This is a genomic window from Halorarum salinum (assembly GCF_013402875.1).
In the GTDB taxonomy this organism is placed as follows: domain Archaea; phylum Halobacteriota; class Halobacteria; order Halobacteriales; family Haloferacaceae; genus Halorarum; species Halorarum salinum.
In genome coordinates, this window is record NZ_CP058579.1 from 2,024,886 (window position 1) to 2,134,572 (window position 109,687).

Here is a 109,687-nt window from a genome sequence, read left to right on the forward strand (position 1 = left end):
AGACGGTGTTCGATCGTGAGCCGCAACCGCTCGAAACCTACCTTGAGGAGAACGATATCGATCTGATGGACGTGCTTGCCGCACACTGACTATAGAATATCGCGACTAATGTTGCTGTCTCCTACAGTGTTGGAACAGTGAGCCACTGTAGTTATCGTGCGACACAGTTATTACGGCGGGGGTTGTTGTAGGGACTGGAGACGCTATGAGAGTAGAAGTAACCATCGTGGCCGACGAGACCGAACTGCCTCAGATTAGATCCCTAATCGACGGGATAGAGGACGAAGCAGAACTGACTGTGACGGACGACGAGGAGAACGACCCGTCAGACCTAGATCTGACCAACGAACAGCGCTATGTCATCGCAGCACTGCAAGAGTCACCTGAGTCAGCGCTCCGTGTCGTTCATCGGGTCGCAACCGAGCTTGAAGGAACGCCCTTTGACGATTACCAAGAAGAAGACGGATGGACCGACGAACGGCAACACATCCGAGATATGCTCTGGTCCATGAAGAGTGATGGATTGGTGGATAACGACGGGCAACTGTGGTACGCAACTGATGAGGCACCTCCGTACGTGCTGGAATAGTCCCTGAAAAAGACCCTCTCCATCTCGCTGTGTATTCTCTCCTGGTCCCTATTCACCAGTTCCAACAATCCTCTGGGCCTCGTCCGGGTCTTTCTCCGTGTAGTGGTCCGTCTGTACCGAGATTCTCGTATATAGGTTCGCATCAGCAAATACAATGCGAAAGAATAGAATCTGCTCCATACCCCTGACTCAACGCTCTCAAGAAGACATCTCCGTCGATGAGGTGAGGATCCGACCCACTTGTCTAGGCATTCTTCGGAGGATAGTAGTTAGATACGAAATCGGCTACTAATGCCCTGACCAGGTTTACTCGGTACTGCCGGTGTATATAGTGCGAGATGAGTCCGGTCGCGAAGAGCCCGAATATGAATACTGCGTTGTCCCAGAGTTGCATCGGGATGGTGTCGACGGTAAGGAGTACGCCTGACCACCCATAAATCGAAAATTCGTTGCCGTTTATCCATATCAAGGGAGCTGCCACGATCCCGAGCCCTACAGAGAAGAATGCAAGGCTCCGGAATAAGTTCGCAATAGCAAAGAAGCGGTCAACCCTCTGACTCACGCCCTGATTCACCACGTATGCAAATGTGATCTGAAATACCTCTCCCGCTTGGTCTTCACCGATACTGGATACTGTCTGTTGCATCCGAAATTGTGCCTCAAGGAGATAGATCAGTTTTGCTTCCAGCGATTGAAACCCAGGATCCTCAGAGAGCGTTGCCACCCAGGAATCAAGATCAGTATCATCAAACTCAACGGCCTCACATTCGCTATTTACCTCGGTTTGGAGATACTTCTGACGGAGTTCAGCCACACCCTCGTCCTGCAGTTTGTTTTCCAAGTCCGTCGGGAACCCAAATATCCACTTGTATAAGCGACTGGATAAGTGTTGGATCAGATGCCCGAAAACGTAGCTTACAACAAGGAATGCGAAGAAAAAGGTGAGACTGTTGAGTGTCTCCGTGCTCATTCCCAAGTCAAGTACGTGGAGGAGTATCGACGTGAAAAACAAACCCGGGATGAGATTGACCAGTATGTCAAAGACATTGAAGTTCAGCAGGGAGACTTGATTGGTAGACACAACGTCAGATTCGTCTCACTGAGAGGAGGTTAAATATGTTGTTTACCGCTTCTTCAAGACTCTCGTATACTGCTCGTGAGTGCCCTTCAAGGAAGAGAGGGACAGATTCCTCCGTGTCGTTCCAAATGATTACCGGGATATCATGCTCTGTTGCTACGTAGGCTTCAATAGAGGCCCCGGCAAGGTTCCGATGGCCAATCCGCCGAAGGAGAACGGCGTCTGAAGCCTTGACCATCTCAAGATCCCTGGCAATGATCTCCTCGACGTGTTCTCGTGCTTTTACTTGCGAGTGGCCGTGCTGTTCAAACGGGTTAATCCACGATATCTCCGGCCACGTCGACTGTATCTTCTCGTGCCACTCGAAGGGGTTCGGGCCGTCGCTGATAGGTCCCGCCAGATATACCGTGTGTTTCTCCTCATTTTGGGCAACAGGGTGATTTTCCGGGGTGTTGCCAGCCATGCTCTTGAATAGGAATTCCTGGATATGAATCCTTGGTTTATATGAGTTGGCTGTGGTCGAGTCCCAGCGAATCTGGAGTTACAGGAGGCTATTCGCTGTCCCGTATTTCGTGTTGGATCGTACGGTATTCGACATCTGGATTAACGGAGGTGCTCAAGAATCTGTAGGAACCGGAACGCTGGCTCCCCGTAATCCTTCTTCTCTTCTCCAGCAAGCTCACGGAGTTCCGTCACGCGCTCCGTGTATCCCTCGTTAATCACTAATTCAATCGTGTGATCGTTCTCGTCTTCAAAATCCTGGGCGAGCCGAGCAAGCCCATCCGTCAGATATCCCTGGGGGATGATCGGCGCCCAAAGCTGGAAGATATACTCGTCGGCGTCATCGAAGATCTCTGTAACGTACTTGTGATCGGCTTCAAACTTCTTCCAGAGCTTCTCCAGCGTGAACTGGTAGCCCTCGTTGCCGAACTCTTTCCACCGATTTGTGGATGGTGTGCCTGGATAAATCGTACCATGAAGGTGAGTGATAACCTCACAGGCGTAGATAACCTGCTCCCCATTAGTGGAATTGATACCGATGACGTCGATCTCCGTCTGCTCACCTTGCGTTTTTGACCGCTGGTTGTAACTGACGATTTCGCAGTCGGTGATGAGTTTGTGGTAGGCACCGACGATGTGCTCACCGAGTTGGGTTTCCGACACCATATTTTTCTGAACGATACAGCGGGGAGATATATACCCTTGTTTTACCTCACTGACGTATAACTCTCGATGCCGAATCTGATCGCCAGCGTGTGGCTATGTCATGACCGGTGATTCTACATCTGTGAGATCTATGTACCGGACGCCAATGTGCGTGGCCATCCCGAACAAGATCCCGGCTCCGTGACTGACGATGTTGATGAGTCCACCGGAGCTACTCACGATTTCCGGGGGGAGCGCGATCGCAAACCCATGGACACTGACAAACGCGGCACAGACAAGGAGGACACTCAGCATGAAGTTATTCTCGGCCCACTGTGACAGTTGACCGGGCGCAGCTACGTATTCCGTGAACGTACTGGCGTACGTCACCACCCAGATACCGACACCAAGGGCCAGCGCTCCTATTCGAGAGGTTGTGGCACCTAACCACGCAAAGATATATCCGAAGAACAACCCCAGTGAGAGCATTGCAATTGGCTCCTCCTGCTCATCAGCAATCGTCTGTAGGACCGACACAAGGAGGAATCCATCGATCGCGCCGACCACACCGGAGAAGCCGCGATCGTTCTGTATGCTCAATCCCACAATCTCGTTGTATGCGATGTAACTACTCCCACTCACGATCAGTGGGCCGACCGTTAACATGAGGAGGAGTCCGGTCCAGAATCGCCGTTCTACGTTCCGGACACGGTATAGCAGCCAGCATGGGATGATCAAGATGAGATAGATCCCGATGTTGTTCAGGAGGTGGCCGTCACCAGGCCGATGATCGTGCACCAGCGAATTCGTCCAGAACGCGTACCAGCGGGGAGCGGTGTGGTCAAGCGCCAACCCGTTCTGGAAGGATAGCGAGGTCCAGTAGTAGATCGAAGCAAGGATCACAGGAATCGAGAGCAGGAGAAGTCCCTCAGCGACGTGCCGAGGCGATACACGAGCATCCCGTGATAGTGTCATCACCACAACCGCAAGGTGCCTCGGTACATGATTGTACTGACTAGACACGAAAGAGACCGACCATTCTCCGAGCCAGCTACCAGCCTACCCGGAGTCTTCGGCAGGATACAGCACGCACTGGCGTCGCCCCACTAACGCCTCCGGCTGCACGAACACGAGTTCCATCCCGTCTGTCAGGGTGAACGGGTCACCATCCCCCACCCTGAAATAGTTCTGCGGCAGTGCCAGCACGTCCTCGTTGATGCTGCTTGAGCCAATCCAGTGTGCATCACCTGATGCGATCAACGGGTAGCCAGCTGCTGTCAGCACGATCCCGTCGTACGCCGGATGCGTTCCGAACTGGACCACCCCGCCTCGCACAAAAATTTCTGCGTCGAATACGGCCGCTGGAACCAGGAGGCGGCTATCACGGTACGTGGCGGTCCCGAGCTCCATCGTCTCCTGTATGCTCAACGCCCAGCACGAAGAAGATGCACACCAGTTTTCATGTGTAGTCCCCGAGGAACACATACCGCTCTCGGACATCGTACTGTTGCGGATCATCAACACTGTGGGCCGTGATTACCGTCGCCGTCATCCCCTCGACCGCGACCACAACTGCTCGCGGCTTGTCGGTCTCGGCGGCCGGCTCCGGGGCAAACACCACGAACACCTCACCGTAGGTATCGTAGAAGATGCGGCCGTAGGGCTGGAGCACCATGTCTTCGACGACGGGGAACGAAAACCCGGCCCGCTGCCGCACCCGCTCATCTGCGTGATGGGAGAACTGGAGAAACAAGACCTCCTCGAGAACGCGTACGGATGGGACGTGATCCGGGACCGATTCAGCGTCCACCACCGCCATAGTAGTATTCCAGTCCGAATTGGTTTATATAAGTTCAGTCAGGTAGGGACGCCAGCCGGATTCACGAGCTGCCGTGTGCGTTCCCGATACCCGCGTTGCTCCTGGCGGCCCTGGTACTCGGCCACGGCCACAATCAGCATCGCTATGACCAACAGGAGGCTCGCCACGCCGAGTACCCAGCCTGCGTATGGATAGTCCAGGAAGGACAACACCTTGGACAGGAGGACGCCGCCAATCCCTGACTCAAGGAACGGCCGTGCCATCGACAACTTCACCGCAACCACCGTATACACCACAAAGAGGGCGTCACTGCGTGTACAACGCCCAGACCTTCCGTTTCTTTAACCGCCCGTCCGGGGTGGTTGGTACAAATAACCGGTAGTCGCGGGTCCGATAGCGATGTATTTCTCGACGGTCTTTCATCCGTTCGCCTTCGCGCTGTACCTCTCTCTTGGCCGCGGCGCCACCAATCCGGAAGAACCGGGCGTACGTGAGGGTAAGTTTCCGTCCATCAGAATCCCTGACCGTGATGGTGCGCCCCACCAAGTCTCGCGGATAGCGCGGCCGGCCTTTGCGTGCCATCATTCGGGCACCTCCGTCGGACCTGACGGCCCCAGGTCGGTTGGGAACCGGTTTTTGGCCTCGCTCACGGCATCAAGTGCGTCCTGCAGCCCGTCCTGTGCCTCAGCCGGAGCGGTCTCCTGCAGCTCGGTGAGAAGCGCCTGTGCGTTCTCCAGTCCGGTCCCATCCCGAAGACCATTCGCCTGTCCAACCGTCCGGTTCAACGCCGTGAGCGCCCGATCACGCGCCTCCGTCAGATTCGCTTCTGCAGCGACGAATGCCTCGGACGCACGTTCGTGTGCGATCTCTCCCGGCGGTTTCACCCCGATCCGTTGGAGGGTGTCATCAACCGCGAGGTCGATGCTGTACAGGGGATGGTCTGGCCCGATCACTCCGGGATTGACGTCTCGTGGTGTTTCGGGTGCCGCTGCGCCGGAAGCGACTGAGAAAAAGAGGCTTATCAGTAGGAGTGTGGTTGCACGTTTCATAGTATCACGATTACAACAGGGTGGTCAGCCAGTTCCACAGCCCGATGAACGCACCAATCACCCGCCGGTCAAGCTCCGTGTTTCCCGGCACCTCAGGTTCTGGTTCTCCGACCTGGGCCTGGATCGAGTCGCCCTCAGCCGTCCCGAGATCGACCTCGGTACAGTCATCGATCCGCTCGATCACACTGTCACGGTCGCAATCCCAGTTCACGCCTGTCCACCCGGTCGGTCCGTCAACGGTCCCGGTCATGGCGGGGGTGACGGTGACGTTCCCGAATACGCGGCTCGTATTCACGGTGAACAGGACACTGGTCTGCTCTGCTCCGTCCAGGGTCACGTCTTGTTGTTCGGTGATACAGCTGCTGCGGCCGAACGGTCCTGGAGCACAGAACTCGGCGGTGACTGAGCCGACTACTGGGGAATCATACCCGTTTGTGATGTCGATGGTGATGGTGGCGTCTTCTCCACGGGTCACGTCTGAGTCGCCGGTAGCGGAGAATTCGACCTGTTCATCCCGGTCAACCTCGTACTCGGTTGCCACCCACCAACAGGTGGTTGTGTACCTCCCCTGTGTCAAGGGGCGGATTGTGAGGTCGCCTACCTCTATCTTATCGTGGTCACCGATTCCTCGCGTCTCCGTCTCAACGAGCCTGTTTAAATTCCCGTCTTCATCAACTTCGTACACGGTCACCGCTCCACCACAGGATCGCCGGAAATTCCCATTTGGATCCACGTATCCTGAACTGGTTTTGCGCGTGTCAATCCGGTAGTCGCCGATATGGATGTTGTCGCACTGGGCGATGGGCCGGTATCCTTCGTTCTCCTCGAACTGGTCGAAGAAGTCCGGGGTGCCACAGTAGGAGATAAGTGAAGGGTCGTCGGCCTGGAGGGCGGAAAAGGAGAACAGCCCTGCTCCGCCGAGGACGGCGAGTACGCCGATGAGCAGGATGCCGGCGGCGATACGGCCGCGGTCTGTTGAGAGGAGGGCTGTGGGGATGTCAGTATCACCGAGGACTGGGGCAGATCGATAGCGGGGTGTCTGCCTGTACCAGTGTTCGACAGAATTGGTTTAAATAAGTTATCTACCGTGGTGTGTCGTCCCCCTGTCCCAGCTAGTCGTGGTGGTTGGCCGGCCGTAACCCCTTCTCGCGTTGCTCGGCGGTGAGCCACTGCCACACCCACGGATCTTCCACGTCGTCGTTCCACATGTGGTAGCGTTTGAGCCAGACCGGGTCTTTCGCGTGCTCATCATCGTTCAACGCGGTCATCTTGTTCCGGTAGTACACAGGCGGGTTGCACGCGGTGCAGATGAACACCCCCGGCTCCTCAGAGGCATGCCTCAGAAAGGTGGGCACACGATCATAGGCTGAGAACGAGTTCATCCCGACGAGGCCGCCGAGAACAGGTTTGAGTGGTGTAGCGCAGTCGTGTAGCTTCTGCTGGTCTGAATTCATGGTACGATTTTCCCCTCCCCAATGGAGATGTGTTAGGTCCGTAGCTTAACACGGGTGAGACAGCTTGGGCAGCTTGTATAGGCCGGTGGCTGTTTCGCTCCTGTGTAGTTCCAGGTGTGACTACATCGCTGGCAGGTTAATTCCATGAACTATGTATGTATGCTAAAGTATTTATACCAGTATGGTAACTGACATAAACAAGTGACACACCATGGACCGAACACGACTCAACTACGACGATCTCCCGCTGCATCTACAGCGTGTCGTCGACACGATGGAACAGGACTTCCACAAACAGACAGAACCCAACGGCCGCGTCTCCTACGCACTCGGCGGTGACTAACGATGACGCAGAAAGGCAACATCGAAGCCGCCCACGATGCCGGAAAGCACGGATGGCCATCCCCAGAAACCGCCTCCCGACATAACTACCACGACGCAGAGCTGCGGGCCTGGACTGCCGGAATGAAGAAACGGTGCGAGGATCAGTACGAAGCGTTCGCGGATGCAGCCTAAGAAACTGCATTCCCACCTCTACCTTCTTCTCAATCCAGAGTACCGGCGAAAGAGTCTCGGAGTTCTACCGCGTATCAACAGGTAATGCCGGGAGGTGTGGAGGAAACGCTCGTGCTGGTGAAGCCGGACGCCGTCGACCGCAACCTTGTCGGCGACGTCCTCCACCGGTTCGAAGCAGCTGGCCTCTCGATCGCGGCCCTCGAGCTCCAGCATCCATCCACCACCCTTGTTGAGGAGCATTATGAGGAACACCGGGGCAAGGACTTCTATCCCGGATTGGTGGCCTTTCTCGCGGAGAACCCGGTGGTCGCCGCCATCCTACAGGGTGAGAACGCTGTTACGACTGCACGGACCATCGCCGGCGAGACCGAACCCGTGAACGCCGAGGATGGGACGATCCGCGGCGATCTCGGCCAGGATACGCTGGAACAGGCGGATGCGGAGAACCGTGCACTGTACAATCTGGTGCACACCGCAGATAGTCCACAGGCAGCACAGCGCGAGATCACCATGTGGTTCCCGGACAACGCCTAACGCCAGCCTTCGTGGAACTCGATGTACTTCTTGGCTGCTTCTGACTGGAATGCCATCGTTCCCTGCTCGTATTCGCCGATGTAGGCGGCTTCGAGGTCTCCACGAGAAACAAGGGGGTCACCACCGTCGTCCATCCAGATCGGTTCGTCCGGTTCTTTCACGGCCGGACCGTACCGATCGATCGGTTCTTCGTCCGGCCAGATGCCGTGGCCTTCCCAGAACTCCTTCATCTCTTCGAGTGACCGGCGGACGGTGTCGCGGATGGATAGGTGGTCAGCGCGTTCGTACCCGGTGGGTGTCCAGTACTCCCCGAAGTACGCTGCTTTCAGCACGCCGTTGCCGTCGAGGCCGATGATATCTGCAGGGTCGTCGTTAGTGAGCGTGGGTTGGGTCAGGAGTTGGACGATGTCGTACTGATCGGTGGGTGACCCACCAAGGATGTGGACACGGCGACCGCGCCAGTCCCGGATGGAGGAGTAGTCGAGTGGATCGATGTTCGCATACCCGTTCGGCCAGCCGATTACGGTGTCTTGTTCGATGGCCTCGAGTGCATCCCGGCACTTGGGCACGATAACAGGTTCTACCTCGCTATATATGTCTCTGATGTTGTTCGCGGCCTGTTGATAGCGTTCGGCTTCATCATACGTGGTTGCGTCACCGACCACAGCAACGTCCGGGTGATACCGGTCAACCCGTTCGAGATACCGGTCCAGATCGGGGTCGCGAAAATCATTGTCAAGAAATCCCACCGGAGCAGCCACGTTCGCCCACGACGACTGCTGCAAGGTCTTATCTTCACGCATCCCTACCAGATACCCAAGTTCGTAAGCGTCAGTCGTGAACGGATGACGAGACGTGAATGCCACGTACTCAGCTTGATACGGCGGTCCGTCCGGCCGATACCCATCAAGCGTCGTCTGTTCGACTGGCCATCACCGCACAATCTGGAAAACATGAATTTTATACCAGTTTTGGTTCCAACACGGCGGCTGCTTGCGGTTATTACTTTCACCCTGGCCAGGTGACCTTTTTCAGGTAATTAACCGAATAGCAAGGTAGAGAGCCCCGGCCAGAACCGCTCCCGTTGGAGGAACAACCGATGCCCACATTCGAGGTCGATACCACGAAAATACCGGCCTTCAAAGTCGAAGATACGTATCTCTTCAAACACTACTTCGATGAAGAGGACGTCTTCACTCTCCTCCAGGAATACTATTTACAAGACAAATACCGGTTCGAAATACCGGCCAGCGACTACACCAAGGTGCAACAGCAGCTTGAAAACTACTTCTACGAACTTCAGAGAGAAGACGACCTGACACCCTACTGTGTCGTGGTAGAAAAGGGTACGGACTATGCAGACATCCTCCGAAACGCAGTCCTAACGAAAGAGCGAAGTGGCCATCTCATCTTCCTCTTGAAAGATAACCTCTCGGTGGAACAGGCAGTTGAACACGGCGCTATTCGGCTCGCAGAATCGACCCTAAATGAGGACATCTAGGACTCAAAATCGACTGATCACTCCGGGGGCACCGGCAGCTACAAGTAGCTCGGCTAAGGCAATTCACTCACGCAAAACTAAATATGAGTACTGAGAAAGTGGAGGTTTCTGAAAGCGAGCAAGAGAAAGGCACGTCAGTCTTTGATGACAACTCGCTCTCAGACATCCACAAGGAGATTCAGGATACCTATCTTGCAGACAACCGGCCGTGGGTAATCGGATACAGCGGCGGGAAGGACTCCACGACGGCCCTCCAGCTCATTTGGTACGCTATCAAGGAACTTCCGGAAGAGGAACGAACGAAACCGGTTTACGTTATTTCTAGTGATACATTAGTTGAGACTCCGAAGATCGTCAACCATATCATCACGACACTGGAGAATGTTAACGAATTCTCCGAGAAAGACGATCTTCCGTTTCAGGCGCATAAGGTCACGCCCCAGGTCGATGATTCATTCTGGGTCAACCTGATTGGTCGCGGCTATCCTGCCCCGAACCAGACCTTTCGCTGGTGTACCGAACGCCTGAAAATCGACCCCGCAGACCGGTTTATCGAGGAAACCGTCTCAGAACACGGTGAAGTCGTTGTAGTCCTCGGTGCCCGAAAGGCAGAGAGTGCAACCCGGAAGCAGGTTATGGAGCTGCACGAGATCGAAGGCAGCGTCCTCTCCCGACACTCAAAATTCGCGAACGCATTCGTCTATACACCGATCGAGGACTGGCTAGTCGACGACGTCTGGTCGTACCTCCTGCAAGTCGACTGCCCGTGGGGGAAGAACAACCGCGACCTCGCAGCCCTCTACCAGGAAGCCGATGACGAATGTCCGATGGTGATCGACACCAAGACACCGTCCTGCGGAAACAGCCGATTCGGTTGCTGGACCTGCACCGTCGTCAGCGAGGACAAGGCGATGCAGAATATGATCGACGAAGGCGATGACTGGATGGAACCCCTCCTCGAGTTCCGTGACTTCCTCAAAGGAACCCAGGACCCCGATAGGAAACCCCATTATCGTCAGGTCAAAGGCCGGCAGCACGGGTCGGTCCGGACGAAGACGAACGGCGATGATGGGATCATTCCCCGCGCCCACAAATTCGAGTTCTGCAAGGACCTCCTCGAGAAGCTACTGCAGACACAGAAGGAGGTGAACGAACAGCTTCCCGCAGACGAAGAGATGGACCTGATCCAGGACGAAGAGCTACGCGAGATTCGGCGTCTCTGGCGGGAAGAGCGGGCTGACTGGGCAGACTCCGTCCCGAAGATTTACGAGCGAGTGATGGGCGAGGAACTCAACTGGGTCCATGACGACCTCGGTTCGTTCGGGGAGACTGAGGCAGCGGTACTGAAAGAGGTCTGTGAAGACCAGGACCTGCCTCCCGAACTCATCCAGCGCCTGCTCGACACAGAACTGCAGCATCACGGGATGAAGCGGCGGGCGTCTATCTACAATGAGATTGATAAGGTGATGAAAGAGGACTGGCGGATACAGGACGAGATCGTTGCTGAGATAGAGGGTGAGGAGAACGTTGAAAAATGGCATTACACCGAAACAGATCGGCCAGACCTCTGATCTCCCATGAAGCTCAATAAGCTCGTCATCACAGATTTTGGCCCCTATCGGGGGCGGAACGAGTTCGATCTGAAGACCACGCCTGAATCACCGGTCATACTGTTCGGTGGGAGGAACGGAGCAGGGAAAACGACGCTCTTCCAGGGCATCCAGATCTGTCTCCATGGCCGGAGTGCGTTAGGCCGACGGACAAGCGAGGGAGAATACAAAGATCTGGTCCGAAGCAAACTTCACGACTACCCGGACGAATCCGCTACAGAGGCCTCGATCCGGTTGGAGTTCGAGTACGCCCATATGGGCGAGGTAGACCATTACACGGTCACCCGGTCGTGGCGTGACCGAGGCAAAAGTATCGTCGAGAATCTGGATGTCCGGCGGAACGGGAACCTTCCATCAGACCTTGACAAAGAGCAGTGGGAAGACTTCTTGAAAGAACTCATTCCCCCAGGTGTCTCACAACTGTTCTTCTTCGACGGCGAGAAAATCCAGGAGTTGGCGACTGCAATCGAGGACGACGACAGTTTCGAAGACTCTCTACTGTCGCTCCTCGGACTAGAACTCGTTGATCGCCTCGATGCAGACCTCTCGATATATGTCTCGCAGAAGATCGATGAAAGCGGCGTTGAAGGGATTAACGAGGAGCTGAACGAACTCCGGGAGACAGAAGAGGAGTTCAAGCAGGAGATGGCGGACCTCCAAGACGCACGAACGACTAGGGAAGAGGAACTGGCGGAAGTCGAAGAGAAGATCGACTCAAAAGAGGCCCAGATTGCCAAGGAAGGCGGAGCCTATGCTGATAAACGCGAGGAGCTGAAGGACCGGCGCGTCGAGCTGGACACGAAAATCGACCGCCGGAAGGACGATATCCGTAGTATTGTCACCGGGGCGTATCCGTTCGCCCTGGCACCGGACCTGTGCCAAAGCGTTGTGGACCGGTTACAGACAGAGAGCGAGCAGCAAGAACAGGCGGCCGCCCGTGAGCGACTATCGGAGGAGCTGGATACGTTACTGGCGCAGGACAATCTGCTGACCGAGACGGATATCCCGGACGATGCCTCTGAGCAGATCACCACACGCATCAGAACGGCGATGGAGGACCGACTGGTCGAGGGGTCAACGGAAAGTAAGTTGCTCCACCAGTTCTCTGCAACCCAGCGCCAAGAGATGTACTCTCTTGTTGACCAAGCGCTCAACGATGTCCCAGCTGAACTTGGTGAGGCAACCACAGAAATGGAATCGATGGTCCGAGAGCGCCAGCAGATCGAAGAAAAACTGGGTCGGGCACCAGACAAAGAGGTGCTCTCGCCACTCGTCGATGAGCTGAACGATCTCACAGAACGCCGGGGGGCCCTCAAGTCCGAGTTAGAGGATCTGGAAGAGGAGATCGGTAAGATGGAGACGAAGCTCAGCCGGCTGGAAAACCAGATCGAGAATAAACGCAAGGAGAAGTCCGAGGTCGAAGGTGTCTCCGAACGGGCGAACCTGGCGAACCGGGTGCAGGCTGTGCTCAAAGAGTACCGAGAGGAGATTGCAGAGGAGAAGCTGCGCCAGCTGGAATCCGTGTTGAGCGAGCGGTATCTTGCGCTCTCGAACAAGAGCGAGTTCTACGACAAGGTCGTGGTCGAGGAAGGTCAGTTGAACATCTTCGTGGAAACGATTCACGGCAACCGTAAACCACAGTCTGACCTTTCAGCAGGAGAACGCCAGATTTTCGCAACGTCTCTCTTGTGGGCGCTTGCAGAGATTTCCGGCCGGCCGCTACCGTTTATTGTTGACACGCCGCTTGGTCGTCTTGACCAGCCGCACCGTGAGAACCTTGTTCAGAACTTCTTCCCGGAGGCTTCCCACCAGGTGCTCGTGTTCTCGACGGACACGGAGATCGACAACCAGCATTACGATGACCTATCCGAGTCGGTGGCACAGGCCTACCACCTGGACTATAACGAGATGGACGGCTGTACGGACGTGTCCACCGGATATTTCTGGTCGGGAAACCCTGACTCGGAGAAAGCCAGCATCGAAGGAGTGACGCAATGAGCAAGGAGTTCAACCGCGTGCAGATCGGGTCTGATGCTACGACCCGGCTCCGCATGTTGAAGGGGGATACTCAGATCACCCCGAATTTCCTGTGTCGAATCGGACTGTGCTATTCGTTGAATGAGCCCCGACCGCCGAACCCGGCTCAGTATGATTCCGATGGCCAGACGTTCAATCGGTACACGCTCCTGGGGGAGCACGATGCGCTGTACATGGCGATGCTGAAAGAGCGTCTGCTGCAGGAAGGCCTGGATCCGGAAGAAGACCTTGAAGACCAGTTCGTGGCTCACCTGAACCGCGGCGTGATCCGAGTATTCGGGAATATCGACAATCTCGATGACTTCTATAACTTGATTCCGAACGGGCTCAAGGAGACGTCAGTTGATGCAGCCGGTGATGCAGAATGAGCACCGGGGATACGGACCAGGCGATCTACCTTGACCATCACGCCACCACTCCGGTTGATGAGCGGGTCGTGGAGTCGATGCAGCCATACTTTACCGAGCAGTTCGGGAATCCGGCGAGTGATGACCACCTGTTTGGTGCCAAGGCGAAGCAGGGTGTTGAACAAGCACGTGAACGGATTGCGGACGCTATCAACTGCCGGAAAGAGGAGATCATCTTCACCAGTGGGGCGACGGAATCCGATAATCTCGCGATCCGCGGTGCGGCAGAGCATGCGAAGAAACACGACAAGGGAAACCACCTGATCACGACCGCTATCGAGCACGAGGCCGTTCTGGAGACGTGTGAAACCCTTGAGGACGACGGGTTCGACGTTACATATCTCCCTGTTGATGAGGAGGGCTGTGTCGATCCGACGGCGGTCGAGGACGCGATCCGCGAGGAGACGATTCTGGTCTCAGTGATGGCGGCGAACAACGAGATCGGGATCGTTCAACCGATCGCAGAGATTGGGCAGCTTGCCAAGGACAACCAGGTGCTGTTCCATACAGATGCGGTCCAGGCGATCGGCTACCTTCCGGTTGATGTGGCTGAGATGGGGATCGACTTGATGTCTGTCTCGGCACACAAGATCTACGGGCCCAAGGGCGTCGGTGCACTGTACGTTCGGCGACGCCGGCCAAAGGTGAAGCTCCAGCCCTTGCTCCACGGCGGGGGCCACGAACGTGGCTGGCGGTCAGGGACATTGAACGTGCCAGCGATCGTTGGGTTCGGAAAGGCGATGCAACTGGCGGACCAGGAGCAAGAGGACCGCACGCAGCACGTCGACGAACTGACGTCCTATATGTGGGACCGGATCAGCGACGAACTTGATGACATCGTTCTCAACGGGAGCGAGGAACTGCGGCTCCCGAACAACCTCAACATCAGTTTTCTCGGTGTCGAGAACAAGGCCTTAGTGAAGAGCCTGCAACCTGACGTCGCTGTCTCTGCCGGGTCCGCGTGTACGACGGGGAAAGTGGAGGCGTCGCACGTACTCCAGGCACTTGGCGGTGATGAGGACCGCTGGCACTCGGCCATCCGGTTCGGTGTCGGAAAGGACAACACCACGGAGGAAATCCAGCACGTGACCGACCGTGTGATTGAGAGTGTCACGCGGCTACGCAAACTACAAATAAAGTGACGAGAAGCTACTCTAGGTAATTAGATTAAATGTCAGGTGACACCTCGGAGCCCTCCGAATCCGAACAACCGGAGGAGAACGGGCTTCAAACTCTTGACCTGAGTATCAGCTACAGGTCTGGACGGAACGATCTTCTCAACGAGTTCTACATCCCCTGTTTGAAACAGGCCACCCACTACGACAGAGCTGCTGGCTACTTCGACAGCAAGTCGTTAGTACAAGCCGCACAGGGAATCTCCGGGCTGATTCTGAACGACGGGCAGATGCGCCTACTGGTCAGTCCACGACTCAGCCCCGAAGACATCCGTGTACTCGAACAAGCAGCAGACGAGGACGAGGAGGAGGGAGATACGGAGGGAGTGATCGAACACGCACTCCACCGCGGGCTGACCGAAGAACAGTTCGCAGATTACCTCAAGCGTGACCGCTTCCGGTGTATGGCGTGGATGTTGAAAGAAGGGCTGCTCGAAATCCGGATCGCATATCTTTCGGACGCTAATACTCCGGAGGAGGCTAACCCGTTCCGCCATTACCACGAGAAAATCGGTGTGCTGTCCGATGACTACGGGAACAAAGTCTCGTTCACTGGGTCGATCAACGAAACCGAGCTCGGGTGGACAGGGAACTACGAGTCGTTCAAAGTCTTTCCCAACTGGAAGCCCGGCTTGGGGATGGTAACGGTCGAGGACGAAGACGACTTCAACCGACTGTGGGAGAACCGGGATCCGAAAGTCACGGTCAAGGAACTGCCCGATGCTGTTGAGACGGGATTAGAAGAACACAGTCCGGACACGGTAAACGGCCGCCCTGACCTGGAACAGTTTGAGGACGAGGATGACGGTGGGTCTGGTGATACACCGGGCGATATCCCACTGTGGGACCATCAACAGGAGTCCATCGACCGATGGATCGCCAATGACTACCGCGGGATTTTCGCGATGGCAACCGGGACCGGGAAAACGCGGGCCGCGATTAGTGCGGCGAACCTCGGTGCTGACACGCGGCTGTCGGTGGTTGCTGTGCCCAGTTCACCGCTGCTCACCCAGTGGAAGGAAGACATTCAGGAGTTAATCCCGAAGGCTGAGGTCCTTGTCTGCAACTCTGATACGAACTGGCGCAAGCGCATTTTGGACGTGGTGAGCCCCTACAAATTGGGCGAGCCCAAGTATATCCAGGACCGGCCGAAGCAGTTCATTGTCACCACGATCGACACGGCAATCGGTGATACGTTCCAGAGCTTCGTCCGTGACATCTCATCTGAACACATCCAGGTGGTTGCAGACGAAGTGCACGGGTATGGTGCGGACACGTACAGGCAGCTTTTCGATATCGATGCCGGGCGGCGGGTTGGCCTCTCCGCGACCCCAGAACGACGGTTCGATGATGAAGGAAACCAGGAGATTATGGGGTACTTCGACGATATCATCTTCCGTTTCGAGACGGCTGAGGCCATCGAAAACGGGTATCTCTCTGAATACGATTATCACCCGCTGATCTGTGAGCTGGATGAAGAGGAGTACGAGGAGTATCGGAAGTACAGCCAGATGATCGCCCAGGTGCACAGCAAGTTGCAGAAAGCCAAGGCAGGGTCCAAACGGGAGCTCCGGAAGAGGGATGAGCGGCTGAAACGCGACCGGGCGAAGATGCTGAAGAAGGCAGAGGCGAAACCCGGGCGCTTCGGGAGGTTCCTGGACACTGAACACCCGACGCCAGCCATCATCTTCTGCGAAGATAACGAGCAGGTGGACGCGATCCAAGATCAGCTGCGGTCCAAAGGAAAATCGTTCGCCGTCTATGTCTCAGACATGGATGATGAGAAGCGGGCCAGCTCGTTTTACAAATTCGAGAACGATATGGTGGACTACCTGCTCGCGATCAACTGTCTTGATGAGGGTATTGACGTCCCCAAGTGCCCGACAGCAGTAATTATTTCAAGCTCCAGTAACGAGAGACAGTTCATCCAGCGAAGAGGTCGCGTACTCCGAAAAAGTGAAGAGAAAGCGAAGGCCGTGCTATATGATATGATTACGCTGCCGGGACTATCCGCTGAACAAGGCGATGAATCAGCACGGCGGTTCATCGAAAAGGAGCTCAAGCGAGGCAAAGTGCTGATGGAGGCAGCGAACAACCGGGAACAGGTCAGACTTGATCTCCGGGGAGAATTACAGCCCTACGGATTCGGTCACCTTGCATACCTATGAGTACTGACGAAGCCGACATCGACGACAAAATTCTGGAACTCATCGCCGAACAGGCAGACGAAAAGAACATCCCGGAAGACCTTCTCATCGAGATCTACAAGCTCGAGGATCGGATGGTCGAGATGGGGCGGAGAGAGGGACTCCCCAAAAAACTCCGGAAAATCCTCCAGGGCTACGTCGACGAGGATAATGAGATCAGCAAATCATGAAGATAGTCAATGTTACTCTGAAGAATTTCTTGCCGTACTACGGCGAGATTGAAGTTCCTCTCCAGACGGATACGGACGCTCCACTGATTCTGATGGTCGGGGAGAACGACCGGGGGAAAACAGCGTTCCTGAACGCGCTTCAGTGGTGTCTCTACGGGTTTGACGGGAATCCTCCCGAGAAGCGGGCGAAGCGGCGCAGTGCGATCAATCGCCGGGCTGCAACCGAAGGGGACGGGGAGACAAGCGTCACGGTGGAGTTCACGCATCACGGGACGGTTCACCGCATCCGTCGCTACATCACGTTTGAAGGGGTGGATGACCCTGACGACCGTGAACCGGGTGACAGCGCGGTAATCGTTGAGCGACCAAGTTCTGGGAGTGGCTATGAGACGGTTATCTCGAAGCGGGATAGCACCGAGGACTACAATGAGTTTATGAACAGCATCCTTCCGGAGACTGCTTCTGATTTCTTCTTCTTTGACGGTGAGAAGGTTGGCAGCCGGTACGCGGGGACGCAGGATGGTGAACGTGACAAGGACGACATCCGGAAAGCCATCGAGACCGTTCTCGGTATTCAGCAGATCCAGAAGTCGATCGAGGATCTGGACCGGTACGGGCGGAAGCACTACAGTAAGCTGTACCACGAGGCTGAGTCGAACGTTGACGATCTGCAGGAGCTGAAAGACAATATCGCGGACAAAGAGGACGAGCTCCAGGCTCTTCGGACGGAGAAGGACTCTGAAGATCAGCGGTTAGAAACCCTGGAGGAGAGTTTGGCTGCTGTCAAGGAGGATATCGCTGAAGCTGCAGGGTATGAGGAAGCTCACAATGACATCCAGGAGCTGACTGAAGCACTGGAGGGTGACGATGAGGATGAAGAGGACGAGGGCCTTTACGGGGAGCTACAGGCCAAAGAAGAGGAGAAAAAAGAGTACCACACCCGGCTTGGGTCTCTTATCACCGGGATTGGGTCAGAGCATATTGATGACGAGATAGAGGTCGAAGGCGTCAGTGGGGAGGTTGAGATCATCCGATCGTTACTCGAGGAGCCCCGGTGTGTGTGCGGCACCAAGATCGGGGAGAAGGAACGGGAGAACCTAGAGGACGTTCTCGAAGAGATGCAGACCGATGATGGACGGCAAATCATCGATCTGAATGATACGGCCTCCAAGCATATCGACTGCCTGCGGGAGGAGAGCGGTGGCAAAGACGTCCGAGGAACCAAGGTCAGCTACCACGAAATCCGCGAAGATATCAATCGGATTGATCAGGAAATCGAGCAGAGCGAAGGCCGGATCGAGGAACTCAAAGAGGAGATTGAGGACATCAATGTCACTGGTGAAGACCTGCAGCGACTCCGGAAACAGGAGGAAGATCTCAACGACCAGGTCATCGATACCAAGGCCACTATTGAACGGCTTGACCGAGACATCAACAAGCTTGACTCCAAGATCGACCAGTTGAAGGACCGGGAGGACTCGATGGAGGGCGCGACTGACGAGGAGGAACGGTATCGTACCCTCCGCAACCTCTCCGAGAAATGCCGTGATGCTTGGGAAGAGATCAAAGAGGAGTACGTTAAGACGCGTCGCCAAGACGTTGAGGACCACGCCTCCAGTGTCTTCACCCGGCTAACGAACAAGAACGAGGTCTACAAGGGCTTGGCCATCAGCGAAGATTACGACCTGGATATCATCACCAAATCTGGGCGGCGGTCCATCGAGGAGCAGGACCCGAGTAAAGGTGCTCGGCAGATCATCGCGTACTCGTTCATCGCTGGCCTCAACAAATACACGGCACGTGACGCTCCGATCGTCATCGACACGCCCATTGGGCCCTTGGACAGTACTCACAAGCACAACCTGATCGATTACCTTCCCGAGTTCAAGGACCAGGTGGTCATCCTGTACCAGCCGGAGGAGCTCCACCAGAGTGACCTTGACCAGATCGACCAGCATACGACGCGTCACCTCCAGATCCGGGTGTCTGAGGAGGACCCGGAGTGCTCGGTGGTTGAAGAAGTCGAGCCGAAGGTTGATCTTGGGGAGGTGTTGGTCCAATGAGCACGACACAGGTGATCAAAACCGCTCGTCGAGACATCTACCGGAACTTGGTGCTGCGGACGGCGCGGCTCGAGTTGGATGATGGTGAAGAGCTGGATAAGGACCCGTATGAGTATCCGTTCGACTACGGGTATGAGTTGTTCGCGGCGGGCTTGGCTATCGGGTTCCTGCACAAGGATTATCGGGAGGAGTCCAAGGGCAGTTACAGTCAGGATTTCACTGATGTCGATAGCGTGTCCTCGGATGAGGTGCGGACGGCGATCACGTTCATCTGGGAGTTGATCAAAATGGAGGAGGATGAGAAAACTGAGACGGAGGCGTGGGAGTTGGCCCGGCAGTATGCTGATGCGGGTGTTGAGCGGATTTCCCGTGATATGGAGGTGAAGGATCAGTTCGATCTGCTCGGGTTTATGAATATGGCTGAGAATCGGTGGGAGGACCGAGTTGAAGATGTGGTTGGGTCTGTAGAGTCTGAGGAAGTTGCGTCAGCCTGATCTCTGTGTTCTTAGCGGGGTGCTCGGATCTCTCCCGGGTTTGCCTCAATCGGCTTCCTCCGCCATTCCTGTACGCCGGATAAACCCTGCGACGCCTCGCTATTCAATAGCCAGAGAAGGGACAGATTCGATTTGAAGAAGGATAGGACAGAGGACGGGTTTAATTGCTGTTGTAATCGTCGGGCCTTCCATGCCTGCAAATCGACCATACCGCACTCAACGACACGGCGAGAATGTCGTGGAATTCAGGGTCAACGGAGATCTGGAGGATAAACGGACTGTATACTTCACCGACCAGGAACCCTGTTTCCAGATCACTGTTGAAAATATCGGTGATCGACCAGTCGAAGGAAAAACGATCGCCAGGATGACCTACGAAGAATCCTCATCAGCGTACGAACGCGGCGAACACAAAACTCTGGACATCGATCTAGCGCCTGGTGAGAAGGAAACACTCGATTTTCAACTTGAGATGTTGTCTTATCAAGGAAGCGCAGCCGTTGCCTTCGATCGCATACGGCTCCGCGACAAGAACGACTATTGGGAAATGAAGAAGAATTCGGGACCCTCCTTATTTCGAGCATATACGTTCATGGTGTACGATCGCGATTATTACAAAGTCAACTACTTGAGGCCGAGGATTGCACAATATGTAGCGGCAGGTCTTGCAATCCTGATTGTCGCAGTCGGTGTCATTCAGATACTTATCTTCCTTTTCTCATAGATGGGGGATGGAGATCAAACCAAATGCTAACATCCTGATAAGCAGCAGAACTAGTCTCAAAAAATCTTGGCGCCATTCTCGGCATTATCCTCACCCGTATGCTCTACCACTGAGCTATACGCCCGTATCTTCGTCTTTGAAACCTACTCATCCGCTTTCCGTGCCAGTTCATCCAGCAATCGATCGGTGTAGTTGCTGATGACCTGGCCGAGTGTGCCGCCAAGCATCTCTGTGTGGTTGCCCATCAGTTCGCTTAGTCGCTCACACTCTGCTTGCAGCTGCGAATCCCCGGTTTTACTCAGAGCCTCCGCTGCTGCCCCGTACTTGTTGTTTTGAACGTAAGTCACCGCATCCTCGTAAAATGTGTTCTCAAGCGTCATTCATCATCACCGTTCTGTGAGTTGTGTAGGATAACTGGGTTCTCACGGCCCTCTTGTTGTTCTCGGATGTACTCTTTCACCCGCTCAACCGTCTGAAAACCACAGTCATCACAAAGGTCAGGCTCCTCATGCTTAACGCAATCCTCGTTCATCCACACGAGTCCTATTCCGTCTCCGTTCTTCGTTTCTTCACCACATGCTCGGCACTCGAATGTCGCACTACCCACGATATTCACCCTGAGATTCGTCTCGGAACCCTACCTTGTCGAACATCGTTTCCACATCACCGGATAGCCCGGTTATCGCAATATCTCGGAGATCGGCCTGTTTCACCGCTTCATCCGCGAACGCCCGCCCAACGAACTCCACAGCACTGAAGTCTACTTCGTCGTCTCCCTGTCTTTCTGCATTCTTCATCAGGCGCTTGGCTTCGTTCCGTGTGCTCAGTGTGCCCAGCTCAATTTCCAGCGTTCTCACCCTCTATTTCCATGTACTCTGGATGCTGTAGCTGGAACAGCGTCACGACACCTGCTTCGAACTTTGCGTCCGGATCGTGTAGCGTGTGGCCGCAGGCCAGTTCGTAGCGTTTCGCGTAGTGGTAGTCATCGTCCTGCTTCGGCCCGACCACGGCCTTGTGAATGCCTTCTTTCGCACCGCATACCTCGCATGTCGGGTACAGTGCGGGACCTTTCCGTTCCGTGATTTCAGCGTCCAGTGTTCTCACCTTGCGTTTTCTGTCCGAACTCTCGAATACTTCTATAGTACAACCAAAGCAGATACGACCCCATTACACCGGTTACGATAGCGGTATGAATATTTTGTAAACCCACTTGATCAGGCATACTTCCAAGCACAACTACTCCCAAGACGAACAACACAAAATTCCAGTATTCCTCATTCATCACTACCACCAGCGTTCGCTCCGGAAACTCGTTCTCGTTTACGCTGAACCGTCCAGCTGCATGAATCACACCAAGGGCCAATGTCCTCTTCTTTGAACCCTGTCCATTCGTTTCCAGATTTCTCTACATCATTACGAAATATCTCTGCCGTGCTGCCTCCCGCATCCTTACCAACGTCTTCGTCGTCAACGTAGTAGCCGCCGAATCCGGAATCAAACAAGAGGCCGCAATTCCGGCATCTCATCAAATCACCGCACAACTCAGAGCATTCCTTCTCATGCTCTCGCCTGTCTTTGATCTCTTCACCACAAGCTACACATTCATCTCCCAGCGTTCTCACCTTCTTTCTCTGCGGAAACTGGCTCGTACCCGTTTTTCCAGATGCGACCCTCCTTCAATAGATGCAGATCGACAACGTAGGTGAGTTCTTCGTTTGCTTTCTCAAGCTTCCGATAGAAGTCCGCTACATGGTCAAGACACAGCGGCTTGTCCTGAATCCTTCCGTGGACAAGGTACTTCATCAGCACCGTCGCGTCCTGATGGCACTCCTCGTGTAGATAATCGCATTCAGTCATTGATTCTCACCTTTCTCGCGGAACTCTTTCGCCTTCTCCATCGTTTCCTCCGTCTCCTCCCGAAGCTTCTCAACCGTCAAATCTCCGTGTCGCAAATCCTGAATCGCATTCGTAGCATTCTGCCGAAGCATCACCAACGAGGATTCCTTCTCCTCATACCGAGGGTGGTGCAGGAAATACTCTATCCGGGCTCTCATGTACCCGATCACCGCACTCAGCTCCTCACCCATTTCGCTCTCATCCATTCAGTCATCACCAGTATTATTCCGGAATTAGAGCGGGATCTCGCGATCCCACCACCACGTGAGCCGGTTCGACAACTCCTTCTTCGCCACTTCGCCTTCCGCAAGCATCTCGTGGAGATCGTCGTTGACGGATTTCCAGTGTTCGTCGACCGTGTCCGCTACCTGGTTGGTGGAGAGCGGCTGGTCGGCGTCCTCGAGCGCCTGGAGTATGCGTTGTTTGCGGTCCACGTTACAATCACTGACGAGAACGTTCTCACGGAGTTTTATATACACCACCCATGCCACTCCTCAGTTCTCAAAACCAAGTCTCTACTGATGAGTAATGAGCAGGGACAATGTTTAAGCATACTCGGACATAAGCATAGAGTGTCGTATGACCGTGACCGTCACCATCTCCGGCGAAGGCATCGAATTCGAACGCGAAATCACCGAGAACACCGCCGTCCAACTCATGCAGCTCACCATCAACAACGGCGCCGCCGGCAACGGAACGTCAGAAGAAGCCCTCACTGACACGGCAGCCACCGAACCAACCGATGCGGACGACGAACACACCGCGCCAACGGACGCGAGCGACGACACCGACGCCGACCAGCAAGAGCCTGAAGCACTTCCAAGCAACTTCTTCCGTCGCCTATCCACCAAGCAAGAAGCAATGATCAAGGTGCTGCTGGACGCCGACGGTCAACTCACCAGCAGCGAACTGCGACAACAGATGGAAGAGGACCACGGCGTCGAAACCGGGGGCGGCCGCGCCCTCGCCGGCATCATCGCCGGACTCACCCGGAAGTACGGCAACGACTTCGAGCTCATCGACGTCCAATGGGGCGATGACCAGGGCCTGTACCAACTGAACCCGGATTACCCCCAGTATATCGAGGAGATCGAGGACTACTTCGGAGAACAGCAGGAAGACTAGAGAACTTTGAGAGGCAAGCGTGGTGGTACATTCTTACCGGAATCCCGGCCAGCGGTTTCGTATCCGACCTCTTCATCACTAGAATTATCCTGATAGACACCTCACACCACTCCAATGCCAAACACACGGATCGAAGCCGTCCTCCACGGAATCGGGGACGGTGCCCGCCTTGAACAACTCGTCTCCGATCTCCTCCAACGCGAAGGCTACGACGTCGACCCCACCGGGACACGAGGCCCTGACGGAGGCCGAGACGCCCTCCTCCAACGCGACAGTGAACACGGAATCCTCCACTGCAGCGTCAGTCAAGACTGGGAGCCAAAAGTCCATGAGGACGCTGAAAAAGCTGCGGACCGTCCCGAGGACTTCGACTTCTTCATCTTTGCCACCACACAGAATCCCGCAGCTGTAAAACGCGACCGTGTGGAAGACGAGATCCACGAGGAATACGGCTGGCGAGTAGAGATACGGGATCTAGAACGGCTCAGAAACCAGTTAGCTGGCGATTCTGAAAACCATGATCTGGTGCGTGATCATCTCAATATCGATCCCAGCTCTGCGTTTCACGATCCTACTGCCGACGCAGAGGAGTTCTATGAATCCCGCCTCCAAGCACTACACGAGCGAGAGGGATACTACGGTACGATCGCATCAGACCACGAGTTCACTGATCATGAAGACCTACCCATCCTCGCAATCCATATCATCCCGGCCGAAACATTCGGCAGTGATCACGACAGATTAGGGTCCGACCTGCCAGACCCACCCGGAATAGGCGGGAAGGGACGAACGGAGCAATACGGTGACTTCGTTCTTACCGGGAGCAACTTCGGTCTCAACGGTGATGATCCCTTCAGATACTATGCCTGTTTCCACGAGGAGGGGTGGGCAGAGGCGGTAACTGTGGACATTATACCTCGAACCGATGACCTCGAACTCACTACCACGATAGACAAGATAGTTATCGAGTATATCGAGGACGCGTTAGACTGGTACGAAGATGTCGGTATCGCACCCCCGTACTACGTATACGTAACACTTCTTAACGCAGCAGATTACACCATCTTCGTTCCGAATAGGATCTCTGGGCCCTTGAACCGGCGTGAGATCGGGAGTGACGAATTCCAGTTCGGGGATGTAATCATTGATCGGAACGACGTCGACGTTCCAGCGTTCATGCGGAAACCGATGTACCGCCTCTGGAATCGGACCGGATGGCAGAAGTCGCTCAACTATAATGAGATCGAGGAGGAAGGCGGTGAAACAAGGTATGAGTGGGATCCTCGCAGGTGAATCTGCTGACGTGATCAAAACTTCGCCGGAGTTGTCCTCCCGCGCCTCGTAGAATTTACCCCCATCACGGCCGAGTCAACAGCACGTCCTCCAGCGTTTGCCCCCGGTCCGGCGGCACACCCTTCGCCGCACTGTTCCCGCAGAACACTTCGATCACGTCCCGGATCGAATCCCCGTGCCCGAGACGGTCGAACAACGACCAGCCCGTCTCATACTGCAGCAGCTGCGTTCGTACGTGCCCATCCTGCCAGTCCGGCATCCAGTCCGTCGGTGTCTTCGGCTTCAGGAACGGTTCCTCCGGCTGCTCGACGAACGTCCCGACCGTCCGCTGTGCCACCTCCTTCAGGTAATGAAGCCCCTGATCACCGTACTGGTCCTGCTCGGCCTTCATCGTGGCCACGAACAGGTTCTCCGTGTTGAACCCGGTCGCATCCAGGATCTCGGCGATCACCCACGGCCGCGCCCACTCGTTCGCATATACCCGCTCGAGGTTCCCCGGGTTCCCGACCAGGATCTTATTCAGCACCACCCGCGGCTGCCCGTTGGCGAACCCGATGATGAACGGAAACCCGCGCAGGTACACGTCCTGGGCCTGCCGATGCATCTGGACCGGGAGCGCACCCACCCACGTCTCCTCGGCGGCGATCTCCTGCCACGCGTCTTCGACCGGGACGCTGGTCGCCGTCTCAGTGCGGGCGGCTACCATCCCTGCTGACTGTTCGTAGACGCCGGGGGAAAGGAAGGTCTCCGGACCCTCCCGACTCTGGTATTCGTCTACCGCCTTCTCTTGGTGGAACTTCGCCTTGTGAAGGTGAACAGCAAGCAACGGCTCGATGTCGTTCTCCGCGATCTCCTGATGCAGTCGGAGCTGTGTACGGTGTGGCTCAGGGAGCCTATCGTCACCTGGCATACCTGTACTAACGTGGTGAAACCGGGTATAGTTCCGGACACATCCTCCCCCGGCGCCGTCGTTCGATTCGCCGATTTCATTTAAGTAGCCTCCGTGTTTCGGTATCGGAGTGATTCTACAGCCGGGAGAGCCCTACCACCACCAACGACCGGTCAAATTCCCCCTCACCGGCCGGCGATATACCAGTCACCGTCATCGTAGATGTGTTGCGGAATCTGCTCCTCCGGTGGCTGCTTATCAAATAGGAGCGTGTCCCCATCGATATTACCCGGACCGAGATCCACAAACAGGGACTTGATCTCGTCCCAGCTCTCCCGCAGCCGCCCGGACATGATCTGGACTGCTTCTCCCTGCCCGACGTCGCGGCCCGTCCGGTCATAGACCAGCTGAACACAGCACTCCGGGCAGAAATACAGTGCTGCCTCGTCCTGAACCGCGTGGATGTGGCCGCCGTTCTTCACCACGAGGTTGCGTTCCTCCATCGGGCCGTGATGGACACATTCGCCTTCCTCCTCGTTGGTTCCCAAGTAGAACGGGTGATAGTCGCTGTCAGCAAGGTCGTCCGGGAGGTCGTCAGGAATATCGTCAGCCATACCGTCTTCTCGTTAACGCCACGGCATTAATGGTGTGTACTTCCTCTGCCCAGCACTGAATGCAAGGTACCGCTTCAAGAACAACGGGCTAAAAGAACAAGAAAACCACTCCAGCAATCACCGCAAATACAACGGTCCCGGCCGTGAGCCGTAGCGACCACCGGAGAAAATGGTACTTGTTGTGCGCCACCGTGGCCAGATCATAATTCTCCTCGATCAATTCTTCTCGCGGTCCCCCATCCTCCAATTGCTCGAACTCCTCCCGGAACGTCTCCTTCGAATCATACTCGACGATGTTTTCCCAGAAAAAGAGGCCAGTCTCAGGTTTCGGGGTCCGAGGATACACGACCCACCCCGAGAGGAACACCCCAATCACGGTGAACCCCGCGCTCATAAGGGCACTCCACCACACGATCGGCGCCTCGATCGAGAGGTTGCTCACAGCGTTTGCGAACAGCCCCAGAAACGCCACTTGTGCCGTGAGCAGGATTGACGCCTTGTTATCCGCCAGTGAAATGTACTGGTTGAGATGATCATGAGTCCGCGTGACCAGGTCATCAGGAGAAATATCTGGCATTAGTACCTGTTACCGCAAATTGTCTGTCTCGGTGCCAGTCCAGATTCCGCTGAAGTTGTAGTAGTGTTGTGTCTCCCAGCCTGAATCGTCGCTTCCCCACCTAAACCCTTCAAGCCGGCCCTTGTCCGTCAAGTACTGTCCCCAGCCATCCTCTTTATCCGCGTGCCGGTGGATACCTTCGTTCACGAAATACTGGTTGGTCTCCGCCATGTCCTCAAGTTTGGAAGCGCTGTTTGCTGTGGTTCCAACGGCAGTTCGCCGGTTCAGACTGTGCTTGCCGATCCTGGAGACATGGATATTCTTACCGATTCCAGCCCCGCCACTGATGGTAATGGGTTCGATATCGTGGTCTTCCAACGTGGGATTCACGTGATTCGCCAAGGCGTACTTCACGGTAGCAATATACTCGAGAACGGTTTCACTGATGGTTGGATAGTCCTTACCGACGCCAAAGTAAGCAAGGATTCCATCGCCAGTGTTCTTCTCGAAGTAGCCATCGTAGTCACGGACGATCTCCATGATTTCCGGGATGAACAGGTTCAGCATGAATAACACGTCCCGCTCCGGGTTGTCGCTGGAGTAGTTGGAGAAGTCGTTGATATCGATGAAGACGATGCCCAATGTGAACTTCTTGGCCGAGGCCAGAAGCATGTCCTCCCGGTCCGGCATTGTCTGGCCATCCGGAATGTGCTCTAGTCTTTCCTCCACCTTCTCGGCCTGCTCATCAACACGTTCCTCGATTTCTTCCTGATCGAATCCCATTAGCCCGAAATAGCTTGACACGATGAAAAGCTCTGTGATAGAGATGCACAAGGATGTCGTCCGCTCTCAATATGCTCCTACCGTTCACTGCACTCGTTCTAGAGGCCAGAATTAGCTCGTTCACTGGAGCGGCGGGGGATATCGGCCGTGGCTCTGAGACGGCCCTCCCTGTCACGCGAGTTCCGCAGCCACTCGCACTGAGAACCCAACCGCAACAAGGACGAACCCGCTGAACGCATCCACCACCATCCCCCCAACTCTGACCCGGTACTCAGCCGTTGTCTCCTCAATCGCCTCTGGCGAGCGGGTTGATTCGTAGAATTTTCGCATATGGGTGTGTGCCGAGGTAAGCGCCAGCCGCGTTGCTCCCAGCGCCACAATCACAATCCCCAGACTCGACAACTGAACAGGGTTCACAACTGAATGCCACGCGGCGACAACCAGCAACACCACCAAGAGTAGACTGAGATTGGCGAGGACGCGGCCCTTCATCTTCGCAGCGATGTCATTCCACTGCTGCTCGTGATGCTGCTTAAAATGGCCGCGTGCATGACCGAATAAGTGGTACAGTTCACGCATACTGCCCCGACTTTCGCCAAGACGTAAATACACTCACCAATCGCTGGTATCGGTGCATCACTCCAACGGGCCAGCGGTTCACTCCCGTAATTTCCGTCCCGGTTCCAGGTCAGTCCTCTTCAAGCGACGCTTCAAGAAACGCCCGTCCACGGTCTAATGCGGTCTGGGCCTGCTCAAATGCGAGCATCGCTGCTTCAGGTTCACCCAGCCCGGCATAGAAGATCGCCTCCTCTAAGTGCCGACTCACCCGTTGCGTATGGCCGAGGAGCTTGGCGTCCCGCTGGACCTCAGCGTATGATTTCATCGCTTGGGGCATGTATTGGTCACGGCCTGTCTTCCCCGTTTCGCGCACCAGGATACCGCTCCGGTCACCCGGTGGCACGGAGCCGCCGCAACTCCGGCCATACCCCCACGCCGCCGATCACCAGCCAGAACCCGGTTACCAATGCAATCGGCAGTGACGGCCTCGTAAACAGTTCCCACCCGCCCCACACCACCATCCCAGCTACGAGCAGCATACTCAATCCCTGCTGTAGCCGGGGTGGAAGCGACCTGGATTCGATGTGCCACCAAACGGTGAGGAGCGCAAAAACCGTGAATGCGGCCGCCCCGACGAGCATCATCCACCACTCTCCCGGAGCCAGTGGCCACGACAAAACGGTGGACACTGCCATTGCTGCGAGGAAAATCCCGATCCCGACCAGTGCGAAACGGCGCATCATACACTCGTGTTCGTACTGCACCGAGAAAAGCATTCCGAATGTTTTAGCGTTCAGCATCGTCAATACCGGCATCAAATTATCTGTGTCGCTGGTAGAGAGAAGAAAGAAAAAGAACGCCGGCCGTCAAGCCGGTAACGCCTCGGCCTCCGGATGCCCCCACGTTCTGCCGTTCCGGATGATCCGACCCTCGTCCACCATCTCATCGAGCAGGTCACGAACCTCGTCCCGTAATATCCAGCTCTCCTTGTTAGGCGCCTTCTCACTGTCCAGCAACATCTCCTCGTGGAGTTCTCTGAGCGTCAGGGTGTACTCATGGTCGCGGAGGATGCGCTCGATCCGCCGCTTCTTGCCCTCGATCTCTTTCGGGTGCGTCCAGTTCGTCCCGCGAGCATCGTAGATCACCAGCCAGTGCGGGTCAATCACCTCATCGTCCAGCTCAGACAACCGGTTGTGGACTTTCTTCCCGTCGGCATCCTGTTTCGCTGCATCGGGAACGTGTTCGGTCCATTCGTGCCACTGCGCCTGGTCACCTTTGGAAAAGGCAGCCCCGCACAGGCAACAGAGGTAGCTACCGGATGCCGAGGAGTCTACGACCTCGAAGATCGTCGATTCTTCTCGACGGACCTTCTCAACGGTTTGAACACCGCCGTGGACGATGCCTTCGTGACTGGTACGGCTATTGTGGCTATCGAAGGCCCGAGAGCAGTTGTCAGCACGGCACTCGTACGCACCGTCCTCATCGGTGTCTGTGTCTGCTGTGGCCGTACTGGTTGCAAGGGGGACTACGCCTGAGTCGTCACTGACCCTGGACGCGTCCCCTGCCGATTTTTTCCTGCATCACCTTCGGACTCAGCCTCGTCAACGGTGACATAGCCATCATCCGTCGATTCTACCCGGTCGCTGAGCCATTGGTTGATCCGGTTCAACACTTCCTGGTACATCGAGGTCCCGGATGTTGCGTCACCGCCGAACACGTGCTGGGCGAGCTCCACGCCACCGACAGGTTGCTCGTCCGCGATAACGTCGTAGATGATGTCAGCCCGGTCCGCCGTCGAGAGCTCACGGAATTCAGACAGCGTATACGTCGACATGTCGGCGTCGGGGTCGCTGTCCGTTGCGTCATCATCCGGGTCACCCAGCAGTTCCGGTTTCCGGCCGCGGTAGTACAGTTTCTTCGTCCCGCCGTTCGGGTGTGGTACGGACTTGATAGCGAAACTGGTGCGGTCTTTGAGCTGGCTGAGTGTGCCGCGTTCGCTGGCACCGACCTCGTCCTCATCGATGTCGAAGGCGATGGCCGCGAGTTCGTGACTGGTGTAGGCGGTGCCGTGGTCCATCTTGTTCTCGAGGCGGGCGACTCGCCGTGCTGTGACCGAGGCAGTGGTCTCATCGGGTGCCTCGTCCGTGGGTTCGTTGGTGCGCTCCTCGTTACTGTCGTCGGCGTCTCCGTTTTCCTCGTTCGCGTCCGCTTCGTCCGTTTCTTCGTCCTGTTCTTGTTCCAGCTTATCGGCGTCCACTGCTTCACGGAGCTTCTGGTGCTGTGCCGGTGTAACCCGGTTGTCTTCCTCGTCGTTCACCGGTTCTTCGATGAGCTGGTCCAGCTTCTTCTCGAAGCGTTTCAGCGCGTCGTCGATCTGTTCCTGGATCTGGTCGTTGGTCCAGTGAGGGTACTCGTCCGTGTCGTCGATAGTGTCGTCCGGTCCCGGGCGTCGAATGGTGATCGTGCCTGCGGCCAGGTGCTCGTCGATAACGAATCCGGCGCCGTTCAACGCTGTCTTCACTCGATGGAGATCCTCGACCGAGAGTGCTTCCTGGAGTTTACCAACGAGTATTGGCTCCTGATCAGTGTCCTGGTCACTCATCGGCATCACCCTCAACGGGTGTGAAGTCTGCGTAGCGGTTTGAGATAGAACAGTGTGGACATTTCTTTGGTTCGTCTTTGCGAGGCTCCCACTGGTAATCGCAGTTGGAGCACTCAAGTTGATTTGAAATTAGTATCCCCTCCTACTCCTACAGGAACAGATGAATCTTTTATAACTAATCCACAGGCTCCTAAGCTACCGATACTCAGGCTCGTACACCCCTCCGGTAAAACACCTGGATGATGGTCAGTCCGCCACCGGAGGTCTCCGCACCGGCCGCTGCGTAAGGCTCTGTTGAAATTCTCCAAAGATGACATTGAGGAAAGCTACTCATCCCACCGGTTTTAACGAACCCAATTGGAAACTCGTTTCTTTGCAAAATCGTAAGACGTGAAGAGGATTTCAATAAAACCTGAATTCTATAAATTATCTGATTATAACTAAGCCATTGTCACCCGATATCGAAAACCAAGATATGAAGAGAACTCTACCGCGACGTCACTTCTTGAGTCTAGGTGCGGTCGCCACGGCGGGATGCCAAACGATCATTCCCGCCAGGAGCCAAACAGACGTAACCAGAAAACAGGTGTTGCGTATAGGCGGAGAACCCGCAATAGAAGCCGAAGTTAGAATTATTGACGTCTCCGAATCAGATAGTCACCAATCATTTCCTGTTGATTCTAACGGCCGGGTAGAATTACCGGTCAACTCCATCGAAGATAACCTGCTACTGGCCGCAGAACAACGACAAGGAGAGAATAAGTGGATTGGTGTGCGACCAGATTTTCATGGAGTCGAACCGTTCGAGTCCAACCAACAAATAACTCTTAATCAGGAACTCATCTTCGGTCCCACCCGTGGTGGAATAAACACAGCAGTCTCATTTTGGCGATGGATCGATCCGGGTAACCCTAACCGCCAAACGCTGTATATCGAACTCGTCGATGTTCGAACTCGCGTGGGGGTCGCTCCTTGGGAGATTGACAAATTAGAAGTAGATAGGGGTGCACCGGAAGAAGCCATCTTTTCGCTTACGCTTCCTGAGCAAGTTTTTGTTGGCTATACTGAAGGAGATCTGGATGAGCAAGTCCACGTGGTGGAACTTCGGGATGAAGACACCGTTATCCAGTGGCACTCTCTTCGAGATCCGGCCATACCAATCCGTACCGTTCCACTCGCAGATCAGGAATATGAAGTATTTACCAAGTCGGACGAAGAGCAGCGTCAACGGTTTCAAGAAAGAAGAAATAGGCTCGCGGACATGATCTTCGACAATCTTCTAGGTGCTGTTCCTATTCCTGGTACTGAAGCTCTCGGATTAGTTAATGGCTTTTTTGGGTCAATGATTGAACAGGTAATAGAAGATTCGGGGAGTATCGGAGACTCCTTCGCCGATCCAGATTCTTTTGAGCGGCCAAGTAGGAACACCCATGATCTGATCAGCCGGGGATACTTCTCTAGGTCTGTCCAATCTCCTGCCGTCTGTTTTGGCGTGCCTGTCCGATTTGAGTCTGATAGATCAGACCCCGTACGATTCATTGCTGAAGCTGAATGGGAAGCCGGTGCCGGATCATTCCGCTTTGGGAAACAACTCGAAGTCAATACGTCATCGGAACCAGATAATGGCGGCGGTAATACGGTGAACGGCACATGGGCGATGTTCCAGGCTGACGCTGCCAACACCGGGGTCACTACCACTACCGGTCCAACCGCCGACGTGATCCAACAGTGGCGCTTCCAGACCGGCGACCCAGTAACCTCATCACCGGCCGTGGTTGACGGCACCGTCTATGTCGGAAATAGTGGAGGAACATTGTACGCTCTGAACGCGAGCGATGGCACTGAACAGTGGCGATTCAGTGCTGATAACGAGTTAGTCTCCTCCCCGGCAGTCGCGGGCAATACTGTTTATATTGGAAATCGAGAGCATTTTGACTCAAGCGAGATCTCTTTCTATGCTATAGATGCGGAGACTGGTTCGATCCGGTGGCAAACGAAAGCTGCCGGGGGATACTCTACGCCGACGGTACTTGACGGCACTGTCTATGTCGGTAGTGTTGAGGGGGTGTTCGCGCTGGACACGGCTCAGGGGACCGAGAGGTGGCATTTCGAAACGGATAGATTTGTAAACACAGTTCCGGCTATCCTCGACGGAACAGTCTACGTTGGTAGTTTGGATCACTACGTCTATGCGATCCAAGTGAGTGACGGAACTGAGCGTTGGCGATTCGAAACTGGTGGTCCGATATCAAATTCCTCGCCAGCGGTCGCCAACAACACTGTCTATATCGGTAGTGGGGAAACCGATACCAATGTATATGCGATAGATACAGAGCAAGGAACTGAGCAATGGCGCTTCCAAACCACCGACGGAGTGTTTGCTTCCCCTGCAATCAATGAGAATACGGTCTATGTAGGAGGTAGAGATGGAAGATTATCGGCTCTGGAAGCAAGTAGCGGCCGAGAACAGTGGTCATTCCAGACAGGGGACAGTGTGGATTCGTCTCCCGCGATAGCGGGTGAAACTGTCTATTTGGGGAGTGGCGATGGGAACGTGTATGCGGTTTCCACGGATGACGGAACGGAACGATGGAACTTTGAAACGGATGGCTGGATTTCCTCTTCTCCCGCCGTTGTCGATCGAACTGTCTGCGTCGGCAGTGCGGATGGGAATGTTTACTCACTGGGAGTCAACTCCCGATAGATGATACTAACCAAGCACGTTTTTCCATACTGGTCACTAAGGTAAGAACTATGGATTATTTATATAGAAATCAAATTATTGACTGATTCGGAATGGTCCGGGACGATGAGGGAGGTTCGTGGACCAAGAGGATTTGTAGATCTATGAGTTGCCACGGCGCTCCATCGAACTCAACATCCCAGGAGTAGATCTCTTCTTCTGTTTTTGTTGAGCCTCAAACCTTGCCGGACATTTTCTACGATTCGTCTCGGATAACTACGTAGGCGATTGCAGCATTCCACCCCGTTATAAGGATGCTTGCCAGTATCGTCTCAGTCCACGCATTCATCGTCTTTCCCTCGGAAACCTATGCAGAGTCTCCGCCTTCTGCGACATCTCGTAGATCCTCAACGAACTCGTCAATGAATGTCTCGTTGACTTCGAGGCCGCGTAACTCCATGAGTTTGCGTCGAACTGTCGCCAATGAAATTTTCGTTGTAATCTCGTCAGTCATCGTCTGCACCTGTTTTCTGTCCGAACTCTTCTGCCCGCGTTTTCGTACTCATCTTTAAATCAGTGAGTGCCTGAACCAGTGCCTCAGTACTCAGGATCGTACATCCCCTGATAGATCACCTGGATCACGGTCAGTCCACCACCGCCATAGGCATCCCCACCGGCATCGGTGTACAGATGAACGGTCTCTGTAGCGGCGCTGTAGTCGTTGCTGTCACCATCCAGCACGGACTCGATGTACGAGTCGTGGCCGCCCAGCAACTCCTGCATGTACGAGGTGTGGCCGCCAGACAGGCGTTCACGATACAGGTCCACCAAATCACCTGTAGCACCGTACCGGTCGGTATAGAGGTCGTTCTCGCCGTAGGTTATCACGTACTACTGTGGCCACGAATTCCTTTATAACAGTTCGTCGACAGCCACCACCAACTCCTCGCAACCATCCCGCTCCCAGCGTCGCTGTACCATCCGTCTCGCAGCCTCACTCTGCGGCACCACAGCATCAAGCCAATAGAACGGATCCTCCGCATCCGGGGTCTGATTCCGCACGAACAGCCGGGCATCCAAGTAGAAGTAGAACCCGATGTGCTGCTCGATCTCGCGGCGCCACCGCCGATCCCAGACGAACACCTGGGTTGCGAACGGGGTTTCCAGCAAGGTGTACGCGTTCCCGTTCCGACTGACCTGCCGCGGTTTCACCCGCAGGATGTCCGCGGTGAGTTCTTCCACTGCCGGTGTGTCCTGCCGTGGTGGCCGTGCGGCCTTCGTGATATCCATGCCTCGGTGCCTCCGCTGTGGGAAAAACTGGGTGTTGCCGGTTTAAGAGGGTCTGTGTGTCGGTTCCGCCAGTTCCGGTACCCTATCCCGCCATACTTCATTATTCGATGAACCATCCCATCACCTAGCGTCCTGTCACACCTGTAGTTCACCAACCGCAAACGCCTTTGCTACACAGTCCCACCCTCCAACTGCAACAGACACCCCGCACCATGGTGGGACTCATCACCCTCCTCGGCACCCTACTGATCGCCCTCACCTTCATCGGCAGCTACCGGCTAGCCACCTCCCTCACCCCCACCAACGACGCCGACCTGTACCCCGCATTGATCGCCACCACACTCACACTGACCTTCATCATCATCGTCGATATCATCCTCCTGCTCACCGGCCTCCTCATCATCATACTGCCCGTCCTCTACCTGCGAAGAACCCCCGAACCCGGCCTCGACCTCGGTCTCGAGGACCTCACCACCCGGATACAAAAACAGCTCACCGACTGGCAGAACCGCCTCCACCACCCAGACTGGCTCGACCGCTCCCAGAACAAACACCGAGACAGAGACACCGACACCGACCACACCATCGACATCCAGCCACCCGACGACCGATGACCCCGACCACCCTCCTGCTCTCACACTCAGCGGGCGACCGCCCGGTCATCCCCCTCACCGAAAAACAGATCATCGAACTGGCCGCCGGCTTCATCCTACTCGCCGCCGCCTACTACGCCCTCATCGCCCGCCGATCCACCGACCCCTCCGAACGCAAACAGTCCCGCCGCCTCGTCCTACAGGCAGTAGCCGGATTCCTGATGCTCGCATACGCCGCCGAAATCATCGCCCCGGAAACCGGTGCCTGGCCCGTCGCCATCGGCCACGACCTCTACCACTACTTCGCCGCCCTGGAGACCGTCCCGCATTATGCAGACGCGCAGCTCACCGACTTCTACGACGCGTTACTGCACCAGATCGGGGCGGCCACCGGTCCCACGCACACCCAACCAGGCCCCCTCGGACAGGTCGAGGGAGTGGTCCGGACCATCGGCCTCGTCGTCTACACCCTGTTTTTCAGTGCAGCCAGTCTCGGAGCACAGATCCCACGCCGCATAGCAGCCGGACTAAGCGGACTTGTTAACAAGGCAGAAGAGGAATGACCCCAAGAACCGGCTTCCACGGGACATCACGGAGTACCCAACCAATGCCGACCACCACGCCATCGTTGACACACCGTATCGTCGAGCAGCTCGAAGCACAGGGATTGGACCGGAACGACTACCAACTGTATGACGTGATCGATAGTGAGGCGGTAAGCCAGGTGGTTGCCTCGACCGGGCCCGAAACCCGGATCCAGTTCTACATCGAGGAGTTCCGGGTGACAGTGACTGGTGACGGGGATGTGGACGTCCAGGCAGTATAAACTGGAGCGCGGTGCTGTTCACTGCGGACCCAGCTACTCCTTGAATCGGGCAACATCGTCGGCCAAGAGTGCAGCCAGGAGTATTCGCACGTTCTCCTGAATCGTGTACGGCTGCGCTGTCATCACCACCGAAATATCTGCGATCAACGGCTAACCCATCAGCCAGTCACAGAACCTTCAAGTATTGTCCGGGATTCCCCGAAAAATACGCAACCCCGGCGTAACCCTACCACCCATGGAGATCACACTCGACAAAGATGATTGGCGCCTCTGGTTGACTCTCTCCATTTCAGCACTCCTCCTCATCGGCTTCGCGACCTACTATGATTCCATTCTCATTCTGCTTCCCGCCATCACGCCCGAACAAGGGCTCAACTCGATCGGGACCGTCGGCAAAATCGTTGCACCGATCTCAGGGCTTGCAACACTGTACACCTTCTTCTCTTCATCCCCGACTGACGAACAGTATGCTTCCATCCTCAGCCAGTTAGAAGAGACACCGACGACAGACGAACTGGTTGATCTACTGGAGGAACATGGAGACGGCGAAGACCCGCTGAAGAGCGCTGAGGTTCTCATTTCGTTTCTCTTCCCTGCAGAGATCCTGGAGGAACTGGACGCAGTGTACCGCCAGAATATCGAGCAGATCATGGAAGTCGCAGATCAGCAGCGTCCAACCCCCATGGACAACGTGCAGTTCCATCATCCGCTCCCGCTGGCATTTGAGATTGGTTCGCTTATATCGGTGGTCTTGACGGAGGAGATCGAAGAAGGGGTTCGAGGAGATGTTCTGGGCGGGACCACACAATACCTGACGTCCTACTTTTTCGGGATACGGGCGATGCAGGACGCAGGTATTTCGGTCGAAATTTCGACGCCTCCGCAACCCCGACCACAAAAGTAGTCATCCAGCTGTCGACGGCCGCCAGTATGTCGTCGCGGCCGGCACGCCGCCACCGCCGCACCCCTCCCGGGTCGCACCGTCACTCTGCGGCAGCACCGCCTCCAACCAGTAGAACGTATCCTCCGCATCCGAGGTTTGATTCCGGACAAACAACCCGGCGACTCAGGAGATACCCTCCGGCCAAAAGATATCCCGCCAGCTACCATATGAAGGAGCATGGCACGCCCAGAACTCCCGATGCTGCCCGATGGAACCGGGCTCCGATTCCAGCACCTGGAAGCAAACGGATTCGAATACATAGCAACCGTCGAAGATGGTCGCATCGTTGATCCTCACGGTGATCGACGATCGCCCTCCGGAGCTGCAAGAGAAGTTGACAAAATCATCCGGCCTGATGAGTGGCACGATAGCTGGAACGGGTGGGACGACTGGGAATGGTTCGCAGAAGACGGGTGGGAACCGATTCGTTCGCTGCAGGACACATACTAGGCGCCCCACCCCTCCAGACCGGGTCTGACACTGTCAGATATCTTGAAGAGAAGTACAGAGATGTAAGCGAGAAGTCTCCTGCAATCACCCTGTCACAACACCGATAATTGACCAAATGGTACCTCCATTCCTATGCCACATGATAACAATGAACGTAGCAACAACACAAGTAGACGGGTCGTCCTCGGCGGCGTAGGAGCAGGTTTCATAATCAATCCACTCCTCCACCAGGAACTCTCAGAACCGTCCTCATGGAACGATACCCAGAATCCGCAGTCCGCTACGACGACCAACAATCAGCAATCAGGAGGCGAGGAAATCTTCTCCGACGACTTCAATGATGGACAGTTAGACTGGACAGACGTCGATCACCCCGAATTTTGGTCAGAAGAGAATGGCCAAGTCCTCTATACGCCGTCAACCTCGGCCGGCAGTCGAGGGGATAATGCACTGTACGCGGATGAAACGGTTGACGATGACCAGGGCACGTTGAGGTGGCCTCTCTCATTGGAGTTCGAAGGCGGCGCGACCGACACCTCCGCCGGCGTGGGCGCCCTCGCAGTAAGCGGTGGGCCAAAAGACTGGGGGCCAACCCGGAATAACGTCCGGCTTGGGCTTGCAGACACGGCGTACAACGACCAGATCACCGTATGGAACTCCGAGGGTGACTCGTTCGAGGTAGGGTCATCCCGGGAGAACCGGCAGTGGTACAGGTATCAGTTGATCCCGGACCTCGAGGAGAACGTCATCCACGTGCACCGGGACGACGAGTCGTGGACAGTGCCGGAACCCCGGACGGAACCGCTCGAGAACATCGCACTCGTGTTGGGCGGGGGAACGTGCTGGGGCTGTGGTGGTCCTGGCCGACGCCGGTACCGAACGATCCGCGCACAGAGCGTGCAAACCGGTGCACTGCCGCCCGACCCAGACTATGAACACGCCTACAACGTAGAGTTCACCCCGATCGCTGCGAGTCCAACGCAGGCCTGCGTCGAGGTATCCATAGAAGGGACCGGGAATGATGCAGCCCCACCAGGGTTGCAGGAGGTCGGCCCGCTGCATATCGGGGTGGAAAACTTGACGATAAACGAAGAGGGGCGAATTGCCGGCCCAGGTATCAAATTGGCGAAGATGGTTCCTGTGCCGAAGGAGGAGGATGGGAACGTTGAGCTGGCGCTCAGTGCCGGGAGAATCGCGCTGAGTGTTGCCAGTCTGGGGACGAGTTCGGCGGCGATTGAAGCGGTGGATGCGACAGTGACGATTGCTGAGGAAATGATGAAGCTGAATGAGCAGCACCCGGACGATGGCGTTTCAGGAGCGATGTTCGGCTCGAATGATCGATTCGCTGTCGGTGATGCATATGTCGGGGAGGCGACGTACTTGTTCCTTCTTGAGACCGTGGATGCGGATGAGACGGTTGAAAATTGGTCGCTGAATGCGAGTTATGAAGCTCGGCCGCACGGTCCGGTTGGATCAACCCAGCAGGATATTCGAGGGTTCAGTCCGAACGGGATATCTATGCCGACTGAGGATTTTTAGGCCCATGGGGCTCTGTTTGAATCTTCAGAATATGACACATCTTGTCTAGGCTGCGGTCAATACAGTTGAGAGCCTTATCGGTACGAATTGCATAGGTGAAGGATGTAACGTTGAAGATTCGCGAGGCTACGTCTTTTTGGGCATTCCCGCGTCACGTGTTCACATGGTCGCGACGTATCGAATCCTCTCAGTCCTGGTCATCTTCGCCCTCTCGGTGCTCATCATCCGCATCGGGTCGGTCGCGTTCAGGATGACCGGCCTCTCACCGGACGTTGCGTCGTTTCAGTCGATGTCGGCGTTCTCCGGCACCGGATTCACGACCGACGAGGCCGAGCAGGTGACCTCGACGCCTCAGCGACGGACGGTGGTGAAGGCGCTCATTAGGCTTGGAAGCATCGGGCTCGTGGGTGCACTTGCCTCCCTCACCCTCTCGTTTACTCGGACCAACGCGAATGACGCGGTCACGCTGGCGTCCATCCTCGGCGGTGTCGGGCTGCTCATCATTCTCGCGCGGAGTCACTGGCTCAACCGGGTGATGACGCCGCTCATCGAACGGGCGCTCAGTGGAACGACCGACCTCGCTCTCACCGACTATACCCGGATGCTCGGTCTCCAACGGGAGTATCGAATCGCCGAAGTCGACGTCCGGGAGAGCGACTGGCTTTCGAACTGGGACGCTGAGGAGATGAACCTCTCCGACGAAGGCGTCCTCTTGCTCGGCATCCGGCGGGGCGACGACTACATCGGTGCACCAGGGTCAGACACGGAGATTCGAGAGGGTGATACCATCGTCCTGTACGGGAAAGAAAACCGCTTACAGGAACTGGCCGACCGCGACGAAGGAGACATCGAGGCTCATGAGGATGCAGTCGAAGAGCACGAGACGGTCCTCCAGGACCAAGCGAAACTCATTGATTCATAAGCAGACCCACGTACCGGATATTACACGCTGTGTTATATCTGAAGGAGATGATTTCAACAGAGCCGCCCGTGGATGTCTGAGGGGTCGTACTCGTCATCACTGATTATCGGTGGCACCCTGTTTGCCGACGAATCTGGCCAGTTTGGCGGTGCCCTCCGCCATGTGATGGGCGCGGATCTCCTTCACGATGGTTGGCGGTTCTTCCCTGTCACTGCCGCGGATCGGCTTGTCGGCCTCGTCGTAGCCGTAGAAGGCGAACCCGTCTCGCAGGTCCAGATAGTAGGCCTCGCCGCGATGCGTGGTCAACGGTTCGATGACGAATAAGCCGGGTTTGCCCTCGACCTCGGTCAGGTCCTCCGCGTCCCGGGCCTGCTTAATCGCGTCCAGTGTCCTCACCGTCTTCGTTGGCCTCGTAGCTGTTCATAAACATCTCAATGCCGCGGGTGGCCACGTATTTCCGCGAAAATCCGTGGTCGTCGCAAAAGTTCTCGAACCGTGTTCGGATCGCGTCTTCGTATTTCGTTGTTCCCATTGTGTGTTGTTCACCTCCTGTGTTCGTTCCCCCGCCGGGTCCGGTCCTGTGTGACTACAATGCCAGTGACACACCACTGGAAATGATCGGGGGAGTGGACCGTACACCGGCGTCTAGGGGGATGAGTGCGGCCGCCGGGGGTCAACCCCGAACGCATAGGTGTTCCTCTCCGCCACGTCTTTCGGTCTCCCTTCCGGGCACGTGTACGAAGCAGTTGTAACCAACACGCGCTGCGGCGCACGGCAGTTTGGGGGTGCCAGCCACAGTGAACGAGCCTGGTCCAACCAGCTACTCGTCCGCATCATTGTCTCGGGAAACTACATAGCCCAGCAGTGCGCCGACAATCATGCCGCCTCCACCGCCGAAGACTTCTGCAAGCGAGGCACCGAATAAAGCGCCGCCAGCAACACCTGCCACAACTACGCTTTCATCACTCATCGTCTTTCCCTCGGAAACCTACACCGTCTGATACTCTTTTTCATAGTCTGTTTCGCTATCCGCAATTACGTCGTCCCGGTTACGGCACTCTTCTCGGTGATCCTCACAGGACCACGTTCCATCGCCTTCCTTTGTCTCGTAGTAGTACCGGGCCGTTTCTGGGCAATCTCGTTTACAGCATTGATCAATCAGCGTTCTCACCCTCCTGTCCGGATTCTAAGTCTGCCCACTTTTCTAGGAACTTGGCTAAGTGTTTGAGCCGACCAGCATCCTCGAATTGCTTCATTACGTAACTGTATTGGCTCTTATCGGGCTTCCATCCGTCCTCCATCATGTAGTATAGCGTTTCAGCGGTAGCATCCATCCATTCAGAGTTATCGGCTGCTATCTCTTCCAGCAGGTCCTCGTATCTGTGGTCGAAATCGTCCCCGACAAAGGATACCTTGGCATCTTCCCTGTGGGCGGACATCAACAGGTAGTTCGTGATAATCCGGTTCGAAAACCGATTACCCGCTATCTCTCGCGCTTTGTGCGCTCCTGGTAGGTTCAAGTATTCTTTCTTGGTCCAATTCACGAACCGTAGCAGCTCTCCCATCTCATGCCTCACCCTTCTCTTTCTCTGCGAACATTAGGACCACGTCCGATGTTTCTCCGCGATGTGTTCTGCCCCATCGTACTCATCGATCTTCCACTCCACGCCCTCGGGGACTTCCACGATTTTCAGGTCAGCGAGATCTGCGTTCGCATCGTCCTCGAGCCGTTCCACAACCTCGATAACATCGGGGTCCGTCCGGAGGTCTTTATCCCACGAGTCCTTGGCAAGGTAGTACTTCGGATGGACCGACGGATACTTCCGGTATTGCTCGCTGTCGGTGTTGTCAACAACGTCGGCGTCTGGATCGGCATATTCGCCATCCTCCCAATGGGTCACTTCCCAGCCGTACTCCTCGATAAGGAGTTCGATCGCTGTCTCGCTGAGGCCGAAGCCACCGAAGCAGGTGTTGATGATGATTTTCTGGACGATCAGTTATCACCCTCTCTGTTGATACAGATCTCATCCCACCCGATGCTCGCAGCCACGTAGTACGTGCCATCGATCACCACGATATCACCGACCGACATACTGCGCTCCCCGCGCACGTAGTCCGGTTCGCCAGTCTCGGTCAAGGCGTCGTACCCGTGGTTCTGCACCGCGTGGGTGACGCCTTCTGCGATTCCTTCGATGTAGGTGTCGCAGCGTTCGCAGTACCGCAGTGAGAGGAATGCCTCGGATTCGCGGCGGCTGCCCCGGTTCCACTGCTCCCAGACCTGTTCGGGGTTGTCCACGCCATCGACCTGGATGACTTCGCAGTACAGTTGGTCGAACTCCTCGCGACTCAACCGGTCGGGAGTGTCCTCGATGTGGAGGTCGTGGAATAGCTGGGCGGCATCGCCCCGTTGTTCGCGGTCCCAGTTCAGGTAGTAGACGGTGGCCTCAGCGATCAGTACCACCCTCTGATGCTCGTTTCCGAAGTTCCTGCAACTCCTCGTCGCCGGTCATCCACCGGAGTTCCATCGGAATAGAACCACAGAACTGCCGCAGATTGAAGGAATACTCGCCAGCCGTCTTCCGGAGCTCCGTGATGTTCCCCAGACAGTGATACACCCACTTCTCGTCCTCAGCTGGCCGGGGAAGATCCTCACGTTCCCGGATCTCGTCCTCGGACTCGCCGCGATAATACTCCCACCGGTCTTTGTACCGGCCGTCGTCCGTCGTTTTGACGAATACGTAGACGTGTTCGATAGGGTCCTGTTGAGCCGTGATGCGGTTGAACCAGCGCTTTCGATCATCATCCTCGAGATTGCCGCAATCAAGAATCTCCGCTTCAAGCCCGTCAAGCATGTTGTTGTGGAGGGCCTGTCGCGTCCGATACTTGGTACGACGGAAAACTCCTGGAGTTAACAGTGCGTAGATGTCTCTTCCTTCGCTGTTGAACGCGTAGGTGACGTCGACGGTGACCGATTCGTCCTTCTTCGGTGGCTTGATTGTGAACCGTATGAGCTTGTCCTGGTCCTCTGTAATTTCGTCGATGAGGGCCAAGATATCGTCATTGACGGTTTCCTCTGCGCCGGGGAGCTTCACTAGGCACCACCCTTCTCACTCGCTGCGTCATCACCGTTGTCTGGATTGTAATTGTCACACGCTTCTAGATCGTCGGCCAGTACGTCGGAGTCGGTGACCGGCCGCGTGTTGTAGGAGATGACGCGGTCACTGCGGACCGTCACGCTCTCGCCGTCGACCATCAGCTCGTACGCCTCACTGCTACCGTGGTGTTTGGCCAGGACATCCTCGACCGTCCCACCCATGAATTCGTCCCCGATCTCGACGTGGCGGGCCTCGCTCTCGACTTCGAGCAGGATGCTCTGGCAGGTATCGACGATGAGGAACCGGTCGGCCGCCCCGGTGAAATAGTGGATACCGGTCGGTGTTGCGCTCCACGGTTTCCGCATTATGCCTCACCCGCGATTTTCTCCAAGCGGAAGGCTAGGTCCTCCGCGCTTTGAGCTTCGTGAATAGCCTGCTCTACGGGTTTGTTTGCTCCTTCTGCCGTGGTTTCAAGCCACGAGATTACGTCTGATATGCCTGTGCTGTCGCTCATTGTGGTGTGTCACCTTGTATTAATAACTTTATATGTAGATTTATATACGTTACCGAGGGTAACCGCATGGTCAGAAGCCATCCAACGACGCCTGCCGAGCGGGCATCTCCTCTGGCACATCCTGCTTCTGCAGCCACTGTCGCGTCCGCACCACGTTCTTCTCGCTACCGCTGCCTACCTCTCCGGCATCCACATCCTCGATGAACTTGTCCACATCATCGTAGCAGTGGTACCGCGCCCAGAACTCCACCCCGCGCTCATTGATCAACTGCAGCAGGAACAGGCACAGATCTTCGTCCCGAGCCATCTCGATCTGTTTGCGCCACCGCTTAACGGACATCACTGATGTCCCCGTGTTCTCCGGTAAGAGCCCGGCATCACACGCCGCCGTCACCAGCGGCCCAGACAGAGACGTGATGCGTCGGAGCGGGTCCAGTACGTCTTCTTTCCACGCACTGTACTCGTTAGTCCTGCGAGCGTCCGGTGCGCCCAGTTCTTCGGCCCGGGCACGGATGGAGTCCAGCTCTGCACGAATCTGGTCCGGGTCGAACGCTGCATCATCGGCCATCACGGATGCACCTCACTCGCCGGGACAGTGTGCTGGTCCGTCCAGCACGCATCACACAGGAAGCCGTCACCTTCCTCATACACGGTTTCATCAGCCCGGAGCTGGTTTCCACAGTCAAGACAGTCGTACCGGGTTCCTTGCTCACAGTGGAGGCAGATTTCGGTACTGACCGGCCAGATCACCAGCTTCGGTTTTCCACGGTCATCGGTACACTGGCGGCACGCCCACCGATCCAAGATGGTACGGTCATCCTGCACAACGTGGTCCGTATCAAGGTCTCTGAGTTGGCCGCTATCCACGAACATCGTCCAGCCGTGACCGAACTCACAGCGGTACGCGGCACCATACACACGGCCATCATCGTCTCGATACACGTCCTCGACGGCAGCGATTCCCGCACAGCAGAATCGGCCGGTCCAGTTCGACCGGCATTGGATGCGGGGAAATTGCCACCCGTTCACCTTCGCCTGCATCACTGCTGCACCTCTCCCACTCGTTCCAACAGCGGCGGATTGTCCGTATCTACCCGGCAACTCGGACAGGTGAAACTCCCTTTCCCGATCATCCGCTCAACGTCGTACGGTGCTGACCGACCGCAGTCTGGGCACGCGTATGTCGCCCGTCCTGACTGGCCGAAAAATGCTCCCAGTGATTTCTCTTCCACGCAATCACCTAACAGCAGCAGTCGTTCCGGTTCGCGCCGCACTTCTTGCAGCGTCCGGTCTTCTCTCTACACGGTTTGCATTCGTCTTTCCCCCACGGCACTTGGGCCGCGATAGCCGGGCGTTCACCGCAGGTGGCACACAGTGATGCGTCGTTAGATGGGGAGGAAGGGCGAGACATCACGCCTCGCCTCCGTCTCCCTCGCGCTCGATGGCTTCCTCGTGGAGCGTCACGCGGTATACGTTGATGGCCGGGTTATCATACCCGTCCCGTGTCCGATCCCGAAGCCACAACGCGTCCTCCTTCTCCTCGACGATGATTGGGTTTCCTGCCCCGTCGAGGCAGAATGGGATGCACACGTCGTTCTCGGGTGCTGTTGGTGTGTGGTTGTCGTTGATGACCGCGAAGTACTGTTCGTCCGGCATTCAGGCATCACCCCCGGCCTGCTGGTTTAGCTCGGCCAGTTTCTCCGCGAACACGTCCGCGGTCTCCAAGACCGTCGCCCGGATTTCCTCGAACCGGGCCTCGGACACATCCTCCGTAAGCATCGGTTGGCACAGCTCGCGGGCCTGCTTCAACGCCACATTACACCGGATGCTCCGGGCACGCGGCGACTCAAACACCTCACTACCACCCGCATCGGCCTCCGTCTCGGGTTCGGTGATGTCAGGGTCCGTATCGACCACATCCACCGTCCCGTCCTTGATGTTCCAATGCCCCTTGTTTTGGACGGCCACGAACGCCACCTTCACCCCTTCCTCGATGGGGTCAGCGGTCTCAGCGGTGAACGTGGAGAACTTCCCGTCCTCACTATCCACGTACACGTTGTACGGGTCATTCTCGCCTTCGCTCGGATAGTAGGCCGTGACAATCCCGACCACTTCTTTCTGTTCGGCACTCACTGGGTATCACCCGGTACGAACACCGATTTCGCGGGTTTCCGGTTCCGAAGAGCGTCCTCGATGCGGTCCGGCACATCGTGCGAAACATCTTCGTCCTGCTTCGGATGCATCACGCGCTCACCTCCTCCTGTGAAGTAGCAGGAGAAGAAGAGACGGCCGCACGGGCCGCCTCCACGAATCCCTGCTCCTGGATGTTCTTATCCCACGTGTTCACCGCGAACGCCATCGCCGCGATAAGCCCGTTCTCATCGTACTCGTACGTGAACGGATCCTGAATGTACTCGATGGGAACCCAATTGCCATCGTCCAGTACCTCGAAAACGATCTCCGGGTCACGCATGTAGTCGTGGTTCTGCACGTAGTAGTGGGCGACAGAAATCTGGGAGTCACCGACCTTTTCGATGCACAGCGGCATGAAGCCGTCTACGTCAAGTTTGATGTAGTCGTCAATGGTCATCTCGGCCACGGACGCGATGCCGTGGATGTGGAGTATTTCTTTGATTGTATCCATTGGTGGTGTGTCACCTTTATTACACACTCTGATATGTAGATTTATATACGTTACCCACAGTAACGACCATCGTAAACGGCCTCTCACCCGCGAAAACACCGGATAACGGCATTCCCAAAACCGGAGTTTCCCGCTCCAACACCCGGCACTCGGTCAGTAAATCCCGCCGCTCCGCTTACCGCATAGTCCACAGCAGCCGCGACATACCGCCGACCACCTCCACCCCATTCAACTCACGGACAAGCAGAACCCACAGACTGCGACACTCACCGCCCTGCCAACATCCGACTGAGACAAGCACCGGTATTCGCCCCGACCTCTCTTCGGGGTTTACTTCAAGGACTGGCAAGCTCGTCCCGGTAGGGAGGAGGATGTGCGCTGTTTGGGAGTTAGCGTTGATTCCCGAAGGCCGAGGCGTCACTCGGCGCGTCTTGGATGATGTACGGTGCCCGCTCAGCGTTCGTCACCCGCACCGGTCGGCCAGCCGGCACCCAATCAGCGATCACCCCCATCTCCGGTAACCGGAGCACGGTCGTTCCCGGCGATAACCGGCCATCCTTCCCCACCAACGTGTCATCCGGCGATGCCCGATACACCACCGCGTCGTACTCGACCTCGGCGTCCATCATCCCGTTCCGCACCAAGGTCAACAATTGCCACGCCGTCCATAACGACCACAGCTCATTTTGCGGCTCGATCTGGAGCACGCGGCTGACCGGGCCACTCCCCGTTCCGAACTCCGGGCCGTCGAACATGTCCACGAGAGCCACGTGATCCGCGTCTCCCGCGTCCAATGCTGCGTCTTCGCTCTCGTCGTCTCCGGCCGTGGTGTCGAATTCGCCGGCAGCAACCGCATCCAAATGGTTGAACGCCGCATCCGCACCCTCAAACGTGAGCCCGCACGAACACTGCGCCAACAGCACCGGCCACTCATCCGGGAACTCATCCTTGGTAACCCCGAGGCGCTCGTGAATACCGTCGGAGTCCCCGGGCTCCCACTTCGTGACTGCAACCCCGCGCCGCGTGATCGTGACTCGGTGCTCGCTCATCCACTCTCTGTAGAAACAGACGGGCCGCGACACAATAATACGCACACCCCCAGACCACCCCTCTCGGGAGACTAGCGTTCCAGCTCGTCGATCCGATCCCGGATCTTCTGCTCGGCGTCGTCACTCCACTCGTGATCAACCAGGCAGTGATGCAGGTGCTCGCGTTCAGCGTGGTCCTCCGTATGCCCGACCGCGATGTGGCCGCACCGTGTTCCATCCGGTAAGGCGGTGTGCTCGATCTCGAACCGGTTCACCGCGAACCACCCTTGGCCGCCTGATTTGGAAGCTCCGTTGGAGGCCATAGATGATACGTGTAAATTAACACGGCCACTGTAACCCCTGCCAGAGCAAAGTGTGTCCAGAACCACTGATGCGCCGTCATACTCCACCCAATCAACGGCACCGGCCATCCCAACTGCGTTGCAGGCGACACCATCGTCACTACATCATAGGCTAATTCAATCCACGCAAGATTCATCCCGAGAAACAAAATCAACAGGGAACGAATGCCGGCGATAGAGACGCCTCTAACCGCTACCACCCTCGAAGAGCGCATCCACGTGTTCACCGATAGCCTTGAGCTCAGGACTGATCTCCTCCAACGCATATTCAAACCCGTTCGTCCCAGCATCGAACCCTTTCAAGAACATCCAGCGCCCAACCTCCGAAATCTTCCCAGCCATCTCCTCCTCGATAAACCGTTCCAACGCCTGCTCCCGGAACGCAAACAGGTGATGAATAAACAGCTTCGCCCGCTCCAGTTCTTCACCGTCCAGCACATCCTCCAGGGCTGCAATGACCTCCTCGAGCTCCGCTGGCTCACTCACCGCGTCCCACCCTTTGCCGCCGCCTGATCTGCCAAGTACACCGCGAAATCCTGCATCCGCTCGTGCTTCTCCTCGTTCGAATGCCCATCAAACGGCACATCCATCCGATCCAGCCACTCCGGCAACTCCTCACGCGGGACGTGCCACGCCATCTGCCCAGCCGGAGTTCCAGCAAAGACAATCGGCCAATCCCCATCCTCGTCATCCTCGTCGATGCGGTACCCGACCGTATGCCCCCGATCCTTCAACAGGGCAAGAGTGAGGAAGACCGCCTGATTCCGCTCGTAGAACGCCTCGTCTACCGACTGCTCATCACCGATCAGGCACCACCCTCAAGGATTTCTTCAAACAACGTGAGCTCCCGACACCCGTCTTCTATCGTGTGGGAAAACGCCTCTCGACGGTAGCCCGTCTCATCACCGTACACATCTTGAATCACCATACCGACCTCGGCCCCAGCAACGGTCTCCGTCTCAATCACCACCTGCCACGAATCCGGAATAGGACCCGTCTGCTTGTGATCCCATACCCCAACGAAAACATTCTCCAGTTCCACGGCAGCAACCAACGCCTGGACAATCATTCAGCACCACCCTCTTCCCGTCCGTATTCCCGATCCCACCAGTCGAGGAGCATCCGCTTCCGCGACCGAATCCCATACCACGTAATCAGACCAAACATCACAGCACCGCCCGCCAGCAACTCGTTAAAACGGGGAGCGGCAACCGCCATCATCACAAACACACCAGTCATACCCCCAGAAAACGCAGAGGACCACGCCTCCCGCGCATACCAGTGGGCCGGACAGTACATCGACAAGGGCATCGCCGGCCGCTCACCAAGACACGCCGCACACCCTTTCTTCAATTCCACTCAGGCATCACCCTCTGTGTTTCCGGCGTGCTGGAACCAACCCAGCTCCCGGTACACCTCATCCATCATACCCAGCAACACCACCAGACCAACAAAACAGACGATGCCGCCCAGGACCACCAGTCCGTCACTGCCGCCACTGATCGCCGCCCAGAACAGGACACCACCACCGACCAGGATCAGGACCGCCATCAAGATATGGGCCGTCCACCGCTGATGCATCAATTGACGGCGGTTAATCAGCACCACCCTCTTTCCGAACGATGTCTTCGCCGAACCAGGTACGACCCTGATAGAGGTTCCAGAATCCGTTTCCAAATGCAGTTCCAAATAGGAGAAGATACGCTCCTGCCGCGGTCGCCCCGGGAACTATCATTGTGCTTTTCGGGATTGCTGGATGAAGTTGGGCTATCCCGGTTAGTGCCATTGCGAACGCGCTCGCCGCCAACAACCATACGGAAAATATGATAATTCGTTCGACAGGGTTTCCTTCTTTAAATTCTCGGTAGGTTGCTTCATTTGGCCTATAGCGTATCGTCATCACCCTCGACGTGAATCTGCTTGTCGTTCGTCACCCGAATCCACGTCACCACCTTATCCTCGCACAACACCGACAAATCATCACGGTCCGGTTCAACCTTCTCCACCTCAAATCCAGCCGTCCGCAGCGGCAACCGCACCGCATCACACTCGAGCCCGATCACCTCGATCACCTCCGGGCGCGTCCCACGCTCATCACGAACCGGCTCCACCCGGTCCGCATCCCGATTCACCGCATCAACCTCCCGCACCAACTCCAAATAATCAGCCGTGAACCAGTCTCTGGCCCGGAAGAACAACGGGTTCTCAAAGTCCTCATACGACGGCAAGTACCTGTCCACCCCGAACTCAATACGGGACGGATCCGTCACCCAGATCGGCACCGTCACGGACTGAAACCCATTCCGATACTGGTACAACCCAGGACCCAACCACTCACCATCAGCATTAGACGCGTAATTACTCATCACGCCATCCAGCAACCGCGTCAACCGACCAAGCACATAATCGAACAGGCCCTGATACCGGTCCGCGAACTCACAAACGTGGTCAGCCGCCTCCTCATCCGGCACGCCTTTCCGTCCGGCCTTGTCGAACTCGTGGCCACACGATCCGCACGAATAGCACGAAGTATCTTCCTCATCTAACGCGTCAAAATCCAGGTCGATATCATCCGACCGGCACTCCGGACACACGCTCTGATCGATACTCTCGCCGTTCACGAACCCCAGCTCATCCAGCGTCCGGAACCCATACGTCACACCCTCATACACGATATCGAAGTACCCCTCATCAACGTGCTCCACCGAGTCGATATCATACCGGTCCTTGAGCGCATCACACCGCGCCTCATACCGCTGCTTCTCATCGGCCATGAACTGGACGATAAGCTCCTTGATGCGCTCCCGACGCTCCTCGATGTCAAGCCCGGTCCGCACCAGCCGCGTATACATCGCCGGCTTCTGCAGCCCGGTTTCATCCGCTAACGTTTTCACCCGCTCAGAATCATCCTCAGACAGTTTTGTATCAATACGCATACATAACTATGTACAATATAACATTTTTAATAGTAACCCCTCTCCCACAGGAGCGGCCCACCCCACCACGTCCCGCGGCAAACGCCTACCCACTCGCGGACCACAGGCCGCAATCTCGCACACCGAAATCAGTCACACTGATTCGAATCTGTCACACCGACCAAACACCCTCCAGGTCCGACCGCACCAACCCAGCGGCCAGACGCCATCGACCCCCCACCCCCTACCCCAAAAAGGTGATACGAGACAAACGACCCCCACCGGACCGGCACACCGAACCACCGCCACCACCACCCCCACAAGAGAACCCCCTCGGTTCTCCACACCACCGACACCAGTCGGCCCAGCCGACCACCCCCCACTCCACCACATTCCCCCTCTTTCCTATCACATCCCCCACTCCTCTCCTCTTCCATTCCTTCCCTACCCTCCTCTACCCCTTCTTATTCGGCAGGAGAACGATAACTGGGAATGACTGAGAACCACTTAGAGAATCTCTCCCCAATTCTCAGGCCATAGAATAATAGAATAATCAACCCGCATACGGCGGTATTCCGCAGTATTCAATCTCTCCGTGTAGAATAATCGGACAACCCCTTCTACTGTCCAACCTACCAGTTCACACGTACTCGGCGACATCCACGAACACCACCTGATCCGGCACCCCATCGAACTCGTCCCGGACCGCCGCCTCGATCCGCTCCCGGACACCCTCTTCCAGGGTCGCGACCTCCACCCGGTCAACATCAAGACCGAGACACTTCCGCACATTCGCCACCTCGTGTTCCGGGCTCCGTGCGACCTCAACTGCCACCACTTCACCCGTCGTTTCAGCGTACACATCCACGAACCCATCACTCACTGCTGACTCGATCTCCACCGAGAACCCGTCCGCCTCATAGTACTCCTTGATCTGCTGCTGCCAGTACCGATGCACCACCCCCCGACGACCTGTCGCCACCACATCATACCCGCGCTCGGCCAACACCTCCTTCCCGGCCTCTGTCAACTCCAGCAGCTTCGGATTCCGGCCGGGCTTCCGCGTATCAACCTCGACCTCCCGCACCAATTCCAGGGCCACCAGCTGGTTCTTCGCTTCGTTCCCGGTCTTCGCCCCGACGTCAACCGCGTCGTATCGCTGGCTCATCGACAGGAACGGCTGGTCATTCACCGAGGCCAGCACTGCCTCAGCCACGTCCCCAACCGCTCCACCGTCCTCGTCCGTCTCGGCATCGGTATCATCGGTAGCGTCCGTCGTTTCCCAGTGCCGACCAACCACCTCGAGGAACCGGTCCGGCCGAACCCGCTCCCCATACGCCAGCTCGTCCAGCACCGACTGCATCCGCTCGCGTACCACTTCCTCCGTCGTGGACTTCTCCACGAAATACGGCGGTAACCGCACCGGCACCGGGTCACAGCTCGCTGCCTTCACCACCGCCTCCCCTCGCTCCAAGGTCCGCGTGAACCCGACCTCATCATCCTCGATGCCGAACGTCTCCGCCATCTCCTGCGTGTCGTGGCCCGACCCCAACGACATCCATACCTTCAGGTTCGTATTCGCCTTCAGACTGTCCGATAACTTACTGGGTTCGTGGTCCGCCACCACCAACGCTTCCCCGAACTCACGGACCCGCCCCATCAAACTCGTGATCGGTGGCTGCGGCGTATCCACGTTCTGCTCACGGTGCACGTCGAACACCTGCTTGGCCTCATCGAATAACACCGCGTGCCGCAACCCGTCCCGGTGGCCCTGTGCATCCCGGTAGTAGAACAGCCACGTCAACAACACCTCCACCATGAACGTCTGGACGTCCTGATTCGGTTCCTGCAGCTCGACCACCACGTTCCGGTCTAACAACTCCTCGATGGGAAACCCGGTGCTACACTCAAAGATGTCACCACCGAACCCGAGCATCCCGGTCAACCGGTTCTCCACGCGCTCCTTGTACCGGTACCGTGGACTCGCGTACGGGATCTCCTGGGCCGCCACTACATCCCGTAACTCGAACAATGACGGGTACGCCCCATCCGCCATCTGCTCGTCATATAGGTTGTACAGGACACGGAGGTTCCCGAGGAAGTGGTTGCGGGACGCGTTCAACAGACCGACCGCGTGACTCCACGTATCCGCCAAGACCTCTCCCCACTGCTCGATACGGACACCCGGCGGTGGCTGCAACGGGTTGAACTTGAGATCCTGCCAGTTGATCACCGTCAGGTCGAACTCATCGACGACATGCCGGTAATCGTTCTTGAAGTCGAACACGAGAAACGGGATGTCCACCCCGTCCAGCAGGCTCATCATATTGTAGAAGAACGTGGTCTTCCCCGCCCCACTCCGACCGACCACCAGCATATGCTCGTTCAACTGCTGGCGCGTCACGCACACCGGCCGCTCATCCGGGTCCGCCCCCAGCATGAACTCACCGAGATACGCCGGGTACGGCGTGGCAAACGGCCGGCCGATCGGCTCTTCGTGCATCCGCTTGCGCCGATACAGCTCCCGGATATCCGCGAAGAACTCCCGGTCTACGGCTGCCACCCGGGACACGTTCGCGATCTTCTCATCCGGCTCACCAACCGCTTTCATATCGTCCTGCAACGCCTCGAGCTCCTCCTGGTCCGTCAGGGACGAACGTTCCGCGGTTGACCTTCCCGAGTTTGAGTGTTCCGGCATCTAATCAATTCGCCTCTACGGTGCGGAAACAGTAAAACCTTAGTATAATCAACGTCCCTATTCCTCCCCTTGCGGCCAGCAGTCGCTGACTGGCCGAAATAAACGGGTATTGACGCAGAATGGGCTTCCATCAGTGCGGCAATCCCCTAGGACTATGAGGACTGCCCGTGATTCAAATGCAGGCGAATCGCATGACATCGGAGACCCCCATCATGCGGCATGATGAAATCACCCACCGGACCCGCGGGGTGTTTTATAAGCATCCCGCCGCAGTCCCGCGAATGCGGACCATCATGCAGAAGGATGGGCGCTGCAGGATTTGAACCCACGGCAACTTGGTCCGAAGCCAAGCACTCTGTCCAGACTGAGCTAAGCGCCCTCACTCCCCCGTACACGAGGCCGGCCTTTAACTCCCGCGTTTCCACCCGACGTCGCGATCACCTCGCCGACCACCTACCGGCCACGTGTCGCGTCATTTATGCCGACCGCCCCGGGACACGCTGACGACATGGGGGACACGCGGGGGTCCGGCCTGCTCGAACTCACCCGCCCGGGCAACGCGGTCGCCGCCGGCGCGCTCACCTTCATCGGGGCGTACGTCGGCGGGGGCCTCCTGCCCATCCCCCTCACGCTCGCGGTCGCGGCCACGATCCTCGCTGTCGCGGCCGGCAACGCGGCGAACGACTACTTCGACCGCGACATCGACCGGGTGAACCGCCCGGACCGCCCCATCCCGAGCGGCCGCGTCTCGCCGCGGGAGGCGCTCGTCTTCGCCGCCGCGCTCTTCGCGGGCGCCGTGCTGGCCGCGGCCACCCTCCCGCCGCTCGCGCTCGCCATCGCGGTCGTGAACCTCCTCGCGCTGGTCGCCTACACGGAGCTGTTCAAGGGGCTGCCCGGCGTCGGCAACGCGGTCGTGGCGTACCTCACGGGGAGCACCTTCCTCTTCGGCGCGGCCGCGGTCGGCGCGCTCGGCCCGGACGTGTGGGTGCTGTTCGGCCTGGCCGCGGTGGCCACGTTCGCCCGCGAACTCGTGAAGGACGTCGAGGACGTGGCCGGGGACCGCGAGGAGGGGCTGTCGACGCTCCCCATCGTCGCCGGCGAGCGGGCCACGCTCGCGGTCGCGGTGGCCGCCATGACGGTCGGCGTGGCCGCGAGCGCGTTGCCGTACGCGCGGGGGACGTTCGGCGGGGCCTACGCCGCGCTCGTCGTCCCCGCGGACGCGGTCATGCTGGGGGCGACGGCGTGGGGGTTCCGGAACCCGGCGGCCGCCCAGCGGTGGCTCAAGCGCGGGACGTTCCTCGCGGCCGCGGCGTTCGTCGCCGGCCGGTACGCGGTCGGTTGACTCCCCGACCAATCAAAAAGAATATTACCGGTTCACGGCATGAAGGGGAACGTCCGATGACTCCCGGCGAGACGGCACGTCCCGTGCACGCACCGCGGAGCGTCGACGGTCCGGTAGCGGGGATCGGCCATGTATGAGGTCACAGCCTTCGAGGAGAGCATCGAGCCGGGATCGAACGTGCTCGTCTCCGGCCCGCCGCTGAGCGGCAAGCGGGACCTGGCGCTCGACGTTCTCGCGGAGGGAACCGACGCCGGCGAGGGCGCCATCGTGGTGACGACGAAGGACGGCGCGGACCGGCTGCTTGAGCAGTTCGCCCGCCGCACCGGGTACGAGGGGAAGCCGGTCGCCGTCGTCGACACCGTCACCCGACAGCAGGGGGTCGGCGACGTGCTCGAGGACGACCGCGTGAAGTACACCTCCTCGCCGGTCGACCTCACCGGCATCGGGATCAAGCTCTCGGAGTTCCTCGAACAGTTCCACGAGGTCCGGGGGATCGAGCGGAACCGCGTCGCGGTTCACTCGCTCTCGACGCTCCTGATGTACGCCGACCTCCAGACCGTCTTTCGCTTCCTCCACGTCTTCACCGGCCGGATCCAGAGCGTCGACGGACTCGGGATCTACTGCATCGACTCGACCGCCCACGACGACCGGACCATGAACACGCTGAAACAGCTGTTCGACGGCGTCGTCGAGACGGGTGACGGCTCGGAGTTGGCGGTCAGACTCGCGGACGCGTGATCGACGAGCGCGTTCACGGACCGCGGGCGACGGGCGAACTCGCGGGCGGTCGGCGACGTCGCGAGCGGCGACGCGTGATCGACCGTCGAACGACGCGCTCGGTCGGGGTTCGGTCCTCCGGTCGGCCCGCCGGCGCGCCGAACGCTTTTCGCTGACGCGGGACTACGTCGCGGTATGCCCGCGACAGACGACGAGGGGCTCCGTGAACTGCTCTCGATGGATCCGGTCGCGGTGATCGGCTGCTCGAGCACGCCCGGCAAGGCCGCCCACGAGATCCCGAAGTACCTGAAACGGCACGGCTACGAGGTGATCCCGGTCAACCCGTACGCGGACGAGATCCTCGGCCGCGGGGCGTACGACTCGCTGGCGGACGTCGAGGAGGACGTCGAACTCGTCGACGTCTTCCGACCGAGCGAGGAGGTGGCGGGGATCGTCGACCAGGTGATCGAGCGGCGGGAGACCCGTGGCGACGTGCGCGGGCTCTGGCTCCAGCTCGGCATCACCGACGACGAGGCGCTCGCCCGCGCCGAGGACGCCGACCTCCTCGCGGTGCAGGACCGATGTATGAAGGTCGAACACGGCAGGCTGATCGGCTGACCCGTCACCGGGAGTCGGACTCGTGTCAGCCCGGCCGCCCGGCTCGGCCGCTGACGTTTACATTAAGTGGAGGGCAACGGAGGATACTGAGTACCGATGGCGCGCTCGAAGAACGATCTACCGCCGACCGCCGACCACGAACAGGGGGCAGGCTCCGCGGTAGAGACGTACACCCCCGATCAGGGACGATCGCTCACGGACGCGGTACTCGCCGCGCTCGACGCATACACCGACGTCGACCTGAGCGGGTCCGAGTTCGTTCTCAACGACGTGATCAACCCGGACGCGCTCAACGCGCTCATCCGCCACGGCGCGGGCGCGAACGCGACGGTCGCGTTCGACGTGAACGACGTCAGAGTGACGATTCGCGAGGACGAACAGGTGCACGTCGTGGTCGGCGAACGCTAGGAGCGGGCGACGGGAGCACGGCACCCCCGTTCCGTCCAGTTCTGTCGCGGTGGCCTATCCGGTCCACTCCTCGAACGACCGGTAGACGCCCTTGGAGAGGTAGCGCTCGCTGGAGTCCGGAAACACGGTGACGACCGAGTCGTGGGGGACGTCGACCTCGCCACGCTCGATCTCGCGTGCGACCGCCCGCGCCGCGAGCGAGTTCGCCGCGGAGCTCGACGCGACCAGGTGGCCCTCCTCGCTCGCCAGCCTGGCCATCTCGGCGTGGACGTCCGCATCGGGGATCGTCTTCAGGTCGTCGACGAGGTCGGGATCGAACAGCTCGTTCGTCGAGACGTCGTGGGTGCCGATCCCCTCCGTCCTGTACTCGCCCTCCTCGGCGTCCTCGCCGAAGAACTCGCCGAACGTCGACCCCTCGGGCTGGACGGCGACGACGCGGGCGTCCGGGACCCGCTCCAGCGCGTACTCCGCCATCCCCATCAGCGTCCCGGCGGTGCCACAGCCCGCGACGACCGCGCCGACCTCGCCGTCGAGCGCCTCGAACGCCTCCGGCCCGGTCGTCTCGTAGTGGGCCTCGACGTTGAGGGGGTTCGCGAACTGCTGGGGAACGACGGCGTCGTCGAGTTCCTCGGCTAGCTCGTGTGCCCGCTCGATGGCGCGGCCCATCCCGTCCTCGCTGGGGGTGTTGATGACCTCGGCGCCGAGCGCGCGCATCAGCTGCTGTTTCTCGACGCTGAAGCGCTCGGGGACGACGAAGACGGCGTCCACGCCCAGTCGTCCGGCCGCGACCGCGAAGCCGATGCCCGTGTTGCCCGCGGTCGGTTCGACCACGGTGCCGCCCGGTTCGAGCGTCCCGTCCGCCAGCATCGCCTCGATCATGTACGCCCCGATGCGGTCCTTCACGGACGCGCCGGGGTTGAACGACTCCAGTTTCGCGTACACTGGGACCGCGTCGGGCGCGGCGTGCACCCGGACCAGCGGCGTCTCGCCGACCGCCTCCAGCACGGAGTCGAGCGGCTCCCGGTGGGTGGTCATACGGTGGCAAAGATTGCCCCGGGTTAGGTATCTTGCTATCCGTCGCGGCGTTCGGCGGTCGCCCTCCGAGCGCGGCTCAGGCCGTCGACCCGTCGACGGCGTCAGTCGAGCCGTCGCCGCCGTCGTCGGACGCGGCGTCCGCGGTGTCGTCGCGTTCGCCGTCGTCGGGGTGCGCCGGCGCCTCCGCGTCGGCCAGTACCGATTCGACGTCGACGCCCTGCTCTTCGGCCAGCGCGGCGACGAGCGCGCGCTGCTCGGCGAGCTCGGCCTCGACCCGCTCGACGCGCTCCTCGGTCGTCGACACCGTGTCGCGCAACCGGTCGACCTGCTCGCGCATCTCGTTCACCCGGGCGTACAGCTTCTCGGCGGTGTCCGCGACCGTCTGGATCTTCTTCGCCGTGCTTCCGAGTCCCATGGTCGGGCTATACGGCTCGCGTATCCTACCTCTTGTGGTGTGGGACGTTCCGTGGAGCGCCGCGGCGTGTCGGCGGGATCGAACCCCGGCCGCTTTTGCTCCCCGTCGCCGACCCCCCGCCATGAACACGAGCGGCGGGCCGCGGATCCTCCTGACGAACGACGACGGCATCGACAGCCCCGGCTTCCGCGCGCTACACGCCGCGCTCTCGTCGGTCGGCGAGGTCGTCGCCGTCGCGCCCGCGGACGACCGGAGCGCGGTCGGGCGGTCGCTCTCCCGCCGCGTCGACGTCCAGGACCACGATCTGGGCTACGCCATCGAGGGGACCCCGACCGACTGCGTCGTCGTCGGACTGGAGTCGCTGTGTCCGGACGCCGACGTGGTGGTCTCGGGCTGTAACAAGGGCGCGAACGTCGGCGCGTACGTCCTCGGGCGCTCGGGAACCGTCTCGGCCGCCGTCGAGGCTGCGTTCTTCGACGTGCCGGCCGTGGCCGTCTCGCAGTACGTCCCCGCGGGCACGGGCGAGGCGTACCGGGCGTTCGAGGTCGACGAGCCGGACTTCGCGGAGGCGGGCCGGGCCGCCCGGTACCTCGTCGAGCGCGCCGAGGGGGCGGGCGTGTTCGAGACCACCGACTACCTGAACGTGAACGCCCCGTGGACCGACGGCGGCCCCGCCGAGATGACGGTGACGAGACCCTCCACGCTGTACGACATGACCGCCGAGCGCGACGGGGGCGGGGTCACGCTGCTCGACCGGACCTGGGACCGGATGAAGGAGGGGAGCGTCCCGGACCCGGTCGGGACCGACCGGCGCGCGATCGCGGACGGCTACGTCTCCGTCTCGCCGCTGACCGCGCCACACACGACCCGCCACCACGGGGCGCTGGACGGGCTGGCGGAGTCGTATCCCGGCCGGGAGGAGGAGTGACGCCGCGTCCGTCGGGTCAACTGGGAACGTTTTGTCAACGTGGGAAGGCGGCAGCGGCGGCGCGCGGCGGCTGGCCTCCGTGCCAGCCGAACGCGCGCAAGGGACGAGCACCGCAGCGGAGTGAGCGGAGCGAACGGAACGAGGAGCACAGGGGGCTGGGGAGGGTGAGGTGCGGTCCGGGAGGGACTGAAAGGGGCCGCGAATCTCGGCTCGGTGCGGCCGCTGCGCGCCTCGGCTCACTTCGTTCGCCTGCGGTGCTTGACGGTCCGCGCCAGCGCCGAGGTTCGCGGGGGCTTTCGGGAACTGCGCAGCGATAACTGAACCGACCGATGAACCGCGAGGACTTTCGAAGCTATCCGACTCCCGAATTCCAGCGAACCAGCACGCCGTCGCCGGAGTGGACACGCTTAAGCGGGGGCGGGCGGAACCGTCGCCCACCATGAGTCCGCTCCTCCTCCTCGCCCAGTCGGAGGCGCCGCGCCTGCCCGTCACGGAGACGGCCACCGTCGTGCTCGTCGCCAGCCTGGTCATCACCGTCGCCTGGTTGCTCCACCTGTACAGCTGAGGCGTCGGTCCCGATCCCGGGACTGACGCCGTCCCGGGACGGCGTCAGTCCTCGACCGGTTCCACGCGCTCGCGGAGCCACGCGGCCGCGCGCTCGGCCTCGCCCGCCTCGCCGGCGGTGAGCCGTACCCGGACGGCGTCGCCCGGGTACGAGCCCACGGTCACGTCGAACTCCTCGCGCACCGCCGCCAGCCGATCGAGCAGCGTCGACTCCGGCTCGGGCGTCTCGACCGTCTCCGTGTGGGTGATCTGCCCCTCGAACTCGTCGGCGACCGACTCGAACATCGCCTCCATCTCCGCGGGGACGCCCGGGAACACGTACACCGAGTCGAGCACGCAGCCCGGCGCGACGCCGACCTCGTTGTTGAGCGGGCGCGCGCCCGCCGGCAGCGCGGTCGTCCCCTCGTCGAGGTCGCCCGCCGCGTAGCCCCCTTCCCCGGTGAGCCAGTCGTGCGCCTCGCCGTTCCGTTCCAGCCCGCGGCCGAACGCCGCGGCGACGCCCTCCAGGGTGACGTCGTCGTGGGTCGGCCCGACGCCCCCGGTGACGAGGACGGCGTCGTACTCGGCGCGGTACTCGTTCACCACCCGGGCGACGTCGGCGACCCTGTCGGGCACGGTGGTCGCCCGCTCGACTGTCACTCCCCGGTCGTGGAGGCGCGACGCGAGCCACGTCGCGTTGGTGTTCGCGGTGTCGCCGTTGAGGAGCTCGTCCCCCACGGTGACGATGGCAGCCTGCATGCGCGTGAGGAGGGGGGAGACGGGGATAAGTTCGCGGGACCGGTCGAGTTCGTCCCCGGATCGGCGTGAAGGACCCGTGGTGATGGGGCCGTGCCCTCGAAAGCCCCCGCGGGTCCGAACTCGTCCCGTCGTGCTCCTCGTGCGCGGCCGCCGCGCGCCGCTGCACGACGGCTCCCCCGGGACGGAGATGCGCGTCCGAGAACGGAAGCGACACCGCCCGTGGTACCCCGCTACCCTGTCACCGTCGCTGACGAACGGTTTCAGCCCATCCCCGGCGGCGGGTCGCGCCCGGAGTCGTCCTCGACGTCCACGTCGAGGCCGAGTTCCTCCCGCTGTTCGCGGAGTTCCCGGAGCTTCCGCCGGAAGTACGCCAGCCCCACGAGCGCGACGACGCTGAACACGGCCACCAGCCCGCCGAACAGCGTGAGGTCACGCTGGAGGTAGAACTGGACGAGCACCCTGTCGGCCGTCACGTCCTCCCACGTGATGTGGACCCGGTTCCGGTCGTCGACGGCGGTCTCAGAACCGCCCGGCCTGATCCGACCGAACACCGGCGCGGACGCCCGCCGGTCCGGCGGGAGGACGACCTCGTAGGAGCCGTCGACGTACGTCGGGAGCGAGAAGCGCTTGGGCGTGCTCCCCGCGGTGAACGCCAGTTCGCCCCCCTCCTCGGGGGTCGTGATGACCACCTCGTCGCGGGTCTCCTCGACGTTCCCGCGCTCGGCCAGCGTCGAGCCGTTGATGACGGTTCCGTTCGGGTACCGGTACCTGACGGCCCGGACGTCGAGCGGGTTCTGCCCGCCCAGCCCGTCGTTGCGGTACAGCGTCAGCTCCGTGCCGTTCACGCTGTAGACGCCCTGGAACGTCGAGTCGGCACGGACGGTGAGGTGGACGTCGGCGCTCTCGTTCCACGCGTACCCCTCGCCCGCGGGCTCCTCGTCCAGCCGCTCGGCCGGAATCGAGTCGTCGCCGAAGAGGCCGAGACAGCCCGACAGCGCGAGCATGCCGACGACGGCGGCGAGCGCGAGGAGCCGACGCCGCCTCATGGAATGACGGCTTTCAGCTCCGCGGGGAGGTACCCGCCGATGGCCGCGAGCAGCCCCGGCGGGTCGGTCCCCTCCGCGCAGACGATGCTCTGTTCGAGCAGTCCGAGCCGCTCGACCGTCACGATGTCCTGTGCGTGTCCCGCCCGGTTCACCGTCGCGCGCACCTCTCCGCGCGTCGCGCTGTTCACGTTGACGCGGCCGGGACCGCGGGTCCAGTCGTACAGCCGGTCCCGTTCGGCCTCGGCCAGTTCGTTCGCGCCGTCCTCGCGGTACACGAACCGGAGCGGGAGGTGCTGGACGAGCCCGAAGCGGTCGCGGATCTGCGAGGGGCTCCCCCGACCGAGCCCGAGCTCCTCGGTCGGCACGCGGAGCTCGCGGCCGGCGTCGAGCGTGAACCCGTCCTCGTCCCAGCCTTCCAGGGTCCCGCGGTACGTCTCGCCGTCGGTGAAGTGCTCGGTCACCTCGCCCCAGTGCTCGCGGAGGACGTTCCGCGCGACCGTGGCGTCCTCGCCCTCGACGGTGACGGAGACGAAGTCGTCGCGCCGGACGCCGACCTCGTACTGGACGGCGAGGTCGCCCAGATCGTTGGCGACGAGCGAGGTCATCCCGTCGAGCGCCCGGTCGCGCGCGTCGCCGGAGACGTAGCACTTGGTCGCGAGAACGACCATTACGCGCCGGCCCCGGCGTCGCGGTCGACGTTCAGCTCGTCGCGGAGCTGGTCGATGCGCCACTCCATCGCCTCGACGAGGCGGCTGTTCTCCATCGACTCCAGCGGGGAGCCGCACTCGGGACACTCGAAGCCGAACTCCATCGCCTCCTCGAACTCGAAGCGGATCGAGTCCACCTCACAGAGGTAGAACTGGTGGTCCTCCTCGTAGGACTCGCGCTCCTCGAGCCCCTCGAGGAGCCGGTACATCTCCTCCTCCAGGTTCTCCGGGACGTTGTCGTACTCGAACGTCCACAGGTAGGTGAGCCAGCCGGAGTCCTCGTCGCGCACCCGGCGGTACGAGGCGAGGTCGTTCTCGTAGAGGATGAACAGCGCCCGCCGCACGTCGTTCAGCTCCAGCCCCAGTTCCTCCGCGAGTTCCTCGTCGGTGACCTCCCCGTCCGGCGGCGCGGCGGCGACGGGCATGCCGGTCGGACCGACGAGTTCGTGGAGGTACTTCTGGATGACCGGGTCCTCCAGGAGATCCTCAAAAGCCATTGTCGATGCTCCGGCGCGAATTCGTTTAAAAGCACCGGATGCCGCGGTCGCGCCGACGAGGCGTTATGGCCCGTGCCACCGTCTCCCCTGCGTATGGGTATCGCACCGCCGACGGTGCCCGCGGACCGTCTCGAGTCGGAGGGCTGGCGGGTGGCGGACCGCGCCGAGGGGACCGCGTTCGACGTCGGCGTCGTCGCGGTGGGGACACACGCCGTCGTCTACGAGGACGCCCGCCTCCGTGAGGCGATCCGCGCGGAAACGGGAATCGACGGGACGTGGCGGTTCTTCCTCGCCTCGCGGGTCTCGTTCGCCGGTCCGGTTCCGAACTCGCGTCTCCTCGGGCGGTTCGTCGCCGACCGGGCACACGAGGGGTTCCGGGACGCCCTCCTCGAGCGGGGGTTCTCGAACCTCCGGACCACGGAACAGCGACGGATCAGCTTCGACGAGGCCGACGGAACTCCCGCCGGCATCGGCGTCGACGAGACCGTCGGTGCCGACGACGGCGACGGGTCGGAGCCGGCGGAACCGGTCGGCTACGACGCCGACTGCGTGCTCGATGCGGTGCGACTCCGGACCCGCGCGCTGGCCGCGGTTCGCGGGACCGACGACGGACGCCTCCTCGTCGGCGGCGCCTACCCGACGGACGTGCGCGAGGCGCCCGACCCGGAGGTGCGGGAACGGCTCCGCGAGCACGTCGACCCCGAACGGTTCGAGGCGGATCTGCTCGCGCTCATTCGGGCGACCGGCTGACGTCGAGTCGGTCGCGGGCCGCCGACACGAGCGCGGCGCCGTCCATCGACGCGAGTTCCTCCTCCGCGAGCGAGAGCTGCTGGCGCGGCCGGCCGACCCCCGCGGGAACCCGCTTCGTCTCCACGAGCCCCGCCTTCGACAGTCGCTCCTTCGCCCGCGCGATCTCCGTCCTGCTGGAGAAGCCGATCTCGCGGGCCCACTCGCCGAGTTCGATGGAGAACAGTTCGTGTCGAGCCCCGACGAGCGTACAGGCGGTGATCGCGTCGAACGGGCCGTCCTCGTTGATCGGGTCCTCCCCCTCGAGGATCGCCGAGAGGGTGCCGGCCGCGTCGGGCCAGCGGTCGCCGAAGCTCTCCAGCAGCGCAGTCCGGCCGGGCACGTCGGGGGCGTAGGTCGTCGCGTGTTCCCAACGGGCGTCGAACGTCTCGCGGAACGCGGCGATCGCCCCGGCGTCCTCGGTCGAAAGCGAACTCAGCCGGTTGTCGGTCCGTACGTGGACCCAGATGCGCTCCTCACCCAGCGTCAGGCTCGCGCCCGGGTCGGGGTCGGTCCGAACCGCGAGCCGCCCCTCCGCGACGGCGTCGGCGGCCGCGGTCGCCGCGCGGAACTCGCCGAACAGCCCTCCGGCGTGGTCGGGCGGGAGGAGGAGCCTGGCGCTGCCGTCCGTCGAGTGGACCGCGAGCGCGACGGCACGGGCGAGACTGGGCGAGGGGGACACGAACAGCGGGTCCCGGGCCTCGGCGACGAGCGTCTTCGCGACGGAGGGCGTCGCGTCGAGCGGGCGAGCCGACATGCACGCCCATGGTCAATCCACTGACTTCAAAGTTGACTAATCGTTTCGCCCGAACGTAAGATACCCCGTGTGGCCGACTCCGGCCGTGCTCGGGCGGGTTCCGCGCTCGTCGACGTGGAGTTCGCGCTGGATGGTCTCCAGCGTCTCGACGTCGAGCAGGCCGGCCTCGCGTGCGGTCTCCTCCGCACGCCGGGCGTCCTCCACGAACGGCGCGTAGACGGCGCAGTAGCCGCCGCTGGCGAGCAGGTCGGGCGCGCGCTCGACGACGGCGGCGGCGTCCCCCGTGTCGAGCGTCAGGAGGTCGAACGCGCCCCCGGCGAACCCGTCGAGTTCCTCCACCACGTCGCCGGTACGGACCTCGACCCGCTCGCCGACGCCGGCGAGCGCCATGTTCCCCCTGGCGACCTCGGCGAACTCGGGGTCGCGTTCGTAGGTCGTCACGTCGGCCCCGAGCCGACCGAGGTACGCGGCGAGCACCCCCGTGCCGGTGCCGGCGTCGAGCACGAGGTCGCCCGACTGTGCGCCCGTGTGGCCGATCACGAGCCCGACGTCCCGGGGCATCATCGGCGCGCCCGTGCGCTCGAAGTGGGCGAACAGGTCCGGACCGCGGAGGCTCCGGACGCGAAACGTCTCGCCGAGATGCGTCTCGATCGTCTCGCCGGGCGCCGGGTCGTCGGGAACGGTCAGGACGCCGAGGTCCGTCTGGAGCTCCTCGCCGGGCGCCCGGAGGTACTCCCGGTCCGAGTCCGTGTGAACGAGGAGGACGGCGGCGTCGCTCACTCCAGCCGGGAGATGGCAGCCGCGAGATCGCCGTTCTCGGCTTCGAGTGCCTCGCGCGCGTCGTCGGTGCTCACGCCGGCCCGCTGGGCGACGATCTCCACGTCGTCCGCGGGGACCTCCGGGGCGCCCTCGTCGTCCCCGGCCGACTCGTCGGCGTCCGCGTCGCCGCCCTCGCCGCGTCCGCGCGTCTCGGGGGAGCCGACCACCTGGTAGGTCTGCTGGCCCTGGGCGTCCATGCGGGTGACCTCCGCGTCGGAGAACACGAGGTCCTCGTCGGCGGTCCTGATGACGACCTCCTCGGCGTCGATCTCGGTCACGTCGATCCCCATCTGCTTCATCATCTGTTCCATCTTCCGCGGGTTCATGCCGCCGCCTCCGAACATGCCTGACTCGTCGGGGTGGCGGAGCAAAAGCGTGGCGACGTCCCTCGGGGCCGTGAACGGTTCACACGGGCCCGCGCCCGGCCCGTCGTCGGTTGGACGGCCGGTCACCCGCCCGTTTCTTGGCGAGCGCCGTCGTGCGGTCGACCATGCAACTGGCCGAACGGACGTGGCCGGAGCTGGGCGAGTACGTCGCGGAGGAGTCGGTCGCGGTCGTGCCGCTCGGCTCGACCGAGCAACACGGCCCGCACCTCCCGCTGGCGACCGACCACCTCATCGCGGAGGCGCTGGCGAGCGAGGCGGCCGACCGCGCCGGCTTCCTCCGTACGCCGCCGGTCCGCATCGGCGTCTCGGAGCACCACCGGCAGTTCCACGGGACGATGTGGGTCGACCCGGGGGCGTTCCGTGACTACGTGGAGAGCCTCACGCGGAACCTCACCTACCACGGCGTCGACCGGGTGGTGTACGTGAACGCCCACGGCGGCAACGTCCAGCACCTCCGCGAGGTGGGCCGGCGGCTCAGGCGCGACCGGACGGCCTACGCGATCGAGTGGATGTGGGACGAGTCCATCCCCGACCTGGTGTTCGACTCGTTCGCGCACAACGGTCCGCACGGCGGCCCGAAGGAGACGGCGATGATCCAGCACATCGCGCCCGAACTGGTCCGGGAGGGGAAGCTGGCGTCGGCGCGGGACGGCGGCGTCGTCGACCTCTCGGCGGCCCCGACACAGCAGTTCGGCGCGCGGACGTACTACGACAGCGCCGACAACTCCCCGAACGGCGTCTTCGGCGACCAGACGGAGGCGACGGCGGAGATCGGCGCTGAACTGTTCGAGGCGGCGACCGAACAGCTCGTCAACCTGTTGGAGTGGCTCGACGGGCAGCCGTTCGAGGACCTCATGCCGAAGCCCCACGTCGACCCGCAGCCGGGAAGCGGTCGCTCGACGTCGAGGTGATGGCTGACGGGCGGCGTCGACGGCCCGCGGGATCGACCGTCGGAACCGGCCGACGATCGCGGGCGACTCGTCCGTCCGACGTGACGCCGCACACCCGCGGACGTCGGACGGCGGTTCTCAGCGCACGCCGGCCGTGGTCCCGCCCTCGTATTTGAACCTCGGCGTCGGTCGCCCCGACCCGGCGGTCGGTTCCCCTCGGTGGTCTCCGCTCGGCGGCCCCTGCCCCGTTCACTCCGTGACCTTCGTGGTGACGGCGAGCCCCGACCCCACCGGGAGGACGACCGTCTCGTACTCGGACGCGCCACAGACCGCGTCGAGGTAGCAGGCGATGCCGCGCGAGTCCTCGTCGTCCACGTCGATGGCGTGGGGCTCCCCTTCGAGGTGCGCGAGCAGCGCGTCGAAGTCCACCGGGCCGTACATGACGTTGTCCGCCACGACGACTCCCCCGTCCGCGAGTTTCGGCGCGGCGGCCTCGAACGCCTCCTCGTAGCGCTCCTTCTGGTGGTCGACGAGCACGACGTCGAACGGGCCGTCGTAGCGCTCGACCGCCTCGAGGGCATCGCCGCGTTCGAACCGACAGCGCTCGGCCAGCCCCGCCTCGGCCAGGAACTCCCGGCCCCGCTCCAGTTCGTCCTCGTCGAACTCGGTGAGGACGACGCGGTCGGCGCCGCCGCGGAGGAACCACGACGCGGAGTAGCCGAAGCCGGAGCCGAACTCGAACACGGTTTCCGCGTCCGTCAGGCGGGCGAGGAGGGCGAGGACGGCGCCGGCGTCGGGGCCGATGTTCGGGAACCGGCGCTCGCGCGCGAACGCCGCCATCCGCTCCTGTACCTCGGTGTGCTCCGGGCCGGCGGCCCGGACGAACCGCGCCACGTCCTCGCTGATCGCCATGGTCGATGCAACCACCGGCGTGACCGTGAGCCTTCGGGTCTCGCCGGGGAAAACGATTCGTGGCTCCCGGGAAACGGCGGGGCATGGGCGGCACACGCGTCGAGGAGGTGACGACGAGCGAGGGCTGGGACCGCGCGGTCCCGGTGCTCCGTGAACTGTGGACCGACGCCGACGAGTCGTTCGTCCGCTCGTGGCGTGAGGAGGAGGGCTACCGCCTGTTCGGCCGCTACGACGGCGACGAACTGGTCGGCGTCGCCGGCGTCTCCGTCCGGCGGGTGGTCCACCACGAACGCCAGGCGTGGGTCCACGACCTCGTCGTGACGGGCCCCCGGCGCGGCGAGGGCCACGGCGCGGCGCTGCTGTCGTTCGTCGAGTCGTGGGCCCGCGAACGGGACTGCGAGCACGTGGTCCTGGCGAGCCTCCTCGACAACGAGGGGGCGATCGAGTTCTACGAGCGCGAGGGGATGGACCGCTGGGCGTACCTGTTCGAGACGGAACTCTGAGGCGTCGGGGCCGTCGGGACGGGCACGGCGGGTGACGCCCCCGGTGATCGGTCGTCGCGTTACAGCCCCGGGCTGACCAGGTAGCCGCCGATGGTCAGCAGAACCAGTCCGACGGCGCTGGCCGCCTTGAGGAACGCGTCAGCGTCGCGGGCGGCGGTCCGGACCTTGCCGACGCCGAGCGCGGACCGAACCTTGCTCGCCCCGACCTCGACGAGCGCGGTCATCACGAGCCAGAGCGTCAGCATCGTGAGCACGAGGTGGCCCTGGCCGGTGCCGAACAGCCGTTCGCTCCCGTAGACGGTGGCCGCCATGTGGCCGCCGGTGGCGACGAAGACGAGCGCGCCGAGGCGGGTGAGCGTCGTGAGCCCCGACGTGACCGACGCGAGCGCGTCGGCGCCGAGGTCGCCGTCGCCCGCGAGCGGGAGCACCTTCCAGGCCGCGAGCAGGACGGCGCCGACCCACGCGCCCGCGAACAGCGTGTGCAGGACGTACGCGACGGTGAGTGCAGTGGACACGTCGGCCACGTCGAATGGGGTCCGCATAAATCCCGGCAGGATGGGCCGGTCGTGGAGGTACTCGGACGGTCGCACGGGGTCCGAGCGCCGTCGCCCCGAGGTGGTCCACGCGAGCACGTGGAGGCTTTAAGGTCCGACGGGGCCACGCCCTACGTGATGTTCGACCCCGACGACCTGGAGGAAATCCGCTCGGAGAAGGAGCGGTGGGAGGAGGAGACCCGCGCGCCCACCGTCGAGCGGTTCGGGGAGCGCGAGGAGCGGTTCACCACCGACACGGGCGGCCAGGAAGTGAAGCCGCTGTACACGCCGGACGACGTGGCGGACCTCGACTACGGGGACGACCTCGGGTTCCCCGGCGAGGAGCCGTACACCCGCGGCGTCTACCCGACGATGCACCGCGGTCGGCTGTGGACGATGCGCCAGTACGCCGGGATGGGCACCGCGGCCGAGACGAACGAGCGCTTCCGCTACCTCATCGACGAGGGCTCCTCGGGGCTCTCGATGGCGTTCGACCTGCCGACCCAGATGGGCTACGACTCGGACGCCGACATGGCCGCCGGCGAGGTCGGCAAGTCCGGCGTCGCCATCGACTCGCTGGAGGACTTCGAGCGCGTCTTCGACGGCATCCCGCTGGACGAGGTGTCCACCTCGATGACCATCAACGCGCCCGCCTCCGTGCTGCTCGCGATGTACGTCGCGATGGGCGACCGGCAGGGCGTCGAACGGGCGGAGCTGCGCGGCACCGTCCAGAACGACATCATGAAGGAGTACATCGCGCGGAACCTCTACATCTACCCGCCCGAGGAGTCGATGCGACTCATCACCGACATCTTCGAGTTCTGCGCGGCCGAGACGCCGAAGTTCAACACCATCTCCATCTCCGGCTACCACATCCGGGAGGCCGGTTCGACGGCGGCCCAGGAGGTCGCGTTCACGCTCGGCAACGGCATCGAGTACGTGCAGGCGGCCGTCGACGCCGGCCTCGACGTCGACGAGTTCGCCCCGCAGCTCTCCTTCTTCTTCAACGCCCACAACAACGTCCTCGAGGAGGTCGCCAAGTTCCGGGCCGCCCGTCGGATGTGGGCGAAGATCATGGAGGAGCGCTTCGGCGCCGAGAACCCCAAGTCGAAACAGCTCAAGTTCCACACCCAGACCGCCGGCTCGATGCTGACGGCCCAGCAGATCGAGAACAACGTCGTCCGCGTCGGCTACCAGGCGCTCGCGGCGGTGCTCGGCGGCACCCAGAGCCTCCACACCAACGGGAAGGACGAGGCGCTCTCGCTCCCCACGGAGAAGTCCGTCCGGACGGCGCTGCGGACCCAGCAGATCCTCGCCCACGAGTCGGGCGCCGCGGACACCATCGACCCCCTCGCGGGGAGCTACTACGTCGAGAGCCTCACGGACGGCATCGAGGAGGAGGCGTTCGGGATCATCGACGAGGTCGACACCCGCGGCGGGATGCTGGAGGCGGTCGAGAGCCAGTGGGTCCAGCGGCAGATCCAGGACACCGCCTTCGAGCGCCAGCGCGAGATCGAGGAGGGCGAGCGGGTCATCGTCGGCGTCAACGAGTACCAGGTCGAGGAGGAGGCGCGGATCGACCTCGAGGAGGTCTCCGAGGAGGAGGAGCGGGCACAGGTCCAGCGCGTCCGGGACCTCCGCGCGTCCAGGGACTCGGAGGCGGTCGAGGACGCGCTGGCGGCGCTTCGGGACGTCGCCCGGGGCGACGGCAACGTGATGCCGGCCGTCGTGGACGCGGTGAAGGCGTACGCGACCGTCGGGGAGATCTGTAACGTGTTCCGCGACGAGTTCGGCGAGTACCAGCCTGGGAGCACCGTCTGAAGGGATCGGGGTTCGGGGGCCGTCCGGAACGGGTGGCTACCACGTCGTCACGGCTTACCGGCCCGCGGGACCGTGCCGGCGGGGGCGCTCGGACGCCCGGATTTTTCTCGCTCGCCCCCGGAGGTCAGGCATGCACCTCGATCACGTCGGCGTCGCCACCGACGACGCCGCGGCGCTCGCGGACCTGTTCACCGACCTGCTCGGCGCGAGCGTCGCCCACGAGGAGGAGTTCGACGGGATGGGCGTCGTCTTCCTCGAGACGGGCGACTCGTACCTCGAACTGCTCGAACCGCTCGAGGGGGAGGGAGCCATCGCGTGCTACCTGGAGGGGAACGGCCCCGGCATCCACCACCTCGCGTACGCCACCGAGGACGTCGAGGCCGCGCTCGGGCGGGCGCGTTCGATGGGCGTCGAACTCGTCGACGAGGAGCCCCGCGAGGGCGCCTGGGGCCACGAGGTCGCGTTCCTCCACCCGGGCTCGACCGGCGGCGTGCTCGTCGAGTTCGTCGGGCACTGAGGTCGCGGGACACCTGTCAGTCACGAGGGGTTTCTTTCAGGCCGACCTGGACCGACCCGAGGCGGAAGAGTAGTAAGGCCCCGGTCCACCTCCCTCGGTATGCGCGACTGGCTCGCCCATCGGGTCGCCGCCACGCCGGACGCGGAGGCGCTCGTCTCGGCGGCGACCGGGCGGACCTGGACGTACGCGGACCTGGACGAGGCGGCCGACGAGATGGCCCGGCGGCTGGCGGGGCTGGGCGTCGGCCCCGGGGACCACGTCGCGGTCGTCGTGAGCCCCCGGATCGAGTACGTCACGCTGGTCCACGCGACGATGCGGCTCGGTGCCCGACTCGTCCCGACGAGCCACGAACTCACGCCGGCCGAGCTCCGTCCCCGCCTCGACGCGGCTGACGCGACCGTGCTCGTCTGCGAGGCCGACACCGAGGGGACCGCGGTGGAGGCGACGGCCGCGACCGACGAGGGGGAGGCGGAGGAGACCGGCGAGGGAAGGGAAGCGAGGAACGACGAGGGGGAGGCGGCGGGGAACGGCGACGAAGGGTCGACGACCGCGGACGGGCAGGCGGGGACGGCGGGCGAGCCGACGGTCCCCGTCGTCTCGCTCGACGAGGCGGACGCCGACCGGGTGGCGCACCTGAAGGCCGCCGAGGGGGGAGAGATCGAGCCCTCGCCCTGGACGCGCGGCCAGCCGCTCCTCATGCTGTTCACCTCCGGGTCGACCGGCACGTCCAAGCTGGTCGTGCTCACGATGGGGAACGTCCTCGCCTCCGCGACCGCCTCCGCGTTCCGGCTGGGCGTGAACCCCGACGCCCGCTACATGGCGGCGCTCTCGTTCCACCACACCGGCGGCATCATGCCGCTGTACCGCGCGGCGCTGTACGGCACGGGCGTCGTCCTCCGGACCGGGTTCGACGCCGGCGGCGTCGCCGACGACGTCCGCGAGTACGACGTGACGGGCATCTCGCTGGTCCCGACGATGCTCCGCCGGATGCTGGACGCGCGGGGGACCCTCTCCGACTCGCTCCGCGTCGTGCTGCTCGGCGGCGCCCCCGCCTCGGAGGAACTGATCGAGCGCTGTCGCCACTACTCGATCCCGGTCCACCCGACGTACGGCATGACCGAGGCCGCCTCGGGAATCACCGTCGCCAGGCCCGGGGAGGCGTTCGACCGGGTCGGCACCGTCGGCAGACCCCTCCTCTGGACCGACGTCCGCGTCCGCGACGAGGACGGCGAGGAGCTCCCGCCCGGCGAGGTGGGCGAGTTCGTCGTCTCCGGGCCGTCGGTCACCCCCGGCTACTATCGAAACCGCGAGGCGAACGAGTCCGCGCTCGGGGCGGACGGGCTCGCCACCGGCGACAGGGGGTACCGCGACGAGGACGGCTACTGCTACGTCCTCAACCGGGCGGACGACCGCATCCTCACCGGCGGCGAGAACGTCGACCCCGGCGAGGTGCTCGCGGCGCTGCGCGAGCACCCGGAGGTCGCGGACGCGGCGGTCGTCGGCGTCCCCGACGAGGAGTGGGGCGAGCGCGTCGCCGCGCTCGTGGTTCCGGCGGGCGAGGGGGCGGAACGCGGCCCCGGCGACGGACCGGCCGAAACTCCGGACGACGCGCCGGATCGACTGGACGCGGAGGAGCTGCGGGCGTTCTGTCGCGAGCGGCTCGCGGACTTCAAGCTCCCTCGGGCGATCCGGTTCGCGGAGGGGCTCCCGCGGACGGATTCGGGGACGGTGCGGCGTCCGGAGGTGCGGGAGCGGCTCGCTGACGCGACCGGAACGGGCGACGAGGGGCCGGGCGACGAGGAGGAGGGCGGTGCGGGTGCCGACCGGGAGGACGCCGCCGGGCGGGGCGACGAGGGGGTCGACACGGACGCCGGGTGACCCGATAAACGTCGTTCCCCTCGTCGGGCGTTTCAGGACGGTTATGGGCGGCCGCGGCGAACGCCGGCCCATGCGTTCAGACCTCGACCTGCTCGACGAGTCGCTCGTCCCGGAGGACGCCCGCGAGGCCAAGCGGGAGGCCCGCGAGTTCGCGGCCGAGCACATCGCGCCCGTCGCGGAGGAGCACTTCCGCGAGGGCACCTACCCCTGGGATGTCCTGGAGGCCGGGCAGGAGGCCGGCCTCGTGGGGCAGGACGTCCCCGAGGAGTACGGCGGGCGGGGGCTCTCGCTCGTCGAACTGCTCGCCGTCGCCGAGGAGTTCTACCGCGCGGACGCCGGCATCGGGCTCACGCTGATGCTCGCCTCCTTCGGCAACGAACTCGTCTACGAGTACGGCACCGAGGAGCAGTGCGAGGAGTACGTCCGCCCCGTGGCCGAGGGAGAACAGCTCTCCGGGCTGGCGGTTTCGGAACCGGAGACCGGTTCGGACCTCGCGGGGATGACGACCGCGGCAGAGCGGGTCGAGGGCGGCTACGAACTCACCGGCGAGAAGTACTGGGTCGGCAACGCCGTCGAGGCCGACTGGCTCACCCTGTACGCGAAGACGGGCGACCGGGAGGACCGCTACGGCAACTACTCGCTGTTCATCGTCGAGACCGACCGCGACGGCTACGAGGCCGAGCACATCCCAGAGAAGATGGGGATGCGCGCGTCCAAGCAGGGCCACGTCGTCCTCGAGGACTGCTTCGTTCCCGAGGGGAACCTCGTGGGCGCGGAGGGCGGCGGCTTCTACGCGCTCGCGGACTTCTTCAACCACGGCCGGGTCGTCGTCGGCGGCCACGGCCTCGGCCTCGCCGCGGCGGCCATCGAGGAGGCCTGGGAGTTCGTCCACGGGCGGAACGCGTTCGGCCGGAACGTCTCCGACTTCCAGTCGGTCCAGCACGACCTCGCGAACGCGCGGACGGAGTTCGAGGCCGCGCGGTCGCTGACCTACCGCGCGGCCGGGAAGGTCGAGGCGAACGAGGACGCGGGGCTGTGGGCCGCGATGGCGAAGCTGAAGGCGACCGAGACGGCCGTCGACTGCGCCGAGCGCGGCATGCAGCTCCACGGCGGCCGCTCGGTGCTCGCGGACCGCCGCATCGCCCGCGTCTACCGCGACGTCCGCATCCCGGTCATCTACGAGGGTGCCAGCGAGATCCAGCGGAACCTGGTGTACCGGCAGTCGAAGTAGGGCGGCCGGGAACGCCCGCCCGTCGTCAGCAGACCGGCTTCACGTCGACGCCCAGCCCCCGCAGCGAGTCCGCGTAGTCGTCGTAGGCGAGCTGCACGACGTAGGCCGCGACCGCGGCCGCCGTCTCCCAGTCCTCCTCGTGATCGCAGTGGTCGTCGAGGTAGGCGAGTCCGCGCTCCAGTTCCTCCTCCGTCTCCGACCGGAGGTCCCGGAAGAGGTCCGCGCGCGGCTCGTCGGCCTCGTTCACGAAGTGGCTCACGATCTGCAGGTGCGCCCTGACGCTGACGAGCGGCCGGCCGACCAGCCCCGCGGCGACGCGCTCGACGGCGTCCGTTCGATCACGGAGGTAGGAGTGTACGGTTCCCCCGTCCCTCGGGTCGTACTCCTCCCCGAGGGTCTCGAGCACGCGGTCCCGGTGTTCGGCCTCCCGATCGGCGACCCAGCCGAACAGTTCCCGCGCGGCCGGGTCGTTCTCGTGGTCGGCCCACCGGCCGAAGGTGGCGTGGGCCGCGTGTTCGCTGTCGGCGGCCGCGCGGAGCACCGTCCCGGTCGCGAGGTCCGCGTCGGTGAGCGCGACGAGGAACCTGTTCGAGCCCAGCCGTTCCAGTTCGGTGGCCTTCTCCGCCTCGACCCGCTCGCGCAGGGCGGCCGAATCCATGTGGGGAGATGGCCGGCCGTCGGCGTTAACGTTTCCCCGCGCACGCCCCTACCGCTCCCATGACTCACGAGGAGGAACTCGACCCCGAGACGCTCGCGCGCCGCCTCCGCGCCGGCGAGTCGGTCTCGATCCTCGACGTGCGAAACCGCGACGAGTACGAGACCTGGCGCGTGGAGGGCCGGAGCGTGACCGACGCGCAGGTGCCCCACGTGAAGTTCGTCGCGGCGGGAGCGACGGGGGACCCCGCGGACCTCCTCCCCGACGACCTCACGGATCCCGTCGTGTCAGTCTGCCCGCGCGGAGAGGCGAGCACGGAGGTCGCCGGCCTGCTCCGCGAGGCGGGCGTCGACGCAGTGAACCTCGCCGGCGGGATGACCGCCTGGGCGCGGACGTACCTCGCGGCGGAACTCGACGCGGGGGACGCGACGGTCCTCCAGTACCAGCGCCCCTCCTCGGGCTGTCTCGCGTACCTCGTCGTCTCCGGCGGCGAGGCGGCCGTGGTCGACCCCCTCCGGGCGTTCGCGGACCGGTACGTCGAGGACGCCGACGAGCGGGGCGCGACGCTCCGATACGCCCTGGACACCCACGTCCACGCCGACCACGTGAGCGGCGTCCGGGCGGTCGCCGAGCGGACCGACGCCGAAGTCGCCCTCCCCGACGGCGCGGCCGAGCGTGGGCTCGCGTTCGACGCGAGGCTCGTCGGCGACGGTGAGGAACTGCAGGTGGGCGACGCGACGCTCGCGGCGATCCACGCGCCGGGCCACACGAGCGAGCTAACGGCGTTCGCGCTCCGCGGCGGCCGAGGTGACGGCGGCGGCCGCGACGGGGACGGCGGCGGGAGCGGCCGCAACGGGGACGGGGACGAAGCCGCCCCCGACGTCCTCTTCACCGGCGACGCGCTGTTCCTCCGGAGCGTCGGCCGGCCCGACCTCGAGCGGGGCGACGAGGCGGCCCGCGAGTACGCCGTGCTGGCCCACGACACGCTCCACGACCGCCTGCTCGCGCTGCCGGACGACACCCTCGTCGCGCCCGGCCACTACGCCGACCACGCGGACGCCCGGGGCGACGCCTACGCGGCGCCGCTCGGCGACCTGCGGGGGATGGACGTGCTCCAGTTAGACGAGGACGCCTTCGTCGACCGGGTCGCCTCGGACCTGCCGCCCCGGCCGTCGAACTACGAGCGGATCATCGCCACGAACCTGGGGCGCGAGTCGATGGACGACGAGGCGGCGTTCGAGGCGGAACTCGGGCCGAACAACTGCGCGGTGTCGGCCGGCTGAACGGTACGGTTTTCCTCGCGGGCGGGCTCGTTCGACCATGACCGAACGCGACGTCGTCGAGCGGACGGACGAGCCGGCGACGGCAGAGCGCCTCCGGGCCGACCTCCGCGAACTGGGGATCTCGCCCGGCGACGCGGTGCTCGTCCACTCCTCGCTGTCGGCCGTCGGATGGGTCCCGGGCGGCGCCCCCGCGGTCGTCGACGCGCTGCTGGACGCCGTCACCGCGTCCGGGACGCTCGCGATGCCGACCCACTCCACGCAGCTGTCGGACCCGGCCGACTGGGAGCGTCCGCCGGTGCCGGACGACTGGTTCGAAACCATCCGCGAGGCCGCCCCGCCGTTCCGCCCGGAACTCACGCCGACCCGCGGGATGGGCGCCGTCGTGGACTGCTTCCGCGCGTACCCGGACGTCGTCCGGAGCGACCACCCCACCACCTCGTTCGCCGCGTGGGGCGCTGACGCGGACCGGGTGACGGCCGACCACGCCTACGACTCGCCGCTGGGGGAGGCCTCGCCGCTCGCGCGACTCTACGACCTGGACGCGACGGTCCTGCGCATCGGCGTGGACGCGAACACGTCGCTCCATCTCGCGGAGTACCGCGCCGACTACGACGGGGCGTCCGAAAGGAGTGGGGCCCCGGTGCTGACCGACGAGGGGCGGCGCTGGATCACCTGGGAGGAGCCCGCGAGCGAGGACGACTTCCGCGAGATCGAGGCGGCGTTCGAACGCGAAGGCGACGTTGCTCGGGGGACGGTCGGCCTGGCGGAGTCGACGCTGTGCCGGATGCGCCCGCTCGTCGACTTCGCAGTCGAGTGGATGGGCGAGAACCGGTAGTCAGTCGTCCGCGGCCGCTCCGTTCGCGCCGTCCATCGCCGTCGCGTCGTCCTCGATGCTCGGGGGGTACTTCCCGCGGTCGAGTTTGAGGTCGGACTCCGGCCGGGCCATGCAGGTGAGCGCGTAGTCCTCGGCCTCCTCCTCGGTGAGCCCGCGGGCGACGGCGGCCTGCTGGGCCACCTCGCCCTCGACGATCTCGGCGGAGCAGGCGAGACACATGCCGACCCGGCAGGAGTACTCCTGGGCGATGCCGGCCTCGATGCACGCGCTCAGGATCGTCTGCTTGTCGGACATCTCCAGCGTCTCGCCCGTGCCGACGAACTCGACGGTGTGCTCGGTCATATCTCGGAGGGTCACGGGAGTCGGGCTAAAGTCTTGTTATGATTCCGCCGTCGACGCCGGAAATTTCGTCCCCGTCGTGCGGTCAGATGGCCTCGAATGGGGGATTCCGGGGTAGCCCCCGGTCCCGGCCGACCGTCCTCGGCAACGGCGACGGCCACGGGACAGTCTCCCACCTCCGTTTCTCACTCGCCACGAAGCTCGAACTTCTGGACCTTCCCGGTCGTCGTCCGGGGAAGCTCCTCGACGAACGCCACCTCGCGCGGGTGCTTGTACTCCGCGAGGTTGTCGAGACAGAACTGCCTGATCCCGTCGGCCGACACCTCCCCGTCCGGCGCCCGGACGACGAACGCCTTCACCGTCTCGCCGCGGCGGTCGTCCGGGATCCCGACGACCGCGACGTCGGCGACCGCCTCGTGCTCGAACAGCAACTCCTCCACCTCGCGCGGGTAGACGTTGTAGCCCGCGGTGTTGATCATGTGCTTCCGCCGGTCGACCACGTAGTAGAAGCCGTCCTCGTCGTGGTAGCCGACGTCGCCTGTGTGGAACCAGCGTGTCCCCCCTTCGTGGGTGAACGCCTCCTCGTTCGCCTCCGGCCGGTCGTGGTAGCCCTGCATCACGTTCGGGCCGGCGACGACGAGTTCGCCCGTGACGTCGTCCAGGTCGGTTTCGCCGGACCCCGTCCGGCTCTCCGAGGCCGTTCCCCCCTCGCCGCCCTCGTCGACCGGCCCCTCGGGGACCGGGTCGACCGCCTCGAACCCGTCGTCGACGATCCGCGCCTCGACGCCCGGAAGCGTCCGCCCGATGGAGCCGACCCGCCGGCCCTCGTCGGCGCTGTTGAAGTGGGTGACCGGGCTGGTCTCGGTGAGGCCGTACCCCTCGTAGATCGTCGCGTCGAACAGTTCCTCGAAGCGCCGGAGCACCTCCACCGGGATGCCGGCGCCGCCGACCCCGCACATCCGGAGCGAGGAGAGGTTTCGGTCCTCGGCGTCCGGCTGGTTGACGACGTCGTTGTACATCGCGGGCACGCCGTGCATCATGGTCAGCCCCTCGCGCTCGATCAGGTCCATCGCCTCCTCCGCGTCCCACGAGGGGAGCGGGAAGTAGGCGCCGCCGGCGAACAGCGCCGCGTTCATCACGACGGTCATGCCGTATATGTGGAACAACGGGAGCACCCCGAGCAGGCTATCGTCGGCGCGGACGCCGCCCCGGGGGAGCGAGCGCGACATCTCGGCGTTCGACCGGAGGTTCTCGTGGGTAAGGAGCACGCCCTTCGGCTGGCCGGTCGTCCCCGAGGTGTACGGCTGGCAGGCGACGTCGTCGGCGTCGCGCTCGACCGTCTCGAACCCGGGCGTCCCGCAGAACTCCTCGAAGGCGACGGCGTCGTCGGCCCCCGCGTCGCCGTCCCCGCCGACCGTGACGAGGTGCTCGACGCCCGTCTCCTCCCGTACCTCCTCGACGAACGGCGCGAGGTCCGCGAGCGCGACGACCACGTCCGCGCCCGAGTCCGAGAGGAGGTGCTCTATCTCCCGCGCCTTGTACTGGGGGTTCATCGGGACGACGACACCCCCGGCCCGCAGGGTCCCGTGGAAACCCACGACGAACTGCGGGAGGTTCGGCAGGTAGAGCCCGACCCGGTCGCCGGGTTCGACGCCCGCATCGGCCAACCCCGAGGCGAACGCTCCGATCTGACCCCACAGTTCCCCGTAGGTGAGCTCCCGGCCGCGGAACCCGACCGCCGTCCCGTCCGCGTGTTCGTCGGCTGCCGCCGCGACGGATTCTACCAGATTGACCATGACGGATTCCCGGCGTGTCGCGGGTAAAGTCTTTCCCGCCGAGGGGGTGCGAACGGCGCGAACCTTGTCTCCCGTCTCGCCGGAACGGCGACGCGGCCTCGTCCGTCACGGCTGCTCCGTTCGGCCTGTAGTCAGCGAGGTATACTTTTCAGTCTCTCCAGCGTATCGGTGGCATGGATCGGCGGGGCACGCGCTACGATCGCAGCCCGTTCGTGGACGGCGGCGGGCACTTCTCCGGCGTCGGAACGCCGACCGACTGCTCCGGACGGTCTGCCGCGGTCGTCGGGGGAGCGGTGAGCGGTCTGGCCGCGGCGTACGCCCTGCACACGCTCGGCTACGAGGTCACGCTGTACGAGCGCCAGGCCTACACGGCAAAGCGGGTCAACTGCGGCGAGGCGATGACCGCGGCGTCGGCCGTCCCGCTCGCGAAGACGCCCGAGAACGGGTTCGCGAACGACACGCCGGCGTTCGAGGTCGCCGTGTACACGGACACCGGTTCCGACCGGCGGCTCGTGGGGCAGGTGACGCTCCCGGCGGCCGACGCATACGTCACCGATCGGAACCTCGTGGAGCGACGCTGGGCCGAGCAACTGGCGGACGACGGCGTCGGCGTTGAGGCGGACCACTCGGTGACGAAAGCCGAGTTCGAGACGCTCGCGGACGCGCACGACCTGCTCGTGGACGCGACGGGCCAACCGTCGCTCGCCAGCAAGGTGACCCGATCCACCGCCGAGTACAGCGGACACCTGACCGCGCTCAACGCCGACGTGACGGGGGACTTCTCCGAACAGTATCCGCGGTCGCGGATGGTCCTCGAGAACTACGTGGGCTACGCGTGGGCGTTCCCGAAGTCGCCAACGCGCGCCAACGTCGGCATCGGCTGGGCGGGGCCCGACCGGCCCGACGACTACATGGCGGCACTGCGTGCGGCCTGCGAACGGAACGGGTGGCCCGTCCCGACCCGCGACCGGACGAACGTCGCGATCATCCCCGAGGGGCCGAGTTTGGCCCCGACGCGGACGTACCTGCCGGAGTTCGGCGTCGTCCGGGTCGGCGACGCGGCGGGGATCGCGAACCGCCTCACCGGGAAAGGGATCTCCCAGGGGATCCACTCGTCGTACCTGATGGCCGAACTCGCCGCCGAGGACCGCCTCGCCGACTACCCGTTCGTGCTCCACGAGCGGCTCCGCCCGGAGTACTTCCTCGCCCACGTCGTCCGTGGCGTTCTCGAGGTGGGGGAAGCCACGTTGCTCGGCGACGTCCTCGAGGCGGTCGCAGGGATCGACATCGAGGACGTGGACCGGTCGCCGCGGTTGGCCCTCGCTCGGCTCGCCCGGCGTCCCGCCCTGCTCGCCCGGTTGGTGACACGCCCGTGGATCCTCCGGCGCGTGTTCGACGCCTACACCGACCGGTGGGAGTATCGGCGGGCGACGTAGTGGGGCTGTCGAACCGACGTTCGGATCGCCGTCCGCGCGGTCGAACTCCTCGAGCGTCCACGTCCATCGTGAAGCGCTCAGCCTCCACGGCGTGCGGTCAGCGCCCCTCGGAACCGATCAGAGTTCCGGGACGGCCGTGAACAGTAGGACGAACGCGTTCACGGTCAGCAGCGCGAGGACGATCCACTGGAACACGCGCTCGGGGACGTGGTCGAAGATGTACACGCCCACCCACGCGCCGACGAACACCATCGGAATCGCGACCGCCGCCTCGACCATCAGCGGCGACGTTACGGCCCCCGTGTACGTGAGGCTCCCGAGCCGGTACAGCATGAGCGTCCCGAAGAAGGCGGTGAACACCGCCTTCATCTCCTCGTCGCTCCAGAAGCCGCTCGCGGACATGAACGCCCCGTACACGATCATCGGCGGACCGGGGACGGCGACCGATCCGCCGAAGATCCCCGCGAGCAGGCCGGCGGTCGCGCCGACGAGCCGTCCCGGGCGGTACTCCCGCGCCTCGATCCAGTCCGTAACGACGTCGAGTTGCTGGGTCGCCCCGACGACGATGACGGCTAACACGAGGACGGCCCCGATCGCGACGCGCATTTGTGCCGGGTTGAATCGGCTGAACACGTAGATGCCCAGCGGCATCCCCACGGCGAGGCCTGCGACGGGGACGATCCACTTCCGCGGGTCGAACGCGTCGCGGACGCTCCACCAGACTCGCCCGTTGCTCACGACGGCAGTCGCCGTGAAGATGATCGACGCGCTCGACGGGGACCGGAACAGCGGCATCAACCCCATCGACACCTGCGCGAACCCGAACCCCGCGATGCCGTGAACGACCGGTGCGACCAGGATGACGGCCGCGGTGAGGCCGGTCGTCACCCACTCGACTACCATCGACACAGCCCCCGCTCGACGGTTCGACGACTCATCCTCGCGAGGGACGAAGGGTTCCCGAATCATGCCCGTTGTGGTTGCAGACCGAACGGACCCCCGCGGGCTCCCACAGTGGTCGCCCTTTAAACTGCTTGAGATGGAGCCCACAACGCACGTGGCCGAACCCGACCTAGTCCGCCCCGTCGTCACATGTCCAGCGATGAGTCACCCGTGGGCCCCTGGCGGTCGCTCGACGGGGGACTAGCCGGCGACGGTGGGGACCCAGACCTCGTGTTCGCGCACGTCAGCGACCTGCACGGACAGCTGACCCCGCGGCATCAGGTCTACTACGACAACCCCACGTCGGGGCCGGATTTCGAGTTCGGCGACGACGACCGCGTCGTCGAACGCGGCGGCGGCGTCCCGGTCCTCGCGGCGAAACTCGACGAACTCCGCGGGCGACACGAGGTCCGAACGCTGATGAGCGGCGACACGTTCCACGGCTCCGCGGTGACGACGTACACGGACGGGCGGGCGATGCTCGACCCGATCAACCGGCACCTCGAACCCGACGTGTACGTCCCCGGCAACTGGGACTTCTCGAACGAGGCAGCCGAGGACGGCAACTTCCTCGACCTGATGGACGCGCTCGACGCGCCGGTGCTCGCGAACAACCTCTACGACTGGGGGACGGGCGATCGTCTGTTCGACGCCTACGAGGTCTTCGACGTGGGCGGCGTCGCCGTCGGCGTCGTCGGGATGACGAACGTCTACGTCGACCGGATGGCGCCCGCGTTCGCCGAGGGGAAGTACCGGTTCGGGAAGCACCCGGCGCTCCTCGAGGAGTCCGCGGAGGCCGCACGCGAGGACGGCGCGGACGTCGTCGTCGCCGTCACCGAGATCGGCCTCCCCTGGATGGTGCAGGCCGCGAAGGACTGTGCGAACGTGGACGTGATGTTCAGCGCGCACACCCACGAGTACACGTACGACCCAATCGTCGTCGAGGACACGGGGACGGTCGTCGTCGAGTCCGGGATGGGCGAGGCGCTCGGGCGGGTCGACCTCCGGCTTCGGGACGAGGAGGTGCAGTTCCGACACCACCTCTACTGTCTGACCGAGGGCGGCGAGCACACCCCGGAACCGGACCCCGAGGCAGCGGCGACGGTCGAGTCGGTACGCGCGCCGTTCCTCGAGGACGACCCGGGGTTCGAGCGCGGTGCCGGTCGGCTCGACCGTCCCCTCGACGCGGTCGTCGGGCGGACGGAGGAGCCGCTCTACCGGCAGTCGTTCCTCGAGAGCGCCTGGAACACGCTGTTCAACGACGCGCTCCGCGCCCACTTCGAGGCCGACCTGGCCGTCTCGCACGGCTTCCGGTACGGGACCGCCGTCCCCCCGGGCGAGCTCACGCTCGGACAGCTGTACACGTTCTTCCCGCAGACGGTTCCGGTCGCACGCGGGGTCGCGTACGGCCAGCAGCTCACCTCCCACATGGAGACGTTCCTCGAGGACAACTTCACGCCGTACCCGTACGACCAGGAGGACGGCCGCGTCCGGAGCTACTCATCGAACGTCGAGGTGACGATCGACCCGACCGCCAAGCGCGGTCGTCGGCTGGTCGAGCTGCGGGTCGACGGCGAGCCGGTCGACCCGGAGGAACCGTACTCGGTGGCGACGTTCACCCGCCCCGGCGACCCCGAGCGCGACCTCGGGAACTGCGGGTTCCCCTTCCGGGACGTACGCGTCGACGACGGGACGGTCCCGGTCGACGTCGTCGCCGCGTACGTCGAGGAACACTCGCCGGTGGACTACGGGGTGACGGGGCTGGTCCGGACCGCCGACGACGGCGGCCGGGCCCAGAACACCCCCGCCGACGGCCCGTACCCGTTCGTCCAGCCGGGCGTCGACTACGCGGACGGCGAGACCTACTGCGGGACGGCGATGATCCCGCGGGGGAACGCCTTCCCCGACGAGGGGCGGAACCGGCGACGGTAGGGCGGCCGCTGGCGGTCGACCGGCGGAGCCGGTGGCGGAGGGGCGAAGCGACCGACGGACGGACGATGTGGGCGGAGAACCGACGCGAAACCACACGGGAACCCACGAAACCATGGTCGAGAAAATCACCGCGGAACAGCTCGCGGACGGGATAGACGCCGGCGAACAGTTCACGCTCATCGACACGCGCCCGGAGGACAGCTTCGAGGCGTGGCACGTGCGGAACGCGGAGAACGTCCCGTACGACCCGCGGGAGGGACTCGACGAGGGCCAGTTCGAGGAGGTGAAGGAGCTGGCCGACGGCCGCCCCGTCGTCGGCATCTGCGGCAAGGGGATTACATCGACGCCGTTCGGCTTCGAACTCGACGAGAGAGGCTACGACGACGTGTCGGTCGTCGCCGGCGGCATGGAGGCGTGGAGCAAGGTGTACGAGGTCGCCCCCGTCGAGACGGAAAACGACGACCTCGTCGTCCGGCAGGTCCAGCGCCGGGCGAAGGGCTGTCTCGGCTACGTCGTCGGCTCGCGGGAGGCCGAGGAGGCGGTCGTCGTCGACGCGACCAGACAGACCGACCAGTTCAAGGTCACCGCGGCGGACGCGGGGCTCACCGTCGCCCGCGTGTTCGACACGCACGTCCACGCGGACCACATCTCCGGCGGCCCGGCGCTCGCGGAGGAGGTCGGCGTCCCGTACCACCTGGGCGAGCCGGCCCACGACCGCGGCGTCGAGTACGAGTTCGACGCGCTCTCGGACGGGGAGGTCGTCGAGGTCGGCGACGTTAGGGTCGAGGCGCTCCACACGCCGGGGCACACCTCGGAGATGATGAACTACCTCGTGGACGACGAACTCCTGCTCACGGGCGACACGCTGTTCGTCGACTCGGTCGGCCGGACGGAGCTCCAGTTCGGCGAGGCGGACGCCTCCCGTGGCGCCGAACTCTTGTACGAGTCGCTCCACGAGACCATCCTCGAGTTGCCCGACGACGTCCGGATCCTGCCGGGCCACCTCACGATCACGAGCGACGGTCGCTACGAGAACGGGACGCCGGGCGAGCCGCTCACGGCCCGCCTCGGCGATCTCCGCGAGGAACTCGACCTCCTCGGGCTCGACGAGGCGGCGTTTGTCGAGCGGCTGACCGAGAACGCCCCCGAGAAGCCGCCGAACTACGAGTCGGTCATCGCCATCAACACCGGCCGGGAGACGGTCGAGGACGAGAGCGAGGCGACCGAACTCGAACTCGGCCCGAACAACTGTGCCGCGTGAGCGGGGTCACGTCCCCGTGGGTGCCCCCGCGGGGACACCGCGACTCTCGTCCGCTCGGTCGGACCCCGGGAGGACGCGTCCGTCAAAACAGTAATCACCGTTCGGAACGTCTTGCACGATGTGTCCTATACTACACAAAAACAGGTGACCGGATCGTTCGACGACGTCGTCGAGCGGACGATCGACGCGCTGGAGGACGAGGGGTTCGGGGTACTCTGTGACATCGACGTACGGGCCACGTTCGCGGAGAAACTCGACGAGGAGTTCCGCAACTACCGCATCCTCGGGGCGTGCAACCCGCAACTGGCCTACCAGGGGCTCGAGGCCGAGATCGAACTGGGCGCGCTGCTCCCGTGTAACGTCGTCGTCTACGAGGCCGACGACGGCGACGTCGTCGTGAGCGCGGTCGACCCGGAGCAACTCGTCGGCATCACGGACAACCCGGAACTCGACTCCATCTCCGAGGACGTCGCGGGTCGGTTCGAGCGGGTGCTCGACGCGCTGTGAGCGGCCGGTCGTCCCTCGATCGACGGCGGCTTCTTCGTGCGCTCGGCGGGGCCGGTGTGAGCGCGCTCGCTGGCTGTTCCTCGCTCGGCGGCTCGCCGTTCGACGGCTCCGCGTCGACGTCGACTCCCCGTCCGGCCCCCTCGGGCCCGGCCGACACGACCGCGACGCTGCGGGCGACAGCCGGGACGGTCGAGCCGGGCCCGGGGGAGTCCACAGAGAACTGGCTCTTCGACGGCGAGTTCCCCGGCCCCGAACTCCGGATGGCCGAGGGTGAGGTGTTCGAGCTCGAACTGACGAACGACCTCCCGGAAGGGACGACGATACACTGGCACGGCGTCCCCGTGACGAACGGGATGGACGGCGTTCCCGACGTCACCCAGGCGCCGGTCGAACCCGGCGGCTCGTTCACGTACCGGTTCCGGGCGGAGCCCCCGGGCACGTACTTCTACCACAGCCACGCCGGCCTCCAGCTCGACCGCGGGCTGCTCGCTCCGCTCGTCATCGAGGAGTCCGACCCGCACGTGGCGTACGACCGCGAGTACACCGTCGTCGTCGACGACTACCTCGACCGTGCCCCGCGACCGCTCTCCGCCGCCGACTCGGACCGGGGCCCAGGGGGCGGTCCCGGCGGCACGGGCGGCGGACCGATGGCGACGAGACGACCGCCGTACGCCGGCCCCCTCGTCGACGGTCGCCTGCCGGACGACCCGCGAACGTTCGGGGTTCGGGACGGCGAGCGCGTCCGCTTCCGGTTCGTCAACGCGAGCAGCGCGACGGCGTTCCGCGTTCGGATCGCCGGACACCCGTTGACCGTCACGCACGCCGACGGACAGCCGGTCGAGCCGGTCACCGTCGACTCGTTCGGCTTCGGCTCGGGCGAACGGTACGACGCCGTCGTCGAGGCGGGCAACCCCGGGACGTGGGAGCTACGTGCCGACGCCATCGACGGCGACGAACCGCCGGGGAGGGCGATCATGTCGTACGAGGGTACCGGGGCGTCCGAGTCGCCGACCGCTCCGTCGTCGGACGACCGGCGGCTGTCGTACGACGACCTCCGGGCGCTCTCGCCGTTGGACGGCGTCGGCGGGAGTCCGGATCGAACGTTCGACCTGACGCTCTCGGCGGGCCGTCGCTCGAACCGGTGGCTGATCGACGGGGAGGCCTACCCCGACGCGGACCCCCTCGAGGTTCGGGAGGGAGAACACGTCCGGGTCAGGATGACGAACCGGAGCCCCGTCATCCACCCGATGCACCTCCACGGGCACTTCTTCCGGGTCGGGGACGCGGTCAAGGACACCGTGGTCGTCCCCGGCCACATGGGCCAGGTGACGTTCGACTTCGTCGCCGACAACCCCGGGAACTGGCTGTTCCACTGCCACAACCTGTACCACCTCGACGCGGGGATGGCACGCGTCGTGCGGTACGTCCAATGATCCACGCGGTCGGAACACGCTTCCGTCCTTCCGCCCGGCCGCCTCCGGCGGTGCAGATACGACCGAAGTACCGGGAGGTGGGGGGTTCCCGACGGAGGGACGCCGAGTCGCCCGGGTTCCCGCCCAGTACGTCGAACCCGCCGTCGTCCGGTCGCTTTCCGCCGGAAGGTCGACCGTGGGCTTACCCCGTGTCGTGGGGTTCGCGGCCACCTTCGGAACCCGGCCCGTACTCGTGTTCCGCGTACCACTGGGGCTCGGGCCACTGGAATCCACCCTCCCGGTAGACGTCGAACGCGCCCCGCTCGATGTCGTCTCCGATGATCGCCGCGGTTGCTTCGTCGACGCTCACGAAGTGACAAAGCGGGTGGCCGGGGTACGCGACCGCGCTCTCGAGGACGCCGACGACGAGCCCAGTGGCGGGCGCGCGAACGACCTCGACGTCCTCCTTGAAGTGATCCGAGATCGTGAACAGCGGCTCCCCCTCCTCAACGAGCGGGTGAGGTCCCCACTCGATGTCGACGAGGCCGCCGGTTTCCGCGCGCACCCACGTCTTCTCGCCGTCGCGTGCGACCACTCGCGTCCAGCCGGGCCAGGAGACCGGTCGACCGGGAAGCACCTCGTGTTCAGCCAGCACGCTCGCGACACAGTGTAACGCCCGGTCGAGATGCGCCGTCTGGAACCGGTGGGCGCGGCCCATCTCCACCGTGACCGTCGGAATGCCGTCCCCGCAGGCGACACGCCGGAGCGTCCCGTCCGACCCCTCGCCGTCCAGGATGACGCCCGTTCCGAACGCACGAGCGAGACGTTCGACGGCCGGATCGCGCATGTCCGCGCGGACGTGGTACATGGTCGTCCGGTTGCGCGTCGAGGTGTGGAAGTCGAGGCCGAGATCGCACTTCGAGACGAACTCCTCGTAGATCGTGTTCGCGAGCCGGCCGGCCATCGTCCCCCGTGCGTTCCCGGGGAACGACCGGTTGAGGTCCTCGTCGTAGATGGGGACGTAGCGCTGCTGGGCCAGAAACCCCGGGACGTTCAACACGTGGAGACAGACGAGCGCACCGTTGACGTCGCCGGGCCCATAGCGATCTGCCACCTCCTGAACGATCTTGACGCCGTTCAGTTCGTCGCCGTGAACCGCGGCGGCCAGGAAGATCCGGGGACCGGCGGCGTCGCCGTTGACGACGGTGACGGGGATATCCAGCGCGTCGCCGTGATACGTCTCCCCGGCGTCGAAGCGGAACGTCCGCTTCTCGCCCGGATCGACGGAATGTCCACCGACGGTCACTGGTCCCGAGGTCATGGTACAGATGGGTCAGCTGGGTGGCCCGGTCGGCACCCCTAATCCGCCGGCCGTACCTCCCCCGGCACCGACACGCCCGGGAGGCTCGGCAGGTCGAGGTCGACCCGGCGGAGGAACTGGGCGTTGATGGCGACGATCACCGTGCTGAGCGACATGAGCAGGGCACCGACCGCGGGCGAGAGGAGGATGCCGATGGGGGCGAGGACGCCGGCCGCGAGCGGGATGGCGAACACGTTGTAGCCCGCGGCCCAGACGAGGTTCTCCTGCATCTTGCGGTAACTCGCCTTGCTCAGTTTCACGAGGCGAACGACGTCCATCGGGTTGTTCTGGACGAGGATGATGTCCGCCGACTGGACCGCGACGTCCGTCCCCGACCCGATGGCGATGCCGACGTCCGCGCGCGTCAGCGCCGGCGCGTCGTTGACGCCGTCGCCGACCATCGCCACGAACTTGCCCTGGTTCTGCAGTTCCTGTACCTTCTCGTCCTTGTCCTCGGGCAGGACCTCCGCGAACACCGTATCGATGCCGAGCTCCTCGGCCACGGCGTCGGCCACGTCCTTCGAGTCGCCGGTCAGCATCGCCACCTCGATGCCGAGTTCGTGGAGCCCGTCGACGACCCGATAGCTCTCCTCGCGGATGACGTCCGCGAGCGCGAACGCCGCGACCGGGTCCCCCGCGACGCTCGCGGCCCCGCCGCTCGCACCGCCCGAGGGCTCGCCGCGCTCGCCCTCGCGGACCAGGTAGACGACCGTCCGCGCGTTCTCCCCGGCCCGTTCCGCGAACGCCGTCAGTTCCGGCGGGACGTCGCTGTCGAGCTGCGAGAGGAGGTTCGGTCCGCCGACGTGGACCGTCCGTCCGTCGACGGTCGCGCGGACGCCGCGACCCTTGAGCGCCTCGAAGCCGGTCGCGCTTCGCGCCGCGACGCCCCGCTCGTCGGCCGCCTCGCGGATCGCCCGGGCGATCATGTGCTCGGAGTCGCCCTCGACGGCCGCGGCGAGCGCCAGCGCCTCGTCCTCGTCGACGCCGTCGACGGTCGCCACGTCGACGACGCCCTGTTCGCCCTCCGTGAGCGTCCCCGTCTTGTCGAAGACGATCGTGTCCAGTTCGCGGGCCTCCTCCATGGCGATCCGGTCCCGGATCAGCATCCCGTTCTGCGCGGCGAGCGACGTGTTGATCGCGACGACGAGCGGGATGGCGAGCCCGAGCGCGTGTGGGCAGGCGATCACCAGCACGGTCACGACCCGCTCTACGACCGTGGCGTCGAACGAGACGGCGACGGTCCACGCCACGGCGGTCACGGCAGCCGCGGCCACCGCGACGTAGAACAGCCACCCCGCCGCGCGGTCGGCGAGCATCTGGGTCCGGGACTCGCTCTTCTGGGCCTCCTCGACGAGACGCATGATGCCCGCGAGCGTCGTCTCCTCGCCCGTCGCGCTGATTCGGACGCGGAGGCTGCCGTCGCCGTTGATGGTGCCGCCGATCACCTCGTCGCCCGGGTCCTTCGAGACCGGTCTCGACTCCCCGGTGATCATCGACTCGTTCACGTCCGAGTCCCCCTCCTCGACGACGCCGTCGGCGGGGACGCTCGCACCCGGGCGGACGAGCACCAGGTCGTCCTCCGTGAGGTCGCTCACCGGCACCTCCTCTGTGTCGCCGCTTCCGGTGATGCGCTCGGCGGTGTCCGGGAGCAGTTTCGCCAGTTCGTCGAGCGCGCTCGAGGCCCGGCGGACGCTCCGCATCTCGATCCAGTGGCCGAGCAGCATGACGTCGATGAGCGTCACGAGCTCCCAGAAGAACGCCGACGTCGTCGGGAGGACCACGCTCGCCAGGCTGTAGACGAACGCGACGGTGATGGCCATCGAGATGAGCGTCATCATCCCCGGCGCCCGGTCCCTGAGCTCCGGGACGGCCATCCGGAGGAACGGCACGCCCCCGTACCCGAAGACGACCACCGCGAAAACCGGGTTGATCCACTCGCTTCCGGGGAACACTGGGACCGAGAATCCGAGCCACTCCTGCAGCGTCTCGCTGTAGAGGAGGACCGGAATCGAGAGGAGCGTCGAGACGAAGAAGCGTCGTCGGAACATCTGCTCATGCCCTTCGTGCATACCCCCATGGTCTCCGTGGTCGTGGCTGCCATCTCCATGATCCATGTCGTGCTCGTCGTGCTCTGCAACCTCATGCTCCGCCTCGTCAGCGTCCTCGGCTTCCTCCTCAAGCAGCGACTGTTCTACTCGGGATTCTTCCTCGTTTGGTGAGTGATCGTGTTCGTCCATGGGTGTCTTTATTGAACGGCCATACGGGACCAAGGATGATTGGTGTGTGGGCCATATGCGGAGCCCATTATGCTGATTCTAGCCCATTATGCTGATTCCCTCTGAGTTGGCCATTCTCGCAGGTCTGATTCTATGAGCCCCAGGAGTATTCGCCGGCGCTCGGTCATATCAGCCATCGAGGCGAGATACTCTTCGTCAGAAACGGTCGGGATTCCCACGTCGCGAAGGGTTTCGATCTCAGGTACGGGTGGAGAGCGATCAGCCGGTTCGATGTAGGCACTTCCGACTGTCTCAAGATAGCTCTCGACGCTAGCGCGACCTTCATTCATGAGGATCGCGTTCGGTCGGCTCCGTTCGTCGACGGCGAACTGAAGCAGTGTGAGCGCGTTGTCGAGGACTGCAATGCTTGTCGTCGGCGCTTGCGCTGATCGTCCGCTATAAAAGTAGTGGAGAATGGGGTACGCCTTGTGGTTTGATGTGAGCATATTGAGCTGTGTCGAAACGGTGTTGAGAGGGACTTCGAGCCCCTGAAACGCTTCACCGTCCCAGCTCGTCTGGAGAATCTCGGTGCCCTGCATGCCGAGTCCGCTCACGGTAGTCGCAAACGAGTGCTTCTGTGTGACCGCTCCGAGGACGGACAGGACGTACGTCACACTCAGGGTGATGAAGAGCATCCCGCTCGCGGACGCAAGCGTAGTTACGATCTGCCAGATGCTCCCCTGGGGAATGAAATCGCCGTTCCCCAGGGTGAAAATCGTGTAGCCGGTGTAGTAGACGAGGTCGGACCACGAGATACTCCGTCCGTTGACCGTGTCGAGCAGAGTGTTCTCGGCGCTCGCGAAGAGGAGCGTCCATCCGGCCCAGAGGAGTGCGATCCAGCTTGCGAGGCTCAGGACCAGGATTACTGGTCCTGAGAGCGTAAGGAGCCGGGAATTACGACCGCCGACCCTCCGCAGGACCGACCAGGTCCCCGCCATCAGCCACGACGTAAGCGGTCCGGCACCACCCTCCACCCAGAGCGTCGTCCAGAGGAGGTCTACGATGACGATGACGAGACAGAGGATTCCAAGGACGAGGGAGAAGACGTTCATGCGGTTTCCTCCCCGGGAGTGGACCTACCCTGGTGGTAGGTGTATGAACGGGTGCTTCCGTTTGGTGCCGTGTTCACCCGGCCATGACGGCTCGAGTCCGGTGTTTTCACGCTCTCTTGGTCATTCTCCCGGACGGAAAATGCTCCTCCGTAGGCCACGGCGGGAAGCCGAAGAAGCAACGGCAGGGTAGCCCGAACACGGAAAGGCAACGAGGGACTAGAGCTGGTACTGTGACCACGGAGACACTCGAGGGCTACGTCATCGACGTCGGATGCATCCGGAAGAACGCCCGTGACGACCTTCTCGAGAAGGCCCGAACGCACACTCGGGAGTGTGCACTGATGGGCCACTGCGTCGAGAGCGGGTACGGCATCGTGACCGAGGACGATCGATTGACCGTCCTCGACCCTGAAGCGACCCCGAAGATCGTCGCCGTCGTCGGGGAGAGCGACACGGAGCAGGGGATTCGCCTCCGCGTCCAGCGGGACGAGCGAGACGGCGCGATGGAGACGACTGATATCGAGGAGAGTGGATAGCGGCCGCACGCCCGACGCCGACAACCTCCGGGGTTCTGACCGTGTACCCCCGAACGTGGAATCGTAGGCCAGTGGGGAGATCAATCGGTGCTCGACTCCATTGTTTCTGATCGGCGAGGATGCTCGTGATGCGTCACGGTTCCCTCAACAGCCGTTGCCCCGTGAGAACGAAGCAGCGCCTCCACGTCTTCGACTCGGTTATCCGGGACAGTCACTGCAGTCTGCGGTCGGTCCAACGCCGGTGGTCGTCGGTATGTCCCAATCACGCCGCCGAGGAACCCTCCGCACGCCGCACCGAGGCCGAACCCGAGGAAGATCAGCATGTACCGTCCCGCGGTCATGATCGGACTCACGCGCGGTATCCAGAACACGTTCTGGTCCATGGCAAACAGGAGGACGGCGCCGAGTACTCCTCCCAGTAGTCCGCCCCAGAGGAGCCCCCGGGTCTCGGGCATCGTCGCAGTGGGATCGAAGAACGGGTTATCGGTGTCCGGCTCTGTGGGCTCTAGGCCTGCATCACGAAGTACCTGCTTTGCCCCAGCTGCCGCATCTGTTTCATCGAATGTCGCGACGAGACGTCTCACTGTCCACCTCCAGGTTCCTGTAGCATCGTGTGGAGCCGTGCTTGAACTCGCTGGCTAATCTGGTTCGTGTCACCGACGATCCAGCCGTGGTTGTACTTGCGATCGTACGGTGCAGCCTCGTGTGGCCGCGTGAGGTTCGTCAGATAGTTCCCCACCGCTGCCGGGATGGTATCCGACTCCACGAGGAGCATTGGACCGTGTTTCCCGCGATGGCTTTCGACGCAGGCGGGGAGTGCAGTCTGCCAGTTCTCGGGATTGGCGAAGATGAAGTTGTGCCCGCTCTCGGCGATGCCCCAGCCGATGTTCCGTGGCCACTCGCCGAACACCCACCCCTGGTTCCGGCCGAGGTCCTTGTAGCCGGCGAACCCGACGCTCAGCTTGTACGGATCAGATCCCTGCGGAATCCGCTGGACGTGGCCGAACTGTGCGAGCTCACGGGCGACCTGCGCACTGATTCTGCTCTCGTCGCCGAGGAGGTACATGTACGCCTCGTCGAACCGGGCGTCGAGCTGGCGGCGTGTCACCTCCGGAATACGATCACCGTCGACGTAGAGGAAGCCGTCACCGCCATGAGCGTTCCAAGATTGGGCCGGGATAGCCGTCCGGAGGTCGTCGAGATCGGCGATGAACGTGGTGTCCCGATGGTTCGCGTGGATCGTACTGAGGTACTGGTCGACGTTGGCCGCTACCTCTGCCGGGCTGTCACCCGGAATGCGACTCGTCTTCAGACCCATCCCCTCGATGGTTTGCCGGACGCCACTGCTGATGTATCGCTCACCGCCGACGAGGTACACCTGCACGTTCCCGTCGACGTGAACTCCCTCCGGATGAAGCCGCTCGATCTCCTCACGAGTTGCTTCCGGCAGGGAGTCCTGCTCCGTTAACAGGACAGCGCCATCGATCGGATGATGGATGACGGCGACTCCCGGGAGCGCTGCACCCAGATCGCTATCGTTGATGAGTATCGCCGCACCCGGCCGGGTGTGCTCGTTGATCGCCGTGTAAACGTTCTGCGTGAACGCCGTCGCGGTCTCGTACTCGTTGCTCCCGGCGAGGCGGGTCGTCATGGTCGTGGCGGTCCACTCATCGAAGTCAGCACTTTCCGGCCCCGATTGGCTCCCCTGCTGGGACGTCCGGGCCAAGGTAACTCCGGCAAGGCCAGTTCCGACTGGCAGTGCGGCGAGATCGCGCAGGAACTTCCGGCGACTGCGATCACTCATAGCGCACCACCCGGTTTGAGATTCCTCCGGACGAGCAGGCCGTTCACCGGCCAAGCGATGAGGAACCCGACGAGCGTGGCAAACGCCATCACGCCGAACCAGAGGATGTTATCGTCTCCTGGCATCATCTCCAGATTGAGCATCATCAACACCCACATCCCCCCCATCATCCCGATGGAGACACTGGTCATACTCACGGCAACGATTTTTGCGCCTTGTTCCGCTGCGGACCTGGTGTCGAGGCCCTGGGAGTCCATCAGCATGGGGATGTGGAAGACGAGCCACGAGACGAGGAACGCGACGACGTAGACGATGACGATGAGGAGCGTCATCGCGTTCCCGAGCCAGAAGAGCGGGCCATCGATGACGAGCATCGGGATTCCAAAGTAGTTGAGGAGGAACGCAGTGGCGATCATCGTGCTGGCGGCGAAGCCGACGCCCATAGCGGTCGCTGTAGCTGCTCGGAGCCAGTATGGACGCAGGACGCGTGGACCCTGATCGGTGGTAACGATCTGTCTCCCACGGTAGGACAGCCAGTAGAGCCCGAGTCCGAACGGACCAAGTACGAGCGTGAACAGTGGCCAGACCATCTTCGTCCAATCGTTCATCTCGGGGAGTCGATGGCGTGAATGGGCGAACACGAATGACGAACCGAGGAGGCTGAATGCCGCCCACACTGCAGCAAGGGACTCAAGTGGGCTTAGCCCGGCCCCCTGATGACGGTACTGCGTAATCTCGACCGCGTAGTCGAGACGGCCCTGTGACACCCAGGACACCTCCTCCGTCGATCCCATCGCGAACAGGTGGTTGAACGGTCCTTCTGCAGGCGTCGAGAACCACGCCGGCTGGGTCTGCCAGGCGTAGTTTTCAGTGACAGCCGGTAGGCTTCCGTCCTCGTTTACAAGCAAGATCGGCCCGGCCTTCCCATATTGAAGGTTTGCCGTCGAGACGCCGTGTTCCCATTCGCCAGGGTTCACGAGCATGAAGTTGTAGTACCCCACTTTGTCGCGTTCGTGAATCCCCCAGCCGAAGTCGCGGGACTCGTCCCGAAACTCCGCGACCTCGACTGCGTGTGCCTGGGGAGTCTGCCCTGCAACGCGGGTCCACCGGACGTCAAGCTCCGAAAGCGCATCGTCGCTGACGAGGCGGGGCGGCGCGAGGACGTATGCATGGGATGCGTTCGTCTCCTCGATTGCCCGTTGAGTGGCGTCCGGAGTCCCGTTCTGGTTCGCGTACAGAATCGGGTCGCCGGAATACGCGCTCCATGCCGCCGCCGGAAGCGCCCATCGGGGCGCTTCTGAACTCACGATGATGACGTTGTTCGGACTGACGTCGTCGGACGAGTTCCCGCGAGTCGCGATCTCTGCTGCCGTCTCAGCAGAGTTCCCGCCGGAGACAGTCACCGTGGAGACGTTTGCGTCATCCGTTCCGTTACCGCCGTTTGGAGCACTGGCGTTCCCGAACAGGAGTATCGCATCTTCACTCGCCCGCAAGCGGGATGCTGCAACTGCTGCCTGCCAATCGTTCTCCGGAACGCGAACGACCGTCGAGTACTCCAACCCGGACCCGGCCGGCCGAGCTGCCTGGGCTGTAAGTTCACTCTGGCGCTGTGGGTTATCGACGGGGAATCGGCTGACGTCTTTCGTCTGCATCGTCGAGTACGACGCGTCAGGGGTCTGTCCGTAGTCGAACAGCGTCAACCCGACCACGTAGAGGGGTTGCGTTGCGACAAGAATCGCCACGACGGCGGCGACACCGATTGCTATCGTTTTCCAGAGGTCCATCTCAGTGTTCGTCGTTTTCGTCTAGAGGTGACGGGGGTCGGAAGCGTCGTGTCCACTCTACGAAGCGGACAGGCTCGGCCGAAGGAGGGTTTATCATGGCTCAATCCCCCCCATAAACCTCGATCGAAGCGATTACGCCGACATCATGTCCCGACAGCTCTCCGCGCACTCGCGGAGGACCTCGGCACACACCTGGCAGTGCTCGGCGTCGTGGCGCTCGCACTCCTCGGCGCACTCCTCGCAGGCGCCGGCGCAGACCTCGGCAAGCTGGGCGCTGTAGTTCGAATCGCGCGCCATGAAGCGTGCGTGGAGCGTCGTGAGGTCGGCGACGTCCCGACAGAGCCTGAGACACTCCGCCATCTCCTCGCCCTCGCCGGCGCACTCGTCGGCGCACCACTCGCACGCCTGCGCGGCCTCGAAGCAGTTGTCGATGCACTGTGCCATCCGTTCGTTCTCGCCCACGTGGTCGATCTCTGTCAGTGCCATTCCGGTTCGTCCGTTCGCCGCGGAGCCGTTTTGTTATCATCCTCCCAAGGACGGTCGAGTAACTAGTGAGGTGCCGGGTCCGGGCGGTAACTCGGCCGTTCTCCGCGGCCGGTCGGGACGGACTCCCGGGTCTGCCGTCCCGTCGCCGCCGGCCGCGCTCACGGTAGAGCGCCGTCGGGCGCCGTCGAACGAACCCGGCGTCCTGCCTCCGCGTGCTCGTACGGTCTCCCTGTTCGGCGGTAGGTCACCCCCTACCCGGTCGGCCCCTGTACGGTCCCGCCCGCAACGGCCGGCCAGTACATTAACGCTCGCACGTCACGTACGCTAGCCCGTGACTGACACGCTCCTCCACGCGCTCAGCGTTCCGTTCGCGCTCGTCGCCGGAACCGGTGCGGGAGTCCTCGCCGTGCTCTCGTGGCGCCTGCTGCGGGGATCGCCGCTGGGGACGGTGATGGGCGTGGCGTCCGCGGCGATGGCGGTGATCACCGCCCACCACGCCGTCCTGCTCGTGATGGGGCCGGACACGCTCGTCACTGAGTTGTTCGGGAGCGGAACGTACACAGCCGTCGCCGTCCTCGTGGCCGTGGCGATCAGGGGGCACCGACGACGGGAGCGGGCCGACGCCGCGACCGATCCGCCATGACGGCGCTTTCCCCGTTTCACGCGTACGACCTCCTCGTGAGCCTCGTGGTCGGGATCGAACTCCTCTACTTCCTCCGCCTGGCGTCGCCCGCCGTGGAGCACCGACGGCGCCTGCTCGCGACCGTCGTAGGACTGGTCGCCTTCGTCGTCGGCGGACCGGTCGCGGAGACGGTCCTGCCGGACGCGGTCCACTGGGTCCACGGCGGGGCCGCGCTCCTCGTCGTCCTCGGCCTGTACAGCCCGGTCCGCGACGACCTTCGGGCGGTCGAGCGGGCGGGGAGACCGTCGAACGCGCCGGATCGAATCCGTGACGCCGCCGACTGGACGACGCCGCTGGACGGCGAGATACTCGCGCTGTTCGACTCCTCGGAGCTCATCCTCACCCCGGCGATCGTCGCGGTGAACATCGGCTACAGCCGGGAGGAGGTCAACCGTCGGCTGCGGACCCTGGAGTCCCACGGCCTCCTCGAGCGCGTGGAGCGCGGGAAGTACCGGCTGACCGACCGGGGCGAACGGTGCCTCCGGGGGGACCGCGAGGCGACCCAGTCGACGGGGCCGGCCGGCGGGAACTGACCGCTTCCGCCCGGCGCACGTGATGCCGGCCGACGGCCGACGCAACGGGCCGAGCCGAAGTCGGCGCAGTCAAACCCCCCGGTCGCGTACGCCCCCCGATGACGGACTCGACCGGGACCACGACGCGGACCGAGCGGCGACCGTTCCTGCGGGCGATCGGCGCCACGGCCGTCGCCGGGACCGCCGCGCTCGCCGGGTGTGCCGGCGCCGACGGGGGTTCGGGCGACGGCGAGTACGACGGCTGGATGGAGAGTGCCGTCGGGTACGACGGCGAGACCGCGGACCGCACGGGCGAGGACGAGGTGACCGTCGAGGTGGGCGCGGGCGACGGCTACTCCTTCTCGCCCGCTGCGGTCCGCGTGACGGACGGAACGACGGTGGTCTGGGAGTGGACCGGCCGAGGGAGCCGGCACAACGTCGTCGACGAGGGGGGAAGCTACGAGAGTCCGTACTACCGGGCCGAGGGGGAGACGTTCGAGCACGCGTTCGAGGAGGTCGGCACGTCGAAGTACGCCTGCGACCCGCACCGGAACATGGGGATGAAGGGCGTCGTCGACGTGGTCGAGGGGTAGCGGGGCGGCCGGTCGACGCGTCAGCAGGCGGTACCGCCCCTCCGGGTCTCCACAGGCCTTTCACTCCGTCGCCCCGATGGGACGGTAGATGGTCTCCAGACGAACGGTTCTCTACGTCGCGGGCTCGGCCGGGGTCGCCGGCTGGCTGACGCGGGAGGGGTACGTCTCCGTCGACGCGGACGAGCCCTCGGTGTCCGTGGACGCCGGGGCGGTTCCCGAACTCGACGACGTCGTCGACGCGAGTCGGTTCGACCGCCCGTCCGACACGTCCCCCGGAGCGTCGCCGAACGACGGGGCGGACGGCCGGGACGCCGACGAGGAGTGGTCGACGCCCTCGGCCGACGGCGACTGGGACCCCGTCGCCTCGGGGCGGGCCGCACACGACGAGGTGAACGAGCGGCGCGCCGACGCGGGGGTCGCCGAGGTGGCCTGGGACGACGCGCTGTTCGGGATCGCCCAGCGGTACGCCGAGCGGATGGCCGAGGAGGAGTTCTTCTCCCACACGGACCCGTCGGGCGGGGACTTCAGCGACAGGTACGAGGACGCCGGGTACGCATGTCGCGTCGACGCGGGCGACGACGGGTACGCGACCGGCGGGGAGAACCTCGCGCGGACGTGGTGGAAGCGGCGCGTCCGGACGGAGTCCGGGACGGCCGTCCACTCCACCCCCGAGGAACTGGCCGAGGGGGCCGTCGAACAGTGGATGAACTCGACCGGCCACCGCGAGAACCTCCTGCGCGACTACTGGAACAACGAGGGGATCGGGTTCGACAGGGACGACGAGGGGAAGGTGTACGCCGTCCAGAACTTCTGTTGAGCGGCGGTCCCGCCGGATCCCGATCGCGGTCCACCCTCCGACCCGTCGGTCGGTTGCTACGATTTCGCTCGACCGGCTCGGTTGAAACTCCACCGAACGGACGCTGTTCCGTGTGACACGGCCGGGAAATAGGACTGCCAACGTACCCTCGGTGGACCCCTCAGGTAGAGCCGTTGTGTTCGCTAGCCTGCACTGTCGACAGGAAGCGGCATCGGGACGCTCGCCCTGACCCGAATCGGACCGAAAGACGGGGAGGCAGGAACTACGCTAGGCTGCCCTCGACGACGGTGACGACGTCTCGTCGCCGCTTTCTCGGTTCCTCCGTCCTCGCAATCCGACGATTCCGGCGCCAACGAGGAGGCCGCCGCCGGCGACGAGCAGGAACGGCTCGGCGCCGAAGACGAACATGATCGGTTCACCGGAGAACCGATACGTCGTTTCCGTGTAGAGCGGGTAGGGTAGCGAGCGCGCCGCGATGATCATCGTCCGGCACGCCTCGAACAGGACGGCTCCACCGACCGCCGCTGGCACGATGGAAAGACGCTTCCTTCGGAGGGAGACGGCTGCCCCACCGATTCCGATGACTCCCGTTCCTGTGAGCAACCACTCTCTCCGCCCGAGTACTTCCCCACCGGCATTGATCGTTCCCTGGTACCCCGGTGCAACGTGCAGAACTCCCTGATGAATCCCGACTACGATCGCCGCGTATCCAGCGATCGCGAGGACGACGGGGACCACCGTGTCGTCTCTCATGGAATAATTACTATAGGTGTGATATTTAATCGTAGCGCTGGGATTCCGAAGTGACCGAGGTTCTCACTGGTCAGTGGCCCGATTCACGTCCCGGTGAGCACGGACGAGGACCTTCGAACGGCACCCCTCCGCCCTGCCGAACGACTCCTCCATGCTTCCCTCTTGAAACATCAAATCCATCACGCGCCGAGGATTTCGACGGAGTCGCTCGCCGCGAACGCACCCGACCCCGACGGCGACGGCCGGTCACACGAGCCCCTCGAACGCCTCCCCGGCGAGCCCCGGGCCGTCCGGCACCGCGACCCGGCCGTCGACGACGGGTACCGGATCGTCGGCGACGTCGGCAGCAAGCAGGTCCCCCGTCGCGAGGCCGTGGGCGCGCTCGGCCCCGCCGGGGATCGCCGCGGCGAGGTGGACGGCCCCGGCCCGGGCGACCGCCGCGTCGACCGTCGTCGTGACCACCGGGTCGACCCCGCGGCGGGCCGCCGCGCGCGCGACCGCCGCCGCCCGTTCGAGTCCGCCGATCGCCATCGGCTTCAGCACCAGGGCGTCCGCCGCGTCGGCCGCCAGCGCCGCGAACGGGCCGCACGCGGCGAGCGACTCGTCGAGGGCGACGGGCGCGCCGACCCCACGGAGCGCGGCGTGGCCCGCCAGGTCCCCCGCGGAAAGGGGCTGTTCGACGTACGCGACGACCCCCTCCAGCGTCCGGAGCGCCCGGGTCGCCGTCTCCCGGTCCCACGCACCGTTCGCGTCCGCCCTGAGGGTCGCCGTCGCGTCGTCGGCGTCCGCGTCCTCGCCGACCGACGCCCCGTCCGACGCCGCATCCGGCGGCGTCGCCCCCACGGCGTCGGCGACCGCTTCGATCCGTTCGAGGTCCTCGGCCAGCGGTCGCGCGCCGACCTTCACCTTCAGGGTCCGGAACCCCGCCGCGACCGCCGACTCGGCCGCCGCGACCGTCTCGGCGACCGGACCGTCGCCGACCGTCGCGTTCGCCGGCACCGACTCGGCGGGGTCGGGCCGACCGTCCCCTTGGCGCGCGAGCGTCGTCGCGACCGAGTCCCCCCGCCGCCTCGCGAACGCGTCCCGGAACGCGAGCGTGACGGCGTGGCGGGCCGCGGGCGTGTCGACCCCCGGCAGCGGCCCGTCCGAGGCGGCGCGGAGCGCGTCGCGACAGGCGTCCGGCGCCTCCGTCCACCCGGGGAGCGGCGCCGCCTCGCCGACGCCGCTCGTCCCGCCCGCGTCGACCCCGACGAGGAACCCCTCCCGTTCGGTTATCCCTCCCCTGGCGGTGGCGAGCGGGCGCTCGAGGCCGACGGCGAACTCCCGGCAGCGGAGGCGCCCCGACCCGCGGTCGCCCCGGGGTCGGCTCATAGCGCGAGTCCGAGCGCGAACAGCGCCGAGAACGCCGCGAGGAGCTTCCCGGTCCGTTCGAGCGCGGGGTTCAGCGCCTCCCCCGACGTCTCGGCGAGCAGGGTTCGCGCGACGAGGGCGGCGTACGGGAGCGTGAGGAGCGGGAGCAGCGTCGTCGGGGCGGACGTGGCGGCCGCGAGGCCGACCGGGACCGCGTACGCCAGCGCCAGCAGTGCGAGGAACTGGGCGCGTGCGACGCCGTAGCCGAACCGGACGACCAGCGTGCGCTTGCCGGTCGTGGCGTCCTCCTCGCGGTCGCGGACGTTGTTCACGACGAGGATGTCGGTGGAGATGGCGGCGACCGGCAGCGACGCGACCACCGCGACGAGGGGGACCAGTTCCGGCCGGGGGACGAGCGTGAGGAATTCGACGCCGAGGCGGGCGGCCGCCTGCACGTAGTAGGTGCCCGTGACCGCGACGAGGCCGAAGAAGACGAACACGAAGAGGTCGCCGAGGCCGTGGTAGCCGAGCGGGTACGGCCCGCCGGTGTAGGCCACCCCGGCAGCGACCGACAGCAGGCCGACGATCAGGATCGGAAGCCCGCCGACGGCGACGAGGTAGGTGCCGACGACGATCGCGGCCGCGAACGTGAGCCACATGGCCCGCTTCACCTCGGCCGGGTCGATGAGTCCCCCGGCCGTCACGCGGGTGAACCCCTCCCGATCCGCGGTGTCGGCGCCCTGGACGGCGTCGTAGTAGTCGTTCGCGAAGTTCGTCCCGATCTGGATCAGGACGGCGCCAAGCAGCGCGACGAGCGCCGGGAGCGGCGCGAACACTCCCCGTCCGACCGCCAGGCCCGCGCCGACGAGGACGGGCGAGACGGCGGCCGGCATGGTCTGCGGGCGCGCGGCCATGAGCCAGGCCCGCGACCGCGACACCTCCCGAGTACTCATTGCCGGTGGTTCGGCCGACCCGTCCCTGAAAGTTACCATCGACGGCGGGGCCGGCGCGGACCGTCGGACCGCCGGACGGGACCGACCGGCGGGCCTCCGCCCGCCGGGCCGCCGGCAGGATGACGTACCGCCGGCGCGAGCGGCCGCCATGGCCCGCGTTCCCTACACAGCCCCCGACGACGTGCCCGCCGAACACCGCGACCTGCTCGTCTCCGCGCTGCAGGACCGTCCGCTCAACGTGTACCGCGCGCTCGGGAACAATCCGGCCGTGCTCGCGGGGCTCCGCGGGTTCCTCTCGTCGCTGTGGGCCGACACCGGCCTGTCCGAGCGCGAGCGCGAACTCGTGATCCTCGCGACCGCACGGGAGGTCGGGAACGAGTACGAGTGGCACCAGCACGTCCGGATCGCCCGGGGGATCGGCATCCCCCACGACGAGGTCGCCGCGATCGGCGCGGGCGACTTCGCCCCGTTCGAGGGGCACGAGGCGGCGCTGCTGGCGTACGCCCGCGCGACCCTCCGCGGGGAGGTCGACGACGACCGACACGATGCCGTCGCGGGGGCGTTCGACGACGCGACGGCCGTCGGGGTCGCGGCGCTGGCGGAGGGGTACGCCGCCCTCGGCGGGGTGATCGACGCGCTCGACGTCGAACTCGAGGACGGGGAGGCGTTCGTCGGCTGGGACCCGCGGGAGTGACCCTGCCGCCGAACCGGCGTCGGCAGGGTGCCGCCGTGAACGGCCGCGCTGGGGCGCGACCACGACGTCCCCCGGCAGTTCCACGGCGGGGTTGACCGGGACCGGCAGGTACTCGGCGCCGCCCGGCAACCTAGCGCCGACCAAGTGCGCTCCCCGTCCAGCCTCGTTCGCGCCGTCCCGCGCGAGACGGTGTTCGTCGTCGGCATCGTCAGCGGTTCCCACGTCGTGAACCACATGTACCTCGTGCTGTTCCCGCCCATCCTCGGCGTCCTCGCGGCGGACTTCGACGTGAGCCTCGCCCAGCTCGGCGTCGCGCTCGGCCTTCAGGCGTTCGTCAACACGGTCATGCAGCTCCCGTACGGCCACCTCGCGGACGCCCGCGACCGGACGCTGACGCTGGGGCTCTGTCTCGGCGTCGGCTCGCTCGGCGTGCTCGTCGTCGCCGCGGCGCCGACGTTCGAGTGGGTGCTCGTCGGCCAGGCGCTGCTCGGGCTCGGCATCGCCGGGCACCACCCCGCACACTTCCCCCTGCTGGCGGACGCGACGCCGGAGGCGACCCGCGCCCGCGCGTTCAGCGTCCACGGCTTCGCGGGCAACCTCGGGTTCGCGACGCCGCCGGTGCTCATCACCGCGATCGTCGCGGTCCCCGGGCTGACGTGGCGTCACGCGTTCGGGCTCATCGGCGGCGTCGGGCTCCTGTACGGGCTCGTCGCGGTCGGGGCGCTCCGCCGCTTCGTATCCCCGTCCGTACGTATCCCCACCCGCGAGACGGACCAGGAGCCATCCTCGACGGTCTCCCTCCGCTCGCGACTTCGCGCGGGGATCGACTCGATGCTCGCCGCGCCGGGCATCCTGGGGCTGGGGGTGTTCGCGCTGGTCGCCTCGACGGTGATGTGGGGCGTGACGACGTACGTCGTCGTCCTTTTGACCGACGGCTACGGGCTCGGGTCGGGGCTCGCGAACCTCGCGCTGTCGGCGTCGTTCGTCGTCGGCGCGGGGTTCATCCTCGTCGGCGGGGACCTCACGGACCGCTTCAGCCCGGGGCCAATCCTCGTCGGGAGCTACGTGCTGGTCGCGACGTTCGTCTTCGCGCTCGCGTCGCTGGTCGTCCCGCCCCTCGTCGCCGCCGTCTGTGCGGTCCTCGCCGGCAGCGTCGGCAGCCTCGGAATGCCCGCCCGCGACAAACTCGCGGACGCGCTCTCGGCCCGCGGCGACGTGGGGAAGAACTTCGCGGTCATCACCGTCGGCATCATGGTCGGCAACACGCTCGCCGCGCCGGTCTTCGGCGCACTCATCGAGTCGAACGGGCTGCGGACGACGTTCGGCACGGTCGGCGCCGTCGCCGTGCTCGCCGTGCTGGTGGTCGGCGCGCTCGTCAGCCGCGTCGACCCCGACGGGACCGAGGCGGCGACCGCGTAGAAACGTTAGCGAGCGCGGAGCCGTAGCGAAGGCGGTGCGGTGGCGGAACGAAGGCGGTGCGGGAGCGGGGCGGTGGCGGTGCGGAGCACCAGTTCACCCACCGCGAACGAGGGAGGCGGGGCGCAGCCCCGCCGACCGAGCGAGCGGGATTTTGGCATGAACGGGTTTTGCCGGGGGTCGACGAGCGAGCGCGCCTCCGGCGCGCGAACGAGGACGCCCCCGGCAAAAGAGGTTCTTTAATAGTGCCAGGGGTACCCCGAGAAGTCCTGCTCTCTCCCCTCGAGGAACGCGTCCCGCCCCTCCCGTGCCTCGGGGGTCATGTACGCCAGCCGCGTCGCCTCGCCGGCGAACACCTGCTGGCCCACCAGCCCGTCGTCGGTCATGTTGAACGCGTACTTCAGCATCCGCATCGCGGTCGGCGACTTGCTCGTCATCTCGTCGGCCCACTCCAGCGCCACCGATTCGAGGTCCTCGTGGGGGATCGCCTCGTTGGCCATCCCCATGCCGACGGCCTCCTCCGCGGAGTACGTCTTCCCGCGGAAGAACACCTCGCGGGCCTTCTTCTGGCCGACCTGCTTCGCGAGGTACGCCGAGCCGAAGCCGCCGTCGAAGCTGGCGACGTCGGGGTCCGTCTGGAGGAACTTCGCGTGCTCCTCGCTCGCGAGCGTGAGGTCACAGACCACGTGCAGCGAGTGGCCGCCGCCGACCGCCCAGCCGGGGACGACCGCGACGACGGGCTTCGGCATGAACCGGATGAGCCGCTGCACCTCGAGGATGTGGAGGCGGCCGGCCTTCGCCTCCCTGACGAGCGGGTCCTCCGACTCGTCGGCCTGGTCGCCCTCGCGGTACTCGTAGCCGGACTCGCCCCGGACCGACTGGTCGCCGCCCGAGCAGAACGCCCAGCCGCCGTCCTTCGGGGACGGGCCGTTGCCGGTGAGGAGAACGCAGCCAACGTCCGCCTGCTTGCGCGCGTGGTCGAGCGCGGCGTACAGTTCGTCCACGGTGCCGGGCCGGAACGCGTTGCGCGTCTCCGGCCGGTCGAACGCGATGCGGACCGTCGGGGAGTCGACCGCGCGGTGGTAGGTGATGTCGTCGAACTCGTCGCTCCCGTCGACGGGGGTCCAGCGGTCCGGATCGAAGATCTCGGAGACTGCGTCGGTCATGTCCCCAGACGGGGTCGGAGCGCGCAAAAAGGTGTACGCCTCGCGGCCGCGGCTCCCCTCGATTCCGCCCGCCCTGCTCGCTTCCATCCGGTCACCTCGCTCCCGTCCGCTTCCCTACCGTCCCTCACCACCCCTCCACAACACCCTTACCGCCGACTCGTGACGCTCCGCGTATGGTTTCCCGCAGAACCGCCCTCCGACTCGCGGGCGCCGGCTTGGTCGGTCTCGCTGGCTGTACCGACCGCCGCGGCGCCGGAACGCCCACCGCGACCGAATCCGACGCGCCGGACGAGACGACGCCGGGCGGCGGAACGCCGGGGGACGGAACTCCCGACGACCCGAATCGAAACACGGACGTCGAACTCGAGGGGGCGACCCCCGCATGGGCGAGGGTCCTCGGGGAGGACCTGTCGACCGACCCGGCGTACGCGGACGGCCACGTCGCCGTCGTCGTCGGAACCACGGCGTACGGCCTGGACGCGGCGACCGGCGAGACCGCGTGGACGTTCGAGTCGCCCGTCTCGCCCGGGGGCGACTACGGTCGCCCGACCGCGACCCTCGCGGCCCACGACGGGGTCCTCTACGCCCTCGTCGGCGTCAGCGTCGGCACCGGCGCGCACGACCACGTCCTCCACGCGCTGACGCCGTCGGGCGAGGAGCGCTGGACGTACGAGTCGGGGATCGGCGGCTTCCACGAACTGGTCGGCTTCGGCGACGGCGCGGCGGTCCTCGGGACGAGCGACGACGCCGTCGGAGGCCCGGACTCGGGCGGCCACGCGACGATCGCCGTGGACCTCGCCGCCGGACGCGAGCGCTGGCGTACGGAGACTGCGGACGTGCTGGGCGGAACAGTCGGCGACGACGTCGCCGTAGTGCGGGTGAACGGCGCGGTCGACTGCCTCGCCCTCGCGACCGGCGAGCGTCGGTTCCGATTCGCCCCGGCCGTCGACGGTCGGATCTCGGCCAGCGCGGTCGGCGGCGGACGGGTGTTCGCGGGCCTGCTGCGGTACGAGGGCGACGGACCGACGGCGTACGCGCTCTCGGCCGAGGACGGCACCGAGGACTGGACGGTCGACGGGACGGTCGTCACCTCACTGCGCTACCTGGACGACCTCTACGTCGGCGGCGAGCACGTCGTCCGCTACGGGCCGGACGGCACCGAACGCTGGCGCTACGACGGCGGCGGCCTCGTCGCGGACGTGCCGTTCTACGACGACGCGCTCTACACCAACAGCGGCTCGCGCGTCGTCGCGGTCGATCGGCAGGACGGCCGGGAACTGTGGGGGACGGCGGCGACCGACCTCGCGATCCCCCGCGCCCGGGACGGCGACGCCGTCGTCTCCTCCGACGGCCAGGCCCGGACGGTGTTCGCCCACTCGGCGGGGGACGGGATCGAACGGTGGCGGGCGACGCTCCCGGACGAGTACCCGCCAACGCCCGCGGCCGGCGGCGACGGCGCGTACCTCGCGACCGTCGGCGGCGACCTGGTGATGGTCCCGCTCTAGTCGAGCGCCGCGACCCGTTCCGCCACCTCGTCGGCCAGCCGCTCGCGAATCCGGTGGCTCGCCTCGGCGTCGGTCGTCACCTCGACCACCGTCGTCCCGTCGCTCGCGACCGCCTCCGCGTAGGCGTCCCGGAACCCCTCCCGGTCCGCGCCGTCGACCCGCTCGAACGTCAGGTCGTACAGCCCTTCGGTGTGCGAGAAGTCGAGGCCGTGGGGCGTCTTGAACTGGCCCGTGAACGGCGGGTCGTACTCCTCGATGGGGAGCATGTGGAAGATGCCGCCGCCGTCGTTGTTGAGACAGACGACCGTCGCGTCCACGTCGCAGCGCGAGAGCGCGAGCAGGCCGTTCATGTCGTGGTAGTACGCCAAATCGCCGGTGACGAGCGTCAGGTCGTCGGTCGTCGCCGACCCGGCACCCAGCGCCGTCGAGACGACGCCGTCGATGCCGGAGGTGCCGCGGTTGCCGAGCACCGTCAGCCCCCTCGCGCGCGGCTTCGCGAACCGGTCGGCGTCGCGGACGGGCATCGAGTTCGAGACGAAGACGGTCGCCGGTTCGGGACACAGTTCCGCCACGTCGGCGAGCACGCGCCCCTCGAACGGCTCCTCGGCCGCGACTGACTCGACGGCGTCCCAGTGTGCCGCCTCCGCCGCCTCCCAGCGGGCGCGCCAGTCGGCCGAGGACGGTCCCGAGACGTGCCGCGCGACCGCCGCCGCGAGCCGCGAGGGGTCGGCCACGACGAGGTCGGTCGCGGTGAACTCCGCCTCGCGCCACCCTGCGGCGGGGTCGACGAGGAGCTGCCGGGCGCCGGTGTCGGCGAGGTACTTCCGGAGCGGCTTCGACGTGGGCGAGGCGCCGATCCGGAGGACGACCTCCGGGTCCGGCCAGTCGGCGACCCCGTCGCCCGCGAGGAACCCGTCGTAGCCGCCGAGCACGGGGGCGACGCGGGTGGCCGAGCCGAACCGGAGCCCGGAGAGCGGGTCCGCGAGCACCGGGAAGCCGGTGGCGTGCGCGAGCGCCGTCAGCGCCTCGGGGTCCGGGCCCGGCGGGTCGGCCGGCCCGGCGACGACGAGCCCCCGTTCGGCCGACAGCGCGCGGGCGACCTCGTGGACCGCCTCCTCGTCGGGGACGACGTGGCCCGGCGTCGTCGAGACGAAGGCGCCGTCGCGGCCCTCGGCGGCGAGTTCGGGGAGGTCCTCGGGGACGTCGCCCTCGACGGGAACCGGCTCCAGCGGCTTCGCGAACGGGAGGTTAAGGTGGACCGGACCTGCGGGCGTACCCTCCGCCTTCGCCACGGCACGGGCCGCGGTCGTCCGGAGCGAGCGGAGCTTCCGGGGCGTCGCCTCCGGTTCGGCGACGTCGGCGTACCACCGGACCGCGTCGCCGTAGAGCTTCTCCTGGTCGACGGTCTGGTTCGCGCCGGAGTCCCTGAGTTCCGGGGGTCGGTCGGCGGTGAGGAGCAGCAGCGGCGCCCTCCCCCGGTCGGCTTCGAGGACGGCGGGGTGGAAGTTCGCCGCGGCGGTCCCGGAGGTGCAGACGAGTGGCGTCACCCTGCCGGTCCGGCGGGCCCGCCCGAGCGCGAAGTAGGCCGCCGAGCGCTCGTCGAGGTGCGAGAACGTCTCGACGTCGGGATGCTCGTCGAACGCGACGGTCAGCGACGTCGAGCGCGACCCCGGGCAGAGACAGACGGCGCGGACCCCGGCCCCGTGGAGTTCGTCCGCGAGCGTTCGGGCCCACAGCGCGTTCCGATTCGGCGCTCGTCCGGTCATGGCCCGGGGTTCGGGGCGGGAGGTGAAATAGGGCTTCGGAATCGGCGCGGCGAGCGCGGGCGGGTTGGCGCGAGCGACGCAACCGACCGACTCGGACCCCCGGCGGGGACGCATCGGGCGGGGAAGTCGCGTGGCGCGTGCCGGCGCGGACGAACACGTTCCACGTGTCGAATCGGGGATCGAGGACCGTCTCCGCGTCACCAGCATCGAGGGACCGGGACGTCTACCGCCGTGGCCTGCATCTCCCTAGTCGACACCGAGCGAGCGAGGAGAGGGGGAGGTTCGATCCCGGTAGCGGACTCGTCGGAAGGGGTCAACGGTCGCCGTCCCGGTGATTCGAGCGTATTCCGCTCAGGTCCGGACCGAGCAGTCGGTACCACGATTTCGACGAAAGCACCCGGAATTACTTCCGCGGAAGCTACACCGGACCGAGAGCCAGCCCACGTTCGGACTCCATAGCAGTACCCTTCGAAGCGATACCGGTACTTAGCGGGTCAGTGGCGGCCCATGCTCTCGATTCTTCCTGAGCGCATCGATCGACGCATGGACGATCGTACCACCGACCAGGGCGGCAGTTCCAGAGACGAGGACTGCGCTCGTCGTCCCGAGCGTCTCGACGCCGTACACGACACTCGCCCGCTTACTCGCGGTGGCGACACCCCCAGCGAGCAGCATACCCGCGAAGCATCCCGTGAAGTCGCCTTCGCCTACGAGACGCGTCGCACCTGCACCGATACGAGCGCCGAGTGCGCTTCCGGCGAGCAACGCGGTGACGACGGGGACGTCGACGGCGTTCGACTGGGCGTAGACGAACGTCCCGAACGCGCCCGACGCCACGATCTGGAGGCTGCTGGTCCCGGCAGCGATCGCACCGGGAACGCCGAACCCGTATGTCATGACGGGGAGCAGAGGGAACCCCCCACCGACGCCGAGCCATCCGGAGAGAACGCCGATGGCCGACCCGACGACGAGGACGACCCACACCGAGACGGTCCCACCGCCGGGTAGCGACAGCATCGGTGGGAGTTCGATGGCCGGAACCCTGGGAGTGACTTCGATCGTGCCTACGTCGGTGCCGCCAGTGCGGGCGTCCCGGAGCACGAAGAGACCGACCGCACCGAGAAATCCGACGTAAACCACGCTGATGACGAGGTCGGCGCTGCCGAGGTCCTCGAGCAGAAACACGACTCGCGCTCCGACCTCGACGCCCAACGTCGTTCCGAGGGCCATCACCGTAGCCAGTGGATAGCTGACCTGGCCGTGATCGCGGCGTCTGAGCGCACCGATGACGCTGGTGCCGAACACGAACGCGAGGCCGCTCCCGACGGCCGCCGGTGCCGGATATCCCAGCACCAACAGCGCTGGCGTCACGAGGAACGACCCGCCCATCCCGAAGAACCCGAAGAGGATGCCGATGAACGTGCCGAATCCGACGAAGAGAGCGATCAACGCGATACCGAGCCCGAGGGGTTCCACGGTCAGGTACCCACGAGCATCTCACGGGCGGCCGGGCCGGCGACCCGCGTCAGCGCCCCGTATCCGACGTACAGCACGAGTGCTTCCGTCAGCACGAAACAGACCGTGGCAACAGCCCGCCCGGCCTCGCCGAACACTGGAGCGACCAGCAGGACGCTCACGAGCGCCACGAGCGTACCCGTCATACGACCCGGGGCGTCGACGACTGCCCCCGGACTGCCGCGAGTTCGGCGGCCCGATCACTCATGGCATTTCCCGCCGTCGGTCTGTGCGCTTCCGGACGGCGTGATGTTCTGGTTGAGGCTGAACAGGTTCGTCGGGTCGTACTCGTTCTTCAGCGCGACCAACCGCTCGTACGTCGGTCCGAACGTGGACCGCATCAGTTCGTCGCCCCCTTCGAGGAACCCAGGGAAGTTCAGGTACACCGAACCGTCCGAGAACTGGCGCATGTCGTCGAGACAGTCGCGCACCCACTCGACGTTGGCGTCGTCGTCCTCCGGGCGTTCCCAGTTCGCCTCGACGCCCAGCAGGAAGGGAGCGTGCCGCCCCGCGAACGCGCTGTCCTCGACGTCGACCCGTTCGATCGCGCCCCCCAACTGCCAGACGTCGACGGTCGAGAGCGGCGAGGGTGCCACGTCGGTCCAGTACGCGATCCGCTCGATGGCGGACCCCGACAGGCCGTCGAGGTACAGCGACTTCCAGTAGTAGCGCATCCCGTCGGGGTAGTCCTCGTCGAAGAGCCGCTGTAACTCCACGTACGGCATCGACCCGCTGAAGTCGGCGATCGGCTCGTCGAGGTCCCGCAGGGGTGTCAACGCACGTTGGCCTTCTCCAACCGGCCCCGCGTGACAGCCAACGATCCCGATCTT

131 protein-coding genes and 1 tRNA gene (2 of these 132 only partly in view) are annotated in these 109,687 nt (G+C 63.5%); 52 read left to right on the plus strand and 80 right to left on the minus strand.

Annotated features, from left to right (window positions below):
- Positions 1–89, plus strand: partial view of a site-specific integrase gene (locus tag HUG12_RS09800; protein WP_218836293.1) — the end only. It extends 604 nt beyond the left edge of the window; only the last 89 of its 693 coding nucleotides appear in the window; the start codon falls outside the window, past its left edge; its stop codon occupies positions 87–89.
- Between the two features lie 137 nt (positions 90–226).
- Positions 227–589 (plus strand): hypothetical protein, encoded by a 363-nt coding sequence (locus tag HUG12_RS09805; protein ID WP_179268585.1) that lies wholly within the window; start codon positions 227–229, stop codon positions 587–589.
- Between the two features lie 244 nt (positions 590–833).
- Here the strand turns inward: HUG12_RS09805 and HUG12_RS09810 are convergent, their stop codons facing one another.
- The 10 genes from HUG12_RS09810 to HUG12_RS09855 form a co-directional block, all read right to left on the minus strand.
- A complete protein-coding gene (locus HUG12_RS09810) occupies positions 834–1,670 on the minus strand; it encodes a hypothetical protein (protein ID WP_179268586.1) in 837 nt (278 codons plus the stop codon).
- Positions 1,671–1,674: 4 nt separating this feature from the next.
- Positions 1,675–2,130 carry a TIR domain-containing protein gene (locus HUG12_RS09815; RefSeq protein WP_179268587.1) on the minus strand — a complete coding sequence of 152 codons (456 nt, stop codon included), beginning with the start codon at positions 2,128–2,130 and terminating at the stop codon, positions 1,675–1,677.
- A gap of 140 nt (positions 2,131–2,270) precedes the next feature.
- Entirely contained in the window at positions 2,271–2,834 is a 564-nt protein-coding gene (locus HUG12_RS09820; RefSeq protein WP_179268588.1) for a hypothetical protein, read from the minus strand.
- A gap of 93 nt (positions 2,835–2,927) precedes the next feature.
- Positions 2,928–3,788 carry a hypothetical protein gene (locus HUG12_RS09825; protein WP_179268589.1) on the minus strand — a complete coding sequence of 287 codons (861 nt, stop codon included), beginning with the start codon at positions 3,786–3,788 and terminating at the stop codon, positions 2,928–2,930.
- 84 nt (positions 3,789–3,872) lie between these two features.
- Complete coding sequence (locus HUG12_RS09830) at positions 3,873–4,241, minus strand: hypothetical protein (protein WP_218836294.1); 369 nt, start codon at positions 4,239–4,241, stop codon at positions 3,873–3,875.
- Between the two features lie 31 nt (positions 4,242–4,272).
- On the minus strand, positions 4,273–4,632 hold the full coding sequence (locus tag HUG12_RS09835) for a hypothetical protein (protein WP_179268591.1): 360 nt from the start codon (positions 4,630–4,632) through the stop codon (positions 4,273–4,275).
- Between the two features lie 38 nt (positions 4,633–4,670).
- Positions 4,671–4,895 carry a hypothetical protein gene (locus HUG12_RS09840; RefSeq protein ID WP_179268592.1) on the minus strand — a complete coding sequence of 75 codons (225 nt, stop codon included), beginning with the start codon at positions 4,893–4,895 and terminating at the stop codon, positions 4,671–4,673.
- A 318-nt stretch (positions 4,896–5,213) separates the two neighbouring features.
- On the minus strand, positions 5,214–5,681 hold the full coding sequence (locus HUG12_RS09845) for a hypothetical protein (RefSeq protein ID WP_179268593.1): 468 nt from the start codon (positions 5,679–5,681) through the stop codon (positions 5,214–5,216).
- Positions 5,682–5,691: 10 nt separating this feature from the next.
- The gene (locus tag HUG12_RS09850; protein ID WP_179268594.1) at positions 5,692–6,372 is read right to left on the minus strand and encodes a hypothetical protein; all 681 of its coding nucleotides are present in this window, start codon (positions 6,370–6,372) and stop codon (positions 5,692–5,694) included.
- 421 nt (positions 6,373–6,793) lie between these two features.
- The gene (locus HUG12_RS09855; RefSeq protein WP_179268595.1) at positions 6,794–7,135 is read right to left on the minus strand and encodes a hypothetical protein; all 342 of its coding nucleotides are present in this window, start codon (positions 7,133–7,135) and stop codon (positions 6,794–6,796) included.
- A 612-nt stretch (positions 7,136–7,747) separates the two neighbouring features.
- On the opposite strand from HUG12_RS09855, the gene ndk reads away from it, so the two are divergent.
- Positions 7,748–8,185: a nucleoside-diphosphate kinase gene (ndk, locus tag HUG12_RS09860; RefSeq protein ID WP_218836295.1), complete on the plus strand. Its 438-nt coding sequence runs from the start codon at positions 7,748–7,750 to the stop codon at positions 8,183–8,185.
- On the opposite strand, the gene HUG12_RS09865 is transcribed toward ndk, so the two are convergent.
- Complete coding sequence (locus HUG12_RS09865; RefSeq protein ID WP_218836296.1) at positions 8,182–8,988, minus strand: DUF6610 family protein; 807 nt, start codon at positions 8,986–8,988, stop codon at positions 8,182–8,184. The two genes, ndk and HUG12_RS09865, sit on opposite strands and share 4 nt — an antisense overlap.
- 296 nt (positions 8,989–9,284) lie before the next feature.
- Here HUG12_RS09865 and HUG12_RS09870 point away from each other — a divergent pair, with 296 nt between their 5' ends.
- The 10 genes from HUG12_RS09870 (at position 9,285) to HUG12_RS09915 (ending at position 20,573) form a co-directional block, all read left to right on the plus strand.
- Positions 9,285–9,686 (plus strand): hypothetical protein, encoded by a 402-nt coding sequence (locus HUG12_RS09870; protein ID WP_179268598.1) that lies wholly within the window; start codon positions 9,285–9,287, stop codon positions 9,684–9,686.
- An 83-nt stretch (positions 9,687–9,769) separates the two neighbouring features.
- Complete coding sequence (dndC, locus tag HUG12_RS09875) at positions 9,770–11,257, plus strand: DNA phosphorothioation system sulfurtransferase DndC (protein ID WP_179268599.1); 1,488 nt, start codon at positions 9,770–9,772, stop codon at positions 11,255–11,257.
- Positions 11,258–11,263: 6 nt separating this feature from the next.
- A complete protein-coding gene (gene dndD, locus HUG12_RS09880) occupies positions 11,264–13,294 on the plus strand; it encodes a DNA sulfur modification protein DndD (RefSeq protein ID WP_179268600.1) in 2,031 nt (676 codons plus the stop codon).
- Positions 13,291–13,701: a DNA sulfur modification protein DndE gene (gene dndE / locus HUG12_RS09885; protein ID WP_179268601.1), complete on the plus strand. Its 411-nt coding sequence runs from the start codon at positions 13,291–13,293 to the stop codon at positions 13,699–13,701. Before dndD ends, dndE begins: the two co-directional genes overlap by 4 nt.
- Positions 13,698–14,882, plus strand: a complete 1,185-nt coding sequence (locus HUG12_RS09890; RefSeq protein WP_179268602.1) for a cysteine desulfurase family protein — start codon at positions 13,698–13,700, stop codon at positions 14,880–14,882. The genes dndE and HUG12_RS09890 overlap by 4 nt, the downstream gene beginning before the upstream one ends.
- 29 nt (positions 14,883–14,911) lie before the next feature.
- Complete coding sequence (locus tag HUG12_RS09895) at positions 14,912–17,083, plus strand: DEAD/DEAH box helicase family protein (RefSeq protein ID WP_179268603.1); 2,172 nt, start codon at positions 14,912–14,914, stop codon at positions 17,081–17,083.
- Entirely contained in the window at positions 17,080–17,292 is a 213-nt protein-coding gene (locus HUG12_RS09900; protein WP_179268604.1) for a DNA modification system-associated small protein, read from the plus strand. Before HUG12_RS09895 ends, HUG12_RS09900 begins: the two co-directional genes overlap by 4 nt.
- Positions 17,289–19,355: an AAA family ATPase gene (locus HUG12_RS09905; RefSeq protein WP_179268605.1), complete on the plus strand. Its 2,067-nt coding sequence runs from the start codon at positions 17,289–17,291 to the stop codon at positions 19,353–19,355. Before HUG12_RS09900 ends, HUG12_RS09905 begins: the two co-directional genes overlap by 4 nt.
- Positions 19,352–19,849 (plus strand): hypothetical protein, encoded by a 498-nt coding sequence (locus tag HUG12_RS09910; protein WP_179268606.1) that lies wholly within the window; start codon positions 19,352–19,354, stop codon positions 19,847–19,849. The genes HUG12_RS09905 and HUG12_RS09910 overlap by 4 nt, the downstream gene beginning before the upstream one ends.
- A gap of 190 nt (positions 19,850–20,039) precedes the next feature.
- Complete coding sequence (locus HUG12_RS09915) at positions 20,040–20,573, plus strand: hypothetical protein (RefSeq protein WP_179268607.1); 534 nt, start codon at positions 20,040–20,042, stop codon at positions 20,571–20,573.
- Positions 20,574–20,716: 143 nt separating this feature from the next.
- On the opposite strand, the gene HUG12_RS09920 is transcribed toward HUG12_RS09915, so the two are convergent.
- From HUG12_RS09920 to HUG12_RS09950, 7 genes are all read right to left on the minus strand, one after another.
- Positions 20,717–20,953 carry a hypothetical protein gene (locus HUG12_RS09920; protein ID WP_179268608.1) on the minus strand — a complete coding sequence of 79 codons (237 nt, stop codon included), beginning with the start codon at positions 20,951–20,953 and terminating at the stop codon, positions 20,717–20,719.
- Between the two features lie 219 nt (positions 20,954–21,172).
- Positions 21,173–21,370 (minus strand): hypothetical protein, encoded by a 198-nt coding sequence (locus HUG12_RS09925; RefSeq protein ID WP_179268609.1) that lies wholly within the window; start codon positions 21,368–21,370, stop codon positions 21,173–21,175.
- A gap of 40 nt (positions 21,371–21,410) precedes the next feature.
- Positions 21,411–21,677 (minus strand): hypothetical protein, encoded by a 267-nt coding sequence (locus HUG12_RS09930; RefSeq protein ID WP_179268610.1) that lies wholly within the window; start codon positions 21,675–21,677, stop codon positions 21,411–21,413.
- Between the two features lie 170 nt (positions 21,678–21,847).
- Positions 21,848–22,195, minus strand: coding sequence for a hypothetical protein (locus tag HUG12_RS09935; RefSeq protein WP_179268611.1), 348 nt, complete (start codon positions 22,193–22,195; stop codon positions 21,848–21,850).
- On the minus strand, positions 22,176–22,430 hold the full coding sequence (locus HUG12_RS09940; RefSeq protein ID WP_179268612.1) for a hypothetical protein: 255 nt from the start codon (positions 22,428–22,430) through the stop codon (positions 22,176–22,178). The genes HUG12_RS09935 and HUG12_RS09940 overlap by 20 nt, the downstream gene beginning before the upstream one ends.
- Positions 22,427–22,675: a hypothetical protein gene (locus HUG12_RS09945; RefSeq protein WP_179268613.1), complete on the minus strand. Its 249-nt coding sequence runs from the start codon at positions 22,673–22,675 to the stop codon at positions 22,427–22,429. The genes HUG12_RS09940 and HUG12_RS09945 overlap by 4 nt, the downstream gene beginning before the upstream one ends.
- Positions 22,676–22,702: 27 nt before the next feature.
- Positions 22,703–22,903: a hypothetical protein gene (locus HUG12_RS09950; RefSeq protein ID WP_179268614.1), complete on the minus strand. Its 201-nt coding sequence runs from the start codon at positions 22,901–22,903 to the stop codon at positions 22,703–22,705.
- 145 nt (positions 22,904–23,048) lie between these two features.
- On the opposite strand from HUG12_RS09950, the gene HUG12_RS09955 reads away from it, so the two are divergent.
- Positions 23,049–23,594 (plus strand): hypothetical protein, encoded by a 546-nt coding sequence (locus HUG12_RS09955; protein WP_179268615.1) that lies wholly within the window; start codon positions 23,049–23,051, stop codon positions 23,592–23,594.
- Between the two features lie 114 nt (positions 23,595–23,708).
- Complete coding sequence (locus HUG12_RS09960) at positions 23,709–24,887, plus strand: PDDEXK family nuclease (protein ID WP_179268616.1); 1,179 nt, start codon at positions 23,709–23,711, stop codon at positions 24,885–24,887.
- A 64-nt stretch (positions 24,888–24,951) separates the two neighbouring features.
- Here the strand turns inward: HUG12_RS09960 and HUG12_RS09965 are convergent, their stop codons facing one another.
- The 9 genes from HUG12_RS09965 to HUG12_RS10000 form a co-directional block, all read right to left on the minus strand.
- Positions 24,952–25,797, minus strand: a complete 846-nt coding sequence (locus HUG12_RS09965; protein ID WP_179268617.1) for a hypothetical protein — start codon at positions 25,795–25,797, stop codon at positions 24,952–24,954.
- Between the two features lie 164 nt (positions 25,798–25,961).
- On the minus strand, positions 25,962–26,390 hold the full coding sequence (locus tag HUG12_RS09970) for a hypothetical protein (protein ID WP_179268618.1): 429 nt from the start codon (positions 26,388–26,390) through the stop codon (positions 25,962–25,964).
- An 88-nt stretch (positions 26,391–26,478) separates the two neighbouring features.
- Positions 26,479–26,967 (minus strand): Pycsar system effector family protein, encoded by a 489-nt coding sequence (locus tag HUG12_RS09975; RefSeq protein ID WP_179268619.1) that lies wholly within the window; start codon positions 26,965–26,967, stop codon positions 26,479–26,481.
- Positions 26,968–26,976: 9 nt separating this feature from the next.
- Positions 26,977–27,729, minus strand: a complete 753-nt coding sequence (locus HUG12_RS09980) for an adenylate/guanylate cyclase domain-containing protein (RefSeq protein WP_179268620.1) — start codon at positions 27,727–27,729, stop codon at positions 26,977–26,979.
- A 171-nt stretch (positions 27,730–27,900) separates the two neighbouring features.
- A complete protein-coding gene (locus HUG12_RS09985; protein WP_179268621.1) occupies positions 27,901–28,308 on the minus strand; it encodes a hypothetical protein in 408 nt (135 codons plus the stop codon).
- Between the two features lie 109 nt (positions 28,309–28,417).
- Positions 28,418–28,624 (minus strand): hypothetical protein, encoded by a 207-nt coding sequence (locus HUG12_RS21470; protein ID WP_218836297.1) that lies wholly within the window; start codon positions 28,622–28,624, stop codon positions 28,418–28,420.
- Positions 28,625–28,676: 52 nt separating this feature from the next.
- Entirely contained in the window at positions 28,677–29,030 is a 354-nt protein-coding gene (locus HUG12_RS09990) for a hypothetical protein (RefSeq protein WP_179268622.1), read from the minus strand.
- Between the two features lie 123 nt (positions 29,031–29,153).
- Positions 29,154–29,453 (minus strand): hypothetical protein, encoded by a 300-nt coding sequence (locus HUG12_RS09995; protein WP_179268623.1) that lies wholly within the window; start codon positions 29,451–29,453, stop codon positions 29,154–29,156.
- 359 nt (positions 29,454–29,812) lie between these two features.
- A complete protein-coding gene (locus tag HUG12_RS10000) occupies positions 29,813–30,889 on the minus strand; it encodes a hypothetical protein (protein WP_179268624.1) in 1,077 nt (358 codons plus the stop codon).
- Positions 30,890–31,394: 505 nt separating this feature from the next.
- Between HUG12_RS10000 and HUG12_RS10005 the strand changes: the two genes are divergently transcribed.
- Positions 31,395–33,593: an outer membrane protein assembly factor BamB family protein gene (locus HUG12_RS10005; RefSeq protein ID WP_179268625.1), complete on the plus strand. Its 2,199-nt coding sequence runs from the start codon at positions 31,395–31,397 to the stop codon at positions 33,591–33,593.
- A 576-nt stretch (positions 33,594–34,169) separates the two neighbouring features.
- Here HUG12_RS10005 and HUG12_RS10010 read toward each other — a convergent pair.
- Together HUG12_RS10010 and HUG12_RS10015 are read right to left on the minus strand one after the other, a co-directional pair.
- A complete protein-coding gene (locus tag HUG12_RS10010) occupies positions 34,170–34,460 on the minus strand; it encodes a hypothetical protein (RefSeq protein ID WP_179268626.1) in 291 nt (96 codons plus the stop codon).
- Between the two features lie 24 nt (positions 34,461–34,484).
- Positions 34,485–34,862, minus strand: a complete 378-nt coding sequence (locus HUG12_RS10015) for a hypothetical protein (RefSeq protein WP_179268627.1) — start codon at positions 34,860–34,862, stop codon at positions 34,485–34,487.
- Between the two features lie 215 nt (positions 34,863–35,077).
- On the opposite strand from HUG12_RS10015, the gene HUG12_RS10020 reads away from it, so the two are divergent.
- From HUG12_RS10020 to HUG12_RS10050, 7 genes are all read left to right on the plus strand, one after another.
- The gene (locus HUG12_RS10020; protein WP_179268628.1) at positions 35,078–35,476 is read left to right on the plus strand and encodes a hypothetical protein; all 399 of its coding nucleotides are present in this window, start codon (positions 35,078–35,080) and stop codon (positions 35,474–35,476) included.
- Complete coding sequence (locus HUG12_RS10025) at positions 35,473–36,018, plus strand: hypothetical protein (protein WP_179268629.1); 546 nt, start codon at positions 35,473–35,475, stop codon at positions 36,016–36,018. Before HUG12_RS10020 ends, HUG12_RS10025 begins: the two co-directional genes overlap by 4 nt.
- Before the next feature lie 44 nt (positions 36,019–36,062).
- Positions 36,063–36,281: a HalOD1 output domain-containing protein gene (locus tag HUG12_RS10030; protein WP_179268630.1), complete on the plus strand. Its 219-nt coding sequence runs from the start codon at positions 36,063–36,065 to the stop codon at positions 36,279–36,281.
- Positions 36,282–36,516: 235 nt separating this feature from the next.
- Entirely contained in the window at positions 36,517–37,185 is a 669-nt protein-coding gene (locus HUG12_RS10035; RefSeq protein ID WP_179268631.1) for a hypothetical protein, read from the plus strand.
- Positions 37,186–37,401: 216 nt separating this feature from the next.
- Positions 37,402–37,674, plus strand: coding sequence for a hypothetical protein (locus HUG12_RS10040; protein ID WP_179268632.1), 273 nt, complete (start codon positions 37,402–37,404; stop codon positions 37,672–37,674).
- 132 nt (positions 37,675–37,806) lie between these two features.
- A complete protein-coding gene (locus HUG12_RS10045) occupies positions 37,807–39,213 on the plus strand; it encodes a hypothetical protein (RefSeq protein WP_179268633.1) in 1,407 nt (468 codons plus the stop codon).
- Between the two features lie 163 nt (positions 39,214–39,376).
- Entirely contained in the window at positions 39,377–40,135 is a 759-nt protein-coding gene (locus HUG12_RS10050; protein ID WP_179268634.1) for a TrkA C-terminal domain-containing protein, read from the plus strand.
- A 96-nt stretch (positions 40,136–40,231) separates the two neighbouring features.
- Here the strand turns inward: HUG12_RS10050 and HUG12_RS10055 are convergent, their stop codons facing one another.
- The 21 genes from HUG12_RS10055 to HUG12_RS10160 all read right to left on the minus strand — a co-directional run bounded on the left by HUG12_RS10055 (position 40,232) and on the right by HUG12_RS10160 (position 53,770).
- Positions 40,232–40,531 carry a hypothetical protein gene (locus tag HUG12_RS10055; protein ID WP_179268635.1) on the minus strand — a complete coding sequence of 100 codons (300 nt, stop codon included), beginning with the start codon at positions 40,529–40,531 and terminating at the stop codon, positions 40,232–40,234.
- Between the two features lie 424 nt (positions 40,532–40,955).
- Positions 40,956–41,105, minus strand: a complete 150-nt coding sequence (locus HUG12_RS10065; protein ID WP_179268637.1) for a hypothetical protein — start codon at positions 41,103–41,105, stop codon at positions 40,956–40,958.
- A gap of 184 nt (positions 41,106–41,289) precedes the next feature.
- Positions 41,290–41,574: a hypothetical protein gene (locus HUG12_RS10070; protein ID WP_179268638.1), complete on the minus strand. Its 285-nt coding sequence runs from the start codon at positions 41,572–41,574 to the stop codon at positions 41,290–41,292.
- A gap of 159 nt (positions 41,575–41,733) precedes the next feature.
- Positions 41,734–42,036, minus strand: coding sequence for a hypothetical protein (locus HUG12_RS10075; protein ID WP_179268639.1), 303 nt, complete (start codon positions 42,034–42,036; stop codon positions 41,734–41,736).
- 92 nt (positions 42,037–42,128) lie between these two features.
- A complete protein-coding gene (locus HUG12_RS10080) occupies positions 42,129–42,596 on the minus strand; it encodes a hypothetical protein (protein ID WP_179268640.1) in 468 nt (155 codons plus the stop codon).
- A complete protein-coding gene (locus HUG12_RS10085; RefSeq protein ID WP_179268641.1) occupies positions 42,580–43,227 on the minus strand; it encodes a hypothetical protein in 648 nt (215 codons plus the stop codon). The genes HUG12_RS10080 and HUG12_RS10085 overlap by 17 nt, the downstream gene beginning before the upstream one ends.
- Positions 43,227–43,595: a hypothetical protein gene (locus tag HUG12_RS10090; protein WP_179268642.1), complete on the minus strand. Its 369-nt coding sequence runs from the start codon at positions 43,593–43,595 to the stop codon at positions 43,227–43,229. The genes HUG12_RS10085 and HUG12_RS10090 overlap by 1 nt, the downstream gene beginning before the upstream one ends.
- A complete protein-coding gene (locus tag HUG12_RS10095) occupies positions 43,595–43,744 on the minus strand; it encodes a hypothetical protein (protein ID WP_179268643.1) in 150 nt (49 codons plus the stop codon). Before HUG12_RS10095 ends, HUG12_RS10090 begins: the two co-directional genes overlap by 1 nt.
- A 70-nt stretch (positions 43,745–43,814) precedes the next feature.
- Entirely contained in the window at positions 43,815–44,312 is a 498-nt protein-coding gene (locus HUG12_RS10100; protein WP_179268644.1) for a hypothetical protein, read from the minus strand.
- A gap of 842 nt (positions 44,313–45,154) precedes the next feature.
- Positions 45,155–45,400: a hypothetical protein gene (locus HUG12_RS10105; protein ID WP_179268645.1), complete on the minus strand. Its 246-nt coding sequence runs from the start codon at positions 45,398–45,400 to the stop codon at positions 45,155–45,157.
- Positions 45,401–45,877 (minus strand): hypothetical protein, encoded by a 477-nt coding sequence (locus tag HUG12_RS10110; RefSeq protein WP_179268646.1) that lies wholly within the window; start codon positions 45,875–45,877, stop codon positions 45,401–45,403. It abuts the gene before it with no gap.
- 109 nt (positions 45,878–45,986) lie between these two features.
- Complete coding sequence (locus HUG12_RS10115) at positions 45,987–46,388, minus strand: DUF6908 domain-containing protein (RefSeq protein WP_179268647.1); 402 nt, start codon at positions 46,386–46,388, stop codon at positions 45,987–45,989.
- A gap of 389 nt (positions 46,389–46,777) precedes the next feature.
- The gene (locus HUG12_RS10120; RefSeq protein WP_179268648.1) at positions 46,778–47,437 is read right to left on the minus strand and encodes a hypothetical protein; all 660 of its coding nucleotides are present in this window, start codon (positions 47,435–47,437) and stop codon (positions 46,778–46,780) included.
- Between the two features lie 71 nt (positions 47,438–47,508).
- The gene (locus tag HUG12_RS10125; protein WP_179268649.1) at positions 47,509–47,691 is read right to left on the minus strand and encodes a hypothetical protein; all 183 of its coding nucleotides are present in this window, start codon (positions 47,689–47,691) and stop codon (positions 47,509–47,511) included.
- 273 nt (positions 47,692–47,964) lie between these two features.
- Positions 47,965–48,264: a hypothetical protein gene (locus HUG12_RS10130; RefSeq protein ID WP_179268650.1), complete on the minus strand. Its 300-nt coding sequence runs from the start codon at positions 48,262–48,264 to the stop codon at positions 47,965–47,967.
- A complete protein-coding gene (locus HUG12_RS10135; RefSeq protein WP_179268651.1) occupies positions 48,261–48,416 on the minus strand; it encodes a hypothetical protein in 156 nt (51 codons plus the stop codon). Before HUG12_RS10135 ends, HUG12_RS10130 begins: the two co-directional genes overlap by 4 nt.
- 167 nt (positions 48,417–48,583) lie before the next feature.
- A complete protein-coding gene (locus HUG12_RS10140) occupies positions 48,584–48,847 on the minus strand; it encodes a hypothetical protein (RefSeq protein WP_179268652.1) in 264 nt (87 codons plus the stop codon).
- Positions 48,848–49,137: 290 nt separating this feature from the next.
- Positions 49,138–49,386 (minus strand): hypothetical protein, encoded by a 249-nt coding sequence (locus HUG12_RS10145; protein WP_179268653.1) that lies wholly within the window; start codon positions 49,384–49,386, stop codon positions 49,138–49,140.
- Between the two features lie 275 nt (positions 49,387–49,661).
- On the minus strand, positions 49,662–50,714 hold the full coding sequence (locus HUG12_RS10150; RefSeq protein ID WP_179268654.1) for a hypothetical protein: 1,053 nt from the start codon (positions 50,712–50,714) through the stop codon (positions 49,662–49,664).
- 619 nt (positions 50,715–51,333) lie between these two features.
- On the minus strand, positions 51,334–53,391 hold the full coding sequence (locus tag HUG12_RS10155; RefSeq protein ID WP_179268655.1) for an ATP-binding protein: 2,058 nt from the start codon (positions 53,389–53,391) through the stop codon (positions 51,334–51,336).
- Between the two features lie 304 nt (positions 53,392–53,695).
- Positions 53,696–53,770 (minus strand) — tRNA-Arg (locus tag HUG12_RS10160).
- Positions 53,771–53,899: 129 nt separating this feature from the next.
- Here HUG12_RS10160 and HUG12_RS10165 point away from each other — a divergent pair.
- The 4 genes from HUG12_RS10165 (at position 53,900) to HUG12_RS10180 (ending at position 56,476) form a co-directional block, all read left to right on the plus strand.
- The gene (locus HUG12_RS10165) at positions 53,900–54,733 is read left to right on the plus strand and encodes a geranylgeranylglycerol-phosphate geranylgeranyltransferase (RefSeq protein ID WP_179268656.1); all 834 of its coding nucleotides are present in this window, start codon (positions 53,900–53,902) and stop codon (positions 54,731–54,733) included.
- Positions 54,734–54,862: 129 nt separating this feature from the next.
- The gene (locus HUG12_RS10170; protein ID WP_179268657.1) at positions 54,863–55,471 is read left to right on the plus strand and encodes an RAD55 family ATPase; all 609 of its coding nucleotides are present in this window, start codon (positions 54,863–54,865) and stop codon (positions 55,469–55,471) included.
- 174 nt (positions 55,472–55,645) lie between these two features.
- Positions 55,646–56,068, plus strand: a complete 423-nt coding sequence (locus HUG12_RS10175) for a CoA-binding protein (RefSeq protein WP_179268658.1) — start codon at positions 55,646–55,648, stop codon at positions 56,066–56,068.
- A 96-nt stretch (positions 56,069–56,164) separates the two neighbouring features.
- A complete protein-coding gene (locus tag HUG12_RS10180; RefSeq protein WP_179268659.1) occupies positions 56,165–56,476 on the plus strand; it encodes a HalOD1 output domain-containing protein in 312 nt (103 codons plus the stop codon).
- 54 nt (positions 56,477–56,530) lie between these two features.
- Here HUG12_RS10180 and HUG12_RS10185 read toward each other — a convergent pair whose 3' ends face one another.
- Entirely contained in the window at positions 56,531–57,511 is a 981-nt protein-coding gene (locus HUG12_RS10185) for a PLP-dependent cysteine synthase family protein (protein ID WP_179268660.1), read from the minus strand.
- Between the two features lie 76 nt (positions 57,512–57,587).
- On the minus strand, positions 57,588–57,926 hold the full coding sequence (locus tag HUG12_RS10190; protein WP_179268661.1) for a DUF5798 family protein: 339 nt from the start codon (positions 57,924–57,926) through the stop codon (positions 57,588–57,590).
- Positions 57,927–58,047: 121 nt separating this feature from the next.
- Here HUG12_RS10190 and surE point away from each other — a divergent pair, with 121 nt between their 5' ends.
- Both surE and HUG12_RS21870 read left to right on the plus strand, forming a co-directional pair.
- Positions 58,048–58,854, plus strand: coding sequence for a 5'/3'-nucleotidase SurE (surE, locus tag HUG12_RS10195; RefSeq protein ID WP_179268662.1), 807 nt, complete (start codon positions 58,048–58,050; stop codon positions 58,852–58,854).
- A gap of 439 nt (positions 58,855–59,293) precedes the next feature.
- Positions 59,294–59,419 (plus strand): hypothetical protein, encoded by a 126-nt coding sequence (locus HUG12_RS21870; protein ID WP_281362290.1) that lies wholly within the window; start codon positions 59,294–59,296, stop codon positions 59,417–59,419.
- A gap of 44 nt (positions 59,420–59,463) precedes the next feature.
- Here the strand turns inward: HUG12_RS21870 and HUG12_RS10200 are convergent, their stop codons facing one another.
- From HUG12_RS10200 to HUG12_RS10215, 4 genes are all read right to left on the minus strand, one after another.
- Positions 59,464–60,156 (minus strand): competence/damage-inducible protein A, encoded by a 693-nt coding sequence (locus tag HUG12_RS10200; RefSeq protein ID WP_179268663.1) that lies wholly within the window; start codon positions 60,154–60,156, stop codon positions 59,464–59,466.
- Positions 60,157–60,416: 260 nt separating this feature from the next.
- On the minus strand, positions 60,417–61,202 hold the full coding sequence (locus tag HUG12_RS10205; RefSeq protein ID WP_179268664.1) for a DUF5803 family protein: 786 nt from the start codon (positions 61,200–61,202) through the stop codon (positions 60,417–60,419).
- Complete coding sequence (locus HUG12_RS10210; protein WP_179268665.1) at positions 61,199–61,870, minus strand: DUF2110 family protein; 672 nt, start codon at positions 61,868–61,870, stop codon at positions 61,199–61,201. Before HUG12_RS10210 ends, HUG12_RS10205 begins: the two co-directional genes overlap by 4 nt.
- Entirely contained in the window at positions 61,870–62,406 is a 537-nt protein-coding gene (locus HUG12_RS10215) for a transcription factor (protein ID WP_179268666.1), read from the minus strand. The genes HUG12_RS10210 and HUG12_RS10215 overlap by 1 nt, the downstream gene beginning before the upstream one ends.
- Positions 62,407–62,499: 93 nt before the next feature.
- Between HUG12_RS10215 and HUG12_RS10220 the strand changes: the two genes are divergently transcribed.
- Positions 62,500–63,156, plus strand: a complete 657-nt coding sequence (locus HUG12_RS10220) for a hypothetical protein (protein WP_179268667.1) — start codon at positions 62,500–62,502, stop codon at positions 63,154–63,156.
- Here the strand turns inward: HUG12_RS10220 and HUG12_RS10225 are convergent.
- From HUG12_RS10225 to HUG12_RS10235, 3 genes are read right to left on the minus strand one after another with little or no spacing between them, the layout of a single operon-like run.
- Positions 63,137–63,949, minus strand: a complete 813-nt coding sequence (locus HUG12_RS10225; RefSeq protein WP_179268668.1) for a transcriptional regulator TbsP domain-containing protein — start codon at positions 63,947–63,949, stop codon at positions 63,137–63,139. The two genes, HUG12_RS10220 and HUG12_RS10225, sit on opposite strands and share 20 nt — an antisense overlap.
- Before the next feature lie 36 nt (positions 63,950–63,985).
- Complete coding sequence (locus HUG12_RS10230) at positions 63,986–64,729, minus strand: methyltransferase domain-containing protein (RefSeq protein WP_179268669.1); 744 nt, start codon at positions 64,727–64,729, stop codon at positions 63,986–63,988.
- A complete protein-coding gene (locus tag HUG12_RS10235; RefSeq protein WP_179268670.1) occupies positions 64,726–65,112 on the minus strand; it encodes a nascent polypeptide-associated complex protein in 387 nt (128 codons plus the stop codon). Before HUG12_RS10235 ends, HUG12_RS10230 begins: the two co-directional genes overlap by 4 nt.
- A 146-nt stretch (positions 65,113–65,258) precedes the next feature.
- Between HUG12_RS10235 and HUG12_RS10240 the strand changes: the two genes are divergently transcribed.
- Entirely contained in the window at positions 65,259–66,065 is an 807-nt protein-coding gene (locus HUG12_RS10240; protein ID WP_179268671.1) for a creatininase family protein, read from the plus strand.
- Between the two features lie 228 nt (positions 66,066–66,293).
- On the opposite strand, the gene HUG12_RS10245 is transcribed toward HUG12_RS10240, so the two are convergent.
- Positions 66,294–66,956, minus strand: coding sequence for an O-methyltransferase (locus HUG12_RS10245; RefSeq protein WP_179268672.1), 663 nt, complete (start codon positions 66,954–66,956; stop codon positions 66,294–66,296).
- Positions 66,957–67,039: 83 nt separating this feature from the next.
- On the opposite strand from HUG12_RS10245, the gene HUG12_RS10250 reads away from it, so the two are divergent.
- Entirely contained in the window at positions 67,040–67,459 is a 420-nt protein-coding gene (locus HUG12_RS10250) for a GNAT family N-acetyltransferase (RefSeq protein WP_179268673.1), read from the plus strand.
- A gap of 59 nt (positions 67,460–67,518) precedes the next feature.
- On the opposite strand, the gene HUG12_RS10255 is transcribed toward HUG12_RS10250, so the two are convergent.
- On the minus strand, positions 67,519–67,974 hold the full coding sequence (locus HUG12_RS10255) for a transporter (RefSeq protein ID WP_246308028.1): 456 nt from the start codon (positions 67,972–67,974) through the stop codon (positions 67,519–67,521).
- 156 nt (positions 67,975–68,130) lie between these two features.
- Between HUG12_RS10255 and HUG12_RS10260 the strand changes: the two genes are divergently transcribed.
- From HUG12_RS10260 to HUG12_RS10275, 4 genes are all read left to right on the plus strand, one after another.
- Positions 68,131–69,813: an acyl-CoA mutase large subunit family protein gene (locus HUG12_RS10260; RefSeq protein ID WP_179268675.1), complete on the plus strand. Its 1,683-nt coding sequence runs from the start codon at positions 68,131–68,133 to the stop codon at positions 69,811–69,813.
- A 130-nt stretch (positions 69,814–69,943) separates the two neighbouring features.
- Positions 69,944–70,330: a methylmalonyl-CoA epimerase gene (gene mce / locus HUG12_RS10265; RefSeq protein WP_179268676.1), complete on the plus strand. Its 387-nt coding sequence runs from the start codon at positions 69,944–69,946 to the stop codon at positions 70,328–70,330.
- Between the two features lie 99 nt (positions 70,331–70,429).
- Positions 70,430–72,208, plus strand: a complete 1,779-nt coding sequence (locus tag HUG12_RS10270) for a class I adenylate-forming enzyme family protein (protein ID WP_179268677.1) — start codon at positions 70,430–70,432, stop codon at positions 72,206–72,208.
- Positions 72,209–72,278: 70 nt separating this feature from the next.
- Positions 72,279–73,439, plus strand: a complete 1,161-nt coding sequence (locus HUG12_RS10275) for an acyl-CoA dehydrogenase family protein (RefSeq protein WP_179268678.1) — start codon at positions 72,279–72,281, stop codon at positions 73,437–73,439.
- 25 nt (positions 73,440–73,464) lie between these two features.
- Here HUG12_RS10275 and HUG12_RS10280 read toward each other — a convergent pair whose 3' ends face one another.
- A complete protein-coding gene (locus HUG12_RS10280; protein WP_179268679.1) occupies positions 73,465–74,097 on the minus strand; it encodes a ferritin family protein in 633 nt (210 codons plus the stop codon).
- 59 nt (positions 74,098–74,156) lie between these two features.
- On the opposite strand from HUG12_RS10280, the gene HUG12_RS10285 reads away from it, so the two are divergent.
- Both HUG12_RS10285 and HUG12_RS10290 read left to right on the plus strand, forming a co-directional pair.
- Positions 74,157–75,377: an MBL fold metallo-hydrolase gene (locus HUG12_RS10285; RefSeq protein ID WP_179268680.1), complete on the plus strand. Its 1,221-nt coding sequence runs from the start codon at positions 74,157–74,159 to the stop codon at positions 75,375–75,377.
- A 37-nt stretch (positions 75,378–75,414) separates the two neighbouring features.
- Positions 75,415–76,212: an aminoglycoside N(3)-acetyltransferase gene (locus HUG12_RS10290; protein WP_179268681.1), complete on the plus strand. Its 798-nt coding sequence runs from the start codon at positions 75,415–75,417 to the stop codon at positions 76,210–76,212.
- Here the strand turns inward: HUG12_RS10290 and HUG12_RS10295 are convergent, their stop codons facing one another.
- Positions 76,213–76,554: a 2Fe-2S iron-sulfur cluster-binding protein gene (locus tag HUG12_RS10295; RefSeq protein ID WP_179268682.1), complete on the minus strand. Its 342-nt coding sequence runs from the start codon at positions 76,552–76,554 to the stop codon at positions 76,213–76,215. It abuts the gene before it with no gap.
- 182 nt (positions 76,555–76,736) lie between these two features.
- Positions 76,737–78,347 carry a long-chain-fatty-acid--CoA ligase gene (locus tag HUG12_RS10300; RefSeq protein ID WP_179268683.1) on the minus strand — a complete coding sequence of 537 codons (1,611 nt, stop codon included), beginning with the start codon at positions 78,345–78,347 and terminating at the stop codon, positions 76,737–76,739.
- A gap of 173 nt (positions 78,348–78,520) precedes the next feature.
- On the opposite strand from HUG12_RS10300, the gene HUG12_RS10305 reads away from it, so the two are divergent.
- Positions 78,521–79,783 carry an NAD(P)/FAD-dependent oxidoreductase gene (locus tag HUG12_RS10305; protein ID WP_179268684.1) on the plus strand — a complete coding sequence of 421 codons (1,263 nt, stop codon included), beginning with the start codon at positions 78,521–78,523 and terminating at the stop codon, positions 79,781–79,783.
- Positions 79,784–79,900: 117 nt separating this feature from the next.
- On the opposite strand, the gene HUG12_RS10310 is transcribed toward HUG12_RS10305, so the two are convergent.
- Entirely contained in the window at positions 79,901–80,686 is a 786-nt protein-coding gene (locus HUG12_RS10310; protein WP_179268685.1) for a sulfite exporter TauE/SafE family protein, read from the minus strand.
- 189 nt (positions 80,687–80,875) lie between these two features.
- On the opposite strand from HUG12_RS10310, the gene HUG12_RS10315 reads away from it, so the two are divergent.
- The 4 genes from HUG12_RS10315 (at position 80,876) to HUG12_RS10330 (ending at position 85,858) form a co-directional block, all read left to right on the plus strand.
- On the plus strand, positions 80,876–82,657 hold the full coding sequence (locus tag HUG12_RS10315; protein ID WP_179268686.1) for a 5'-nucleotidase C-terminal domain-containing protein: 1,782 nt from the start codon (positions 80,876–80,878) through the stop codon (positions 82,655–82,657).
- Between the two features lie 112 nt (positions 82,658–82,769).
- Positions 82,770–83,918 (plus strand): MBL fold metallo-hydrolase, encoded by a 1,149-nt coding sequence (locus HUG12_RS10320; RefSeq protein ID WP_179268687.1) that lies wholly within the window; start codon positions 82,770–82,772, stop codon positions 83,916–83,918.
- 120 nt (positions 83,919–84,038) lie between these two features.
- Positions 84,039–84,425, plus strand: coding sequence for a DUF302 domain-containing protein (locus HUG12_RS10325; RefSeq protein ID WP_179268688.1), 387 nt, complete (start codon positions 84,039–84,041; stop codon positions 84,423–84,425).
- A gap of 56 nt (positions 84,426–84,481) precedes the next feature.
- Positions 84,482–85,858, plus strand: coding sequence for a multicopper oxidase family protein (locus HUG12_RS10330; protein ID WP_246308029.1), 1,377 nt, complete (start codon positions 84,482–84,484; stop codon positions 85,856–85,858).
- A gap of 181 nt (positions 85,859–86,039) precedes the next feature.
- On the opposite strand, the gene HUG12_RS10335 is transcribed toward HUG12_RS10330, so the two are convergent.
- Both HUG12_RS10335 and HUG12_RS10340 read right to left on the minus strand, forming a co-directional pair.
- A complete protein-coding gene (locus HUG12_RS10335; RefSeq protein WP_179268690.1) occupies positions 86,040–87,158 on the minus strand; it encodes a succinylglutamate desuccinylase/aspartoacylase family protein in 1,119 nt (372 codons plus the stop codon).
- Positions 87,159–87,196: 38 nt separating this feature from the next.
- Positions 87,197–89,266 carry a heavy metal translocating P-type ATPase gene (locus HUG12_RS10340; protein WP_321169575.1) on the minus strand — a complete coding sequence of 690 codons (2,070 nt, stop codon included), beginning with the start codon at positions 89,264–89,266 and terminating at the stop codon, positions 87,197–87,199.
- Here HUG12_RS10340 and HUG12_RS21710 point away from each other — a divergent pair.
- Positions 89,261–89,416 (plus strand): hypothetical protein, encoded by a 156-nt coding sequence (locus tag HUG12_RS21710; protein ID WP_246308219.1) that lies wholly within the window; start codon positions 89,261–89,263, stop codon positions 89,414–89,416. The two genes, HUG12_RS10340 and HUG12_RS21710, sit on opposite strands and share 6 nt — an antisense overlap.
- A gap of 104 nt (positions 89,417–89,520) precedes the next feature.
- Here the strand turns inward: HUG12_RS21710 and HUG12_RS10345 are convergent, their stop codons facing one another.
- Positions 89,521–90,525: a potassium channel family protein gene (locus HUG12_RS10345; protein ID WP_179268692.1), complete on the minus strand. Its 1,005-nt coding sequence runs from the start codon at positions 90,523–90,525 to the stop codon at positions 89,521–89,523.
- A 230-nt stretch (positions 90,526–90,755) separates the two neighbouring features.
- Between HUG12_RS10345 and HUG12_RS10350 the strand changes: the two genes are divergently transcribed.
- Entirely contained in the window at positions 90,756–91,061 is a 306-nt protein-coding gene (locus tag HUG12_RS10350) for a hypothetical protein (protein ID WP_179268693.1), read from the plus strand.
- An 80-nt stretch (positions 91,062–91,141) separates the two neighbouring features.
- Here HUG12_RS10350 and HUG12_RS10355 read toward each other — a convergent pair whose 3' ends face one another.
- The 4 genes from HUG12_RS10355 to HUG12_RS10370 form a co-directional block, all read right to left on the minus strand.
- On the minus strand, positions 91,142–91,645 hold the full coding sequence (locus HUG12_RS10355; protein WP_179268694.1) for a hypothetical protein: 504 nt from the start codon (positions 91,643–91,645) through the stop codon (positions 91,142–91,144).
- Positions 91,642–92,712, minus strand: coding sequence for a cell wall-binding repeat-containing protein (locus tag HUG12_RS10360; RefSeq protein WP_179268695.1), 1,071 nt, complete (start codon positions 92,710–92,712; stop codon positions 91,642–91,644). The genes HUG12_RS10355 and HUG12_RS10360 overlap by 4 nt, the downstream gene beginning before the upstream one ends.
- Positions 92,713–92,861: 149 nt before the next feature.
- Positions 92,862–94,649, minus strand: a complete 1,788-nt coding sequence (locus HUG12_RS10365) for a DUF4396 domain-containing protein (protein WP_179268696.1) — start codon at positions 94,647–94,649, stop codon at positions 92,862–92,864.
- A gap of 132 nt (positions 94,650–94,781) precedes the next feature.
- Complete coding sequence (locus HUG12_RS10370) at positions 94,782–95,135, minus strand: four-helix bundle copper-binding protein (protein ID WP_179268697.1); 354 nt, start codon at positions 95,133–95,135, stop codon at positions 94,782–94,784.
- Positions 95,136–95,466: 331 nt separating this feature from the next.
- Here HUG12_RS10370 and HUG12_RS10375 point away from each other — a divergent pair, with 331 nt between their 5' ends.
- From HUG12_RS10375 to HUG12_RS10390, 4 genes are all read left to right on the plus strand, one after another.
- On the plus strand, positions 95,467–95,778 hold the full coding sequence (locus HUG12_RS10375) for a hypothetical protein (protein WP_179268698.1): 312 nt from the start codon (positions 95,467–95,469) through the stop codon (positions 95,776–95,778).
- Entirely contained in the window at positions 95,775–96,350 is a 576-nt protein-coding gene (locus HUG12_RS21715) for a winged-helix domain-containing protein (RefSeq protein ID WP_179268699.1), read from the plus strand. Before HUG12_RS10375 ends, HUG12_RS21715 begins: the two co-directional genes overlap by 4 nt.
- 98 nt (positions 96,351–96,448) lie before the next feature.
- The gene (locus HUG12_RS10385) at positions 96,449–96,922 is read left to right on the plus strand and encodes a halocyanin domain-containing protein (protein WP_179268700.1); all 474 of its coding nucleotides are present in this window, start codon (positions 96,449–96,451) and stop codon (positions 96,920–96,922) included.
- An 88-nt stretch (positions 96,923–97,010) separates the two neighbouring features.
- Complete coding sequence (locus HUG12_RS10390) at positions 97,011–97,739, plus strand: CAP domain-containing protein (protein WP_179268701.1); 729 nt, start codon at positions 97,011–97,013, stop codon at positions 97,737–97,739.
- Between the two features lie 267 nt (positions 97,740–98,006).
- Here the strand turns inward: HUG12_RS10390 and HUG12_RS10395 are convergent, their stop codons facing one another.
- The 3 genes from HUG12_RS10395 to HUG12_RS10405 form a co-directional block, all read right to left on the minus strand.
- Entirely contained in the window at positions 98,007–98,492 is a 486-nt protein-coding gene (locus HUG12_RS10395) for a hypothetical protein (protein ID WP_179268702.1), read from the minus strand.
- A 246-nt stretch (positions 98,493–98,738) separates the two neighbouring features.
- On the minus strand, positions 98,739–99,863 hold the full coding sequence (locus HUG12_RS10400) for a mandelate racemase/muconate lactonizing enzyme family protein (protein ID WP_179268703.1): 1,125 nt from the start codon (positions 99,861–99,863) through the stop codon (positions 98,739–98,741).
- Complete coding sequence (locus HUG12_RS10405) at positions 99,860–100,795, minus strand: 1,4-dihydroxy-2-naphthoate polyprenyltransferase (protein WP_179268704.1); 936 nt, start codon at positions 100,793–100,795, stop codon at positions 99,860–99,862. The genes HUG12_RS10400 and HUG12_RS10405 overlap by 4 nt, the downstream gene beginning before the upstream one ends.
- A 148-nt stretch (positions 100,796–100,943) precedes the next feature.
- Here HUG12_RS10405 and HUG12_RS10410 point away from each other — a divergent pair, with 148 nt between their 5' ends.
- Together HUG12_RS10410 and HUG12_RS10415 are read left to right on the plus strand one after the other, a co-directional pair.
- Positions 100,944–101,489, plus strand: a complete 546-nt coding sequence (locus HUG12_RS10410) for a carboxymuconolactone decarboxylase family protein (protein WP_179268705.1) — start codon at positions 100,944–100,946, stop codon at positions 101,487–101,489.
- 144 nt (positions 101,490–101,633) lie between these two features.
- Positions 101,634–102,908, plus strand: a complete 1,275-nt coding sequence (locus HUG12_RS10415) for an MFS transporter (protein WP_179268706.1) — start codon at positions 101,634–101,636, stop codon at positions 102,906–102,908.
- A gap of 236 nt (positions 102,909–103,144) precedes the next feature.
- On the opposite strand, the gene HUG12_RS10420 is transcribed toward HUG12_RS10415, so the two are convergent.
- A complete protein-coding gene (locus HUG12_RS10420; RefSeq protein WP_179268707.1) occupies positions 103,145–104,071 on the minus strand; it encodes a 1,4-dihydroxy-2-naphthoyl-CoA synthase in 927 nt (308 codons plus the stop codon).
- A 173-nt stretch (positions 104,072–104,244) separates the two neighbouring features.
- Here HUG12_RS10420 and HUG12_RS10425 point away from each other — a divergent pair, with 173 nt between their 5' ends.
- Positions 104,245–105,576, plus strand: coding sequence for an outer membrane protein assembly factor BamB family protein (locus HUG12_RS10425; RefSeq protein ID WP_179268708.1), 1,332 nt, complete (start codon positions 104,245–104,247; stop codon positions 105,574–105,576).
- Here HUG12_RS10425 and menD read toward each other — a convergent pair.
- The 4 genes from menD to HUG12_RS10445 form a co-directional block, all read right to left on the minus strand.
- Positions 105,573–107,342, minus strand: coding sequence for a 2-succinyl-5-enolpyruvyl-6-hydroxy-3-cyclohexene-1-carboxylic-acid synthase (menD, locus tag HUG12_RS10430; RefSeq protein ID WP_179268709.1), 1,770 nt, complete (start codon positions 107,340–107,342; stop codon positions 105,573–105,575). The two genes, HUG12_RS10425 and menD, sit on opposite strands and share 4 nt — an antisense overlap.
- Before the next feature lie 486 nt (positions 107,343–107,828).
- Complete coding sequence (locus HUG12_RS10435) at positions 107,829–108,818, minus strand: sulfite exporter TauE/SafE family protein (RefSeq protein ID WP_179268710.1); 990 nt, start codon at positions 108,816–108,818, stop codon at positions 107,829–107,831.
- A gap of 2 nt (positions 108,819–108,820) precedes the next feature.
- Positions 108,821–109,003, minus strand: coding sequence for a DUF7512 family protein (locus HUG12_RS10440; protein ID WP_179266820.1), 183 nt, complete (start codon positions 109,001–109,003; stop codon positions 108,821–108,823).
- 54 nt (positions 109,004–109,057) lie between these two features.
- Positions 109,058–109,687 carry the final stretch of an FAD-binding oxidoreductase gene (locus tag HUG12_RS10445; protein WP_179268711.1) on the minus strand. Its footprint extends 804 nt past the window's final position, so 630 of the gene's 1,434 nt are visible here — the last part of the coding sequence; the start codon falls outside the window, past its right edge; it ends in the stop codon at positions 109,058–109,060.

Excerpts from the sequence above, each read along its gene's own strand:
- HUG12_RS10440 (WP_179266820.1), bottom strand. The coding sequence starts at position 109,003 with ATGACGGGTACGCTCGTGGCGCTCGTGAGCGTCCTGCTGGTCGCTCCA.
- HUG12_RS09955 (WP_179268615.1), top strand. The coding sequence starts at position 23,049 with ATGACCGTGACCGTCACCATCTCCGGCGAAGGCATCGAATTCGAACGC.
- HUG12_RS09925 (WP_179268609.1), bottom strand. The coding sequence starts at position 21,370 with ATGAAGAATGCAGAAAGACAGGGAGACGACGAAGTAGACTTCAGTGCT.
- HUG12_RS10310 (WP_179268685.1), bottom strand. The coding sequence starts at position 80,686 with ATGGTAGTCGAGTGGGTGACGACCGGCCTCACCGCGGCCGTCATCCTG.
- HUG12_RS09865 (WP_218836296.1), bottom strand. The coding sequence starts at position 8,988 with ATGCGTGAAGATAAGACCTTGCAGCAGTCGTCGTGGGCGAACGTGGCT.
- HUG12_RS10320 (WP_179268687.1), top strand. The coding sequence starts at position 82,770 with ATGGTCGAGAAAATCACCGCGGAACAGCTCGCGGACGGGATAGACGCC.
- HUG12_RS09990 (WP_179268622.1), bottom strand. The coding sequence starts at position 29,030 with ATGATGCGCCGTTTCGCACTGGTCGGGATCGGGATTTTCCTCGCAGCA.
- HUG12_RS09815 (WP_179268587.1), bottom strand. The coding sequence starts at position 2,130 with ATGGCTGGCAACACCCCGGAAAATCACCCTGTTGCCCAAAATGAGGAG.
- HUG12_RS10275 (WP_179268678.1), top strand. The coding sequence starts at position 72,279 with ATGCGTTCAGACCTCGACCTGCTCGACGAGTCGCTCGTCCCGGAGGAC.
- HUG12_RS10295 (WP_179268682.1), bottom strand. The coding sequence starts at position 76,554 with ATGACCGAGCACACCGTCGAGTTCGTCGGCACGGGCGAGACGCTGGAG.
- HUG12_RS10305 (WP_179268684.1), top strand. The coding sequence starts at position 78,521 with ATGGATCGGCGGGGCACGCGCTACGATCGCAGCCCGTTCGTGGACGGC.
- HUG12_RS10235 (WP_179268670.1), bottom strand. The coding sequence starts at position 65,112 with ATGTTCGGAGGCGGCGGCATGAACCCGCGGAAGATGGAACAGATGATG.
- HUG12_RS10100 (WP_179268644.1), bottom strand. The coding sequence starts at position 44,312 with ATGGCCGATGATGCAGCGTTCGACCCGGACCAGATTCGTGCAGAGCTG.
- HUG12_RS09980 (WP_179268620.1), bottom strand. The coding sequence starts at position 27,729 with ATGGGATTCGATCAGGAAGAAATCGAGGAACGTGTTGATGAGCAGGCC.
- HUG12_RS10290 (WP_179268681.1), top strand. The coding sequence starts at position 75,415 with ATGACCGAACGCGACGTCGTCGAGCGGACGGACGAGCCGGCGACGGCA.
- HUG12_RS10285 (WP_179268680.1), top strand. The coding sequence starts at position 74,157 with ATGACTCACGAGGAGGAACTCGACCCCGAGACGCTCGCGCGCCGCCTC.
- HUG12_RS10225 (WP_179268668.1), bottom strand. The coding sequence starts at position 63,949 with ATGTCGGCTCGCCCGCTCGACGCGACGCCCTCCGTCGCGAAGACGCTC.
- HUG12_RS10030 (WP_179268630.1), top strand. The coding sequence starts at position 36,063 with ATGCCGACCACCACGCCATCGTTGACACACCGTATCGTCGAGCAGCTC.
- HUG12_RS10185 (WP_179268660.1), bottom strand. The coding sequence starts at position 57,511 with ATGACCACCCACCGGGAGCCGCTCGACTCCGTGCTGGAGGCGGTCGGC.
- HUG12_RS10260 (WP_179268675.1), top strand. The coding sequence starts at position 68,131 with ATGTTCGACCCCGACGACCTGGAGGAAATCCGCTCGGAGAAGGAGCGG.
- HUG12_RS10315 (WP_179268686.1), top strand. The coding sequence starts at position 80,876 with ATGTCCAGCGATGAGTCACCCGTGGGCCCCTGGCGGTCGCTCGACGGG.
- HUG12_RS10015 (WP_179268627.1), bottom strand. The coding sequence starts at position 34,862 with ATGGATATCACGAAGGCCGCACGGCCACCACGGCAGGACACACCGGCA.
- HUG12_RS10135 (WP_179268651.1), bottom strand. The coding sequence starts at position 48,416 with ATGGCGTGGCACGTCCCGCGTGAGGAGTTGCCGGAGTGGCTGGATCGG.
- HUG12_RS09840 (WP_179268592.1), bottom strand. The coding sequence starts at position 4,895 with ATGGCACGGCCGTTCCTTGAGTCAGGGATTGGCGGCGTCCTCCTGTCC.
- dndE (WP_179268601.1), top strand. The coding sequence starts at position 13,291 with ATGAGCAAGGAGTTCAACCGCGTGCAGATCGGGTCTGATGCTACGACC.
- HUG12_RS09825 (WP_179268589.1), bottom strand. The coding sequence starts at position 3,788 with ATGACACTATCACGGGATGCTCGTGTATCGCCTCGGCACGTCGCTGAG.
- HUG12_RS09985 (WP_179268621.1), bottom strand. The coding sequence starts at position 28,308 with ATGCGTGAACTGTACCACTTATTCGGTCATGCACGCGGCCATTTTAAG.
- HUG12_RS10095 (WP_179268643.1), bottom strand. The coding sequence starts at position 43,744 with ATGAGCGACAGCACAGGCATATCAGACGTAATCTCGTGGCTTGAAACC.
- HUG12_RS10155 (WP_179268655.1), bottom strand. The coding sequence starts at position 53,391 with ATGCCGGAACACTCAAACTCGGGAAGGTCAACCGCGGAACGTTCGTCC.
- HUG12_RS10045 (WP_179268633.1), top strand. The coding sequence starts at position 37,807 with ATGCCACATGATAACAATGAACGTAGCAACAACACAAGTAGACGGGTC.
- HUG12_RS10400 (WP_179268703.1), bottom strand. The coding sequence starts at position 99,863 with ATGAGCCGACCCCGGGGCGACCGCGGGTCGGGGCGCCTCCGCTGCCGG.
- HUG12_RS10340 (WP_321169575.1), bottom strand. The coding sequence starts at position 89,266 with ATGCACGAAGGGCATGAGCAGATGTTCCGACGACGCTTCTTCGTCTCG.
- HUG12_RS09965 (WP_179268617.1), bottom strand. The coding sequence starts at position 25,797 with ATGCCAGGTGACGATAGGCTCCCTGAGCCACACCGTACACAGCTCCGA.
- HUG12_RS10335 (WP_179268690.1), bottom strand. The coding sequence starts at position 87,158 with ATGACCTCGGGACCAGTGACCGTCGGTGGACATTCCGTCGATCCGGGC.
- HUG12_RS10360 (WP_179268695.1), bottom strand. The coding sequence starts at position 92,712 with ATGACGACCCGCCTCGCCGGGAGCAACGAGTACGAGACCGCGACGGCG.
- dndD (WP_179268600.1), top strand. The coding sequence starts at position 11,264 with ATGAAGCTCAATAAGCTCGTCATCACAGATTTTGGCCCCTATCGGGGG.
- HUG12_RS10245 (WP_179268672.1), bottom strand. The coding sequence starts at position 66,956 with ATGGCGATCAGCGAGGACGTGGCGCGGTTCGTCCGGGCCGCCGGCCCG.
- HUG12_RS09960 (WP_179268616.1), top strand. The coding sequence starts at position 23,709 with ATGCCAAACACACGGATCGAAGCCGTCCTCCACGGAATCGGGGACGGT.
- HUG12_RS10205 (WP_179268664.1), bottom strand. The coding sequence starts at position 61,202 with ATGAGGCGGCGTCGGCTCCTCGCGCTCGCCGCCGTCGTCGGCATGCTC.
- HUG12_RS10215 (WP_179268666.1), bottom strand. The coding sequence starts at position 62,406 with ATGGCTTTTGAGGATCTCCTGGAGGACCCGGTCATCCAGAAGTACCTC.
- HUG12_RS10405 (WP_179268704.1), bottom strand. The coding sequence starts at position 100,795 with ATGAGTACTCGGGAGGTGTCGCGGTCGCGGGCCTGGCTCATGGCCGCG.
- HUG12_RS09895 (WP_179268603.1), top strand. The coding sequence starts at position 14,912 with ATGTCAGGTGACACCTCGGAGCCCTCCGAATCCGAACAACCGGAGGAG.
- HUG12_RS10280 (WP_179268679.1), bottom strand. The coding sequence starts at position 74,097 with ATGGATTCGGCCGCCCTGCGCGAGCGGGTCGAGGCGGAGAAGGCCACC.
- HUG12_RS10175 (WP_179268658.1), top strand. The coding sequence starts at position 55,646 with ATGCCCGCGACAGACGACGAGGGGCTCCGTGAACTGCTCTCGATGGAT.
- HUG12_RS10140 (WP_179268652.1), bottom strand. The coding sequence starts at position 48,847 with ATGATTGTCCAGGCGTTGGTTGCTGCCGTGGAACTGGAGAATGTTTTC.
- HUG12_RS09905 (WP_179268605.1), top strand. The coding sequence starts at position 17,289 with ATGAAGATAGTCAATGTTACTCTGAAGAATTTCTTGCCGTACTACGGC.
- HUG12_RS09835 (WP_179268591.1), bottom strand. The coding sequence starts at position 4,632 with ATGGCGGTGGTGGACGCTGAATCGGTCCCGGATCACGTCCCATCCGTA.
- HUG12_RS21870 (WP_281362290.1), top strand. The coding sequence starts at position 59,294 with ATGAGTCCGCTCCTCCTCCTCGCCCAGTCGGAGGCGCCGCGCCTGCCC.
- dndC (WP_179268599.1), top strand. The coding sequence starts at position 9,770 with ATGAGTACTGAGAAAGTGGAGGTTTCTGAAAGCGAGCAAGAGAAAGGC.
- HUG12_RS10025 (WP_179268629.1), top strand. The coding sequence starts at position 35,473 with ATGACCCCGACCACCCTCCTGCTCTCACACTCAGCGGGCGACCGCCCG.
- HUG12_RS10070 (WP_179268638.1), bottom strand. The coding sequence starts at position 41,574 with ATGTCCGCCCACAGGGAAGATGCCAAGGTATCCTTTGTCGGGGACGAT.
- HUG12_RS09915 (WP_179268607.1), top strand. The coding sequence starts at position 20,040 with ATGCCTGCAAATCGACCATACCGCACTCAACGACACGGCGAGAATGTC.
- HUG12_RS09870 (WP_179268598.1), top strand. The coding sequence starts at position 9,285 with ATGCCCACATTCGAGGTCGATACCACGAAAATACCGGCCTTCAAAGTC.
- HUG12_RS10420 (WP_179268707.1), bottom strand. The coding sequence starts at position 104,071 with ATGACCGACGCAGTCTCCGAGATCTTCGATCCGGACCGCTGGACCCCC.
- HUG12_RS09945 (WP_179268613.1), bottom strand. The coding sequence starts at position 22,675 with ATGGATGAGAGCGAAATGGGTGAGGAGCTGAGTGCGGTGATCGGGTAC.
- HUG12_RS10200 (WP_179268663.1), bottom strand. The coding sequence starts at position 60,156 with ATGCAGGCTGCCATCGTCACCGTGGGGGACGAGCTCCTCAACGGCGAC.
- HUG12_RS10365 (WP_179268696.1), bottom strand. The coding sequence starts at position 94,649 with ATGGACCTCTGGAAAACGATAGCAATCGGTGTCGCCGCCGTCGTGGCG.
- surE (WP_179268662.1), top strand. The coding sequence starts at position 58,048 with ATGAACACGAGCGGCGGGCCGCGGATCCTCCTGACGAACGACGACGGC.
- HUG12_RS09920 (WP_179268608.1), bottom strand. The coding sequence starts at position 20,953 with ATGACGCTTGAGAACACATTTTACGAGGATGCGGTGACTTACGTTCAA.
- HUG12_RS10190 (WP_179268661.1), bottom strand. The coding sequence starts at position 57,926 with ATGGGACTCGGAAGCACGGCGAAGAAGATCCAGACGGTCGCGGACACC.
- HUG12_RS10090 (WP_179268642.1), bottom strand. The coding sequence starts at position 43,595 with ATGCGGAAACCGTGGAGCGCAACACCGACCGGTATCCACTATTTCACC.
- HUG12_RS09975 (WP_179268619.1), bottom strand. The coding sequence starts at position 26,967 with ATGCCAGATATTTCTCCTGATGACCTGGTCACGCGGACTCATGATCAT.
- HUG12_RS10050 (WP_179268634.1), top strand. The coding sequence starts at position 39,377 with ATGGTCGCGACGTATCGAATCCTCTCAGTCCTGGTCATCTTCGCCCTC.
- HUG12_RS10040 (WP_179268632.1), top strand. The coding sequence starts at position 37,402 with ATGGCACGCCCAGAACTCCCGATGCTGCCCGATGGAACCGGGCTCCGA.
- HUG12_RS10180 (WP_179268659.1), top strand. The coding sequence starts at position 56,165 with ATGGCGCGCTCGAAGAACGATCTACCGCCGACCGCCGACCACGAACAG.
- mce (WP_179268676.1), top strand. The coding sequence starts at position 69,944 with ATGCACCTCGATCACGTCGGCGTCGCCACCGACGACGCCGCGGCGCTC.
- menD (WP_179268709.1), bottom strand. The coding sequence starts at position 107,342 with ATGACCGGACGAGCGCCGAATCGGAACGCGCTGTGGGCCCGAACGCTC.
- HUG12_RS10210 (WP_179268665.1), bottom strand. The coding sequence starts at position 61,870 with ATGGTCGTTCTCGCGACCAAGTGCTACGTCTCCGGCGACGCGCGCGAC.
- HUG12_RS10220 (WP_179268667.1), top strand. The coding sequence starts at position 62,500 with ATGGGTATCGCACCGCCGACGGTGCCCGCGGACCGTCTCGAGTCGGAG.
- HUG12_RS10105 (WP_179268645.1), bottom strand. The coding sequence starts at position 45,400 with ATGCCGGACGAACAGTACTTCGCGGTCATCAACGACAACCACACACCA.
- HUG12_RS10270 (WP_179268677.1), top strand. The coding sequence starts at position 70,430 with ATGCGCGACTGGCTCGCCCATCGGGTCGCCGCCACGCCGGACGCGGAG.
- HUG12_RS10115 (WP_179268647.1), bottom strand. The coding sequence starts at position 46,388 with ATGGATACAATCAAAGAAATACTCCACATCCACGGCATCGCGTCCGTG.
- HUG12_RS10345 (WP_179268692.1), bottom strand. The coding sequence starts at position 90,525 with ATGAACGTCTTCTCCCTCGTCCTTGGAATCCTCTGTCTCGTCATCGTC.
- HUG12_RS09970 (WP_179268618.1), bottom strand. The coding sequence starts at position 26,390 with ATGGCTGACGATATTCCTGACGACCTCCCGGACGACCTTGCTGACAGC.
- HUG12_RS09855 (WP_179268595.1), bottom strand. The coding sequence starts at position 7,135 with ATGAATTCAGACCAGCAGAAGCTACACGACTGCGCTACACCACTCAAA.
- HUG12_RS09845 (WP_179268593.1), bottom strand. The coding sequence starts at position 5,681 with ATGAAACGTGCAACCACACTCCTACTGATAAGCCTCTTTTTCTCAGTC.
- HUG12_RS10395 (WP_179268702.1), bottom strand. The coding sequence starts at position 98,492 with ATGAGAGACGACACGGTGGTCCCCGTCGTCCTCGCGATCGCTGGATAC.
- HUG12_RS10410 (WP_179268705.1), top strand. The coding sequence starts at position 100,944 with ATGGCCCGCGTTCCCTACACAGCCCCCGACGACGTGCCCGCCGAACAC.
- HUG12_RS10165 (WP_179268656.1), top strand. The coding sequence starts at position 53,900 with ATGGGGGACACGCGGGGGTCCGGCCTGCTCGAACTCACCCGCCCGGGC.
- HUG12_RS09890 (WP_179268602.1), top strand. The coding sequence starts at position 13,698 with ATGAGCACCGGGGATACGGACCAGGCGATCTACCTTGACCATCACGCC.
- HUG12_RS10000 (WP_179268624.1), bottom strand. The coding sequence starts at position 30,889 with ATGAGTGACCAGGACACTGATCAGGAGCCAATACTCGTTGGTAAACTC.
- HUG12_RS10150 (WP_179268654.1), bottom strand. The coding sequence starts at position 50,714 with ATGCGTATTGATACAAAACTGTCTGAGGATGATTCTGAGCGGGTGAAA.
- HUG12_RS10370 (WP_179268697.1), bottom strand. The coding sequence starts at position 95,135 with ATGGCACTGACAGAGATCGACCACGTGGGCGAGAACGAACGGATGGCA.
- HUG12_RS09940 (WP_179268612.1), bottom strand. The coding sequence starts at position 22,430 with ATGACTGAATGCGATTATCTACACGAGGAGTGCCATCAGGACGCGACG.
- HUG12_RS10120 (WP_179268648.1), bottom strand. The coding sequence starts at position 47,437 with ATGAGCGAGCACCGAGTCACGATCACGCGGCGCGGGGTTGCAGTCACG.
- HUG12_RS09910 (WP_179268606.1), top strand. The coding sequence starts at position 19,352 with ATGAGCACGACACAGGTGATCAAAACCGCTCGTCGAGACATCTACCGG.
- HUG12_RS10390 (WP_179268701.1), top strand. The coding sequence starts at position 97,011 with ATGGTCTCCAGACGAACGGTTCTCTACGTCGCGGGCTCGGCCGGGGTC.
- HUG12_RS10250 (WP_179268673.1), top strand. The coding sequence starts at position 67,040 with ATGGGCGGCACACGCGTCGAGGAGGTGACGACGAGCGAGGGCTGGGAC.
- HUG12_RS21470 (WP_218836297.1), bottom strand. The coding sequence starts at position 28,624 with ATGCCCCAAGCGATGAAATCATACGCTGAGGTCCAGCGGGACGCCAAG.
- HUG12_RS10385 (WP_179268700.1), top strand. The coding sequence starts at position 96,449 with ATGACGGACTCGACCGGGACCACGACGCGGACCGAGCGGCGACCGTTC.
- HUG12_RS09900 (WP_179268604.1), top strand. The coding sequence starts at position 17,080 with ATGAGTACTGACGAAGCCGACATCGACGACAAAATTCTGGAACTCATC.
- HUG12_RS10425 (WP_179268708.1), top strand. The coding sequence starts at position 104,245 with ATGGTTTCCCGCAGAACCGCCCTCCGACTCGCGGGCGCCGGCTTGGTC.
- HUG12_RS10065 (WP_179268637.1), bottom strand. The coding sequence starts at position 41,105 with ATGAGTGATGAAAGCGTAGTTGTGGCAGGTGTTGCTGGCGGCGCTTTA.
- HUG12_RS10240 (WP_179268671.1), top strand. The coding sequence starts at position 65,259 with ATGCAACTGGCCGAACGGACGTGGCCGGAGCTGGGCGAGTACGTCGCG.
- HUG12_RS10170 (WP_179268657.1), top strand. The coding sequence starts at position 54,863 with ATGTATGAGGTCACAGCCTTCGAGGAGAGCATCGAGCCGGGATCGAAC.
- HUG12_RS10300 (WP_179268683.1), bottom strand. The coding sequence starts at position 78,347 with ATGGTCAATCTGGTAGAATCCGTCGCGGCGGCAGCCGACGAACACGCG.
- HUG12_RS21715 (WP_179268699.1), top strand. The coding sequence starts at position 95,775 with ATGACGGCGCTTTCCCCGTTTCACGCGTACGACCTCCTCGTGAGCCTC.
- HUG12_RS10035 (WP_179268631.1), top strand. The coding sequence starts at position 36,517 with ATGGAGATCACACTCGACAAAGATGATTGGCGCCTCTGGTTGACTCTC.
- HUG12_RS09820 (WP_179268588.1), bottom strand. The coding sequence starts at position 2,834 with ATGGTGTCGGAAACCCAACTCGGTGAGCACATCGTCGGTGCCTACCAC.